General features: G+C 71.5%; 92 protein-coding genes, 2 pseudogenes and 2 riboswitches (1 of these 96 running past the window's edge). Of the genes and pseudogenes, 43 read left to right on the top strand and 51 right to left on the bottom strand.

The window, feature by feature from the left end; all coding sequences use genetic code 11:
- The 3 genes from ACWEK3_RS14730 to ACWEK3_RS14720 all read right to left on the bottom strand — a co-directional run.
- A protein-coding gene (locus tag ACWEK3_RS14730; RefSeq protein WP_453249806.1) for a S53 family peptidase crosses the window boundary here: on the bottom strand, positions 1 to 1,107 show its 5' portion. 828 nt of this gene lie to the left of the window's left edge; the window shows 1,107 of its 1,935 coding nt (coding positions 1-1,107); its start codon is at positions 1,105 to 1,107; its stop codon lies off the left edge, out of view.
- A 295-nt stretch (positions 1,108 to 1,402) separates the two neighbouring features.
- Positions 1,403 to 2,035 carry a DUF305 domain-containing protein gene (locus ACWEK3_RS14725; protein WP_450545284.1) on the bottom strand — a complete coding sequence of 211 codons (633 nt, stop codon included), beginning with the start codon at positions 2,033 to 2,035 and terminating at the stop codon, positions 1,403 to 1,405.
- On the bottom strand, positions 2,032 to 2,706 hold the full coding sequence (locus tag ACWEK3_RS14720; protein ID WP_450545282.1) for a DUF3105 domain-containing protein: 675 nt from the start codon (positions 2,704 to 2,706) through the stop codon (positions 2,032 to 2,034). Before ACWEK3_RS14720 ends, ACWEK3_RS14725 begins: the two co-directional genes overlap by 4 nt.
- A 153-nt stretch (positions 2,707 to 2,859) precedes the next feature.
- On the opposite strand from ACWEK3_RS14720, the gene ACWEK3_RS14715 reads away from it, so the two are divergent.
- On the top strand, positions 2,860 to 3,303 hold the full coding sequence (locus ACWEK3_RS14715) for an RrF2 family transcriptional regulator (RefSeq protein WP_376606887.1): 444 nt from the start codon (positions 2,860 to 2,862) through the stop codon (positions 3,301 to 3,303).
- Between the two features lie 200 nt (positions 3,304 to 3,503).
- Here the strand turns inward: ACWEK3_RS14715 and ACWEK3_RS14710 are convergent, their stop codons facing one another.
- Positions 3,504 to 4,712: a globin domain-containing protein gene (locus tag ACWEK3_RS14710; protein ID WP_453249805.1), complete on the bottom strand. Its 1,209-nt coding sequence runs from the start codon at positions 4,710 to 4,712 to the stop codon at positions 3,504 to 3,506.
- Between the two features lie 325 nt (positions 4,713 to 5,037).
- Between ACWEK3_RS14710 and glnA (ACWEK3_RS14705) the strand changes: the two genes are divergently transcribed.
- Positions 5,038 to 6,399 (top strand): type I glutamate--ammonia ligase, encoded by a 1,362-nt coding sequence (gene glnA / locus ACWEK3_RS14705; RefSeq protein WP_390724874.1) that lies wholly within the window; start codon positions 5,038 to 5,040, stop codon positions 6,397 to 6,399.
- Positions 6,400 to 6,606: 207 nt separating this feature from the next.
- Here glnA (ACWEK3_RS14705) and ACWEK3_RS14700 read toward each other — a convergent pair whose 3' ends face one another.
- Entirely contained in the window at positions 6,607 to 7,356 is a 750-nt protein-coding gene (locus ACWEK3_RS14700) for an SCO4225 family membrane protein (protein ID WP_453249804.1), read from the bottom strand.
- Between the two features lie 247 nt (positions 7,357 to 7,603).
- Between ACWEK3_RS14700 and ACWEK3_RS14695 the strand changes: the two genes are divergently transcribed.
- Together ACWEK3_RS14695 and ACWEK3_RS14690 are read left to right on the top strand one after the other, a co-directional pair.
- On the top strand, positions 7,604 to 8,878 hold the full coding sequence (locus ACWEK3_RS14695; RefSeq protein ID WP_453249803.1) for a PP2C family protein-serine/threonine phosphatase: 1,275 nt from the start codon (positions 7,604 to 7,606) through the stop codon (positions 8,876 to 8,878).
- Positions 8,879 to 9,568: 690 nt separating this feature from the next.
- A complete protein-coding gene (locus ACWEK3_RS14690) occupies positions 9,569 to 10,399 on the top strand; it encodes a hypothetical protein (protein WP_453249802.1) in 831 nt (276 codons plus the stop codon).
- Positions 10,400 to 10,857: 458 nt separating this feature from the next.
- Here ACWEK3_RS14690 and ACWEK3_RS14685 read toward each other — a convergent pair whose 3' ends face one another.
- Positions 10,858 to 12,123 carry an NlpC/P60 family protein gene (locus ACWEK3_RS14685; protein ID WP_453249801.1) on the bottom strand — a complete coding sequence of 422 codons (1,266 nt, stop codon included), beginning with the start codon at positions 12,121 to 12,123 and terminating at the stop codon, positions 10,858 to 10,860.
- Between the two features lie 8 nt (positions 12,124 to 12,131).
- A riboswitch (cyclic di-AMP (ydaO/yuaA leader) is annotated at positions 12,132 to 12,311 on the bottom strand.
- Between the two features lie 315 nt (positions 12,312 to 12,626).
- On the opposite strand from ACWEK3_RS14685, the gene ACWEK3_RS14680 reads away from it, so the two are divergent.
- Positions 12,627 to 15,623, top strand: coding sequence for a bifunctional [glutamine synthetase] adenylyltransferase/[glutamine synthetase]-adenylyl-L-tyrosine phosphorylase (locus tag ACWEK3_RS14680; RefSeq protein ID WP_453249800.1), 2,997 nt, complete (start codon positions 12,627 to 12,629; stop codon positions 15,621 to 15,623).
- A gap of 35 nt (positions 15,624 to 15,658) precedes the next feature.
- Here the strand turns inward: ACWEK3_RS14680 and ACWEK3_RS14675 are convergent, their stop codons facing one another.
- Both ACWEK3_RS14675 and ACWEK3_RS14670 read right to left on the bottom strand, forming a co-directional pair.
- Positions 15,659 to 16,501, bottom strand: a complete 843-nt coding sequence (locus ACWEK3_RS14675; protein WP_453249799.1) for a phosphatase PAP2 family protein — start codon at positions 16,499 to 16,501, stop codon at positions 15,659 to 15,661.
- 75 nt (positions 16,502 to 16,576) lie between these two features.
- The gene (locus ACWEK3_RS14670) at positions 16,577 to 17,611 is read right to left on the bottom strand and encodes a LacI family DNA-binding transcriptional regulator (protein WP_365420724.1); all 1,035 of its coding nucleotides are present in this window, start codon (positions 17,609 to 17,611) and stop codon (positions 16,577 to 16,579) included.
- A 445-nt stretch (positions 17,612 to 18,056) separates the two neighbouring features.
- On the opposite strand from ACWEK3_RS14670, the gene ACWEK3_RS14665 reads away from it, so the two are divergent.
- From ACWEK3_RS14665 to ACWEK3_RS14635, 7 genes are all read left to right on the top strand, one after another.
- On the top strand, positions 18,057 to 19,331 hold the full coding sequence (locus ACWEK3_RS14665; RefSeq protein WP_450544965.1) for an extracellular solute-binding protein: 1,275 nt from the start codon (positions 18,057 to 18,059) through the stop codon (positions 19,329 to 19,331).
- A gap of 100 nt (positions 19,332 to 19,431) precedes the next feature.
- The gene (locus ACWEK3_RS14660) at positions 19,432 to 20,436 is read left to right on the top strand and encodes a carbohydrate ABC transporter permease (RefSeq protein WP_450544963.1); all 1,005 of its coding nucleotides are present in this window, start codon (positions 19,432 to 19,434) and stop codon (positions 20,434 to 20,436) included.
- Positions 20,437 to 20,455: 19 nt separating this feature from the next.
- On the top strand, positions 20,456 to 21,361 hold the full coding sequence (locus ACWEK3_RS14655) for a sugar ABC transporter permease (RefSeq protein ID WP_384087280.1): 906 nt from the start codon (positions 20,456 to 20,458) through the stop codon (positions 21,359 to 21,361).
- A 232-nt stretch (positions 21,362 to 21,593) separates the two neighbouring features.
- Positions 21,594 to 23,282, top strand: a complete 1,689-nt coding sequence (locus ACWEK3_RS14650) for a glycoside hydrolase family 13 protein (protein ID WP_450544960.1) — start codon at positions 21,594 to 21,596, stop codon at positions 23,280 to 23,282.
- A 132-nt stretch (positions 23,283 to 23,414) separates the two neighbouring features.
- Entirely contained in the window at positions 23,415 to 24,791 is a 1,377-nt protein-coding gene (locus ACWEK3_RS14645; protein WP_453249798.1) for an alpha-amylase, read from the top strand.
- Between the two features lie 333 nt (positions 24,792 to 25,124).
- Positions 25,125 to 30,569, top strand: coding sequence for a pullulanase-type alpha-1,6-glucosidase (gene pulA / locus ACWEK3_RS14640; RefSeq protein WP_453249797.1), 5,445 nt, complete (start codon positions 25,125 to 25,127; stop codon positions 30,567 to 30,569).
- Between the two features lie 35 nt (positions 30,570 to 30,604).
- Positions 30,605 to 30,961 (top strand): 5-carboxymethyl-2-hydroxymuconate Delta-isomerase, encoded by a 357-nt coding sequence (locus ACWEK3_RS14635; RefSeq protein ID WP_450544955.1) that lies wholly within the window; start codon positions 30,605 to 30,607, stop codon positions 30,959 to 30,961.
- A gap of 18 nt (positions 30,962 to 30,979) precedes the next feature.
- Here the strand turns inward: ACWEK3_RS14635 and ACWEK3_RS14630 are convergent, their stop codons facing one another.
- The 3 genes from ACWEK3_RS14630 to ACWEK3_RS14620 all read right to left on the bottom strand — a co-directional run bounded on the left by ACWEK3_RS14630 (position 30,980) and on the right by ACWEK3_RS14620 (position 34,241).
- On the bottom strand, positions 30,980 to 31,669 hold the full coding sequence (locus ACWEK3_RS14630) for a TetR/AcrR family transcriptional regulator (protein ID WP_361409272.1): 690 nt from the start codon (positions 31,667 to 31,669) through the stop codon (positions 30,980 to 30,982).
- A gap of 97 nt (positions 31,670 to 31,766) precedes the next feature.
- Complete coding sequence (locus tag ACWEK3_RS14625; RefSeq protein WP_453249796.1) at positions 31,767 to 33,689, bottom strand: hypothetical protein; 1,923 nt, start codon at positions 33,687 to 33,689, stop codon at positions 31,767 to 31,769.
- Between the two features lie 51 nt (positions 33,690 to 33,740).
- Positions 33,741 to 34,241 carry a tetratricopeptide repeat protein gene (locus ACWEK3_RS14620; RefSeq protein WP_453249795.1) on the bottom strand — a complete coding sequence of 167 codons (501 nt, stop codon included), beginning with the start codon at positions 34,239 to 34,241 and terminating at the stop codon, positions 33,741 to 33,743.
- A gap of 157 nt (positions 34,242 to 34,398) precedes the next feature.
- On the opposite strand from ACWEK3_RS14620, the gene ACWEK3_RS14615 reads away from it, so the two are divergent.
- Positions 34,399 to 34,803, top strand: coding sequence for a hypothetical protein (locus ACWEK3_RS14615; RefSeq protein WP_450544949.1), 405 nt, complete (start codon positions 34,399 to 34,401; stop codon positions 34,801 to 34,803).
- 129 nt (positions 34,804 to 34,932) lie between these two features.
- Here the strand turns inward: ACWEK3_RS14615 and ACWEK3_RS14610 are convergent, their stop codons facing one another.
- From ACWEK3_RS14610 to ACWEK3_RS14585, 6 genes are all read right to left on the bottom strand, one after another.
- Positions 34,933 to 36,516: a DUF1996 domain-containing protein gene (locus ACWEK3_RS14610; protein WP_453249794.1), complete on the bottom strand. Its 1,584-nt coding sequence runs from the start codon at positions 36,514 to 36,516 to the stop codon at positions 34,933 to 34,935.
- A gap of 299 nt (positions 36,517 to 36,815) precedes the next feature.
- Complete coding sequence (locus tag ACWEK3_RS14605) at positions 36,816 to 37,847, bottom strand: NAD-dependent epimerase/dehydratase family protein (RefSeq protein WP_453249793.1); 1,032 nt, start codon at positions 37,845 to 37,847, stop codon at positions 36,816 to 36,818.
- A 59-nt stretch (positions 37,848 to 37,906) separates the two neighbouring features.
- Positions 37,907 to 38,527, bottom strand: coding sequence for a winged helix-turn-helix domain-containing protein (locus tag ACWEK3_RS14600; protein WP_453249792.1), 621 nt, complete (start codon positions 38,525 to 38,527; stop codon positions 37,907 to 37,909).
- A gap of 356 nt (positions 38,528 to 38,883) precedes the next feature.
- On the bottom strand, positions 38,884 to 39,921 hold the full coding sequence (gene glnII, locus ACWEK3_RS14595; protein ID WP_376548108.1) for a glutamine synthetase: 1,038 nt from the start codon (positions 39,919 to 39,921) through the stop codon (positions 38,884 to 38,886).
- Positions 39,922 to 40,152: 231 nt separating this feature from the next.
- Positions 40,153 to 40,878 carry a hypothetical protein gene (locus tag ACWEK3_RS14590; RefSeq protein WP_453249791.1) on the bottom strand — a complete coding sequence of 242 codons (726 nt, stop codon included), beginning with the start codon at positions 40,876 to 40,878 and terminating at the stop codon, positions 40,153 to 40,155.
- Between the two features lie 140 nt (positions 40,879 to 41,018).
- On the bottom strand, positions 41,019 to 41,381 hold the full coding sequence (locus tag ACWEK3_RS14585) for an arsenate reductase family protein (protein WP_453249790.1): 363 nt from the start codon (positions 41,379 to 41,381) through the stop codon (positions 41,019 to 41,021).
- A 252-nt stretch (positions 41,382 to 41,633) separates the two neighbouring features.
- Here ACWEK3_RS14585 and ACWEK3_RS14580 point away from each other — a divergent pair, with 252 nt between their 5' ends.
- Positions 41,634 to 41,948, top strand: coding sequence for a hypothetical protein (locus ACWEK3_RS14580; protein ID WP_141361526.1), 315 nt, complete (start codon positions 41,634 to 41,636; stop codon positions 41,946 to 41,948).
- Between the two features lie 58 nt (positions 41,949 to 42,006).
- On the opposite strand, the gene ACWEK3_RS14575 is transcribed toward ACWEK3_RS14580, so the two are convergent.
- The 4 genes from ACWEK3_RS14575 to ACWEK3_RS14560 all read right to left on the bottom strand — a co-directional run bounded on the left by ACWEK3_RS14575 (position 42,007) and on the right by ACWEK3_RS14560 (position 45,268).
- On the bottom strand, positions 42,007 to 43,191 hold the full coding sequence (locus ACWEK3_RS14575) for a winged helix DNA-binding domain-containing protein (RefSeq protein WP_450544484.1): 1,185 nt from the start codon (positions 43,189 to 43,191) through the stop codon (positions 42,007 to 42,009).
- A gap of 120 nt (positions 43,192 to 43,311) precedes the next feature.
- Entirely contained in the window at positions 43,312 to 43,896 is a 585-nt protein-coding gene (gene pspAB, locus ACWEK3_RS14570) for a PspA-associated protein PspAB (protein ID WP_361409307.1), read from the bottom strand.
- A gap of 2 nt (positions 43,897 to 43,898) precedes the next feature.
- Entirely contained in the window at positions 43,899 to 44,822 is a 924-nt protein-coding gene (gene htpX / locus ACWEK3_RS14565) for a zinc metalloprotease HtpX (protein WP_390876463.1), read from the bottom strand.
- A 188-nt stretch (positions 44,823 to 45,010) separates the two neighbouring features.
- Positions 45,011 to 45,268 (bottom strand): SCO2583/SCO2584 N-terminal domain-containing protein, encoded by a 258-nt coding sequence (locus tag ACWEK3_RS14560; RefSeq protein WP_453249789.1) that lies wholly within the window; start codon positions 45,266 to 45,268, stop codon positions 45,011 to 45,013.
- 372 nt (positions 45,269 to 45,640) lie between these two features.
- Here ACWEK3_RS14560 and ACWEK3_RS14555 point away from each other — a divergent pair, with 372 nt between their 5' ends.
- Positions 45,641 to 45,946, top strand: a complete 306-nt coding sequence (locus ACWEK3_RS14555; RefSeq protein ID WP_450544479.1) for a hypothetical protein — start codon at positions 45,641 to 45,643, stop codon at positions 45,944 to 45,946.
- A 57-nt stretch (positions 45,947 to 46,003) separates the two neighbouring features.
- On the opposite strand, the pseudogene ACWEK3_RS14550 reads toward ACWEK3_RS14555, so the two are convergent.
- Positions 46,004 to 46,168 (bottom strand): annotated as a pseudogene (locus ACWEK3_RS14550) (glycosyltransferase family 2 protein); the annotation flags it as partial.
- Positions 46,169 to 46,279: 111 nt separating this feature from the next.
- Between ACWEK3_RS14550 and ACWEK3_RS14545 the strand changes: the two are divergent.
- Positions 46,280 to 47,488: a PP2C family protein-serine/threonine phosphatase gene (locus ACWEK3_RS14545; protein WP_450544477.1), complete on the top strand. Its 1,209-nt coding sequence runs from the start codon at positions 46,280 to 46,282 to the stop codon at positions 47,486 to 47,488.
- Between the two features lie 107 nt (positions 47,489 to 47,595).
- Here ACWEK3_RS14545 and glnA (ACWEK3_RS14540) read toward each other — a convergent pair whose 3' ends face one another.
- Entirely contained in the window at positions 47,596 to 49,005 is a 1,410-nt protein-coding gene (glnA, locus tag ACWEK3_RS14540; protein ID WP_361409321.1) for a type I glutamate--ammonia ligase, read from the bottom strand.
- Positions 49,006 to 49,213: 208 nt separating this feature from the next.
- Here glnA (ACWEK3_RS14540) and ACWEK3_RS14535 point away from each other — a divergent pair, with 208 nt between their 5' ends.
- The gene (locus ACWEK3_RS14535; protein WP_361409324.1) at positions 49,214 to 49,681 is read left to right on the top strand and encodes an RDD family protein; all 468 of its coding nucleotides are present in this window, start codon (positions 49,214 to 49,216) and stop codon (positions 49,679 to 49,681) included.
- A 99-nt stretch (positions 49,682 to 49,780) separates the two neighbouring features.
- On the opposite strand, the gene ACWEK3_RS14530 is transcribed toward ACWEK3_RS14535, so the two are convergent.
- The 4 genes from ACWEK3_RS14530 to lipB all read right to left on the bottom strand — a co-directional run bounded on the left by ACWEK3_RS14530 (position 49,781) and on the right by lipB (position 52,933).
- The gene (locus tag ACWEK3_RS14530) at positions 49,781 to 50,482 is read right to left on the bottom strand and encodes a DUF4191 domain-containing protein (RefSeq protein ID WP_450544472.1); all 702 of its coding nucleotides are present in this window, start codon (positions 50,480 to 50,482) and stop codon (positions 49,781 to 49,783) included.
- A gap of 93 nt (positions 50,483 to 50,575) precedes the next feature.
- Positions 50,576 to 50,776 (bottom strand): SCO2195 family GlnR-regulated protein, encoded by a 201-nt coding sequence (locus ACWEK3_RS14525; RefSeq protein ID WP_141361545.1) that lies wholly within the window; start codon positions 50,774 to 50,776, stop codon positions 50,576 to 50,578.
- A gap of 274 nt (positions 50,777 to 51,050) precedes the next feature.
- Positions 51,051 to 52,016: a lipoyl synthase gene (gene lipA, locus ACWEK3_RS14520; protein ID WP_450544470.1), complete on the bottom strand. Its 966-nt coding sequence runs from the start codon at positions 52,014 to 52,016 to the stop codon at positions 51,051 to 51,053.
- Positions 52,017 to 52,135: 119 nt separating this feature from the next.
- Entirely contained in the window at positions 52,136 to 52,933 is a 798-nt protein-coding gene (gene lipB / locus ACWEK3_RS14515; protein ID WP_450544468.1) for a lipoyl(octanoyl) transferase LipB, read from the bottom strand.
- Between the two features lie 244 nt (positions 52,934 to 53,177).
- On the opposite strand from lipB, the gene ACWEK3_RS14510 reads away from it, so the two are divergent.
- The gene (locus ACWEK3_RS14510) at positions 53,178 to 54,668 is read left to right on the top strand and encodes a regulator (protein ID WP_453249788.1); all 1,491 of its coding nucleotides are present in this window, start codon (positions 53,178 to 53,180) and stop codon (positions 54,666 to 54,668) included.
- Positions 54,669 to 55,503: 835 nt separating this feature from the next.
- Here the strand turns inward: ACWEK3_RS14510 and ACWEK3_RS14505 are convergent.
- Entirely contained in the window at positions 55,504 to 56,928 is a 1,425-nt protein-coding gene (locus tag ACWEK3_RS14505; protein ID WP_453249787.1) for an NAD(P)/FAD-dependent oxidoreductase, read from the bottom strand.
- Between the two features lie 203 nt (positions 56,929 to 57,131).
- Positions 57,132 to 58,028: a TIGR01777 family oxidoreductase gene (locus ACWEK3_RS14500; protein ID WP_453249786.1), complete on the bottom strand. Its 897-nt coding sequence runs from the start codon at positions 58,026 to 58,028 to the stop codon at positions 57,132 to 57,134.
- Between the two features lie 71 nt (positions 58,029 to 58,099).
- On the opposite strand from ACWEK3_RS14500, the gene ACWEK3_RS14495 reads away from it, so the two are divergent.
- Entirely contained in the window at positions 58,100 to 58,588 is a 489-nt protein-coding gene (locus tag ACWEK3_RS14495; RefSeq protein WP_453249785.1) for an N-acetyltransferase family protein, read from the top strand.
- Positions 58,589 to 58,634: 46 nt separating this feature from the next.
- Here ACWEK3_RS14495 and ACWEK3_RS14490 read toward each other — a convergent pair whose 3' ends face one another.
- Positions 58,635 to 59,819, bottom strand: coding sequence for a MarP family serine protease (locus ACWEK3_RS14490; RefSeq protein ID WP_390726460.1), 1,185 nt, complete (start codon positions 59,817 to 59,819; stop codon positions 58,635 to 58,637).
- A 189-nt stretch (positions 59,820 to 60,008) separates the two neighbouring features.
- Here ACWEK3_RS14490 and ACWEK3_RS14485 point away from each other — a divergent pair, with 189 nt between their 5' ends.
- Positions 60,009 to 60,818: a peptidoglycan recognition protein family protein gene (locus tag ACWEK3_RS14485; RefSeq protein WP_450544457.1), complete on the top strand. Its 810-nt coding sequence runs from the start codon at positions 60,009 to 60,011 to the stop codon at positions 60,816 to 60,818.
- Positions 60,819 to 61,298: 480 nt separating this feature from the next.
- Here ACWEK3_RS14485 and ACWEK3_RS14480 read toward each other — a convergent pair whose 3' ends face one another.
- The 7 genes from ACWEK3_RS14480 to ACWEK3_RS14450 form a co-directional block, all read right to left on the bottom strand.
- Positions 61,299 to 61,817 (bottom strand): DUF4240 domain-containing protein, encoded by a 519-nt coding sequence (locus ACWEK3_RS14480; RefSeq protein ID WP_453249833.1) that lies wholly within the window; start codon positions 61,815 to 61,817, stop codon positions 61,299 to 61,301.
- 57 nt (positions 61,818 to 61,874) lie between these two features.
- Entirely contained in the window at positions 61,875 to 62,861 is a 987-nt protein-coding gene (locus ACWEK3_RS14475) for a helix-turn-helix transcriptional regulator (RefSeq protein ID WP_453249784.1), read from the bottom strand.
- 77 nt (positions 62,862 to 62,938) lie between these two features.
- Positions 62,939 to 65,641, bottom strand: coding sequence for a pyruvate dehydrogenase (acetyl-transferring), homodimeric type (gene aceE, locus ACWEK3_RS14470; protein ID WP_450544453.1), 2,703 nt, complete (start codon positions 65,639 to 65,641; stop codon positions 62,939 to 62,941).
- A 259-nt stretch (positions 65,642 to 65,900) separates the two neighbouring features.
- Positions 65,901 to 66,524 (bottom strand): GntR family transcriptional regulator, encoded by a 624-nt coding sequence (locus ACWEK3_RS14465; RefSeq protein ID WP_225074357.1) that lies wholly within the window; start codon positions 66,522 to 66,524, stop codon positions 65,901 to 65,903.
- A 217-nt stretch (positions 66,525 to 66,741) separates the two neighbouring features.
- Positions 66,742 to 68,505 carry a 2-oxoglutarate dehydrogenase, E2 component, dihydrolipoamide succinyltransferase gene (gene sucB, locus ACWEK3_RS14460; RefSeq protein ID WP_450544451.1) on the bottom strand — a complete coding sequence of 588 codons (1,764 nt, stop codon included), beginning with the start codon at positions 68,503 to 68,505 and terminating at the stop codon, positions 66,742 to 66,744.
- A gap of 62 nt (positions 68,506 to 68,567) precedes the next feature.
- A complete protein-coding gene (lpdA, locus tag ACWEK3_RS14455; protein WP_141361564.1) occupies positions 68,568 to 69,956 on the bottom strand; it encodes a dihydrolipoyl dehydrogenase in 1,389 nt (462 codons plus the stop codon).
- 244 nt (positions 69,957 to 70,200) lie between these two features.
- The gene (locus tag ACWEK3_RS14450) at positions 70,201 to 71,739 is read right to left on the bottom strand and encodes a leucyl aminopeptidase (protein WP_390726464.1); all 1,539 of its coding nucleotides are present in this window, start codon (positions 71,737 to 71,739) and stop codon (positions 70,201 to 70,203) included.
- 259 nt (positions 71,740 to 71,998) lie between these two features.
- Between ACWEK3_RS14450 and ACWEK3_RS14445 the strand changes: the two genes are divergently transcribed.
- Positions 71,999 to 72,826, top strand: coding sequence for an endo alpha-1,4 polygalactosaminidase (locus ACWEK3_RS14445; RefSeq protein ID WP_450544448.1), 828 nt, complete (start codon positions 71,999 to 72,001; stop codon positions 72,824 to 72,826).
- Positions 72,827 to 72,836: 10 nt separating this feature from the next.
- Here ACWEK3_RS14445 and ACWEK3_RS14440 read toward each other — a convergent pair whose 3' ends face one another.
- The gene (locus ACWEK3_RS14440) at positions 72,837 to 73,619 is read right to left on the bottom strand and encodes an adenosylcobinamide-GDP ribazoletransferase (protein WP_450544446.1); all 783 of its coding nucleotides are present in this window, start codon (positions 73,617 to 73,619) and stop codon (positions 72,837 to 72,839) included.
- 75 nt (positions 73,620 to 73,694) lie between these two features.
- Between ACWEK3_RS14440 and ACWEK3_RS14435 the strand changes: the two genes are divergently transcribed.
- Positions 73,695 to 74,462 (top strand): hypothetical protein, encoded by a 768-nt coding sequence (locus ACWEK3_RS14435; RefSeq protein WP_450544444.1) that lies wholly within the window; start codon positions 73,695 to 73,697, stop codon positions 74,460 to 74,462.
- An 18-nt stretch (positions 74,463 to 74,480) separates the two neighbouring features.
- On the opposite strand, the pseudogene ACWEK3_RS14430 reads toward ACWEK3_RS14435, so the two are convergent.
- From ACWEK3_RS14430 to cobT, 3 genes and pseudogenes are all read right to left on the bottom strand, one after another.
- Positions 74,481 to 75,125, bottom strand: a pseudogene (locus ACWEK3_RS14430) (hypothetical protein); the annotation flags it as partial.
- A complete protein-coding gene (locus ACWEK3_RS14425; RefSeq protein WP_453249783.1) occupies positions 75,122 to 76,918 on the bottom strand; it encodes a phosphatidylglycerol lysyltransferase domain-containing protein in 1,797 nt (598 codons plus the stop codon). The gene ACWEK3_RS14425 and the pseudogene ACWEK3_RS14430, both read right to left, overlap by 4 nt.
- 727 nt (positions 76,919 to 77,645) lie before the next feature.
- Entirely contained in the window at positions 77,646 to 78,800 is a 1,155-nt protein-coding gene (gene cobT, locus ACWEK3_RS14420; RefSeq protein WP_450544440.1) for a nicotinate-nucleotide--dimethylbenzimidazole phosphoribosyltransferase, read from the bottom strand.
- A gap of 142 nt (positions 78,801 to 78,942) precedes the next feature.
- Between cobT and ACWEK3_RS14415 the strand changes: the two genes are divergently transcribed.
- Positions 78,943 to 80,025 carry a class I SAM-dependent methyltransferase gene (locus tag ACWEK3_RS14415; RefSeq protein WP_450544438.1) on the top strand — a complete coding sequence of 361 codons (1,083 nt, stop codon included), beginning with the start codon at positions 78,943 to 78,945 and terminating at the stop codon, positions 80,023 to 80,025.
- A 46-nt stretch (positions 80,026 to 80,071) separates the two neighbouring features.
- On the opposite strand, the gene ACWEK3_RS14410 is transcribed toward ACWEK3_RS14415, so the two are convergent.
- Positions 80,072 to 81,283, bottom strand: a complete 1,212-nt coding sequence (locus ACWEK3_RS14410; protein ID WP_453249782.1) for a bifunctional adenosylcobinamide kinase/adenosylcobinamide-phosphate guanylyltransferase — start codon at positions 81,281 to 81,283, stop codon at positions 80,072 to 80,074.
- Between the two features lie 401 nt (positions 81,284 to 81,684).
- On the opposite strand from ACWEK3_RS14410, the gene ACWEK3_RS14405 reads away from it, so the two are divergent.
- On the top strand, positions 81,685 to 81,903 hold the full coding sequence (locus ACWEK3_RS14405; protein WP_141361578.1) for a hypothetical protein: 219 nt from the start codon (positions 81,685 to 81,687) through the stop codon (positions 81,901 to 81,903).
- 37 nt (positions 81,904 to 81,940) lie between these two features.
- Here the strand turns inward: ACWEK3_RS14405 and ACWEK3_RS14400 are convergent, their stop codons facing one another.
- The 3 genes from ACWEK3_RS14400 to ACWEK3_RS14390 all read right to left on the bottom strand — a co-directional run bounded on the left by ACWEK3_RS14400 (position 81,941) and on the right by ACWEK3_RS14390 (position 84,893).
- Positions 81,941 to 83,032 (bottom strand): S1C family serine protease, encoded by a 1,092-nt coding sequence (locus ACWEK3_RS14400; protein WP_450547303.1) that lies wholly within the window; start codon positions 83,030 to 83,032, stop codon positions 81,941 to 81,943.
- A gap of 467 nt (positions 83,033 to 83,499) precedes the next feature.
- Positions 83,500 to 84,210: a class I SAM-dependent methyltransferase gene (locus ACWEK3_RS14395; RefSeq protein ID WP_361409394.1), complete on the bottom strand. Its 711-nt coding sequence runs from the start codon at positions 84,208 to 84,210 to the stop codon at positions 83,500 to 83,502.
- Positions 84,211 to 84,293: 83 nt separating this feature from the next.
- Positions 84,294 to 84,893: a DUF3043 domain-containing protein gene (locus ACWEK3_RS14390; protein ID WP_450547302.1), complete on the bottom strand. Its 600-nt coding sequence runs from the start codon at positions 84,891 to 84,893 to the stop codon at positions 84,294 to 84,296.
- A gap of 283 nt (positions 84,894 to 85,176) precedes the next feature.
- Here ACWEK3_RS14390 and ACWEK3_RS14385 point away from each other — a divergent pair, with 283 nt between their 5' ends.
- The 5 genes from ACWEK3_RS14385 (at position 85,177) to ACWEK3_RS14365 (ending at position 91,708) form a co-directional block, all read left to right on the top strand.
- The gene (locus tag ACWEK3_RS14385) at positions 85,177 to 85,974 is read left to right on the top strand and encodes a PspA/IM30 family protein (protein ID WP_450547301.1); all 798 of its coding nucleotides are present in this window, start codon (positions 85,177 to 85,179) and stop codon (positions 85,972 to 85,974) included.
- Positions 85,975 to 86,030: 56 nt separating this feature from the next.
- The gene (gene pspAA / locus ACWEK3_RS14380) at positions 86,031 to 86,309 is read left to right on the top strand and encodes a PspA-associated protein PspAA (protein WP_361409400.1); all 279 of its coding nucleotides are present in this window, start codon (positions 86,031 to 86,033) and stop codon (positions 86,307 to 86,309) included.
- 160 nt (positions 86,310 to 86,469) lie between these two features.
- Positions 86,470 to 87,690: a sensor histidine kinase gene (locus ACWEK3_RS14375; RefSeq protein WP_453249781.1), complete on the top strand. Its 1,221-nt coding sequence runs from the start codon at positions 86,470 to 86,472 to the stop codon at positions 87,688 to 87,690.
- Positions 87,687 to 88,370: a response regulator transcription factor gene (locus ACWEK3_RS14370; RefSeq protein ID WP_453249780.1), complete on the top strand. Its 684-nt coding sequence runs from the start codon at positions 87,687 to 87,689 to the stop codon at positions 88,368 to 88,370. Before ACWEK3_RS14375 ends, ACWEK3_RS14370 begins: the two co-directional genes overlap by 4 nt.
- 218 nt (positions 88,371 to 88,588) lie before the next feature.
- Complete coding sequence (locus ACWEK3_RS14365) at positions 88,589 to 91,708, top strand: efflux RND transporter permease subunit (protein WP_453249779.1); 3,120 nt, start codon at positions 88,589 to 88,591, stop codon at positions 91,706 to 91,708.
- Between the two features lie 101 nt (positions 91,709 to 91,809).
- On the opposite strand, the gene nadA is transcribed toward ACWEK3_RS14365, so the two are convergent.
- Positions 91,810 to 93,003, bottom strand: coding sequence for a quinolinate synthase NadA (gene nadA, locus ACWEK3_RS14360; RefSeq protein ID WP_453249778.1), 1,194 nt, complete (start codon positions 93,001 to 93,003; stop codon positions 91,810 to 91,812).
- A gap of 323 nt (positions 93,004 to 93,326) precedes the next feature.
- On the opposite strand from nadA, the gene ACWEK3_RS14355 reads away from it, so the two are divergent.
- Positions 93,327 to 93,683, top strand: a complete 357-nt coding sequence (locus ACWEK3_RS14355; protein WP_006135694.1) for a HesB/IscA family protein — start codon at positions 93,327 to 93,329, stop codon at positions 93,681 to 93,683.
- A 119-nt stretch (positions 93,684 to 93,802) separates the two neighbouring features.
- Here the strand turns inward: ACWEK3_RS14355 and ACWEK3_RS14350 are convergent, their stop codons facing one another.
- On the bottom strand, positions 93,803 to 95,827 hold the full coding sequence (locus tag ACWEK3_RS14350; RefSeq protein ID WP_453249777.1) for a hypothetical protein: 2,025 nt from the start codon (positions 95,825 to 95,827) through the stop codon (positions 93,803 to 93,805).
- Between the two features lie 597 nt (positions 95,828 to 96,424).
- Between ACWEK3_RS14350 and ACWEK3_RS14345 the strand changes: the two genes are divergently transcribed.
- Positions 96,425 to 97,399 (top strand): carbohydrate kinase family protein, encoded by a 975-nt coding sequence (locus ACWEK3_RS14345; RefSeq protein WP_141361600.1) that lies wholly within the window; start codon positions 96,425 to 96,427, stop codon positions 97,397 to 97,399.
- Positions 97,400 to 97,504: 105 nt separating this feature from the next.
- Here the strand turns inward: ACWEK3_RS14345 and ACWEK3_RS14340 are convergent, their stop codons facing one another.
- The gene (locus ACWEK3_RS14340; protein ID WP_453249776.1) at positions 97,505 to 98,887 is read right to left on the bottom strand and encodes an aminotransferase class V-fold PLP-dependent enzyme; all 1,383 of its coding nucleotides are present in this window, start codon (positions 98,885 to 98,887) and stop codon (positions 97,505 to 97,507) included.
- A gap of 342 nt (positions 98,888 to 99,229) precedes the next feature.
- Between ACWEK3_RS14340 and ctaC the strand changes: the two genes are divergently transcribed.
- The 4 genes from ctaC to ACWEK3_RS14320 all read left to right on the top strand — a co-directional run bounded on the left by ctaC (position 99,230) and on the right by ACWEK3_RS14320 (position 103,728).
- Positions 99,230 to 100,189, top strand: a complete 960-nt coding sequence (gene ctaC / locus ACWEK3_RS14335) for an aa3-type cytochrome oxidase subunit II (RefSeq protein ID WP_365426626.1) — start codon at positions 99,230 to 99,232, stop codon at positions 100,187 to 100,189.
- Positions 100,186 to 101,922: an aa3-type cytochrome oxidase subunit I gene (gene ctaD / locus ACWEK3_RS14330; protein WP_384425125.1), complete on the top strand. Its 1,737-nt coding sequence runs from the start codon at positions 100,186 to 100,188 to the stop codon at positions 101,920 to 101,922. The genes ctaC and ctaD overlap by 4 nt, the downstream gene beginning before the upstream one ends.
- Complete coding sequence (locus ACWEK3_RS14325) at positions 101,919 to 102,317, top strand: cytochrome c oxidase subunit 4 (RefSeq protein WP_141361606.1); 399 nt, start codon at positions 101,919 to 101,921, stop codon at positions 102,315 to 102,317. The genes ctaD and ACWEK3_RS14325 overlap by 4 nt, the downstream gene beginning before the upstream one ends.
- Before the next feature lie 151 nt (positions 102,318 to 102,468).
- Positions 102,469 to 103,728, top strand: a complete 1,260-nt coding sequence (locus tag ACWEK3_RS14320) for a L,D-transpeptidase (RefSeq protein ID WP_361409426.1) — start codon at positions 102,469 to 102,471, stop codon at positions 103,726 to 103,728.
- 89 nt (positions 103,729 to 103,817) lie between these two features.
- Here the strand turns inward: ACWEK3_RS14320 and ACWEK3_RS14315 are convergent, their stop codons facing one another.
- Positions 103,818 to 104,219, bottom strand: a complete 402-nt coding sequence (locus tag ACWEK3_RS14315) for a hypothetical protein (RefSeq protein WP_450547231.1) — start codon at positions 104,217 to 104,219, stop codon at positions 103,818 to 103,820.
- A gap of 212 nt (positions 104,220 to 104,431) precedes the next feature.
- On the opposite strand from ACWEK3_RS14315, the gene ctaE reads away from it, so the two are divergent.
- The 6 genes from ctaE to ACWEK3_RS14285 all read left to right on the top strand — a co-directional run bounded on the left by ctaE (position 104,432) and on the right by ACWEK3_RS14285 (position 111,605).
- Complete coding sequence (gene ctaE, locus ACWEK3_RS14310; protein WP_100572299.1) at positions 104,432 to 105,043, top strand: aa3-type cytochrome oxidase subunit III; 612 nt, start codon at positions 104,432 to 104,434, stop codon at positions 105,041 to 105,043.
- A 62-nt stretch (positions 105,044 to 105,105) separates the two neighbouring features.
- The gene (gene qcrC / locus ACWEK3_RS14305) at positions 105,106 to 105,915 is read left to right on the top strand and encodes a cytochrome bc1 complex diheme cytochrome c subunit (RefSeq protein WP_390726483.1); all 810 of its coding nucleotides are present in this window, start codon (positions 105,106 to 105,108) and stop codon (positions 105,913 to 105,915) included.
- On the top strand, positions 105,912 to 106,979 hold the full coding sequence (gene qcrA, locus ACWEK3_RS14300) for a cytochrome bc1 complex Rieske iron-sulfur subunit (protein ID WP_450547232.1): 1,068 nt from the start codon (positions 105,912 to 105,914) through the stop codon (positions 106,977 to 106,979). Before qcrC ends, qcrA begins: the two co-directional genes overlap by 4 nt.
- Complete coding sequence (gene qcrB / locus ACWEK3_RS14295; RefSeq protein ID WP_390876490.1) at positions 106,976 to 108,613, top strand: cytochrome bc1 complex cytochrome b subunit; 1,638 nt, start codon at positions 106,976 to 106,978, stop codon at positions 108,611 to 108,613. Before qcrA ends, qcrB begins: the two co-directional genes overlap by 4 nt.
- A gap of 147 nt (positions 108,614 to 108,760) precedes the next feature.
- Positions 108,761 to 109,825 carry an anthranilate phosphoribosyltransferase gene (gene trpD / locus ACWEK3_RS14290; RefSeq protein ID WP_453249775.1) on the top strand — a complete coding sequence of 355 codons (1,065 nt, stop codon included), beginning with the start codon at positions 108,761 to 108,763 and terminating at the stop codon, positions 109,823 to 109,825.
- A gap of 85 nt (positions 109,826 to 109,910) precedes the next feature.
- Positions 109,911 to 110,027, top strand: a riboswitch (SAM riboswitch).
- A 198-nt stretch (positions 110,028 to 110,225) separates the two neighbouring features.
- Positions 110,226 to 111,605: an aminotransferase class V-fold PLP-dependent enzyme gene (locus ACWEK3_RS14285; protein WP_453249774.1), complete on the top strand. Its 1,380-nt coding sequence runs from the start codon at positions 110,226 to 110,228 to the stop codon at positions 111,603 to 111,605.
- A 26-nt stretch (positions 111,606 to 111,631) separates the two neighbouring features.
- Here the strand turns inward: ACWEK3_RS14285 and ACWEK3_RS14280 are convergent, their stop codons facing one another.
- Positions 111,632 to 111,913 carry an Lrp/AsnC family transcriptional regulator gene (locus ACWEK3_RS14280; protein WP_100572304.1) on the bottom strand — a complete coding sequence of 94 codons (282 nt, stop codon included), beginning with the start codon at positions 111,911 to 111,913 and terminating at the stop codon, positions 111,632 to 111,634.
- Positions 111,910 to 112,662, bottom strand: a complete 753-nt coding sequence (locus tag ACWEK3_RS14275; protein WP_453249773.1) for a rhomboid family intramembrane serine protease — start codon at positions 112,660 to 112,662, stop codon at positions 111,910 to 111,912. Before ACWEK3_RS14275 ends, ACWEK3_RS14280 begins: the two co-directional genes overlap by 4 nt.
- A 154-nt stretch (positions 112,663 to 112,816) precedes the next feature.
- Between ACWEK3_RS14275 and ACWEK3_RS14270 the strand changes: the two genes are divergently transcribed.
- Together ACWEK3_RS14270 and ACWEK3_RS14265 are read left to right on the top strand one after the other, a co-directional pair.
- A complete protein-coding gene (locus ACWEK3_RS14270) occupies positions 112,817 to 113,056 on the top strand; it encodes a hypothetical protein (protein ID WP_100572306.1) in 240 nt (79 codons plus the stop codon).
- 82 nt (positions 113,057 to 113,138) lie between these two features.
- Complete coding sequence (locus tag ACWEK3_RS14265) at positions 113,139 to 114,488, top strand: NYN domain-containing protein (RefSeq protein ID WP_450547236.1); 1,350 nt, start codon at positions 113,139 to 113,141, stop codon at positions 114,486 to 114,488.
- Positions 114,489 to 114,878: the final 390 nt, after the last annotated feature.

Below are 114,878 nucleotides of genomic sequence, written 5' to 3'. Positions count from 1 at the left end.
GGCCTCGATGTCGCCCCAGGAGTTGGAGACGATGTCGGCCAGGTGGTTGTCGACGATCTTGCTCAGCGAGTCGAGCAGGTCGTCGTCGTAGCAGGAGGCGGCGCCCACGTAGACGATGTTCGCGTCCGGCGCGACCGCGTGCACGGCCTCGACGTCGAGGGTCTCCTCGCCGTACCAGCCGGCCGCCCCGCACTCCTCGGTGTCCGTGTAGCCGGCCGGGAGCACCTGGCGCAACTGGCCCGTCTTCCAGGGCTTGTCGCCGTTCTTCTTCGCGTAGTTGGCCGCGTCGACGGCGATGGTCGGCGAGGCGTACGCGTCGGTGATGGCGATGCGGACGCCCTTGCCGGTGTACTTACCGGCGCCGTAGGCGGACCGCAGCTCCTTGCCGGTGTAGCCCTTGACGGCGTACGGGACCTTCTGGCCGTACGCGGAGGGCAGCGTGCTCGCCACGTTCGAGCCGTAGTACGTGGAGAACGGCCCGGCGTTCTTGAACACGTCGTCCGGCGGCGGCAGTTGGTCCTTGTGCTTCGCCTTGTGCGGCGCGTTGTCCAGGCCGGTGACGGTCAGGACGGTGCCGTTCAGGGAGGCCGGCACCGAGGCCGTCCGCGCCGGGGCGCGGTAGGTCCTCGACCCCTTGGCGAAGTTGTGCAGCTGGGTGCCGAACGCCTCCTCGGCGGCGGCGACGTCACCGGAGACGGCGACGTAGTGCGCCGTCACGGAGGTGACCTTCAGCCCCGACGAGGCCAGCCATGACTTCACGGCGTCCACCTGGGCCTTCGTCGCGCCGAAGCGCGCCTGCGCCTCCTGGGCGCTCAGGTACTTGCCGTACGAGGCCGAGGACGGGTCGGACACCGCCGCGGCGTACCGGGCGAGACCGGCGGCGTCCCGTCCGGCCAGGTAGACCCGGGCGTGGACCTGGGTGCTGTCCGAGGTGGCGCCCTTGTCCGCCGTGGCCGTCGCCCAGACGGGCTTGGTGCCCGCGAGCGCGCTGCGGCCCGGGTTGTCCGCAGCGTGCGCGGGTATGCCGAGCGCCAGTGCGCCGGCGAGCAGCGGCAGGGTCGCCGCCAAGCTCATTCCGGCGCGCGCTGTGGCACGGTTGGATCTCATAGAACCCCCTGCGATGCGTTCGCATGTGACGCAATGAGTGGTCGGTCCTCGCGCGATCCGCGTAGAGCCCGCGGCGGTAAGGGTCTTTCGTCTGGATCACACGATCGGGGCCACTCTTCCCGATGAACCGTTCATGCCAGGGGAATGTGAAGGCCAAGAGAACCCCAAGGAACCGCCAGGTGCGGCGAATTGAGGCTTTCGCCCCCGGCCTGGAGTCGGAGGGAAGGCGCGCCCGGCTCACGAAGGGAGCGTCCGGGTCACGAAGGAGGTGTCCGGGTGACGAACGGGGGCCCGGTTATGAACGGGGCGCCGCTCCACGCTCCTTGAGCATGTCGGCCATCAACCGCATCTCCGACCGCTGCGATGCGACCATGCCCCGCGCGAGCCTCTTCTCCACCCCCACCGTGCAGCGGGCGACACAGCCCTCGGCCATGTGGACGCCGCCCTTGTGATGGTCCGTCATCAGCTGGAGGTAGAACACCTCGGCCTGCCTCCCGCCGAGTTCGCCGAGCTTGCGCATCTCCGAGTTGGTCGCCATGCCGGGCATCAGCGCGCCGTCCTCGCCGGCGGGCATGTCGCCCATGCCCATCCACGTCATCGGCGGGTCCGCCGACACCTTCGGCAGCTCCCACAGGTCGAGCCAGCCCAGCAGCATGCCCCGCTGGTTGGCCTGCGTCTGCGCGATGTCGTAGGCGAGGCGGCGCACTTCGGTGTCCGTGGTGCGGTCGCGCACGATGAACGACATCTCGACGGCCTGCTGGTGGTGGACCGCCATGTCCCGGGCGAAGCCGGCGTCCGCGGAGCCGGCGGTGGGCGCCTTCGCGGCGTAGCGCGCCCCGCCGCTGTCCTCGGCGACCGCGTAGGTGATCGCCCCCGTCGCGACCAGCGCGGCCGCCGCGGCTCCGGCGATCAGCCCGATGTGCCTCAACGGTCCAGCCCGCCGGTGCAGGTGGCACCCGGCTCGGGCGTCTGCGGGCCCTGGACGAACTCGGCGAGGAACTTGTCCACTTGCGGGTCCTTCGCGCTCGTCACCGTGCGCTGGTGCGCCCAGGCGGACAGCATGAGGGGGTCCTTCTGGTCCTCGACCGGGCTCATCAGCGTGTACGGCGTCTTCCTCACCTTCGCCGCGAGCGCGGCCACGTCCGCCTTGGACGCCTTGCTGTTGTACGTCACCCAGACGGCGCCGTGCTCCAGCGCGTGCACGGCGCTTTCGTTCTTCACCGGTTCGGTGTACACGTCGCCGTTGCAGTTCTGCCAGACCGGGTTGTGGTCGCCGCCGACCGGGGGCTCCATCGGATAGGTCACCGGGGCGGTGGTGTGGTTGCGCTCCAGCGTGCCCTTCCAGGTCCGTACGCCGTCCGCGCGGGTGACGAAGTGGTCGCCGTCACCGCCCTTCTCGTCGCTCGCCGCGGCCGGCGCGGCGTCCGAGGACCCCGAGTTCAGGAGCACCACGCCGCCGGTGACCAGCCCGGCCACGACGACCACGCTCGCGGCCACCGTGAGCAGCCGCGTGCGCCGCTCCCGGACGCGCTGCGCCCGGCGCATCTCCTCTGTACGGGCCTTGTGCTGTCCGGTGTCGGTCCGGTGCGCGGAGTCCATGGCGGAGTCCTTCGTGGGGAAGGGGCGGGCGGGGGTGGCGTGCGGGGAGCTGAGCGTGCCCGAGGGGCCCGCTGATCGTAGTGGGACGGAAGCGCCCGCAGGGAGACCGCCGATAAGTTGAACGGTGGATGCGCATTATCTACCCTTGGCCGCATGCGGCTGCTGCGCTCCACCGACATGGCGCTGCGCGTCCTGATGAGGCTCGCCGTCGCCGGCGAGTCGAGCCCCACGACCCGGGAGGTCGCGGGCGACATGGGCGTGCCGTACACGCATACCGCGAAGGTCGTCGCCGAGCTCCAGCACCGCGGTCTGCTCGCGGCCCGCCGCGGCCGCGGCGGCGGACTGACGCTCACCGAAGCGGGCCGCGACGCCTCGGTCGGCGCTCTCGTACGCGCCCTGGAAGGCGAGGGCGACGTGGCCGACTGCGAGGGCAGCATTCCCTGCCCGCTCAGCTCCGACTGCCGCCTGCGCGGCGCCCTGCGGCGGGCCCAGGAGGCCTTCTACGCCGCGCTCGACCCCCTCACCGTCGCCGACATGGTCGCGGAGCCGACGGGACCGCTGCTGCTGGGGCTGCCCGCCATGCGGCCGCCGACCTGAGCGCGGGGGCACTCACAGTCAGCCCCGGGGAGACCCGGAAGAGCGAGCACAGCGGAAGGCCGGCCGAGACGGTGCACACCGTCTCGGCCGGCCTTCGGAGCACATCGGCCGGATCAGCCAGGGAGCGGACCGGTCACAGGTCCGGGGGCGGACTGGTCAGGCGGCCGAGTGGGTCGGCCACAGGTCCGGGTCCGGATCGGTCAGGCCGCCGGCTGGGCCAGCCACAGGTCCGGGCCGAAGACCTCGTAGTGGATGTCGGCCGGGGAAACACCCTTGCCGATCAGCTGCTCGCGCACCGCCCGCATGAAGGGCAGCGGGCCGCACAGGTACGCGCGCGTGCCGGCCAGGACGTCGACGTCGCCGAGGTCGACCAGGCCGGGCCGCCCGGCGCCTGCCGTGTCCTCGTCGTCCTCGTCGTACTGCTCGTAGAAGAAGACCGGCCGCGCGTCCGGCAGCTTGGCCGCGTACGCCTGGTGGTCGGAGCGGAGCGCGTGCGCGGTGGGGGAGCGGTCGGCGTGGACCACGGTCACCGGGGCGCTGTGGCCGGTGAGGGCGAGCTGCTCCAGCATGGCGATCATCGGAGTGACGCCGATGCCCGCGGAGGCGAGCAGCAGCGGCGCCTCGGTCTCCTCCAGGACGAGGTCGCCGTACGGGGCGGACAGCTGGAGGACGTCACCCACGCGCACGTGTGCGTGCAAGTGGTTCGAGACCTCCCCGTCGGGCGTCGTGGCGCCGCCGGCCACCCGCTTGACGGCGAACTGCCGCACCGGCGATCCGGGGGCCGCGGTCAGGCTGTACTGGCGGATCTGGCGGGCCCCGTCCGGGAGCTCGACGCCGACCGAGACGTACTGGCCGGCGCGGTAGCCGGGCACCGGGGCGTCGTCGGCGGGGCGGAGCTTGAAGGTGGCCACGTCCGCGGTCTCCTCGATCCGCTCCACGACCTCCCACTCGCGCCAGCCGCGCTGCTCGCTCTGCTCGTACAGGCGCTTCTCGATGGCGATGAGGGCGTTGGCCATCAGCCAGTAGACCTCGGTCCAGGCGGCGGCGACCTCCGGGGTCACCGCCTCGCCGAGTACCTCGGCGATCGCCGCGAACAGGTGCTCGTGGACCACCGGGTACTGCTCCGGCGTCACCCCCAGGGACGCGTGCTTGTGGGCGATGCGCTGGAGCATCAGGTCGGGGCGCTGGTCCGGGTTCTCCACCAGGTAGGTGGCGAAGGCGGCGATGGAGCCGGCCAGGGCCTGCCGCTGCGTGCCGGCGGCCTGGTTGCCACGGTTGAACAGATCGCGGAGCAGCTCGGGGTGGGCGTCGAACAGTCTGGCGTAGAAGCGCTCGGTGATCTGGCCGATCGCCGAGCCGACGGCGGGGAGGGTGGCGCGGACGGTGGCTGCTGACTGCTCGGACAGCATGGTGACTCCTCGATGACTCGATCGGATGGGCTCGATCGCTCGACTGATCAAAACGGTATTGAAACTTGCATTTGAGATGCAAATTATGGAGGCGTGTTGTCGGTCACGTGGGTGACGGTTCGGCCATTACGGATGACGGTGCGAGCGGGCAAGATGGGCGACAGAGCGGTACGCCTGCCGTACGCGGGGCGAGCGCCCCGACGGCCGGGCGACCGGGCTCCGCAACACGTGTGAAACGCGGCCGTGGTGGGATGCTCAGGTGCCCGACGGTCTCCCGTGATACCGAACACAGGCGGCCTGACCAGCAAGGATGGGGAAGCGGAAGATGGACAAGCAGCAGGAGTTCGTGCTCCGGACGTTGGAGGAGCGCGACATCCGGTTCGTACGCCTGTGGTTCACGGACGTGCTCGGCTTCCTCAAGTCCGTGGCCGTCGCGCCCGCCGAGCTGGAGCAGGCCTTCGACGAGGGCATCGGCTTCGACGGCTCCGCCATCGAGGGCTTCGCCCGGGTCTACGAGTCCGACATGATCGCCAAGCCCGACCCGTCCACCTTCCAGATCCTGCCCTGGCGCGCCGAGGCCCCCGGTACGGCCCGCATGTTCTGCGACATCCTCATGCCGGACGGCTCCCCCTCCTTCGCCGACCCGCGCTACGTCCTCAAGCGCGCCCTGGCCCGCACCTCCGACCTCGGCTTCACCTTCTACACCCACCCCGAGATCGAGTTCTTCCTGCTCAAGAACCGCCCGCTGGACGGCTCCCGCCCCACGCCCGCGGACAACTCCGGCTACTTCGACCACACTCCGCAGGCCATCGGCATGGACTTCCGCCGTCAGGCGATCACCATGCTGGAGTCGATGGGCATCTCGGTGGAGTTCTCCCACCACGAGGGCGCCCCGGGCCAGCAGGAGATCGACCTGCGCTACGCCGACGCCCTGTCCACCGCGGACAACATCATGACGTTCCGCCTGGTCATGAAGCAGGTCGCGCTCGAGCAGGGCCTCCAGGCCACGTTCATGCCCAAGCCCTTCTCGGAGTTCCCCGGCTCCGGCATGCACTCGCACCTGTCGCTGTTCGAAGGCGACCGGAACGCCTTCTACGAGTCCGGCGCCGAGTACCAGCTCTCGAAGGTGGGCCGCTCCTTCATCGCCGGCCTCCTCCGCCACGCCGCCGAGATCTCCGCGGTCACCAACCAGTGGGTGAACTCCTACAAGCGCATCTGGGGCGGCTCCGAGCGCACCGCGGGCGCCGGCGGCGAGGCCCCCTCGTACATCTGCTGGGGCCACAACAACCGCTCGGCCCTGGTCCGCGTCCCGATGTACAAGCCCGGCAAGACCGGCTCCGCCCGCGTGGAGGTCCGCTCCCTCGACTCCGGCGCGAACCCCTATCTGGCCTACGCCGTCCTCCTGGCCGCCGGCCTGAAGGGCATCGAGGAGGGCTACGAGCTCCCGCCGGGCGCCGAGGACGACGTCTGGGCCCTGTCCAACGCCGAACGCCGCGCGATGGGCATCGAACCGCTCCCCCAGAACCTCGGCGAGGCCCTGACCCTGATGGAGAACAGCGACCTGGTCGCCGAAACCCTCGGCGAGCACGTCTTCGACTTCTTCCTCCGCAACAAGCGCGCCGAGTGGCACGAGTACCGCTCGGAGGTCACGGCGTTCGAACTGAAGAAGCATCTGCCGGTGCTGTAAGGGCAGGTCAGGGCGGGTTTCCTGCCCATGAGACGGATGGGGCCGACGGTCGTGAACCGTCGGCCCCGCGGCGTCTCACCGCGCCTGGGCCGTCTCTGGGCCGTCCGGCACGGGATCGGTGCGCTCGTACAGGCTGTCCACGGCCTTCCGGGCCCGCGCGTCGCTACTCGGCATGAGGTGCGTGTGGACCCGAAGCGTTCTCCTCTTTCAGGCTGCCGGGTGCGCGTCCTGCGCCCGCAGCCTGCGTGCCAGCAGGCCGAGCAGCACAGCGTTGAACAGCCCGGACAGGGTCGCACCGGCGGTGAAGATCAGCGGGCTCAGCCAGTCGAGCGAGGAGGCCCACTCGGCGGGGGCCGCCACCAGGAGGGCGACGATGCTGAGCGGCGCCGTGGTCATGAGCGGCCAGATCCCTGCGAACCCCGGGTCCGGCAGCAGGTACGAGGCATACAGGAAGAACCCCAGCGAGGCCGCGACCACGGCGAGATATCCGCGCGCGAGCCAGTTGTCCACCGCGGACGCCAGCAGGGCCCGAGTCCTTTGCAGCCGGCGGCCTGCAGGGCGCGCCGTATCCGTTGCCTCCCGTTCAGAAGGAGCCCAGGCGCGCGGGAAGGACCTACGGAAGCCGGGTGATGCGGCAGTCGCGGATCTCGTGAGGAGCGCGCCGAGCACGGCGGCGTTCACGACAGCACACAGAAGGAGCCATACGGTCCAGAAACCGATGGCCAGCGCCTCGACCACCCCGCCACCCTCGGTGCCCGGACCGAAGGGGAGGACCATAGTCAGGAAGGAGAGAGGGGCCGTGAGCAGCAGGGGGATCATGGCGACGCCGCTCTCCGGGACGAAGAACATGACAAGGACGGAGAGGGCGGAGACAGCCAGATAGCTCTTGGCGGGCCAGTTGCCCGTGGCGAGCGCCAGGAGGCGTCGCAGGCGGCGCGGGCGGGAGGCGTTCGACATCACGGGTTCCTTTGGATCGGTCCGGGTTGGGTGTCCTCAACAATGGATCGGGGAGCCCGCTCAGGGGATGAGTACAAACACTCATCTCTGCATGGGAGTTGAGAAGGCGGCCCACACATACGAGGGCGAGCGGGAGCGCGCATGGCGCCGGTGACCACCTGGATGCGCTGATCGGCTGTACTGCGACACCCGACGCTCTTGAAAACCCTCGTGGCGCAAGCCGCGGTGGCGGTGCAGTGTGGAAGGCGTGGGCTCCAGGCAGGGACGTGTGGGTCTCGGGCAGCCGTGGCAGCCGAGCCACCCGCTGCTGCTCATCCCTGTTGCGCTCATCGTCGTGATCACTGCCGCGGACATCGCGACCGGGCCAAACATCGTTCTCAGCCCCCTGCTGGTGGTCGCCCCCACGCTCACCGCGTGGTTTGCGGGCCCCTGGACGACGGGCGGCATCGGGGTCCTGGCCATGGCGGGCGAAGCGGTCAGCGGCTGGGGCACCGGAACGCTGTCTACGCGGAACGTGGTGGTGGAGGTGATCGCTATCGCGGCGATCACCTCGTTGATCGTGGTCCTGTGTGCGGTGCGCGACCGGCACGCACGCCAGATGGCCCGGGTCCGGTCGGTCGCCGAGGCCGCCCAGCAGGTGGTGATGTGGCCGCTGCCGAGCCGGCTCGGCCCGCTGCGGCTCGCCTGTGTCTATCTGGCTGCCGAGGAGGAGGCCGATATCGGCGGCGACCTGTATGCCGCCGTCCGCACCGGCAGCGCGGTCCGCGTGATGATCGGCGACGTGCGGGGCAAGGGCCTGCCCGCCCTGGGCGAGGCCGCCCTCCTGCTCGGCGCCTTCCGCGAGGCCGCCCACCAGCACGCCTCCCTGCCCGACCTGGCCGCTGCCCTGGAACGGAGCATGACCCGCTACCTCGCCGACTTCGAACCGGAGGGCGAGGCGGGGGAACGCTTCGTGACCGCTCTTCTGGTCGAGATCGCCGACGCCGAGTCCCTGGTCCGCATGACCAGCTGCGGTCACCCGGCACCCCTGCTGCTCGGACCGGACAACACCGTCCACGTGCCCCGCCTCCACCCCGGGCCCCCACTTGGCGTCGGAATCACGGATCCCGACAACCACGTCGTGGATGTCCTGCCCTTCGGCCCTGGGGACACGCTGGTCCTGTACACCGACGGTGTCATCGAAGCCCGTGACCACAACGGCGTCTTCTACCCGTTCGCGGAACGCGCAGCCCAGTGGACCGACCACTCTCCCGAGGCGCTGCTCGACCACATCGAACGCGACCTGCTCGCCCACACCGGCGGACGCCTCGGTGACGACGTCGCCCTCCTCGCCATCCGCCGGGCCCATATCCCCCATGACGAAGCGGAAGAAGACGAAGATCGAAAGCGGTACGAGCGGAATGCCGAGCCCTCCCCAGAGGACACCGGCACGCTACGGGCGCCGCGGTCTCGGTTCCGGTCTCAGCCATTGCTTGTTCCGCGCGCGTCCGCCCTTGTTCCCCGGAGTCCGGGACGCCGCTGAGGGAACCGACCCTGTGTGCGCTCACGGACGCCCCCGGACCAAGATCGGACGACTCGTAAATGCGTGGTCCCGCGCGAAGGCGGCGGTCGAACACTTCCACAGGAAGCCCAGGATGGCCGCCGCCATGGCGGCTGACAGGCGCTCACAGAAACTTCTCGCTGCGGAGCAGGCCCGGGGCCGGCCTGCGGGGAGGAGCCGGTCGCCTGCGGGGCGAGCAAGGCAACGGCAGACGGCCACGACACCGATGACCGGTATTGGCAGCTTGAGGAGGCCGCCCCGCCGATCGGGTCCCGGCGGCGCCTGCCGCTCGCCCTCGCCGCCGCCGTCGACAGCTGTCTGCGGGCCGATCCGTCGTCCCGGCCCACGATCGCCGGACTGGCCTCCGCCCTCAAGGCGGCGCTGCCCGAGTGACGTTCCCCGGCTGGGGGCCCATACCTGGCCGGGTCGCGGTGACCGTCCGGCTGGTCTACAGGGCCGGCGCCTCAAGGGGCCCGTCCCAGGGTCGGCAGGGCTGTAAGGGGGCTGGGCACCGGGCCGGCCTGGGCAGGACGCGGACTTCTATCAAGATCATTTGCGGATGTCAAGTCACGGCATTCAGTGTCGTGACGACGCATGACCCGTTCGGGCTTACTCGAAACACGACCTCACCGATCCGGAGTGAGGCTCATCCACCGAAAGAAGGACAGTGTCGTGTTTCGAACGCGTAAGAGGATCGCCAAGGTCGCGGCCATCACCGTAACCGCCGCAGGGGCGCTCCTGGGCGGCGGCGCCGCCGCCCAGGCCGCACCCGCCACGACGCACGCGATCCTTCTCCTCATCTCCGGCTACTCGTCGGACGGCAACGGGGGCAACGGCATTGCGGACAAGTCACCCAAGGAGATCCGGCACCAGGCGTACCAAGCCCTGCTCAGCGCCAAGTCCGTCCGTATGACGCTGAAGGACACGGGGTCAGCCGCCCAGAAAGGCAATCGGCCCAGCTCGGGGGACCTCTCGTTCGACCAGGCCGGCTGCACCGGCTCGATGGCCATGGGCACCCAGGGCAGCTTCCAGATCGTCAGGCGCGGCATCGAAGTATGGATGAAACCCGACGCTACGTTCTGGAAGACCACGGTCCCCGGCAGCGAGGGCACAGCAGACGCGGAGCGCTTCAAGAACCGGTACATCCACGACACGACCAACGACGCGAGCATCAAGAAACTGGCCGACGTCTGCACCATAAAGGCCATCCAGAAGCCCCTCGGCACCGTCGCGCCGTTCACGGACGTCAAGAAGGGCACCGAGACCACGTTCAACGGCATGAAGGCCATCCCGCTGACCGGGAAGATAGACGGAAAGGCGGCCACGTACTACGTGGCGACGCAAGGCAAGCCATACCTGATCGGGGGCACCCAGAAGGGCAACGGCACCGATCTGACCTTCACCCTGTCCGACTATGACAAGCCGATCCCGTCGGCGACACCGCCCGCCAACGAGTCGGTGGAGGTCTCCCAGCTGGAGAGCCAGCTTCAGGGCGCGTCCTGAGCCCATTGTCCAGAACGCCGCGGTCATCGCGCCGCGTGACTGTGTGCCGGCCGCCGCGAAGCAACCGGCTGCCTCGAGGAGGTCGACGGCGTCCGCCATGCACCGTGTGCCTGCCTCTTGGGCGGGAGCGGGCGGTCGGCGGTGCCGAGTGGGGCGGAGACATGAGCGCGGGCGCCGCCGACCTACCGTTCCGGCATGGAAGCGATTGTCAATCGTTGCCCGAAACAGGAGGAACGGGGCGGTCAGAGGCGCAGCACCACCGACCGCAGCACCTCACCCTGCCGCATCAGGTCCCACGTGATCGACTGGGTCTGCCCCTGAGCTGGTCACCGTGGCCGACATGCTCATCGCGGTGCCCTGGACCTGAGCGGCGCCGCCCCATGAAAGGGCCCGCACCTCCCGGTGCGGGCCCTTTCATGTCCGATGCCGGTGCCGGCACCGGGTGTCCGGCGCGCGCGTTACGCGGGGCGGACGACGCTGTGGATCGGCATGTAGTAGATCGACTCCTCGCGGACGTTCGTGCCCGGGCGCGGCGCGTGGATCATCATGCCGTTGCCGATGTAGATCCCGACGTGGCTGATGTCGTTGTAGAAGAAGACCAGGTCGCCGGGTTTGGCCTCGGAGACGGGGACGGTCGTGCCGGCCTCCACCTGGCTCCAGGTGGTGCGCGGCAGCGAGATCCCGGCGGACTTCCAGGCGGCCAGCGTGAGCCCGGAGCAGTCGTACGAACCGGGGCCGGTCGCGCCCCACACGTACGGCTTGCCGATCTGGGCCCTCGCGAAGTCGAGGACCTTGGCGGCCTTGGCGGCATAGCCGGTGCTCGATCCGGCATCCGTGCTCGTGCCCCCGCCCGTACCCGTGCCCGAGCCCGTACCCGTGCCCGAGCCCGTACTCGTGCCCGAGCCCGTGCTCGATCCGGAGCCCGTGCTCGATCCGGAGCTCGCTTTCGCTTCGGAGCTCTTGGCCGCCTGCTCCTCCTTGCGCTTCTGCGCGGCCGCCGCCGCCTCCGCCGCCGCCTGCCGGCGGGCCAGCTCCGCGGCCTTCTGCCGGGCGATCTCCTGCTTCTTCTTCTCGATCGCCGCCAGCCGCGCCTTCTCCTCGGCGGTCAGCGTCGACAGCAGGTGGCGCGCCTCGCTGAGCCTCGTCTGGACGTCGAGCTTGCTGGTCCTCAGATCGTCCTGCGAGGTGGTCAGCGACTCCAGGATCTTCGTCGCCTCGGTGCGCTTCTTCGTCGTCGCGAGCTGCGCGGTCTGGTAGTCGTCGACGGCCTTCTTCTGGCGCTCGGTGAGCTGCCTCATCAGATGGTCCTGGTCGAAGTACTGCTGGGGATCCTTCGCGAGCAGCAGCGTCGCGGTGCCGGACATCCCGCCCGTGCGGTACTGGGCGGCGGCGAACATGCCGAGCTCGCGCCGCGCCTCGTTCAGCTTCGCGGTGCGCTTCGCCACGTCGTCGAGGAGGCCGTTCACGCGTGTGCGCTGCGTGGCGGTCTTCTCCTTCGCCGCGTTGTACTTCTCGGTGGCCACTCCGGCCTGGTGGTAGAGGTCGTCGACCTTCTTCTGCACCTCTTCGAGGCTGGGCTTCCGGGGCTGTGCGGGCGCGGCGTTCGCCGTCTGGGACAGCAGCGCCACGGAGGTGAGGGCCGCGGTCGTCAGACCGAGGGCCGGGGACGTGCGCAGTCCGGCGATCCGGGTGGCCGTGGTCCGGGCTTTGCGGTGCGACGCCAAGGGTGGCGCCTCCTTCCATAGACCGCCTACCGGGTTAGCTGTCGGGTTCGGGCGGGTGGTCGGAAGGGCTGCCCTACCGTCCCGTGCGCGCTGTGGGGGACGCGTGAACGGGACCGATTCACCCCAGGGATGAGTGGGTCCCCGGCTCCGGCTGCCGTGAGGCGCACCGGATTCGGCGCAGGCCACCCGTCCCGGCGTGGTTCGCCGGCGGGGGTACGGGGTGCCCGCCGGGCACGCTAGCCAACGCTTGTGACTGCTGTGAAGGTTGGTGCGTGATATGTCCGCTACGTTTTCGTGACTTTCACGGTACGCATACGGATGGCTGCACTCCGGTGTTTTCGGGACCGTCGGACCGTACGTCCGGTGGGCGGCGGGTGTCCCCGTTTCCGGGGCCTCCCCGACGACCTCCGACCGGCGCGGAAAGCGGGACCGCCGTCAGGGCTCAGGACCGGGAGTCCGGATAGGCTCTGGCCAGGACGGGCTTGATCCGACGGGAGGCCGGGATGACGGCGCCGGGGCGCAGGAGCAGTACCTTCACGCGGCTGCTGCGGCACGGCTTCATCCATGCCTCGGACGCCGAGCGGCTGCTGGACGGGCCGGACCTCGCGCCGCTGAGGGACGATCCGGTGCTGCTGGAGGCGCTGGGCGCCACCGCCGACCCGGATCTCGCGCTGGGCGGGCTGGTCCGGCTGCTGGAGGCGCAGCCGGAGTCCAAGGCCCGCCGCGAGCTGCTCGACACGCTGATAGCGGCCAAACCGCTGCGCGACCGGCTGCTCGGCGTGCTCGGCGCCTCCACCGCGCTCGGCGACCACCTCGCCCGGCACGCAGGCGACTGGCGGGCGCTGGTCACCTACGAGCCGCGCGACCTGCACCCGGGGGTGGAGGAGTTCGAGCACGGGCTCGCCGAGGCCGGCGATCCGGTCGCGCTCCGCGTCGCCTACCGGCGCTGCCTGCTGTCGATCGCCGCCCGCGACGTGTGCGGCACCACGGATGTCGCCGAGACCGCCGCCGAGCTGGCCGACCTCGCCACCGCGACCCTGCGTGCCGCGCTCCGGCTCGCGCGGGCCGCCGCGCCCGAGGACGACGCGCTGTGCCGGCTCGCGGTGATCGCGATGGGCAAGTGCGGCGGGCACGAACTCAACTACGTCTCCGATGTCGACGTGATCTTCGTCGGTGAGGCCGCGGACGGCGCCGACGAGGTCAAGGCCCTGCGCGCCGCGACCGCGCTCGCCTCCCACATGATGCGGATCTGCTCCGAGACGACCGTGGAGGGCTCGATCTGGCCGGTCGACGCCAACCTGCGGCCCGAGGGCCGCAACGGGCCGCTGGTGCGCACCCTCAGCAGCCATGTCGCCTATTACCAGCGATGGGCCAAGACCTGGGAGTTCCAGGCGCTGCTCAAGGCCCGCCCGGTGGCCGGCGACCTGGAACTGGGCGGCCAGTACATCGCCGCGCTCGGCCCGCTGGTCTGGCAGGCCGCCGAGCGCGAGAACTTCGTCGCCGACGTGCAGAAGATGCGCCGCCGCGTGGTCGAGACCATCCCCGTGGCCGAGGTCGAGCGCGAGCTGAAGCTCGGGCCGGGCGGCCTGCGCGACGTCGAATTCGCCGTGCAGCTACTTCAGTTGGTGCACGGGCGGACCGACCCGTCGCTGCGCAGCGGCTCCACCCTGGACGCGTTGCAGGCCCTGGCCGCCGGAGGGTACGTAGGCCGTGTGGACGCCGTGCAACTCGACGACGCCTACCGGTTCCTGCGCTCCCTGGAGCACCGCATCCAGCTGTTCCGGCTGCGGCGCACCCATCTCGTCCCCGAGGACGAGGCCGATCTGCGCCGGCTCGGACGGTCGCTCGGCCTGCGCAGCGACCCGATCACCGAGCTGACCCGCGAGTGGAAACGGCACACCAGCGTCGTACGCCGGCTGCACGAGAAGCTGTTCTACCGGCCGTTGCTCGACGCGGTCGCCCAACTCGCTCCCGGCGAGGCCCGGTTGAGCCCGGAGGCCGCGCGGGAGCGGCTGGTCGCGCTCGGGTACGCCGATCCGGCGGCCGCGCTGCGGCATCTGGAGGCGCTGGCCTCCGGCGTCACCAGGAAGGCGGCCATCCAGCGGACCCTGCTGCCCGTGCTGCTGGGGTGGTTCGCGGACTCCGCCGATCCGGACGCCGGGCTGCTGAACTTCCGCAAGGTGTCGGACGCGCTCGGCAAGACCCCCTGGTATCTGCGGCTGCTGCGGGACGAGGGGGCCGCTGCCGAGAACCTCGCCCGGGTGCTGTCGGCCGGGCGGCTCGCGCCCGACCTGCTGATGCGCGCGCCGGAGGCCGTGGCACTGCTGGGCGACGGCGACGCGGGCGGCCTCGAACCGCGCGGCCGCGCCCAGCTGGAGCAGGAGGTCCTCGCCGCCGTCCGCCGCGCCGAGACCCCCGAGCAGGGCGTCACGGCGGCGCGCGGCGTACGGCGGCGGGAGCTGTTCCGCACCGCCGCCGCCGACATCGTCGGCTCGTACGGCACCGAGACCCGGCCCGCCGAGGCCGACCAGGGCGCGCTCGTGGACCAGGTGGGCGGCGCGGTGTCCGACCTGACGGCGGCGACGCTCGCCGGCACCCTGCGGGCGGTCGTGCGCAAGGGATGGGGGGACACCCTGCCGACCCGGTTCGCGATCATCGGTATGGGGCGGTTCGGCGGACACGAGCTGGGCTACGGCTCGGACGCGGATGTGCTGTTCGTGCACGAGCCGTGGGAGGGCGCCGACGAGCGGGAGGCCGCCGAGGCCGCAGCCCGGGTGGTCGCCGAGACGCGGCGGCTGCTCCAGATCCCGAGCGCGGATCCGCCGCTGCTGGTCGACGCGGACCTGCGGCCCGAGGGGAAGTCCGGGCCGCTGGTGCGCACGCTCAAGTCGTACGAGGCGTACTACCGGCGGTGGTCGCTGGTGTGGGAGTCCCAGGCGCTGCTGCGGGCCGAGCCGGTGGCCGGGGACGAGGACCTGGGGCGGCGGTTCATCGAGCTGATCGACCCGTTGCGGTATCCGCGTGGCGGGCTGCGCGAGGAGGCGGTGCGGGAGATCCGGCGGCTCAAGGCCCGGATGGAGTCCGAGCGGCTGCCGCGCGGCACCGACCCCAAGCTGCACACCAAACTGGGGCCGGGCGGGCTGTCCGACGTGGAGTGGACCGTGCAGCTGCTCCAGATGCGGCACGCGGCGAAGGAGGCGTCGCTGCGGACCACACGCACGCGGGAGGCGCTGACGGCGGCGCGGGAGGCGGGACTGGTGTCCGCGGAGGACGCCTCGACGCTCGACGAGGCGTGGGTGCTGGCCACCCGGGTGCGCAACGCGGTGATGCTGGTGCGGGGCCGGGCGGGGGACACGTTCCCCACCGAGTCGCGGGAACTGGCCGCGGTGGGGCGGTACCTGGGATACGGGCCGGGGCACGCGGGCGACATGCTCGACGCGTACCGGCGGACGGCACGCCGGGCCCGGGCGGTCATGGAGGAGCTGTTCTACGGTTCGTGAAACGGCGGCTCGACGACGCCGGCACCGCTAAGGAGCTACGCCTCCGCCGGCCGCAGCGCCGGCGTCAGCCGCGGCAGCGCGTGCGGCAGCGCCCCGTACCAGGCGCGGGCCACCGTGAATCCGAAGGAGAGGCACAGGGCCCCGCCGACCGCGTCGAGCCAGAAGTGGTTGGCGGTGGCGACGATGACGACCAGGGTGGCCACCGGGTAGAGCAGGCCGAGGACGCGCAGCCACGGGATCGTGCACAGGGTGAAGACGGTCAGTCCGCACCACAGGGACCAGCCGATGTGCATGGACGGCATCGCGGCGTACTGGTTGGACATGTTCTTGAGGTCGCCGGAGGCCATGGAACCCCAGGTGTGATGGACCTGGACCGTGTCGACGAAGTGGCCACCGGCCATCAGGCGCGGGGGCGCCAGCGGGTACAGGTAGTAGCCGAGCAGCGCCACGCCCGTCGTCACGAAGAGAGTGAGCCGGGCCGCCGCGTAGCGGCCGGGGTGCGTGCGGTAGAGCCACACCAGGACGCCGATGGTGACCACGAAGTGCAGCGTCGCGTAATAGTAGTTCATGCCGATGATCAGCCAAGTCGCCGAGTTCAGGGCATGGTTGAGCGAGTGTTCGACGGCGATGCCGAGCTGGTGCTCGGCGTTCCAGACCCAGTCCGCGTTGCGCAGCGCCTTGGCCTTCTGCTCCGGGACCGCGTTGCGGATCAGCGAGTACGTCCAGTAACTCACCGCGATGAGCAGGATCTCGAACCACAGCCGCGGCCGGCGGGGGGTGCGCAGCCGCTCCAGGACGGTGGGGGACTGCTCGTCCGTGACGAGGGGCGGAACGGCCTCTTCCCGGCCTTCCAGTCGTGTCACGGTCGAGTCACCCATAGGCACAGAGTCTGCCAGAAAAGCGTTCGTCCACCGATCATCCCCCGGTCGGGTTCCGTTCGCATGTTCTCCGCCTCAGGGGCGAGGGCGGTCCCCAGGGGCCGAAGCGGTCGAACCGCGCACCACCAGCTCCGGCATGAACACGAACTCGCTGTGCGGCGCGGGCGTCCCGCCGATCTCCTCGAGCAGCGTGCGCACCGCCGCCTGGCCCATCGCCGGCACCGGCTTGCGGATGGTCGTCAGGGGCGGGTCGGTGAAGGCGATCAAGGGGGAGTCGTCGAAGCCCACCACGGAGACGTCCCGGGGGACCTCCAGGCCGCGCTGCCGGGCCGCCCGGATCGCGCCGAGCGCCATCATGTCGCTCGCGCAGACGATCGCCGTGCAGTCCCGTTCGATGAGCGCGGTGGCCGCGGCCTGGCCGCCCTCCAGGGTGTAGAGGGAGTGCTGGATCAGCTCCGACTCGACGACGTCCGCGGCCAGGCCGAGCTGGTCCCGCATGGCGCGCACGAAGCCCTCGATCTTGCGCTGGACCGGCACAAAGCGCTTCGGGCCGAGGGCCAGGCCGATACGGGCGTGCCCCAGGGAGGCGAGGTGGGTGACCGCCAGGGTCATCGCGGCCCGGTCGTCGGGGGAGATGAACGGCGCCTGCACCTTGGGGGAGAAGCCGTCCACGAGGACGTAGGGCACGCCCTGGGCGCGCAGGCGCTCGTAGCGCTCCATGTCGGCCGTGGTGTCCGCGTGCAGACCGGAGACGTAGATGATCCCGGCGACCCCGCGGTCCACCAGCATCTCGGTCAGCTCGTCCTCCGTGGACCCGCCGGGGGTCTGGGTGGCGAGCACCGGGGTGTAGCCCTGCCGGGTCAGCGCCTGGCCGATGACCTGCGCCAACGCGGGGAAGATCGGGTTCTCCAGCTCCGGGGTGATCAGGCCCACCAGGCCCTCGCTGCGCTGCCGCAGCCGTACCGGGCGCTCGTAGCCGAGGACGTCGAGGGCGGCCAGCACGGACTGGCGGGTGGTGGCGGCGACGCCCGGCTTCCCGTTGAGGACGCGGCTGACGGTCGCTTCGCTCACTCCCGCCTGGGCGGCGATGTCGGCAAGCCGTGTGGTCACATGACCGGACTGTACCGGCCGGCCCCCGCCCTGCACACTGACGGGGCGCCTGGTGCGAGCCGTGGAACGGCCCGCTGCGGGCTGCTGCGTCATCGCGATCCCTCGTGTTCGGTCGGCGGCCGGTCGACGTCCGGGTCTCGGCGTCCGGTCCGCAACGGGATGATTCCTCCCTCACCATCATCTGGCAAGGGCTTGCAGAGTCTTGCACAAGTGTCCGAGGGGCCGCCTGCCCGCGTGAAATCAGGGTCGTAGGGCCTGCTCCGGAAGATCACGAAGTGGTAACTCGCCTGCCGTCTTGCACTTTTTTTCTGCAAGGTCTTTCGCGAAGCTTGCAACGCTGTTACGTTCTCGGTCGCCCGGCGGCGGCAACGGCGCGGTCGGCAAGTCGGCAGGGCGGCGGACGGGACCGTTCCCTGTTCACGGGCTTAACCCTCAAGGAGAACTCATGCGGCGTGGCATAGCGGCCACCGCGCTGGTGGCGTCCCTCGCTCTCGCGGCGACGGCGTGCGGCGGGAGCGACAGCGGCAGCGACAAGTCGGACGGTCCGGTGACCATCACCTGGTGGGACACCTCCAACGCCACCAACGAGGCACCGACGTACCAGGCCCTGGTCAAGCAGTTCGAAGCGGCCAACAAGGACATCAAGGTCAAGTACGTCAACGTCCAGTTCGACCAGGCGCAGAACAAGTTCGACACGGCCGCCGGCTCCAAGGGCGCCCCGGACGTGCTGCGCTCCGAGGTCGGCTGGACCCCGGCCTTCGCCAAGAAGGGCTACTTCGTGCCGCTGGACGGCACCGAGGCCCTCGCCGAGCAGGACAAGTTCCAGCCCAGCCTGATCACGCAGGCCCAGTACGAGGGCAAGACCTACGGCGTCCCGTTCGTCACCGACACCCTGGCCCTTGTCTACAACAAGGACCTGTTCAAGAAGGCCGGCATCTCCGAGGCCCCCAAGACCTGGGACGAGCTGAAGTCCGCCGCCGCCAAGATCAAGGACAAGACCGGCGTCGACGGCTACTGGGGCTCCACCCAGGCCTACTACGCCCAGAGCTTCCTCTACGGCGAGGGCACCAACACCGTCGACGCCGACGCCAAGAAGATCACCATGAACTCGGCGCCCGCCAAGAAGGCCTACGGCACCTGGCTCAGCCTGTTCGACGGCAAGGGCCTGCACAAGGCCGACACCACCGCCGACGCCTACGCCCACATCCAGGACGCGTTCGTCAACGGCAAGGTCGCCGCGATCATCCAGGGTCCCTGGGAGATCACCAACTTCTACAAGGGCTCCGCCTTCGCGGACAAGTCCAACCTGGGCATCGCCACCGTCCCGGCCGGCTCCGCCGGCAAGGCGGGCGCCCCGACCGGCGGCCACAACCTCTCCGTCTACGCCGGCTCGGACAAGGCCCACCAGGACGCGGCCCTGAAGTTCGTGCGCTGGATGACCTCGGCGAAGACCCAGGAGGCCATCGCCCTGAAGAACTCCACGCTGCCCACCCGCGACGACGCCTACACCGCGGAGGTCAAGGCCGACCCCGGGATCGCCGGCTACCAGGGCGTCCTGCCCGCCGCCCAGCCGCGCCCGGCGCTGCCCGAGTACGGCTCCCTGTGGGGCCCGCTCGACAGCGAGCTGCCCAAGATCGCCGCCGGCAAGGAGTCCCTGGACAAGGGCCTGAGCAACGCGGAACTCGCGATCGCCAAGCTGGTCCCCGACTTCAGCAAGTGAGCCGTCGTGGCCGTCGGAGTGCTCCCGCGAAGGGGAGGACTCCGACGGCCACCGGCCTGTGCCCAGCCCAACTCCCTGATCTTGCAAAAGGTGTCGAACCATGACAGTCGCCATCGACCGCGCGACCGGCAGGCGCCGCGGTGACCGCGCGCCTCGGCCCGGGCTGGGGCAGCGCCTGAAGAACGGCTACCAGAAGTACTGGTATGCCTACGCGATGATCGCGCCGGTGGTCGTCGTGCTCGGCGGCATCGTGGGATACCCCCTGGTGCGGGGCTTCTACCTGACCCTCACCGATGCCAACAGCCTCAACTCGGCGCGCACCATCGGCGTCAACCACATCGAGGCCACCTACAGGTTCATCGGGCTGGACAACTACCAGGACATCCTCTTCGGCCCGACCGCGTACGACCGGTTCTGGTCGCACTTCCTGTGGACCGTCTTCTGGACGGCCGCCTGCGTGTTCCTGCACTACAGCATCGGCCTCGGCCTCGCGCTCATGCTCAACCAGAAGCTGCGCGGCCGCACCTTCTACCGGCTGATGCTGGTCCTGCCCTGGGCCGTGCCGACCTTCGTCACGGTCTTCTCCTGGCGGATCATGCTCGCCGACTCCGGTGTGCTCAACCAGGTGCTCGGCAGCCTGCACCTGCCCCAGCCGCAGTGGCTCGAGGACACCTTCTGGCAGCGGTTCGCCGCGATCATGGTCAACACCTGGTGCGGGGTGCCGTTCATGATGCTCTCGCTGCTCGGCGGCCTCCAGTCCATCGATTCCACGCTCTACGAGGCCGCGGAGATGGACGGCGCGAGCGCCTGGCAGCGCTTCCGGCACGTCACGCTGCCCGGTCTGCGCGCGGTCAGCTCCACCGTGGTGCTGCTCGGCGTCATCTGGACCTTCAACCAGTTCGCCATCATCTTCCTGCTGTTCGGCCCCTACAGCGCGCCCGACGCCCAGATCCTCGTCACCTGGGCCTACTACCTGGGCTTCGGACAGCAGCCGCGCGACTTCGCCCAGTCCGCCGCGTACGGCGTACTGCTGCTGTCGATCCTCACCGTCTTCACCTCCTTCTACTTCCGCTGGCTGAAGCGCAATGACCAGCTCGCCGTCTGACGCCGCAGGAGCTGCCGCCATGAGCACCACGATCCTCGAAAAGACTCCGGCCGGACCGGCGTCCGCCCCGCCGCCCCCGCGCCGGACCCGCCGGCGGGGCGAGCGCGGCCCGCTCGGCAGCGCCCTCCTGCACGGCGGCCTCGCCGTGGCGAGCCTCGTCGCGCTGGCCCCGGTGGCCTGGCTGTTCTTCCTGTCGCTCGGCCCGGACAAGGACGACTACCTGCACCCCGGCGAGATCTTCGGCAAGCTCACCTTCTCCAACTACAGCTTCGTGCTGCAGCACACCGCCTTCTTCGACTGGCTCAAGTCGACGATGATCGTGGCCCTCGGCACCACCCTGATCGGCGTCTTCGTCGCCGCCACCACCGGCTACGCGGTCTCGCGCATGCGCTTTCCCGGCTACAAGCAGCTGATGTGGGTGCTGCTGCTCACCCAGGCCTTTCCGATCGCCATCCTGATCGTGCCGATGTACGAGATCTTCAGCCGGTTCGGTCTCATCGACACGTACTGGGCCCTGATCGTCATCAACTGCACCACGGCCGTGCCCTACAGCGCCTGGCTCCTCAAGGGCTACTTCGACACCATCCCCTTCGAGATCGACGAGGCCGGACGCGTGGACGGGCTGAGCCCCTTCGGCACCTTCGTACGACTGATCCTGCCGCTGGCCCGCCCGGGACTGGCCGTCGCGGCCTTCTACAACTTCATCACCGCCGTCGGCGAGGTCGCGTTCGCGACCACCTTCATGCTGGACGACTCCAAGTACACCTTCGCGGTCGGTCTGCAGAGCTTCGTCAGCGAGCACGACGCCCAGTGGAACTACATGGCCGCCACCGCGGTGTTGATCGCCGTTCCGGTGTCGGTTTTCTTCTATCTTGTCCAGAAAAACCTCGTCACCGGCCTCACCGCGGGCGGTACCAAGGGCTGACCCCCACCCACTGTCGACGGCTCCCGCGCGGATGGCGGCCGCGGTGCCCTTCCCCAGGCTCTTCGAGCAGGGGGACCCCCGGACCCCGCTGTCACCGCGCCCGCCTCGTCACCCGGACGCCGTCTCCCGCACCCACGACAAGCAATCGCCTGACAAGCAATCGCCTGACAAGCAATCACCCCCGAGCTCTCGACTTCGCCCGAGCAGGGGAACCCGACGCACCAAGGACGCCATGAGCAAGCAGCACTTCCCGGCCGAATCCCCCCTCTCCGAAGCGGCTGCCGCCACCGTCGCCCCGCGTCGCGACTGGTGGCGGGACGCGGTGATCTACCAGGTCTATCCCCGCAGCTTCGCCGACGGCGACGGCGACGGCATGGGCGACCTGGAGGGCGTACGCTCCCGCCTGCCGTACCTGCGCGACCTCGGTGTGGACGCCGTCTGGCTCAGCCCGTTCTACGCCTCCCCGCAGGCCGACGCCGGCTACGACGTCGCCGACTACCGGGCCGTCGACCCCATGTTCGGCAACCTGCTGGACGCCGACGCGATGATCCGCGACGCCCACGCGCTGGGCCTGAGGGTCATCGTCGACATCGTGCCCAACCACTCCTCCGACCAGCACGAATGGTTCAAGCGCGCGCTCGTGGAGGGCCCCGGCTCCGCCCTGCGCGACCGCTACCACTTCCGCCCCGGCAAGGGCGCGAACGGCGAACTCCCGCCCAACGACTGGGAGTCCATCTTCGGCGGCCCCGCCTGGACCAGGGTCACCGAGCCGGACGGCACCCCCGGCGAGTGGTACCTGCACCTGTTCGCGCCCGAGCAGCCCGACTTCGACTGGGACCACCCGGCCGTGGGCGACGAGTTCCGCTCGATCCTTCGGTTCTGGCTCGACATGGGCGTCGACGGCTTCCGCATCGACGTGGCGCACGGCCTGGTCAAGGCCGAGGGCCTGCCCGACCTCGGCACCCACGACCAGCTGAAGCTGCTGGGCAACGATGTCATGCCGTTCTTCGACCAGGACGGCGTGCACGCGATCTACCGGCAGTGGCGGCACATCCTCGACGAATACCCGGGCGACCGGATCTTCGTCGCGGAGGCGTGGACCCCGACCGTCGAACGCACCGCGAACTACGTGCGCCCCGACGAACTGCACCAGGCGTTCAACTTCCAGTACCTGAGCACCGCGTGGGACGCCGGCGAGCTCCGCGAGGTCATCGACCGCACCCTTGAGTCGATGCGGCCGGTGGGTGCCCCGGCCACCTGGGTGCTGTCGAACCACGACGTCACCCGGCACGCCACCCGCTTCGCCAACCCGCCCGGCCTCGGCACCCAGATCCGCAGCGCCGGCGACCGCGATCTCGGCCTGCGCCGGGCGCGCGCGGCCACGCTGCTGATGCTGGCGCTGCCCGGTTCGGCCTACGTCTACCAGGGCGAGGAACTGGGCCTGCCGGACGTCGTGGACCTGCCGGACGAGGTGCGCCAGGATCCGGCGTACTTCCGGGGCGAGGGCCAGGACGGGTTCCGCGACGGATGCCGGGTGCCGATCCCGTGGACCCGCGAGGGCTCCTCCTACGGATTCGGCGGCGGTGGCAGCTGGCTCCCGCAGCCCGCGCACTGGGGCCGGCTGAGCGTGGCGGCCCAGCAGGGCGTACCGGGCTCCACCCTGGAGCTGTACCGCTCGGCCCTCGCCGCCCGCCGCGCCCACCCCGACCTGGGCGCCGGCGACGCGGTGGAGTGGCTGCGCGCGCCCGAGGGCGTCCTCGCCTTCCGGCGCGGTGAGTTCGTCTGCGTGGCGAACACGACCGGCGAGTCGGTGACCACCCCGGCGTACGGCCGTGTGCTGCTCACGAGCGGCGAGGTGACGGAGGCGGACGACGAGGCGAAGGTCCCGTCCGACACGACGGTGTGGTGGACCACGGCCTGACCCGACAGGTCACAGTTTCACATCAACTCCCCACGGCCCGCTGCCCGTTGAGGCGGCGGGCCTTCTACCATCCGGGGTCATCGACTTGCTGAACCTTTCAGCAAGGGCCTTCAACGGAGAAGGAACCCCCACATGACCATCCGCAGGCCCCTTTCATGCGCGGCCGCCCTCGCCGTGGCTGCCTCGGTGGCCCTCGCGGCCCCCGCCGCCGCCTCCCCGCCCGGCACGAAGGACGTCACCGCGGTCCTCTTCGAGTGGAATTACGCCTCGGTCGCCAAGGAGTGCGCGAACACCCTCGGCCCGGCCGGCTACGGCTACGTCCAGGTCTCCCCGCCCGCCGAGCACATCCAGGGTCCGCAGTGGTGGACGTCGTACCAGCCGGTGAGTTACAAGATCGCCGGTCGGCTCGGCGATCGTGCCGCGTTCCAGGACATGGTCAACACCTGCCACGCGGCGGGCGTGAAGGTCGTCGTCGACACCGTCATCAACCACATGTCGGCGGGCAGCGGCACCGGCACCGGCGGCTCCTCGTACACGAAGTACGACTACCCGGGCCTGTACTCGGTCTACGACTTCGACGACTGCATGGCCCCGATCACCAACTACCAGGACCGCTGGAACGTCCAGCACTGCGAACTGGTGGGCCTCGCCGACCTCGACACCGGCGAGGAGTACGTCCGCAAGACCATCGCCGGCTACATGAACGACCTGCTCTCCCTCGGGGTCGACGGCTTCCGCGTCGACGCGGCCAAGCACATGGACACGGCCGACCTCGCCAACATCAAGTCCCGCCTGACGAACCGTTCCGCCTACTGGAAGCAGGAGGTCATCCACGGCGCCGGCGAGGCGGTCCAGCCGGGCGAGTACACGGGCAACGGCGACGTCCAGGAGTTCCGCTACGCCTACGACCTCAAGCGGGTCTTCACCAACGAGAAGCTCGCGTACCTCAAGAACTACGGCGAGGGCTGGGGCTATCTGAGCAACTCGGTGGCCGGCGTGTTCGTCGACAACCACGACACCGAGCGCAACGGCTCGACCCTCAACTACAAGAACGGCGCCAACTACACGCTGGCCAACGTCTTCATGCTGGCCTGGCCCTACGGCGCCCCCGACATCAACTCCGCCTACGAGTGGTCCGACGCGGACGCCGGTCCCCCCAACGGCGGCAAGGTCAACGCCTGCTGGCAGGACGGCTGGAAGTGCCAGCACGCCTGGCCGGAGATCAAGTCCATGGTCGCCTTCCGCAACGCCACCCGCGGCCAGTCGGTGACGAACTGGTGGGACAACGGCAACAACGCCATCGCCTTCGGCCGGGGCGCCAAGGGCTTCGTGGCCGTCAACCACGAGACGGGCACCCTGACCCGCACCTACCAGACGTCCCTCCCGGCGGGCACGTACTGCAACGTGCAGAACAACACGACGGTGACGGTGAACGGCTCCGGCCAGTTCACCGCGACACTCGGCTCCAACACGGCACTGGCCCTCTACTCGGGCAAGCCGAGTTGCTGACGGCCCGGAGCCTGCTCCTGCGGCCGGTCGAGCCGGACGACGTACCGGCTCACCGCCGCCTGTGGCCCGACCCGCTGGTGCGCCGCCACCTCGGCGGGCCCCCCGGAGGCGGTCGGCATCCGCGAGCGGGGCTGCGTGGGCGCCCCCGGGCTACGCACGCGGGGCGCCGGCCCCTGCCGGGGGGCGTGTTGGTGAAAAGAGTTGCTGTGACTTGCAGAGGTCTTGCTGTAAGCCTTGCGCAGGCGATACGGTCGCGCCCACGCCCGGCGGCGTCGTCGATGCCGGGGCGAGGGGCCGCAATCAAGTGAGCCGTACCGCCAAGGAGTTCACCCCGTGATACCGAGATGGCCGGCGCCCTCGCGGCGCCGCACCCCGTCAGGCGGACGTGTCGCCGCCGTCACCGCGGCCGCGCTCGCCGCGGCGCTCGTCCCACCGCTCACGGCACAGGCGGCCGGGAAACCGCCCGCGCCGCCCTCGGACGCGAGGCTCGCCGCCGAGCCGGCGCGGCACGACGCGACCCGGGAGCAGTTCTACTTCGTCCTGCCGGACCGTTTCGCCAACGGGGACACGTCCAACGACCGGGGCGGGCTGACCGGTTCACGGCTCGCCACCGGCTACGACCCCACCGACAAGGGCTTCTACCAGGGCGGCGACCTCAAGGGCCTGACGAACCGGCTCGACTACGTCAAGGGCCTCGGCACCACGGCCATCTGGCTGGCACCGATCTTCAAGAACCAGCCCGTGCAGGGGACCGGCAAGGACGCCTCCGCCGGGTACCACGGCTACTGGATCACCGACTTCACCCAGGTCGACCCGCACTTCGGCACCAACAAGGACCTCGAAACCCTCATCTCCAAGGCGCACGCCAAGGGCATGAAGGTCTTCTTCGACGTCATCACGAACCACACCGCCGACGTCATCGACTACGAGGACGGCTCCCACGAGTACCTGTCCAAGGGTGCCTTCCCGTACCTGACCAAGGACGGCCGGCCCTTCGACGACGCCGACTACGCGGATGGCACGAAGAAGTTCCCCGCCGTGGACGCCTCCTCCTTCCCGCGCACACCGGTCGTCCCGGCCGCCAAGAAGAACGCCAAGGTCCCGTCCTGGCTCAACGACCCGGCGATGTACCACAACCGTGGCGACTCCACCTACGCCGGCGAGAACTCCACCTACGGCGACTTCTCCGGCCTCGACGACCTGTGGACCGAGCGCCCCGAGGTCGTCAGCGGCATGGAGAAGATCTACCAGCGCTGGGTGAAGGACTTCGGTGTCGACGGCTTCCGCATCGACACCGTCAAGCACGTCGACATGGAGTTCTGGACTCAGTGGGCCACGGCGCTCGACACGTACGCCGCCGCCCACGGCCGCAAGGACTTCTTCATGTTCGGCGAGGTCTACTCCGCCGACACCTCCGTGAACGCCCCGTACGTCACCGAGGGCCGCCTCGACGCCACGCTCGACTTCCCGTTCCAGGACGCGGCCCGCGCCTACGCCTCCCAGGGCGGCAGCGCGAAGAGGCTCGCGGGCGTCTTCGGCGACGACTACAAGTACACGACCGACAAGGCCAACGCCTATGAGCAGGTCACCTTCCTCGGCAACCACGACATGGGCCGCATCGGGTACTTCCTGAAGCAGGACGACCCGAAGGCGACCGACGCCGAGATCCTGCGCAAGGACAAGCTCGCCAACGAGCTGATGTTCCTCAGCCGAGGCAACCCCGTCGTCTACTACGGCGACGAACAGGGCTTCACCGGCTCCGGCGGCGACAAGGACGCCCGCCAGACCATGTTCGCCTCCCGGGTCGCCGACTACCTCGACGACGACCGGATCGGCACCGACCGCGGCCACGAGAGCGACGCCTACGACACCACCGCGCCGCTCTACCGGCAGATCGCCGGCCTCGCGAAGCTCCGCAAGGACAACCCTGCCCTCACGGACGGCGTCCAGACCGAGCGCTACGCCGCGGACGGGCCCGGTGTCTACGCCTTCACCCGCACCGACGCCCGGACCGAGGCCGAGTACGTCGTCGCCTTCAACAACGCGGGCGAGGCGAGGACGGCCACGTTCGCCACCGGCTCGGCGCGGATGACGTACCGAGGGATCCACGGCACCGGGGCGGCCGTGACCTCCGACGCCGACCGCAGGGTCACCGTCACCGTCCCGGCCGGATCCGCCGTCGTCCTCAAGGCCGCGGGCACCCTCGACCGGCCCGCCACCAAGCCCGCCGTCACCCTCATGCCCCCCGCCGCGGGCGCCACCGGCACCGTCGAGCTGACCGCCGACGTCACCGGTGGGCAGCTCAACCGGGTCGTCTTCGCCGCGCAGACCGGGAACGGCCCCTGGAAGGTGCTCGGCTCCGCCGACCACGCCCCCTACCGGGTCACCCAGACCGTGGCCCGGACCGTCCCGGCCGGCACCGCCCTGCGCTACAAGGCGGTCGTCGTCGACTCGGCGGGCCGCACGGCGAGCGCGACCGCGGACTCCACCACCGGCACCCCGCCGGCCCCCGAGATCCCCACCGCCTCCTCCCGCGAGTACGCGGTCGTCCACTACAAGCGCGCCGACGGCGACTACGCCAACTGGGGCCTGTACGCCTGGGGCGACCTCGCCGACGGCGAGTCGACCACCTGGCCGAACAGCCACCCCTTCACCGGCCGGGACGCCTACGGAGCCTTCGCCTACGTGAAGCTGAAGCCGGGCGCTTCCGACGTCGGCTTCCTGGTCATCGACAGGGACGGGAACAAGGACGTCTCCGCCGACCGGTCCATCGACGTCACCAGGACCGGCGAGGTCTGGGTCGAACAGGGCAAGGAGGCCGTACAGACGGCGCGGCCCGAGTATCCGGCGCAGGACACCTCCAAGGCCGTGCTCCACTACCACCGCGCCGACGGGAACTACGACGGCTGGGGCCTGCACGTCTGGACCGGCGCCGCCAACCCCACCGACTGGTCGAAACCCCTCCAGCCGGTCAAGACTGACTCCTATGGCGCGGTCTTCGAGGTACCGCTCACCGACGGTGCCACCAGTCTCAGCTACATCATCCACAAGGGCGACGAGAAGGACCTGCCCGCCGACCAGTCCCTGGACCTCAAGGCGGCCAACGGCCACGAGGTGTGGCTGATGAACGGCCAGGACAAGCCCCTGCTGCCGCAGCCCACCGGCGGCGCGGGCGCCCTCGACCTCACCACCTCGAAGGCGGTCTGGATCGACCGGGACACGGTGGCCCTCAAGGGCGTGGAGGGCGCCGCCTCCACCCAGCTCGTCTACTCCCACGACGGCTCGATCACCGTCCAGAACGGGACGCTGACCAGCGACGACGAGCGCTGGCTGCGGCTTGCCAGGACCACGCTCACCGACACCCAGAAGGCGAAGTTCCCGCATCTGAAGGACTACACCGCCTACTCCGTCGACCCGCGGGACCGCGCCCGCGTCCGCGAGGCCCTGCGTGGCCAGGTCGTCGCCTCCCAGCGGGCTGCTGGGGGTACCTCCCAGGCGTCAAGCTCTGGGAGAGGTGCCGTGCTCGCCGCGACCGGAGTCCAGCTCGCGGGCGTGCTCGACGACGTGTACGGCACCTCGGCCGCCAAGGCGCAGCTCGGCCCCGTCTTCCACCAGGGCAGGCCCACGCTGAGTGTGTGGGCGCCGACCGCGCGGAGCGTGGCCCTGGAGCTGGACGGCAAGTCGGTCGCCATGCACCGCGACGACACGACCGGCGTCTGGTCCGTCACGGGCCCGGCGTCGTGGAAGAACAAGCCCTACCGGTACGTCGTGACGGTATGGGCGCCCACCGTCCGCAAGGTGGTCACCAACAAGGTCACCGACCCGTACTCCGTCGCCCTCACCGCGAACTCCGAGCGGAGCCTCGTCGTCGACCTCGACGACAGGGCGCTGGCCCCGAGCGGCTGGTCGGGCCTGGCCAAGCCCAAGGCCGTACCCCTGCGCGACGCCCAGATCCAGGAGCTGCACATCCGGGACTTCTCCGTCGCGGACCGGACGGTCCCGGCCCGGGACCAGGGCACCTACCTGGCCTTCACGGACAAGAACAGCGACGGCTCCCGGCACCTGCGGGAGCTGGCGAAGGCGGGCACGTCGTACGTGCACCTGCTGCCCGCCTTCGACATCGCCACCATTCCCGAGAAGAAGGCCGACCAGGCGACCCCGGGCTGCGACCTGGCCTCCTACCCGGCCGACTCCGAGCGGCAGCAGGCGTGCGTGGCGGCGACCGCCGCGCGGGACGCCTACAACTGGGGCTACGACCCCTACCACTACACGGTCCCCGAGGGCTCCTACGCCACCGACCCGGACGGCACGGCCCGTACCGTCGAGTTCCGGCAGATGGTCAAGGCGCTCAACCAGGACGGGCTGCGCGTCGTCATGGACGTCGTCTACAACCACACGGCCGCCGCCGGCCAGGCGGACACCTCCGTGCTCGACAGGGTCGTGCCCGGCTACTACCAGCGGCTCCTCGCCGACGGGACGGTGGCCAACAGCACCTGCTGCGCGAACACCGCGCCCGAGAACGCCATGATGGGCAAGCTGGTCGTGGACTCGGTCGTCACCTGGGCCCGGCAGTACAAGGTCGACGGCTTCCGCTTCGACCTCATGGGCCACCACCCCAAGGCCAACATGCTCGCCGTCCGCAAGGCGCTCGACGCGCTCACGCTCGAGAAGGACGGCGTGGACGGCAGGAACATCATCCTGTACGGCGAGGGCTGGAACTTCGGCGAGGTCGCCGACGACGCGCGGTTCGTCCAGGCCACGCAGCGGAACATGGCGGGCACGGACATCGCGACCTTCTCCGACCGGGCCCGTGACGCGGTCCGCGGCGGCGGCCCCTTCGACGACGACCCGGGCGTCCAGGGCTTCGCCTCCGGCCTCTACACCGACCCCAACTCCTCCCCGGGCAACGGCAGCAGGGCCGAGCAGAAGGCCCGCCTGCTGCACTACCAGGACCTGATCAAGGTCGGCCTGAGCGGCAACCTCGCCGCGTACCGCTTCACCGACACCGGCGGCAGGGAGGTCACCGGAGCCGAGGTCGACTACAACGGCGCGCCCGCCGGATACGCGGACGCCCCCGGCGACGCCCTCGCCTACGCCGACGCGCACGACAACGAGTCGCTGTTCGACGCCCTCGCCTACAAACTGCCGTCCACCACGAGCGCGGACGACCGGGCCCGGATGCAGGTCCTGGCGATGGCGACGGCCGCGCTGTCGCAGGGGCCGGCGCTGTCCCAGGCCGGGACCGACCTGCTGCGCTCGAAGTCCCTCGACCGCAACTCCTACGACAGCGGCGACTGGTTCAACGCCATCCACTGGAACTGCGCCGACGGCAACGGCTTCGGCCGCGGGCTGCCCATGGCGGCCGACAACCAGGACAAGTGGCCGTACGCCAAGCCGCTGCTCACCTCCGTCGCGGTGGGCTGCCCGCAGATCCAGGGGGCCTCGGCCGCGTACCGGGACCTGCTGCGCATCCGCACCACGGAGCGGGCCTTCTCCCTGGGCACAGCCGCGGAGGTGCAGCGGAAGCTGTCCTTCCCGCTGTCGGGCGGCGACGAGACGCCCGGCGTGATCACCATGAGGCTCGGTGACCTCGTCGTGGTGTTCAACGCCACGCCCGAACCGCAGCGGCAGCGTGTCACAGAGCTCGCGGGGACCGACTACCGGCTGCACCCGGTGCAGACGGCGGGTGCCGATCCGGTGGTGAAGACCTCGTCGTACGAGAGGGCGACCGGGTCGTTCACGGTCCCGGCGCGTACGGTCGCGGTGTTCAGGAACTAGCGCGGGTCCCCGGTAGACCCGGAACAGGAGTGCTCATGCCGCAGATCACCGTCGACTACTCCGAGCGGCTGGCCGACGCCTTCGACCGGCGTGCCTTCGCGCGGGAGCTGCACGCCCGCACGGTCGAGATCGCGGCCGCCAAGCCTCCGGCGTGCAAGACGCAGTTCCGCCGGACCGAGGACACCGTCGTCGGTCCGGACACCGAGGGGCACGCGATCGTGCACGTCACCATCGGCTTGCTGGCCGGCCGCACCGACGAAACCAAGGCGCGGCTGACGGAGGCGGTCCTGGAGGCGCTGCGGCAGCATGTGAACCCGGTCGACGGCCTGGCGCTGCATGCGTCGGCCGAGGTGCGCGACCTCGACGCCTCGTACCGGAAGTTCGACGCCTAGCGCTGCCAGGAAGCGGCGTCAGGAGGCGAGAGCGACGAGCCGGCCGATCAGGTCCACGAAGGGGCCCTCGGCCGGCTCGTCCTTGAAGACCCGGCGCATGAGCGCGCCCATCTCCTCGTCGTGGGCGGCGCTGACCGCGACGAGCGCGCCGAAGTCGTGCACCAGCTGGAGCTCCAGCTCGGCGCGCGGGATGCGCCGGCCGTCCAGCCAGATCAGCGCCGTCGACTCCGCGAGCGAGATCCACGAGCGGACGACCAGCTCCAGCCGCGCGGGCGGCTCCTCGACCCCCAGGTGGGAAAGGATCTGGTCATACGCGGCCTGCCGGACGGAGTCGATGAGCGCGTTCGTCGTCGACGAGCCCACGGCCGGTCCGCCGCGCATCAGCGCCGAGAAACCGGGTCCGTGCTCGTCCACGAAGTCGAAGTACCGGCGCATCACCCGCAGCAGCCGCGCCCCCAGCGGGCCCTCGCGCGGCTCCGCGAACCGGCCCGCCAGATCGTCCGAGGCGCGCTTCAACGCGGCCTCGTACAGGCTGAGTTTGCCCGGGAAGTAGTGGTAGACCAGCGGGCGCGAGATGCCCGCCGCCGACGCTATCTCGTCGATGGAGACCTCGTCGGGCGAGCGGCGGCTGAACAGTTCGAGGGCGACGCCGATCAACTGCTGCCGTCGTTCCTCGACTCCCATCCTGCGGCGAACCCCGGTAGTCATGCGAACACCTTACCGATCGATTCCAGCCCCGAACGGACCGGAGAGGACCGACCGCGGTGTTCGACCTCGGGGCGTCACACCCTCCCACGCCGGCCGGTCACTTCTGGCGCAACACGTCGACGGACCTGCCGTCGTCCAGCTTCCCCTTCAGGTCGGCCTGGGCGCCCTGCCGGGTCCGTACGGCGAGCAAGTGGCCCTGGGAGGAGGCGCTGACCCCGCCCGTGGCGCTGATCGAGGCGGTGTCCCGGCCGCCGGCGGCGAGCAGGTACCAGGTGCCGGCCTCCGACTTCCACAGCACCCCGGCCAGCACGTGCGGATCGCGGGCGCCGCACGCGGGCACGTTCTCTGCCTTGGCCGCGACCGCCGCGTACTTCCCGCCGGGGGTGTGGAACTGGGCGAGCACGCGGGGCCCGTCGCCCCGCCAGGTCTCGGCCCGGGTGCACACCCACGCGGCCGTGCCGGTCGCGTCGGGCAGCGGCTGCTCGGCGTACTGCCAGGCGTTGACCGACCGGACGCCTTGCGCGCGCACGGAAGCCAGTGAGCAGGCCAGCGGCGCCCAGGCGCGCAGCCCCGCCGCACCGGACGCCTCCTGCGGGGCGTCCGGGCGGCCCGTGGTGAGGCGGGCGGGGGCCAGCTCGCCGAGGTCGGCCAGGACATGCGTGCCGGGTTCGCCGGTCAGCTGGAGCACGTTCCACGAGGTGCAGGCGCCGGACTGCTGGACCGGGCTGGCCAGCGGCCCGGTGACCCCGTCCGTGATGCCGAGGTCCATCGCCCCGGCGTCCGGCTTGAGCAGGTCCCGCTCGGCCGCCGCCTTCACCCAGGGCGCCGTCAGATAGCGGACGTTGCCGTCGGAGCGGCTGAGCACCACCGCGCTCGCCTCCGCGCCGGCGGCGCCGTCGACCCGGGCGAAGTCGAGGGCGGCCCCGGCCGCGGAGTCCTTCGGCTCGGCGTAGCGGGCGATGCGCAGACCGTCGTGGAAGATCACCACGCGCGCGTTGTCGACGTCGCCGGCGTAGAGCAGTTGCGGCGGTCCGGCGGGGCCGCCCGTGGCGGTGCCGGGGGTGGCCGAGACCCGTACGGACCCGCCCGGGCGGGCCCAGACGGCGAGGGCGCGGCGCAGGAGGGCCGTGTCGCCGGCCCGGTCGCCGCGGGCCGCCCATACGGAGAGGTCCAGCCGCGCGGAGGTCCGCCAGGCGGTGGGGGCGGCCCTGGTCAGCCTGCCCGGATCCAGGGCGGCCTCGGCGGACGGGTTCTGCGCGTAGGCGGGCGCGGCGGCGCCGTCGGGGCCCCAGCCGCCGCCCGGCAGGGCGAACAGCGCCCCGCACACGGCGAGGGCCGCCGCCGCGGCGAGCGCGGCCTTGGCGTGCTGCCTGCGCCGCTTCAGGTCGGTGGGCCGGGCCTGCAACGAACAGGGGTCGAACTCGGAGGAGTCGAGGAGCGCGTACTGGGCAGGCAGGCGGTCGGCCTGGCGGAGCGCTGCGACCGGGTCGGCCACGCCCGCGGCCTTCAGTACGTCCCGGACGGCGTGGTCCGGGAGCCTTTCCAGGCCGCGCAGGACGTAGGCGGCACGGGCCGGCCCGGACAGGGTCGCCAGCTTCTGGTCCAGGGCGAGTTCGTCGGCGCCGCCGGTGTGCGGGAACAGGCGCAGGCCCCACACCAGGGGCATCATCGGCGGCAGTTGGGCGCGTCCGGGCCGGATCCGGCGCCTGAGCGGGCGGCCCGCCCCCAGGGCCGTGCGGATCACCTGGAGGCGGACGAAGGCGTAGCCAGGGTCGGACTCGCGGCCGGCCGACTGGGCCGGGATCACGGACGCCGAGGACCGGCCCCGCGGCAGCGCCCGCTGTGCCAGCGCGTGCGCGGTCAGCACGCGGCGGCCCCGCCCGAACCCGTGTGGCAGCACCAGATAGGCGAGCCGGACCAGACGCGGATAGTGCTCGACGAGCGCGGCCTCGGCCCGCTCGGCATCGATGACCGGCCCGGGGGAGGACTTGTGGCGCGGGGCGACATGCTGTGACTGCACGTCCAGGCAAACGAGCGAGCCGGTCCTTGGTCACATCGCCGCCCGGCGGTCTCAGCTCTCCGGTTGGACCAGCAGCCTGGCGTAGTTCGCCATCGAGTGCTGGTAGCGGGGCAGATGGGGCGCGAGGGCGCCGAGGACGAGGGACAGGCCCTCGCGGTCACGGCCCAGACTGGACAGGCACAGGGCCAGACACGCCCGGACGGCGTCGTCCAACTCGTCGGAAGATCCGTCCAGTTCGGGCGTGAGCAGCTTGACGCCCTCCTCCGGATGACCGATGTTCCGCAGCGAGCTGGCCAGTTGGATCCTGGTCCGGCGGCCCCGGTAGCCGCTCAGCCCGCGCGCCAGTGCCTCCCGGTAGAGCGGCACCGCGCGGTCCGAGTGGCCGGTGGAGTCCCAGGCGCAGGCCTGCTCGAACGGGCCGAGCGGGCTGCCGTCGGGCAGTTCGGCGACGAGCGCGTCGATCCGCGCCCGGAACGCGGGCGCCTCGTCCTCGGAGTAGTCGTCGAAGCGGGCCCAGGCGGCGGCCACGCGGTCTTCCCAGTCCTGGTTCACCGGCTCACGCTCGCACGCGTGTGCAGGTGGCGTCCACCCGATTGAGCGCTGTGCGCGCCGGAGCCGTATCGGAGGGCGGCCCCTGCCGGGGTCCGGTGCGGCATGCTTGTGGCTCGTGCCGCCGGGAACGGAGTGTCGGAAGCGACCGGAGGAACAGATGAGGGTGACCCGACCGATGCTCGCGGTGGCCGGTGCCGCGGCGGCACTGGTACTGACGGGGTGCGGCTCCGGTGACGGGGAGGCGGCGAAGGTGCCGCCGACGGCGACCGGCAGCCTGGAGAGCCTGGCCGCCGAGGTGAAGTGCGAGCCGGACATGCAGACCGACGCCGACACCATCCGGCAGGCGATCTGCACCAACTCCACTGGCAAGTTCGTCCTCGCCACCTTCGCCACCGACCGCGGCCAGCGGGAGTGGATCGACGACGCGAAGGACTACGGCGGCTCCTACCTCGTCGGCCGCAAGTGGGTCGCCGTCGGCGACAGCGGCGTGGTCACCGTGCTTCGCTCCACCCTCGGCGGTGACGTGGAGACCGGCACCGACCACAGCGCCCACGGCGGCTGAGCCGCCGCCACCCTCAACTCACGGGCACACGGGCTCAGGGGCCCACGGCTTCACGGCGAAGGCCGGCGGCGGGATCTCCCGCCGCCGGCCTTCCTCAACGGATCACCAAGGGGTCACCGGTTCAGTGCGTCACTTGCAGTTCCGGCCCGAGTTGACGCAATTGGCGATCTTGTTCGCCAGGCCACCGGTCGTGATGTTGATGAAGTCGTCGTGGTCGGTGGCCGCCTTGTGCAGCTGCTCCGGGAAGCCGTCGACCGCGTAGGCGTTCTTCACCACGCCGTTCTCGATGGCCGGCTGCGGCGCGTCGTAGACCAGGCGCATCGTCAGCTGCGGGATGGCCTTGAACCCGCCGGGGCAGTTGCCGCGCTCGTCGGCGAAGGCCACGTGCGTACGGTGGTTGGCGCTGTCGATGTTCTGCCCGTCCCAGCAGCTCTGGAAGGCGAACGTGCGGACCATCTGGCTGCCCTGCGGGCAGATCGGGTACTGCTCCGTCAGCTGGACCTTGTTCTCGAAGCCGGTGCAGCTCCAGTGCGCGTTGGCGTTGGCCAGACCGTTGGTCGTGGTCTTGGCGTCACCGGTGATGATGCGCAGGAACTGCGGCATGGCGACGACCTTGCCGGTCGGGCTGCCGACGTACTTGATCTGCGCCTGGACGGGCTTCAGGATCCGGCCGACGTTGCCTTCCCTGCCACCGCCGTCCGCGTCCTGGTCGAAGTCCTGCGTGCCGTCCTGGACCCGGACCACCGGCCAGTAGTACGACGACAGGTCGTTCTTGTTCTGGCAGCTGGTGCCGCCCTGGAGGAACGTGTCGTTGCTCGCGAACGCGTCGATCTTCTGGTTGCCGACGTAGTCGTGCAGGTGGTGGGCGCCGTTGGCCACACCGGGCGCCACGATCACGTTGTCGGTGTTGTGGTTGCCGTTGGCGTTCACACCGCAGCGCGTGGTGAAGGAGCCGGTCGAGGCGTTGCGGTTCTTGCGGGGCTTGGCCGGGACGTTGGGCTGGACCGTGGTGATGTCCACGAAGTCCGCCGCGACCGGGCCGTTTCCGGCCTGACCGCCGACGCCCTGCTGCCCGTCGTCGCCCGGCTGGCCGCCGTCGTTCTGGCCGCCGTCGTTCTGGCCACCATCGTTCTGACCGCCGTTGTCGCCCGGCTGCCCGGTGTCCTGGCCGGTGTCGCCCGGCTGCCCGTTGTCCTGGCCGGGCTCACCGCCGCCCGCGTCCGTCTGGTTCTGCTCGACGGGGGTGCCGGTGCAGGGTGCGAGATTGTCCAGGTCGCCCGGGGTGTTGCCACCGGCCCGGTTGATCTCCAGCTTGATCCGGTCGAGGATCACCTTCCGCCGGTCCTTCAGCGGGCCCAGGATGGCGTTCTGGACGAAACTCGCGTCCCTCGCCTGCGCGTCGCGCGTGGTGGCCAGCCTCTGGTAGGCCTCGGTGATCTGCTGGTCGAGCGTGGCGAGTTCGCCGTCGACCTCCCCACGGGCCCGCTCCGGCACGGCGGTCAGCTTCTGGCCGACGTCCGGGCACGAGATCGTCGCGACCTGTGCGTTGACGGCCTTCGTCCGGTTGCCTCCCCACGCGTCGTTCTTCGACTCGTGCGCGGATGCGTAGTAGTTCGCCCAGACAAGCCCGCCCCCACCGAGCGCTAGGGCCGCCGCCCCGGCTATGGCCTTGGTGGCCAGCGGCATTCGGCGTTTGCGTGTGTTGCGTCCCATCAGTCTCCTAGCGAGGTGTTGATTTGTCCGTTGCCCCGCAAGGGGTCGGTTCGGGCTGGACCGCAGTCCTCGGGCTGGAAGCCCGCTGCTTCAGCGGTGGGTGGAGTCACGGTGCTCCTCTGACTTCGTTGAGGAGCACCCCCTTACGGGCGTTGAAGCGCCCAACAGAATCGGAGCGGCTCCCTCTCAATACGGGAGCCGCCCCGATCGTGTTCAGCCGACCCACGAATTGATGTGCGCTCCGTGCGTCACTCGGGCCGCAACTACCCCATTTCCGCGGATAGTTGCGGCCGCACCGGTTAAAACTTCGGGCCGCCTTGAGGCCGAGGATCTTCGCCCTGGAGCCCGAGCACCTTCGCCTCCAGGGCGGGATCCACGCCCACCGGAGGCCGGTCCGGCCGCTGGGGCGCCGTACCGCCCAGGCCCTGGAGCCAGGTCCAGGTGTCCGCGACCGTCTCGTCCACGGGACGGCAGCGCAGACCGGTCGCGAGGGCCCGGCCGACATCGGCACCGTGCAGCGCGTCGTGGCCCTCGCTGTCCGGTGGCATCCACACCGGCAGCTCCGTCCAGGGTTCGATGCCCGCGGCGAGGATCGTCTCCGGATCGGTCCAGCGCAGTTCGGCGTCCGCGCCGGTGGCCCGTACACAGGCCTCCAGCAGCTCGCCCATCGTCGCGTGCCCCCGCGGGCTGATCATGTTGTACGGCCCGCTCAGCTCCCCTTCCACCGCGCCGAGGATCCACGCGGCGAGATCGCGGACGTCGATGTACTGAAGGGGCAGGTCCCGCGGACCGGGCGCCAGCACGGGGCCGCCGCGCGCGATCCGGTTCAGCCACCACGGCAGCCGCCCGATGTTCTCGTGCGGCCCGAGGATCAGCCCGGCCCGTACGAGCACCGAGCGGTCCGCCCCGAAGGCCTCCACCGCGGCCAGTTCGGCGCCCAGCTTGTCCTGCGGGTAGTCCGTCTGCTCGGCACCGGCGTCGGCGCCCTCGACCAGCGGCGCCGCCTCGGTGTAGCCGGCTGGCGGGGCCCAGGCGTACACCGAGCAGGTCGACACGTACACATACCGGCCGGCGCGGTCCCGCAGCAGTCGCGCCGCGTCCCGGACCGCGCGGGGCGCGGCCGACCAGGTGTCGACGACCGCGTCCCACGCGCCGTCCGTCAGGGCCGCCAGCCCGTCGGGCGCGGTGCGGTCGCCGAGCAGCGACCGCACCCCGGGAACGGGCGCGTGCCGCCCCCGGTTCAGGACCGTCACATCCCAGCCGCGCCCGGCCGCCGCCTCGGCGACGGCCCGCCCCGCGAACTCCGTACCACCCAGCACCAGAAGTCTCATACCGGTGACTGTGCCCGTCAGGGCCGTGGCAGGGAACCGGGTTCTGCCCTCGGCAGAGATCAACGCCCCGTCGGCGGAGCGTACTTGTAGCCTACGCGGCGTACGGTCTGGATCGTCCGGCGGTGTTCGGCGCCCAGCTTGCGGCGCAGCCGGGCGATGTGGACGTCGACGGTGCGGCCGTCGCCCACGTGGCCGTAGCCCCAGACCGTGGTGACCAGCTGGTCGCGGGTGTGCACCCGGTGCGGGTGGGCCACGAGATGGGAGAGCAGCTCGAACTCCAGGTAGGTGAGGTCGAGTTCACGCCCGTCCACCTCCGCGATCCGCCGTACGGAGTCGATGCGGACGAGCGCGTCGCAGGTACCGGGCGCGGTGTCGGTGGCCGTCCCGGCCTCCGGGTGGTCCGGCACCGCCACCGGCAGGTACGGCGGCTGCTGGTCGGCGGGCACGAGCACCAGGTAGCCGACCATCGGGGGCCGGCCCGGCAGCCTGGGCAGGGCGTGCTGCGGAGCCGGCAGCCAGGTGGCGCCGGGCGGCAGGAGATCGGCGATCTCCACGACCTCGTCCCGGTCCACGGCCCGCAGCCGGTGCCGTGCGGAAGCGGGGGAGCGGGAGGAAGAGGGGGAGCGGGAGGAGGCGGAGGCGGGAAGGGCGGTGTCGGTCAGAGAACGGGTGGTCGCCATGACAGGTCAGCTCTTTCGCGGGAGAGGTTCGCCGGGGGACCGACGGCCGCGAGTTCGTGGTCGGGCGCGTCGGGGACGTACGTCGTTCCGCGCTGGCCGGAGGCCGGGGTGTACGGCTTTACCGGGCCCGCGCGCTCGGCGCGCGGCAACAGAGCCGGTCGAAGTCGTGGTGCTGACGGGAGGGCCAGAACGGCTCCAGGTCGTCGCGACTCGTCGCGACGCACTTCCGGAAGCCGACCATGCCCCCATTGAAGCAGACCCCATGTCCGGACAGGACCCTCTTCCCGCCGCTTCTCACTGCGCGGACACCTCCCCGCCGGGAAGCCGGCGCCCGGCGGCCGCGCCACCCGTTCGGATCAGACCTGCCCGGCCTTCTCCAGGGCGGTGCAGCAGGTGTCGATCAGCAGGCGCGTGACGACGTACGGGTCGACGTTGGCGTTCGGCCGGCGGTCCTCGATGTAGCCCTTGCCGTCCCGCTCGACCTGCCACGGGATGCGGACCGAGGCGCCGCGGTCGCCGACGCCGTAGGAGTACGCGTCCCACGGGGCGGTCTCGTGCAGGCCGGTGAGGCGGTCGTCGATCCCGGCCCCGTAGTTCTTGACGTGATCCATCGGCCTGGAGCCCTCGCCGAGCGCCTCGCACGCGGTGATGATCGCGGCGTAGCCCTCGGGGCCCTCGCGCATCGCCCTGGTGGAGAAGTTGGTGTGGGCGCCGGCGCCGTTCCAGTCGCCCTTGACCGGCTTGGGGTCGAGGGTGGCGGAGATGCCGTGGCCCTCGGCGGTGCGGTAGAGCAGCCAGCGGGCCACCCACAACTGGTCGGCGACCTGGAGCGGGGACAGCGGGCCGACCTGGAACTCCCACTGGCCCGGCATGACCTCGGCGTTGATGCCGGAGATGCCGAGCCCCGCCGTCAGGCAGTTGTCCAGGTGCTCCTCGACGATCTCCCGGCCGAAGATCTCGTCGGCGCCGACACCGCAGTAGTAGCCGCCCTGCGGGGCCGGGAAGCCGCCCTCGGGGAAGCCGAGCGGGCGGGAGCCGTCGAAGAAGGTGTACTCCTGCTCGATGCCGAAGACCGGCTCCTGCGCGGCGAACCGCTCCGCGGCCTCGGCCAGCGCGGTCCGCGTGTTGGACGGGTGCGGGGCGAGCGTGATGTCAAGGACCTCGCACAGCACGAGGATGTCGTCGCCGCCGCGGATCGGGTCCGGGCAGGAGAAGACCGGCCGCAGGACGCAGTCGGAGGTGCGTCCCTCGGCCTGGTTGGTGGAGGACCCGTCGAAGCCCCAGAGCGGCAGTTCGGCGCCCTTGGCGTCGTCGCCGAGGATCTTCGTCTTGGAACGCAGCTTGGCCGTCGGCTCGGTGCCGTCGATCCAGATGTACTCAGCCTTGAAGGTCACGGGCCACATCCTCCGGGGTCTCACTCGCGCGCGCTCACGGGCGGCGCGGCGCCGCGGCACGGTGCGCCGCGGCGGCTGTTCAGCAGCCTGTCAACGGGCGGTTTCCCGGCCGTTGCCCGAATGTGAACCCCGTGTTACCCGGCGCCGTTGTGGCGCGGTTCACGCGGTACGGGTGAGGGCCTGTCTGCTCCCGGCCAGGAGCAGACAGGCCCTCACCCATGGGGGTCGGCGTCAGCCCACCTTCTCGATCACCGCGCGCCGGATCAGGAACTTGCCCGGCTCCCGGACCTCCTCGAAGGCCGCGTCGTTGAGCAGGACGCAACTGCCGGAGACGGACGTGACCTTCACTGTGGTGGACTTGTTGTTGTCCAGGTTGGTGACCTTCAGCGTGGTGCCCGCCGGGAACTGGTTGCTGGACGCGGCCGGTGCGCCGCCCTCGCCGGAGAGCGTCACGGTGGAGCCCTGGCAGACCTGCTGGCCGGACGCCGCGACGCCGCCGCCGGCGTTCCCGGCCGCACCGTCTTGCTGACCGGCCTGCTGCCCGTTCCGCTGAGCGGCCTGCCGGCCCGCCTCCTGCCCGTTCTGCCGGCCCGCCTGCTGGCCGTTCTGCGCCTGCTGCCCGGCCTGGGAGTCCTGAGCCGACTCCCCCACCGTGCACCCGGACGCGGCCTGCTTGCGCTTGATCTCCTCGATGACCGCCTCCCGGTTGGCGATCCGCGCCTCGGACAGCGCGTCCGGGGCGGCCCGCTGGCCGTCGATGAACTTCTGGTTGTTGCCGAGGGCGGTGGCGAGCCCCTGACAGACCGTCGAGTCCGCGGCGGACAGGGTTCGCGGGGCCTCCGGCTGCGCGGCGTTGGACGTGGCGGCGAGGGCGAAGGCCCCGCCGCCCGCCACCGCCGCGGCCGTGACCAGCAGCGCGACCTTCTTCTTCGTGCTGACAGTGCGCCTACGCGACATGCGCGCCTCCTGAAGGGGTGGGGGAGCGTACGCCGCTAGGTACGAGATGCCGAACGAGGTTACTCAGCGGTTGCGGAACCAGTTGAAGTGACCTGTGTCACTTGAGAGTTGGTGAAGCGGCGCGCCGGGGCACGCGGCGCTCACCCGCGTCCGAGGGCGTCCCGTACCGCTTCCTCGGTCCGGGCCACGACCGCCGTGCCGTCGTCGGCCGTGATGATCGGACGCTGGATCAGCTTCGGGTGCTCCGCCAGCGCCGCGATCCAGCGCTCGCGCGCCCCGGCGTCCCGCGGCCAGTCCTTCAGCCTGAGTTCCTTGGCGGCGGCCTCCTGCGTCCGCGTGATGTCCCACGGCTCGAGCCCCAGCCGTCCGAGCACGTCCCGGATCTCCTGCGCGGTCGGTACGTCCTCCAGATAGCGGCGCACGGTGTACTCGGCACCCTCGGCATCGAGCAGCCCGACGGCACTGCGGCACTTCGAGCAGGCCGGATTGATCCAGATCTCCATGCGGCCACGGTACGCGAAGGACCCGAGGACCCAAGGACCCCAGGACTCCGGGACCCGAGGACCCACGGGAAACGGATGCGGGAAACCGCCGCGGAAAACCCGTGGAAACCCGTCTCCCGCCTGCGTCACTCCAGCCCCGAAAGCCCTTGTGGCCAGGGGGTTTTGTCAGTGCCGCGCAGTAGAATTGAAGCAGTGTTCGAGAGCGTCGCCGGGGTCCCTTCGCGGCGCTCCCACCGCGACAGGAGGATGCCTGTGGCCGCTGCCGCACTGAAGCCGAAGCCGTTGCCGACCCAGTCCACCGCGAAGCGTCCCGTCCTGCTCGACCTCCCCTACGAACCCGTGGCGAAGCGGCCGTTGCCGCCGGGGCGTCCGCGTGAGTGGTACGTCATCCACAACCGCCGTCTGAAGGCGATGCGGCTCGCCATCGCCCTGCTCGACTCGGGCGTCTACATGCCGCACCAGGCCCGCGACGAGACGATCCGCTCCATCGCCGAACTCATCGGCGTGCACCCGCCGTCGAACACGACGTGCCACATGGTGCGGGCGCTGATGCGGTACTCGCGCTGACCCCGTGGGGCCGGGCACCCCGCGCCCGCGGGGTGCCCGGCCCCACCCACGCCACGGCCTACGCCGCCAGCTCCTTCTCCAGCGGTGTGCGGAAGCGCGGTGTAACCCGTGTCGGGCCGAGCCGGTCTCCCAGCTCCCGCGCCTGCCGGGCGATCTCCGCCTCCGCCTCCGCGCCCACCCCTTCCCGGTCCAGGATCCGCCAGACGATCTCGCCGTCGGGGCGCTGGGCCCAGGCTCCGACGACCCGGCCGTTCCACCACACCGTCGGGCCGACGTTGCCGCTGCCGTCGAACAGGGCCGGCCGCAGCCCGGGTGCGAGGTACCAGTCCCGCTGCTGCCAGCCCATCGCCGTGGGGTCGAGACCGGGCAGCAGGGCCGCCCACGGTTCGGCCGGGCCGGCCACCGGGGCGACGTCGTCCTCGGTGACGTACGCCGTGCCCTCGTCCACCCTCACCTCGCGCGCCCCCGCCGCGGCCAGCGCCCGCCGCACGTCCGTCACCCGCCATCCCGTCCACCACTTCAGGTCGGCCTCGGTCGCCGGGCCGCAGGCCGCGAGCCAGCGGCGCAGCAGGTCGCGCTGGGCGCCGGCGACGTCCAGCTCGGGATGCTCGGGCGCGAGCGCCCAGCGGAACTGCGTGGAGGTCCAGGAGCCGAGCGGCCGGCCCCGGACCACCTTGCCCTCCACGCCCAGGACGCGCAGCAGCCGCGAGGAGACCGTGTGCACGCCCTCGTAGCTCTTCCCGGCCGCGTACGCGAACTGCTCCCGCAGCCGCGGCTCGTCCTGGGCGAGTTCGGTGGCCGTGGCCTGCCCGCGGCGGGCCAGCGCGGCCAGGGCCGACTCCTCGACCTCCTTCAGCCAGGCCGCGTCCGGCGCGCCCGCCTTCGCCATGTCCTTGATCAGGGCGGCGCGGGCGCGGGCGGCGACGGCGATGCCGGTCGAGGCGTGGACGACGGCGGTCAGCTCCGCCGGGAAGACGAAGACGGTGTGCCGCATGCCGTGCATCCGCACCAGTGTGCGGTCCTCGTACAGCGCGCGTTCGGTCTGCGGCACCGTCCCGGCGGGTTCCGCCAGGCGGGCGCCGACGCCCAGGTACACCGTCGCCGGGTCCGTTCCGTGCAGTGCCACCAGCGCCCGGGCGACCTCCTCCGGCGTCCCCGCCCGCGTCCCGGCGGCCAGCCGGTGCCGCAGGGCCAGCCTGGCCCGCCGCTCCGCCACGTCGATGTACCGGGGCTCCCCGCCCATGAGACCTCCGCCCGTAGTAGTGCCTGACGGCATCCTGCCCGACACCACTGACACCGGGCCCTCGTGCTGAGGAGTTCCGCAGGGCCCGAGGGGTCCCGCGGGATCGCTCACGGACCTCGCTCACAGGCCGGGGGCGCCCCACACCGGGAACCAGCGGCTCAGGTCCGGCTCGATGCGCAGATCGTCGGCCAGGGTCGCCTTCACCCGGAGTTCCAGCGGGTTGTCGCGCCGCTGCGCCTGGCCGGCCAGCGGCGCGAACGGGTAGAAGGTGCCCCGCTTGTACAGGTACACCAGCGCCAGCCGCCGGTCGGCGTCGTCCTGGAAACCGGCCAGGGAGCACAGAAGCTGGGGGCCGAAGCCGTTGACCTCCATCGCGCTGTTCACCGCGTGCAGGTCGTTGACCAGCTCGGGCAGCTGGTCGGGGGTGCGGCGGGAGACCAGCCAGGAGTAGCCGTAGGAGTCCTGGGACAGCTCCACGGGCGGCCCTCCGCGCTCGGCGTCGGCGTCCAGCAGGGCCTGGACCTCGCGGTGCGTCTGCTCGAAGGCGGCACCCTCGACCGTGGCGAAGCACACCGCGCCCTGCCCGGTCGGGGTGAAGCCGGCCGCCGCCTGAAGGGTGATGGCCGCCGACGGCAGCGCGAACAGCTGGTCCAGGTCGGGCAGGGCGGGTTTGGTACGGCCGAGCAGAATGTCCAGGAGCCCCATCCTCAGCCCGCCTTCCCCGGCGTCGCGGCCTCGCCCAGCTCGGTGGAGATCTGCGCCAGCTGCTCCAGCCGCCGCTCCAGGCTCGGGTGGGTGGAGAACAGCCGGGAGATGCCGGGCTCGGAGCCCAGCGCCGGCGTGAAGTAGAAGGCGTTGAAGGCCTGTGCGGTGCGCAGGTCCTCGGACGGGATCCGCCCGATGTCACCGGTCACCTTGGTGAGCGCGGCGGCGAGCGCCGAGGGCCGGCCGGTCAGCAGCGCCGCCGCGCGGTCCGCGGCCAGCTCCCGGTACCGCGACAGCGCCCGGATCAGCAGGAAGCTGATCGCGTACACGGCCGCCGAGACGCCCATCACCATGGCGAACAGGGCGAGTGTGTTCTGGTCCTTGCGCCCGCGCCCGCCGAAGAGCTCCGAGTAGAAGGCGAACCGTACGACCAGGCCCGCGACCACCCCGAGGAACGAGGCCACCGTGATCACGGCGACGTCCTTGTGCGCCACGTGCGACAGCTCGTGCGCGAGAACGCCCTCCAGCTCGGCCGGTTCCAGCCGCCGCAGCAGTCCCGTGGTCACGCACACCACGGCGTTGTCCGGGTTCCGCCCGGTCGCGAACGCGTTCGGCATGTCCATGCTGGACACGGCGACGGTCGGCTTGGGCATGTCCGCCATGGCGCACAGCCGGTCGACCACCGCGTGCAGCTCGGGATACTCCTCCCGCTCCACCACCCGGCCGTGCATCGCGAACAGGGCGATCCGGTCGGAGAACCAGTACTGGGCGGCGAGCACGCCGGCCGCGATCACCACGACCAGCACCCAGGACTTCAGCAACACGATCAGCACGGCCACGAACGCCACGTACAGCAGCCCGAGCAGGAACAGCGTGACCCCCATGCGCACGGTCAGCCGTCGGTCGCTCCGGAAGCGGCTCTGCATCTTGCATCACCCCGCAGTCAAGGCACTCGTCCCGCCATCCAGTGTGCACCTGGGGATGCCCATGAAGCGGTCCTGATCGGCTCCAGGAGGAGCAAAAGCCGCCTGTGAGTGCAGGTGCGCGCGGGGTGAGCGCGAGCGGCCTCCCCGGCCCCGGAAGACTCGGAGGCCCCTCAGAAGACTTGGAGGACTCAGAGGCGGCCGTGCGTCTGCGCGTACCCGAGCAGCACGATCACCGCGGCGACGCAGCCGAGGACCACGACCGTGGATATCCACGAGGAGCGGCGCGGTGCGACCGGGTCCGGGTCGGCGCGAAACGGGACCGGCCCCGGCGGATCGTGCTTCCACCGCGCGGCGAGCATACGGGCACGGGCGGACGGCTCCTTGTGCTCGGCGGCGCGCGCCCACCGATGATCGAACTCCCGCTCGAGGTCGTCGTTCTCGGTCATCCCCGTTACCTCTCCGGTCCTTATCCGTGCTTGATACCGACGAGGAATCATCCCCTGACTGCGGGAGTGCTGTGAAGCGATCGTCACTGTGAGGCGATCGCTCGAGATGCTGTGTGCTCACCGGGAGGCTAGCCTCTATGGGTGAGGGCGGCGGTCCGGGAACAGGCCCGGCGTCGACCGAAGACCCTGCTCACGGGGCTGACAGCGCGACCGCGCGAGCCCCCCGCCTGTACTCGCGCCAACTCCTACGACCGCGCCGCCGAACCCTTTCCGGCTGCGGCCGCGGCCCTTCTTCTCGTGCCCGAAAACGCACGAGGGGGTGGAAAGGAAGGTATTTCCATGAAAGCACAGCGTGCAAGGCGTCTCCTCACAATGTCCGCAGTCGGTGTTCTGATGGCGGCCGGCACCGCCCTCGGCGCGGCGGGCACGGCCTCGGCAGCGACCCCGGCTACGACTCCGGCCCATCTCTCCACCGTCTCCACCAGCGTCAACCACGGTGGCGGTTGGGGTTGCGGTCGGTGGTCCCGCTGGTGCGGCGGCGGTTTCGGCCGCGGCGGCTTCTTCGGCCCCGGCTACGGCGGCTTCGGGGGCTACGGCGGCTACGGCTTCGGCGGCTACGGCTTCGGCGGCTACGGGTACGGCTTCGGCGGCGGCCCGGTGGTGGTCGTGGTCCGCTGACGGACAACACGGCCAAGGGCCGCCCCCCGGTACCCGGGGGGCGGCCCTCACCATGAGGCCTGCCGATCGCCCCGGCCACTTCCGGTGGAGGAGTCCCGTCTCCGCGTGGAACCGACCGCGGCTGACGGCGTTCAGGGCGAGCAGGAGACCCGTGCCGCCCAGCGTGAGTACCAGGTCACGTCGCGTGCAGAGCGTGGCCGGGTGGACCTGCGTGAGCGTGTCCTGGGTGGTACCCGTGGTGACACGGAGCAGCTCTCGCCGCGGGCACCTCGGGGGCGATCGTGCCTGACGCGAGAGAGGTCGGGATTGGTGTGAAACTGGGCGCGGAAGGTGGTGATCCCGGTGTCGGACCCACCGCATGCGTCCGCCGGTCCCGACGTCGCCGTCGACGAGCGTCGGCTGGAAGAGCTGATCATCGAGGCGCAGACGGCCCTGCCGTTCGAGCTTTCCGCTCTGGCGAACCGGTGCGCCTCAGTCCTCGGCCTGGACACCGCGCTGATCTACCTCGTCGACCTGCAGCAACGGCTGCTCATCCCACTCGACGAGGCCTTGGAGCCGCTACCGGTGACCGACTCGCCGGCCGGCTGGGCGTACCGCACCATCTCCCCGCAGGTGGCCGACGCCGACAACGGCGTGATCGTATGGATGCCTCTGGTGGACGGCGCGGAGCGGCTGGGCGTGCTGGCGGTGCGGACCGCCGCGCTCGACGGGGTGGGTATCCGCCGCAGCCGGATGCTGGCCCATCTGTTCGCCATGCTGATCACTTCCAAGCGCGCCTACAGCGACTGGCTCGCCGCCCGCACTCGCACCGCGACCATGCGGTTGCCCACCGAGATGCTGCGGGCCTTCCTGCCACCCCGCACCATCGGCAGCAGCAGGTGCGTCTCGACCGCGGTCCTGGAACCGGCGTACGACATCGCCGGCGACGCCTTCGACCACTCGGTGGTCAAGAACGTGCTGCACACCATGATCCTCGACTCCATGGGCCACGATCTGGCCTCCGGCCTGACCACGTCGGTCGCCATGGCAGCGGCGCGGAACACCCGCCGCGGCGGTGGCGAACTGGCCGACGTCGTCGGCTCCGTCGACCAGGCGCTCGCCCGGTGGCTGCCCGACCATTTCTGCACCGGCGTGCTGTGCCGCCTCGACGCGGAAACCGGGGTGCTGCACTGGGTCAACTGCGGTCACCCGCCGCCGCTGCTGATCCGTGCCGAGCGGGTGCTCGACGGGGCGCTGGACAGCCCCCCGCAGCCCCCGCTCGGCCTCGCCGGCGAACTCGCCCCGACAGCCCGGCAGATACACCGGACGACACTGAAACCGGGCGACCACGTCCTGCTCTACACCGACGGCGTTGTGGAGGCACGCGACACGGATGGAGTGGAATTCGGCCTCGACCGGTTCACTGACTTCATCATCCGCTCCTCCGCCGCCGGCCAGCGCCCGCCCGAGGTACTACGGCTGCTCATCCACGCCATCCTCGATCACCAGCCCAACCAACTGAGGGACGACGCGACCATCCTGCTGTTCGAATGGCGCCCGTAGCACCGATAACAAGGCCGTCGGCCGTGCCTCTCCGAACGAGGAAGAGCACGGCCGACGGCCCACAGACGGCCCAGGGGAGCGGTTACCCGCTCTGACCCGGGGCGATATCACACGTCGAAGTACAGCTCGAACTCGTGCGGGTGCGGGCGCAGCTGGAGCGGGGCGATCTCGTTCGTGCGCTTGAAGTCGACCCACGTCTCGATCAGGTCGGACGTGAAGACGTCGCCCTGGAGCAGGAACTCGTGGTCGTCCTCCAGGGCGTGGAGTACGGCCTCCAGCGAGGTCGGGACCTGGGCGACGTTGGCGTGCTCCTCGGGGGCCAGCTCGTACAGGTCCTTGTCGATCGGCTCGGCCGGCTCGATCTTGTTCTTGATGCCGTCCAGGCCCGCGAGCAGCAGCGCCGAGAAGGCCAGGTACGGGTTGCCCGAGGAGTCCGGCGCGCGGAACTCCACGCGCTTGGCCTTCGGGTTGGAGCCGGTGATCGGGATGCGCATCGCGGCGGAGCGGTTGCGCTGCGAGTACACCAGGTTCACCGGGGCCTCGAAGCCCGGCACCAGGCGGTGGTACGAGTTCACCGTCGGGTTGGTGAAGGCGAGCAGCGCCGGGGCGTGCTTGAGGATGCCGCCGATGTAGTAGCGGGCGGTGTCCGACAGGCCCGCGTAGCCGGCCTCGTCGTAGAAGAGCGGCTCGCCGTTGCTCCACAGCGACTGGTGCACGTGCATGCCCGAGCCGTTGTCGCCGAAGATCGGCTTCGGCATGAAGGTCGCCGTCTTGCCGTTGCGCCAGGCGACGTTCTTCACGATGTACTTGAAGAGCTGGAGGTCGTCGGCGGCTGCGAGCAGCGTGTTGAACTTGTAGTTGATCTCGGCCTGGCCGGCGGTGCCCACCTCGTGGTGCTGGCGCTCCACCTTCAGACCGTTCTTCGCCAACTCCAGGGAGATCTCCGCGCGCAGGTCGGCGAAGTGGTCGACCGGCGGGACCGGGAAGTAGCCGCCCTTGTAGCGGACCTTGTAGCCGCGGTTGTCCTCCACCGCACCGGTGTTCCAGGCGCCCGCCTCGGAGTCGATGTGGTAGAAGGACTCGTTCTCGGCGGTCCGGAAGCGGACGTTGTCGAAGACGTAGAACTCCGCTTCGGGACCGAAGAACGCGGTGTCGGCGATCCCGGTGGACGCCAGGTACGCCTCGGCCTTCCTCGCCACGTTGCGCGGGTCACGGGAGTACTGCTCGCCCGTGATCGGGTCGTGGATGAAGAAGTTGATGTTGAGCGTCTTGTCCCGGCGGAACGGGTCCACACGCGCGGTGGACAGGTCGGCCCGCAGGGACATGTCGGACTCGTGGATGGCCTGGAAGCCACGGATCGAGGACCCGTCGAAAGCCTGCTCCTCGTCGGGGTCGAACGCCTCGGCGGGCAACGTGAAGTGCTGCATGACGCCCGGCAGGTCGCAGAAGCGGACGTCGATGAACTTGACGTCCTCGTCCGCGATGTACTGCTTGGCCTCGTCGGCGTTCTGGAACATCCAGCTCCTCCTACTCCCGACCGTCCCGCCGGGGTGGTAGATCGTTGTGCGGCCGGTGCGGTGGCACACGCTGGGCTCGACCCTAGGGAGGGGTGATTTCCCGGGCGTGACCCGTTTGTTTCGCTGAAGTTAACCGGCTCGGGTGGCGGTCGCGGTCGCGGACACCCCGCCGACCCCCCTGATTCCAGCGTCGCAGTACGGTGGTCGGGTGGACAACAGGCAAGCAATGGGATCATGGCTGTCCGGGCCGCGAGCGGCCATGGAGGACGCCGGCGCGGACTTCGGCTACCGGGGCCGGCAGCTGGGGCTGCCGGAGCAGGGGCCCGGCTCGATCGCCGGTCCGGGACGTCGGCTCGGCGCCCTGGCCTTCGACTGGGCGCTGTGCCTGTGGATCGCCTACGGCCTGATCACGCACGGCTACCACCAGGCCACCAGCAACTGGGCGCTGCTCCTCTTCCTGGCCCTCGGCATCCTCACCGTCGGCACCATCGGCTTCACGCCCGGAAAGCGCCTCTTCGGCCTGCGCGTCGTCGCCCTCGGCACCGGCCGTGTGCAGCCGCTGCGCGCCCTGCTGCGCACGGTCCTGCTCTGCCTGGCCGTTCCCGCCCTGATCTGGGACCGCGACGGCCGCGGTCTGCACGACCGGCTGGCAGGCACGGTGGAGGTGCGGATCTGACCGCGCGCTCGTACGGCGTGTGAGACGTCCCCACGACGACGGGGGCGCCCGGAGTGGTCTCCGGGCGCCCCCGTCGTCGTAGAAGGTGTCTGCGGGGGATCAGCGGGCCTTCGGGCCGCCCTTCGGCATCCGCATGCCCTTCGGCATCGGGCCCTTCGGCAGCGGCATGTTGCTCATCAGGTCGCCGAGGGCGCGCAGCCGGTCGTTGGTGGTGGTGACCTGCGGGCCGGTCAGCACGCGCGGGAACTTCAGCATGGTCGTGCGCAGCTTCTTCAGCGGGACCTCGCCGTCGCCGTTGCCGACGATCACGTCGTGCACCGGGACGTCCGCGACGATCCGGTTCATCTTCTTCTTCTCGGCGGCGAGCAGGGACTTCACCCGGTTCGGGTTGCCCTCGGCGACCAGCACGATGCCGGCCTTGCCGACCGCGCGGTGCACCACGTCCTGGCTGCGGTTCATGGCCACCGCCGGGGTGGTGGTCCAGCCGCGGCCCACGTTGTCCAGGACCGCCGCGGCGGCGCCCGGCTGGCCCTCCATCTGCCCGAACGCGGCGCGCTCGGCCCGGCGTCCGAAGATGATCGCCGTCGCGAGGAAGGCGAGCAGCAGGCCCAGGATGCCGGCGTAGTACGGGTGGCCGATCGCGAAGCCGATCCCGAGAAGGACACCGAAGGTGATGATGAAGACACCCGCGAGTACCAGACCGATCTTGCTGTCGGCCTTGCGGGTCATCTTGTAGGTCAGAGCGATCTGCTTCAGTCGCCCGGGGTTGGCAGCCTCGGCTGCGTTGTCCTTCCTCGCCATGCCACGAAGTCTACGTGGCTCTCGGAGCGGCCCACGACGGCAGTGCCCGTGCGGGCCCGGGGCGGCGGGCGGAAAGGAGCGGGGGAGCAGCGGTCAGGGGCCGACGGCGGGGAACTGGTCGAGGACGCGCTGCGCCTCGACGCGGTCCTTGGCCCGGCGCCGGTCCTCGAGGACGGAGTTCCAGGCGTTGCGGCGGGCGGTGCGCTGGCCGCTGCTCATGAGCAGGGACTCGACCGCACGCAGTGCGTCGGTGACGGACGGAATCGCGGTGGCGCGAACGTGCGCGGCCTGCATGGGAGGTCCCCCTCATGACGGCTCTTGGTGTACGGGCTGTGAGTCCAGGGTCACTGCTTGGTGTTACCAGGGCGTGACCGGCCGGTCAAACACCGATGAAGCCTCGCGGCCGCGGGCCGAAAGGCTGACACGGCCCTGACCGGGCCGCTCATCTGCGGCGACGGTCGGGACCGCGTCGTATCGGCCACTACCGGGCAGTAGGCTCTTGTGCCCGATTTCACACACTCTTTCCCCCGCTTGCGGGACAGGGGTGGTGACGGAGGGTCAGCCGTTGTCAGACCGCCTGGGCGGCGATGTAGGTGCCCCGCTTCTCGACGGCCATCTGGTACAGCCGCCCGGCGCGGTAGGAGGACCGTACCAGCGGACCCGACATCACGCCCGAGAAACCGATCTGCTCGGCTTCCTCCTTCAGCTCGACGAACTCCTGCGGCTTGACCCACCGCTCCACCGGGTGGTGGCGCACCGAGGGGCGCAGGTACTGGGTGATGGTGATCAGCTCGCAGCCCGCGTCGTGCAGCTGCTTGAGCGCCTCGACGACCTCCTCGCGGGTCTCGCCCATGCCGAGGATGAGGTTGGACTTGGTCACCAGGCCGAAGTCGCGGGCCTGGGTGATGACCTTCAGGGAGCGCTCGTAGCGGAAGCCGGGGCGGATCCGCTTGAAGATCCTCGGCACCGTCTCGACGTTGTGCGCGAAGACCTCGGGGCGCGAGTCGAAGACCTCGGCCAGCTGCTCGGGGACCGCGTTGAAGTCGGGGGCCAGCAGCTCGACCTTCGTACGGCCGCTCTCGCGGTCCGCCGTCTGCTGGTGGATCTGGCGCACGGTCTCGGCGTACAGCCAGGCGCCGCCGTCCTCCAGGTCGTCGCGGGCGACGCCGGTGATGGTGGCGTAGTTCAGGTCCATGGTGACCACGGACTCGCCCACGCGGCGCGGCTCGTCGCGGTCCAGGGCCTCGGGCTTGCCGGTGTCGATCTGGCAGAAGTCGCAGCGCCGGGTGCACTGGTCACCGCCGATGAGGAAGGTCGCCTCGCGGTCCTCCCAGCACTCGTAGATGTTCGGGCAGCCGGCTTCCTGGCAGACCGTGTGCAGGCCCTCGCTCTTCACGAGGTTCTGCATCTTCGTGTACTCGGGACCCATTTTCGCCCGGGTCTTGATCCACTCGGGCTTGCGCTCGATGGGGGTCTGGCTGTTGCGGACCTCCAGGCGCAGCATCTTGCGTCCGTCGGGTGCGACTGCGGACACGACCGGCTCCCTGTAGCTTCGATTCTTCGGCGCACACCAGGGTACGCCCGTGCTTGTTGCGCCCCGTCGGTGAGGCCAACCTGCGGGCCTGGGGGATCATTCCCCCGGGCGGGCCCCGGTCAGGCGGTGACCCTCTCGATCTCCCGCGGCTTCAGGTCCGCGTTCTCCAGGACGTCCCGCAGGTGCCGTTCGACGACCGGCAGCACCTCTTCGATCGTGACGTCCCGGCCGAGCTCGGCCGCCAGCGAGGCGACGCCGGCGTCCCGGATCCCGCACGGGATGATCTTGTCGAACCACTTGTTGTCCGGGTTCACGTTGAGCGCGAAGCCGTGCATCGTGACGCCCTTGGCGACCCGGATGCCGATGGCCGCGATCTTGCGGTCCTCGCGGCGCTGGCCGGCGTTGGAGGGCGCGTACTCCGGGCCGTTCAGGCGGGGGTCGAACTCCTCGTCGGCCAGGCGCGGGTCGAAGTCCAGGGACAGCCCGCCCAGGGCGGGCCGCTGCTCGACCGGGTCGCCGAGCACCCACACTCCGCTGCGACCCTCGACGCGGGTGGTCTCCAGGCCGAAGTCCGCGCAGGCGCGGATCAGCGCCTCCTCCAGGCGGCGCACGTGGGCCACCACGTCCACCGGGCGGGGCAGCTTCTGGATCGGGTAGCCGACCAGCTGGCCGGGACCGTGCCAGGTGATCTTGCCGCCGCGGTCCACGTCGATGACGGGCGTGCCGTCGAGCGGGCGCTCGCTGTCCTCGGTCCGCCGCCCGGCCGTGTAGACCGGGGGGTGCTCAAGGAGCAGCACGGTGTCGGGGACCTCGTCCGCGAACCGGGCCGCGTGCACCCGGCGCTGCTCGTCCCAGGCCTCGACGTAGTCAACGGCCTCGGCACCGAATCCCATGCGGACGAACCGCAGCTCACTCACGGCAAACGCCTCCCCGGAAGGTGGTAAGGCACGAAACGTGCCCACGTCACTGTACGTCCGGCCGGCAAGCGTCAGCCCCGCGGGCAATCCTCACACGATCGGATGAATGGTGGTCGAACTCTGCGGTCAGTTGCTCACTCTCCGCTACATTCGCGCCGTTCATGAGGCCATAAGGGCTGCTCACAGGCAATCCGGGCGCCACGCGGCCGCGTGGCTGCCCGAGAGGCAGGAGACCGCACCGCAGATGACGGAACGACCCGCGCAGCGCACTCCCAACCGCCAGCTCGCCGCGCTCATCGCAGAGGCGGGGTTCTCCAACGCGGGTCTGGCCCGTCGCGTCGACCAGCTCGGCCTCGAACACGGGCTGGACCTGAGATACGACAAGACGTCGGTCACCCGCTGGCTGCGCGGCCAGCAGCCGCGGGGCACCACGCCCGCCCTCATCGCGGAGGTCTTCACCCGGCGTCTGGGCCGCCGCCTGACCGCGCAGGACCTCGGCCTGGACGCCTGCGCCCCGGTGTACGCGGGGCTGGAGTTCGCCGCCACCCCGGAGGAGGCCGTCGACATCATCGGCGGGCTGTGGCGCAAGGACTGCGGCAGCCACGCCGAACTGCGCAGGATCGCCTTCACCCCGGCGGGTCTCGTCGTGCCCAGCCGGGACTGGCTGATCGGCCGGGCCGACGACAGGGTCGCCCGGGCGGAGGCACCGGCCACCCGGGTCCCCGCCCAGGGGCACCCGGACCGGCCCGCCCTCGTCGTGCCCGACCCCTCGGCGCCCGGCGTGCCACGGCAGCGCGGCCGGGCCGAACGGGGTCCGGCCGGGCGGGAGGCGGGCCTGAGGGTCACCGCCGGCGACATCGCCGCCCTGCGCTCGGTCGGCGAGCTGTTCCGCACCCTCGACGACCTGTACGGCGGCGGCCACGCCCGCCAGGCCCTCGTGCGCTACCTGGAGCACGAGTGCGAGCCGATGCTGCGCGGCACCTACGGCGAGCAGACCGGCCGCCGGCTCTTCGGGGCCGCCGCCGACCTGACCCGGCTGGCCGGCTGGACGTCGTACGACATCGCCGCGCACGGGCTCGCCCAGCGCTACTTCGTGCAGGCGCTGCGGCTCGCCCAGGCCGCCGGGGACCGGCCCTACGGCGCTTATGTGCTGGTCACCATGAGCCGGCAGGCCGTCTACCTCGGACACGGGCGGGAGGCCGTGCAGCTCGCACGGGTGGCCCAGCAGGGGCTCGGCGGCTCCGCCCCGCCCGCCGTGCAGGCGCTGCTGCACGCCGCCGAGGCGCGCGGGCACGGCGTGCTGGGCGAGGTGCGCGCCTGCACCGCGTCCCTGCTGCGCGCCGAGCGCTCCCTGGAGGCGGCCCGGCCCGGGGACGAGGTGCCCTCCTGGGCGCGCTTCGACGAGGCCCAGCTGGCCGATGAGTCCGGGCACTGCCACCGGGACCTCCAGCAGTACCGCGCCGCCGCGCAGCATGCCGAACGCGCCCTGCGGCTGCGCGCCCCGGCGCACGCCCGCAGCCGGCTGTTCTGCCGGGTGGTCCTGGCCACCGCCCGCCTCGGCCTCGGCGACCTGGACCAGGCCTGCCGCCTGGCCGCCGAGGCGGCGACCCAGGCCGCGGACATGCGTTCGGTCCGGGCGGTGGAGTACGTCAAGGACTTCGAACGCCGCCTGGAACCGTACAAGGACGCGACACCCGTACGCGGCTACCGGGACAGGGTGGCGGCGCTGGGCTGAGTCTCCGGGACGAGGTGGCGGCGCTGGGTTGAGCCCGGGGGCCAAGGTGGCGGCGTTGGGCTGAGTCCTGGGGTGTGGCAGTGACGTTGGGCTGAGTCCCGGGACGCGATGGCGGCGTTGGGTTCAGGCCCTGAGACAAGGGCAGCGGTGCCGGGCCGAGTCCCCAGGGCAGGGGGCGGTGTTGGGTTGAGCCCCTGGGACAAAGGTGGCGGCGTCGGGCCGAGTCCCCAGGACAAGGTGTCGGCGCCGGGCTGAGTCTCCGGGCAACGGTGGGGGCGCCGGGCCGAGTTCCGGGACGAGGGCGCGGTGTTGGGCCGAGTGTCCGGGACCAGGTGGCGGGGCTGGGTTGAGCCCCGGGGGCGTGGCGGCGGCGTTGGGGCGAGTACCAGGGACCAGGCGGCGGCGTTGGGCCGAGTCCCCGGAACGAGGTGTCGGCGCCGGGTTGAGTCTCCGGGCAACGGTGGGGGCGCCGGGCCGAGTTCCGGGACGAGGGCGCGGTGTTGGGCCGAGTGTCCGGGACCAGGTGGCGGGGCTGGGTTGAGCCCCGGGGGCGTGGCGGCGGCGTTGGGGCGAGTACCAGGGACCAGGCGGCGGCGTTGGGCCGAGTCCCCGGAACGAGGTGTCGGCGCCGGGTTGAGTCTCCGGGCAACGGTGGGGGCGCCGGGCCGAGTTCCGGGACGAGGGCGCGGTGTTGGGCCGAGTGTCCGGGACCAGGTGGCGGGGCTGGGGAGCCTCCCGGGGCGCGGCGGCGGTGTTGGGGCGAGTCCCGGGACAACGGCAGTGGCGTTCGGTCGAGTCCCGGGACGGGGTGGCGGTGGCGGGGTGGGGCTTTTGATCAGGCGGCGGCTTTCGGCTCCGTCGCTGTCGGGTCCGCCCGGTCCATCGGGCGGCCGGCTCCCAGGTCGCCCAGGATCGCCGCGGCGGCCCGGTGGGCCGAGTGCAGCGCGCCCTGGACGGTGCTGGTGTCCCGGTGGTCGCCGCACACGTACAGGCCCGCCAGCAGCCGCACCGGGCGCCGCGGGTCGTGCGGGGGCCGCATCGCGGGGACGGCCTCGGGGGTGTGGTGCACGGCGAGCGTCTCCCAGCGGGCGGTGGACGTGCCGTAGAGGCGGGACAGATGGCGGCGTACGGCCGTGTCGACGTCGGCCGGGGGCACGCCCAGGACCGTCGACGACACCAGGGCGCGGCCGGCGGGCGCGCGGGAGGGGTCGACGCGGCTGACCACCGCCGTGTGCGCCACCGGGCCGCCGCGCTCCGCGTCGAGCAGCAGGTACCCGCCCGTCTCCGGGGGCTCGTCGGTCGTGTGGTGGACCATCGTCACCGGGTGGAAGTCCGGTACGCGCAGCCCGGGCAGCAGCTCGGCGGCGGCGCGCGCGTCGGTGGCGACCAGCACGGCCCGGCAGCGGATCTCACCGTGCTCGGCGGTGGTCACCGAGGTGGTGGAGACCGAGGTGGCCCGTACGCCGGTGTGCACGGTGCCGGGCGGCAGCGTGCGCGCGAGCAGCTCCGGCAGGACCTCGGCGCCGCCCTCCGGCAGGCACAGCCGGCCGGAGGCGAAGGAGTGCAGGGCCAGGTCCGCGCAGCGGCTGGACGTGGTGAGATCCGGGTCGCACAACAGGGCGGCGAGCAGCGGACGCAGGAAGCCGTCGACGGTGCGGGCGGGCAGGCTGCGGGCGGCCAGCGCCTGCTGGGCCGTCAACTCGGGGCGTGACAGCAGGCGTTCGACCGGCGTGGCGGCGATCCGGCCGAGCGCGGCGCGCAGCCGCAGCGGCGTGCCGATCCCTCGGCGTCCGGGCGGCGGACCGTCGAGGAACGGCGCGGCGGACGACCGGGGAACGGACGGCCGGGAGAGGGACGCACGGGCGAGGGACGACGGCCGGGGAACCGGCGAGCGGGGGGCGCTTGCCAGGGCGCGCACTACGTGAAGTGCGCTCCTTGCGCTCCCTCCGTGCGCCGGAGCGCCCGTACGGAGGTGCCGTCCGTCGCTGTGCAGCAGGACGCCCGGCGCGAAGGGACGCAGCACGAGCGCGTCGAGCCCCGGGCTCAGGGCCAGTTGGGGATACGACGTGTTCAGCAGCTGTCCGATCCGGTCGAGCCGGAACCCGTCGACCTTCTCCGTCGACATGCGGCCGCCCACGTAAGGGGCGGCCTCCAGGACCGCAGTCGTCACTCCTGCGCTGGTCAGTCGATGCGCTGCCGCGAGCCCGGCGACCCCGGCTCCCACGACGACGACGTCAGCCTGATACGCGGGCTCAAGCACGTGCCCCTCCTCGAGGTTGCGCGGCCGGTGGAGCGGTAATGCCCGCGACCGGCGTCAGGAATACCCGAGTTCGCGTCGAGATTAGGACCGCGCCGGGTCAGGGGCAGTCGCGCATCGGCAGGGCACGGTCGCACGGCGGTCGCACACGGTCGAAAGGTGTTCCGCGCGCGATCGCAAGGTGGCACGGCGAGCGGTCACAGGGGTCACAGCGCCGCACGGACGGCGTCCTCGATCCCCGGAAAGGCGAACGAGAACCCGGACTCCAGCAGCCGCTTCGGCACCACCCGCGCGCTGCCCAGCACATCGCCCGCCATCTCCCCGAGCACCGCGCGCAGGACCGGCGCCGGCACGGAGAACAGTGTCGGCCGTTGCAGCACCCGACCCATGGCCGCGGTGATCTCACCGTTCGTCAGCGGCTGCGGCGCGGTGAGGTTGACCGGCCCGGACAGGCTCTCGGTGTCCAGCAGATGGCGCAGCGCGGCCACCTCGTCGTGCAGCGCGATGAACGACCAGAACTGCCGCCCGTCTCCCATCCGACCGCCCAACCCTGCCTTGAACAGCGGGAACAGCCGTCCCCACGCCCCGCCCTCACGGGCCACCACCAGCCCGGTGCGGGCGAACACCGTCCGGACGCCCGCCTCCCGCGCGGGAGCCGCGGCCTGCTCCCACTCGACGCACAGCGCCGGCAGAAAACCGTCCCCGGGCGGCGCGTCCTCGTCGACGGCGCGCTCGCCGGTGTCGCCGTAGTAGCCGATCGCGCTGCCGCTGACGAACACCCGCGGGGGCGCGTCCAGGGAGGCGGCGGCCTCGGCGAGCGCCGTCGTACCGAGCACCCGGCTGTCCCGGATCGTCTTCTTGTACTCCCGCGTCCACCGGTGGTCGCCCACGCCCGCGCCCGCCAGGTTGACCACAGCGTCGCACCCGGCGAGCCCCGCCGCGTCCACGTACCGGCCGACGGGATCCCAGCAGACCTCGTCCTCGCCGCGGGCCGAACGGCGCACCAGGCGCACCACCTCGTGCCCGTCCGCGACCAGGGACCGCACCAGGGCACTGCCGATCAGACCGGACGCGCCGGCCACCGCGATTCGCGAACGTTCCATGCGTCCATCCTGCCCGCCGGGCCGCGGAAATCCCGGCGGTCCGGTCCGGTCCGCACCGTAGAGTGACCGTCATGCCGGTTCCCTGCATACGCCACGCCACATTCGACGACGAGGACGGTCTCGGCCGGCTCGACCGTGAGGCCTGGTCCACGGCGCACGCGGTCACCCCGCCCCCGCGGCAGCCCTACGAGCCCTTCTTCACGCACCGGTCGGGACCGCGCGACCACCTGGTCGCCGAACTCGGCGGCCGGCTGGTCGGCTACATCCGCCTCGGCTTCCCCACCGAACTGGCGTCGAACGCGCACGTCCGGCAGATCCGCGGACTCGCCGTGGCCGAGGAGGCCCGCGGCAGCGGGGTGGGCCGCGCCCTGCTGCGCGCCGCCGTCGAGGAGGCCCGCGGCCAGGGCGCCCGCCGGATCACCCTGCGGGTGCTGGGCCACAACACCCCCGCCCGCAAGCTGTACGAGTCCGAGCGCTTCGTGGTGGAAGGCGTCCAGCCAGAGGAGTTCCACCTGGACGGCACCTACGTCGACGACGTCCTCATGGGCCGCTTCCTCTGAGCCGCGGGGCCCGACTGAGCCGCGGGGCCCGACGGAAGACTCTGAGTCACGAGGTCACCAGCCGGCCCGTGTCCACCGGCGCGGTCGCGTGCGCCGCCCGCTGCGCGTCCGGGGCGACCTCGGCCGCCGTCAGGACGTATCCCGTCTCGTTGTCGGAGGTGGAGCGGGCGAAGACCACGCCGAAGACCCGGCCGTCCGTGGTGAGCAGCGGACCGCCGGAGTTGCCGGGGAGGACCGTGGAGCGGATCGAGTAGATCTCCCGGGTGACCGTGCCGTTGTTGTAGATGTTCTGGCCCGTCGCCCGGATGCGGTTCGCGACCGTCGCCGCCTGGAGGTTCAGGTCGCCGTCCTGCGGATAGCCCGCGACCACCGCCGAGTCGCCGCGCCCGGCGGTGTCGTCGAACCGCAGCACGGGGGCGTCCAGCCCGGGGACGTAGAGCACGGCCACGTCCCGGTGCGGGTCGAACAGCACCACCCGTGCCTCGTACGACCGTCCGACGCCGCCGATCCGTACGGCCGGATCGTCGATGCCCGCCACCACGTGCGCGTTGGTCATCACATGCTCCGGCGCGTACACGAACCCGCTGCCCTCGCGGCCCTGGTTGCCCGCGGCGCCCTCGATCTTGACCGTGCTGAACCGGGCGGCGTTCGTCGCGCTCTCCGTCACGCTGTCCCCGGAGGGCCGGGCGACGCCCGCCGCCGGCTCGTTCTCGAAGGGGTTGAAGACCTGAGGGAAGCCCGCCTCGGTCAGTGCGGAGGTGGCACGCGAGAACCAGGCCGGGGTGGTGTCCGGCATCGCGTTCTGCACGGCGCCCAGAAGCCTGGAGTCGCGTATCGCCGACGTCACCACCGGGGACGAGGAGGCGGCCAGGACGCTCGCCGCCACCCAGGCCACGATCAGCACCGCCACCGTGTTGGCGGCGGCCCCGCCGATGCCGTCGGCCACCCGCAGCGGCCCGCGGTCCAGCTCGCGCCGCAGCCGCAGCGCCAGACGGCCCGCCAGTTCGTGCCCCACCACGGCCGGCACCAGCACGGTGAGCACGGCGGTGACCGTCGCCGTGGTCGTCCCGCGCGTGACGAAGTCCATCACCCACGGCAGGATCCACACGCCGACGACGGCACCGCCGACGAAACCGGCCAGCGAGACGCAGCCGGCCACCAGTCCCCGCCGGTAGCCGGACGCGGCGTAGACGAGGATCACCAGCACCAACAGCAGGTCGAGCAGGTCCACTCACGCCGCCTTTCTCCTCGGATCCACACATACGCGCGGGACGGGTCCAGTGATCAGCCACGCGCACGTGGATCCGGGGACCGGCCACGTGTACGTGTACCACCAGAAACGTCCTGGACCGGGATGATGGTTCCACCAGGTGGCAGAGTGCACATCGCGGACGGACCGGAACCGCCCGAGGGTGGGCTCATGCGTGTTGTGCGAAGCGCCGGGCGGGCGCGCGGCTCGCGTCCGGAGCGGCCGCGCCGCGCTCTCGTGGCGCTCCTGTGCTGTCTGCCGGGCGTCGCCGCCGTCGGCGCGCTGCTGCTGTACGTGTCCGGCTCCGGACGGACGACGTCCGTGTCCGTGCCCGCCGCCGTGCCCCGTCCGGCGGCCCCGGCGCACGACGCGCCCCGGCCGCGGATCGTGCCCCGCTCGGCCTGGCTGGACGCCACCGTGCGGCGCGCCCAGCCGCCCCCGCGCTACGACGACAAGGTCGTCGCCGTCTTCGTGCACCACACCGACTCGCCCAACGGCTACGCCTGCGCCGACACCCCGAGCGTCATCCGCCGCCTGTACGCCGGGCAGACCGGCGCCCGCGCGTGGGACGACATCGGCTACAACTTCCTCGTCGACCGCTGCGGCACGATCTACGAGGGCCGCGCCGGCGGAGTCGACCGCGCCGTCACCGGCGCCCACACCCAGGGCTTCAACCACCGCACGGCGGGCATCGCCGCCATCGGCACCTTCACGGCCGGAACGCCCGTGCCGCGCGCCATGACCGACGCGATCGCCGCGCTGAGCGCCTGGAAACTGGGCCTGGCTGGAGTCGACCCGCGCGGCAGCGTCAGCCTCGTCTCCAGCAACGGGCAGAGCCGCTACGCGTCCGGCGCCACCGTCCTGCTCCCCGCCCTGGCCGGCCACAGGGACGGCTTCAGGACCAACTGCCCGGGCGCCGCGCTGACCGTACACCTCCCCGCGATCCGCGAAGCCGCAGCCCACCTCCAGAGCCGAAACTGAGCCGCCCTCCTGGCCTTCCTGGCCCTCCCGGCCCATGTGGCCTTCCCGACCCACCGGGCCCACCCGGCCCACCCGGGCTTCCTGCGCTTCCTGGGCCCCTTGACCCTCCCGGGCCCCTTGGTCCTCTGGGGCCTCTGGGCCTGCCCAGGCCTCCCGTTCCCCCGGGGTCTCTCGGGTCTCCTGGCCCTCCCCGGTCTCTCGGGTCGCCCGGGTCACTCGGGTCTCCCGGGCTTCGCGGGCTTCCCGGCCCTCCAGGGTTTCCCGGGCCTCTCGGGCCTCCGGGACTTCTCGGGTCTCCTGGCCCTCTGGTCCCTCTCGGGCCTTCCAGGCCCCTCCGCCCTCCCCGGCCTCTGGACTCTCACAGGCCTCCTGGATCTCACGGGTCTCCCGGGCCTCCTGGCCCTTCCGGACCACCGTCCAAGACGCCCCCGTGGGGGCCGTCACAGGAGGCCCGTGGGTGCCGGGAGTTGGTCGGAGGCGCTACTCACGGAACCGGTCCCACAGCTTCGGATAGCGCCGGGCGAGCGCCCTGTCGTCCTCGAAGTCGACCGGGGTGCCCTCCGGTTCCGCCGGGGCGGCCGGGATGCCGAGGTCGGGGGCGACCGTGCCGGTGAGCTGCTCGTAGGCCTCGTCGGCCGCGTAGCCGAGCTCCTCGCCGTCGCCGTCGACCTCCTCGTCGAAGTCGTCCAGCTGGTCTGCGAGCGAGTCCGGATCGTGCAGGGCGCCCTCGAAGACCTCCCGGCCCTGGCCGATCAGCCAGCACCGGAAGAAGTCGAAGGCGTCGTCGCTGGCCCCGTCCAGGAGCACCCAGGCGGCGCCCCACAGGTCCCAGCGGTAGGCCCGGTTGTACCGGGACTCGAAGTGACGGGCGAAGTCCAGGACCACCTCGGGTTCGCAGCCCAGCAGCCGCTCGACGAGCAGGTCGGCCTGCTCCTCCGGATCACCCTCGGCGGCCTCGCGGCTGCCGTCGATCAGCTCCCAGAACTCTGTCTCGTCCATCACGGCTTCAAGCATCGGCCCTCGCGCCGGGGGACGCACGCGGAATGCACCGGGCCGTCAGGGGCGGTACAGCGCGGCCAGCCGTTCGGCGTCGCGCGCGAAACGCTCCCGCAGCGCCTCGGGAGCCAGCACCTCGACCTCCGGCCCGAGCGCCGTGAGCTGGGTGTGGGCGACCTCTTCGGACTCCACCGGCAGGGTCACCGTCACCCACCCGCTCCCGTCGCCGCCGGCCGCGGCCCCGACGACCTCCAGCGCCGCCCGGGCCGGCACCGGCCCCACGGCGTGCGGCAGCCGCCGCAGGCCCTCCTCGGACAGCCGCACCACCACCTCGGCCCGCAGGACGGACCGCGCGAACTGCGCGGCCCGCTCCTCCCAGAAGGCGGGCAGGTCGAAGCCGCCGTCCCGTTCGAAGCGCTTCTCCGCGCCGGCGTCCACGGCCGCGAAACGGTCCACGCGGTAGACCCGGAAGGAGCCTGGCCCCACGACCCGGGCGCACAGGTACCACACGCCCGCCTTCAGCACGAGCCCGTACGGCTCCAGCTCCCGCGCGACCTCCTCCTCGCCACGCCGGTAGCACGCGGTGATCAGCCGGTCGTCCCACACCGCCTCCGCGACCGCCGGCAGCAGCTCGGGCGTCCTCGGCGCGCGGAACCAGTCGGGCGCGTCCAGATGGAAGCGCTGCGCCGCCGTACGGGAGGCGTCGCGCAGGGAGGGGAGCAGGGCCGCGGACACCTTCAGCCGGGCGGCCGAGGCGGCGTCCTCAAGCCCCATCTCGCGCAGCGCCCCCGGAACGCCGCTGAGGAAGAGCGCCTCCGCCTCACCGCGGTCGAGCCCGGTCAGCCGGGTGCGGTAGCCGCCGACCAGCCGGTAGCCCCCGGCCCGCCCCCGGTCCGCGTACACCGGCACACCCGCCTCCGACAGCGCCTGCGCGTCCCGTGTGACGGTCCGCTCCGACACCTCCAGCTCCCGGGCGAGCTCGGCGGCGGTCATGGCGGGCCGCGACTGGAGCAGCAGCACCATTTTGATCAGACGGGCGGCACGCATACGGCCATCATGCCGGGGCCACCGACGACGAAGGGGCACGGCCGCGGCCGTACCCCTTCGTCGTCATGCGGTGTGCCTCACAGGCCGTACTTCTCCCGGGCCTCCTTGACCGCCGAGGCCTTCACCTCGCCGCGCCGGGCGAGCTGGGCCAGGGCGGCGGCGACGATCGACTGGGCGTCGACGCCGAAGTGGCGGCGGGCGGCGTCACGGGTGTCCGACAGACCGAAGCCGTCGGCGCCCAGCGAGGTGTAGTCCTGCTCGATCCACTGCGCGACCTGGTCCGGGACCTGGCGCATGTAGTCGGAGACCGCGAGGACCGGGCCCTCGGCGCCCTGGAGCGCCCGGCGGACGTACGGCACCCGCTCCTCGCCGCGCAGCAGTGCCGCGTCGGCCTCCATGGCGTCCCGGCGCAGCTCGCCCCAGGAGGTCGCGGACCACACGTCGGCGGCCACGCCCCACTCCTCGGCGAGCATCCGCTGGGCGTCCAGCGCCCAGTGGATCGCCGTGCCGGAGCCGAGCAGCTGGATCCGCGGCGCGTTCGCCGGGACCGTCAGGCCCGCCGACTCCGCCGTGTTGAAGCGGTACAGGCCCTTGACGATGCCCTCGTCGACGCCGGGGGCGGACGGCTTGGCGGGCTGCGGCAGCGGCTCGTTGTAGACCGTCAGGTAGTAGAAGACGTCCTGGTCCTCGCCGGGCTCGGCCTGGCCGTACATGCGGCGCAGACCGTCCTTGACGATGGCCGCGACCTCGTAGGCGAACGCCGGGTCGTAGGTCAGCGCGGCCGGGTTGGTCGCCGCGATGACCGGCGAGTGGCCGTCGGCGTGCTGCAGACCCTCACCCGTCAGCGTGGTGCGGCCCGCGGTGGCGCCGACCAGGAAGCCGCGGCCGAGCTGGTCGCCGAGCTGCCACATCTGGTCGGCCGTGCGCTGCCAGCCGAACATCGAGTAGAAGATGTAGAAGGGGATCATCGCCTCGCCGTGCGTCGAGTACGACGACGAAGCGGCGATGAAGTCGGCCATCGAACCGGCCTCGGTGATCCCCTCGTTGAGGATCTGGCCGTTCTTGGCCTCCTTGTAGTACATCAGCTGGTCGCGGTCGACCGGCTCGTACGTCTGGCCCTTGGGCGAGTAGATGCCGAGCGAGGGGAACAGCGACTCCATGCCGAAGGTGCGCGCCTCGTCGGGGACGATCGGCACCCAGCGCTTGCCGGTCTCCTTGTCGCGGACCAGGTCCTTGACCAGGCGGACGAACGCCATGGTGGTGGCCACGCTCTGCGAGCCGGAGCCCTTGTCGAAGGCGGCGAACGCCTTGTCGGCGGGGGCGGGCAGCGGCGCGACCGGGTGGACGCGGCGGGCCGGGGCCGGGCCGCCGAGCGCCGCGCGGCGCTCCTGGAGGTAGCGGACCTCGGGGGAGTCGGCGCCGGGGTGGCCGTAGGGGACCTGGCCGTCGGCGAAGGCGCTGTCCGGGATGGGCAGGTCCAGCAGATCGCGCATCTGCTTGAACTCGTCCGCCGTCAGCTTCTTCATCTGGTGGTTGGCGTTCTTCGACGCGAAGCCCGTACCGAGGGTGTGGCCCTTGACCGTCTGGGCCAGGATCACCGTCGGGGCGCCCTTGTGCTCCAGGGCGGCCTTGTAGGCGGCGAAGACCTTGCGCGCCTCGTGGCCACCGCGCGAGAAGTGGAAGCACTCGATGATCTTGTCATCGCTCAGCAGCTTCGCCATCTCGGCCAGCGCCGGGTCGGCCCCGAAGAAGTCCTGGCGGATGTAGGCGGCGTCGCGGGTCTGGTACGTCTGGATCTGCGCGTCCGGTACCTGGCGCAGCCGGCGTACCAGCGCGCCCGTGGTGTCCAGGGCGAACAGCTCGTCCCAGGCCGAACCCCACAGCGTCTTGACCACGTGCCAGCCGGCGCCGCGGAAGAGGGCCTCCAGCTCCTGCACGATCTTGAAGTTGGCGCGGACCGGGCCGTCCAGGCGCTGGAGGTTGCAGTTGATGACGAAGGTGAGGTTGTCCAGGCCCTCGCGGGAGGCGAGCGTCAGCGCGGTGGTGGACTCCGGCTCGTCCATCTCGCCGTCGCCGAGGAACGCCCAGACGTGGGAGTCGGAGACGTCCTTGATACCGCGGCTGGTCAGGTACCGGTTGAACCGGGCCTGGTAGATGGCGGAGATCGGGCCGAGGCCCATCGACACCGTCGGGAACTCCCACAGCCAGGGCAGGCGGCGCGGATGCGGGTAGGACGGCAGGCCGTTGCCGCCAGCCTCCTGGCGGAAGTTGTCCAGGTGCTGCTCGGACAGCCGGCCGTCGAGGAAGGCGCGGGCGTAGATGCCCGGGGAGGCGTGGCCCTGGATGTACAGCTGGTCGCCAGAGCCGTCGCCCTCCTTGCCGTGGAAGAAATGGTTGAAGCCGGTCTCGTACAGCCACGCCGCAGAGGCGAAGGTGGCGATGTGGCCGCCGACGCCGTACTTGCTTCCGCGGGTCACCATCGCCGCCGCGTTCCACCGGTTCCACGCGGTGATCCGGGCCTCCATGGCCTCGTCACCGGGGACGGCCGGCTCGGCGGCGGTCGGGATGGAGTTGACGTAGTCCGTCTCGAGAAGCTTGGGCAGGACGACGCCGGCGCCCTCGGCGCGCTCCAGCGTACGGCGCATCAGGTACGCCGCACGGTGCGGCCCGGCCGCCTTGGCAACGGCGTCCAGGGAGGCCTGCCATTCGGCGGTCTCCTCGGGGTCGCGGTCCGGGAGCTGGTCGAGCTCGCTCGGCTGGATGGCGTTGGGGTCGGTCATGTCGCCGCCTTCCTCAGTCGAAGGGGGTTCCCTCATCGGTAAGGGTTCGGGGGTGCCCTAGGTCTTTGGCAGGACAGGGCGTGAGGCTCTGGTGGAAGCCCAGCGGAGACTCTAACTCCCTGATCGATGATCGATCAAAGGGTTCAAGCGTAAAACCCTTCGATTTCGAGAAAGTCGGCACCCGGTGCCTTGGAAACGGGCACGCGGTGCCGCTTTTTCGAAGGGTTTCCGCAGGTGAGCGTACAGGTGCTCGGCTGCCTCAAGCCCGCGGCGCGCAGCCGAGAACGTGCGACTTGACCAGTTCGGCGATCCGCGGATCCCGCCGCTTGAAGGCCTGCACCAGCTCCTCGTGCTCCTCCGCGTACGACTGCTGGACCGTCCCCAGCCAGCGGATCGACAGCGCGGTGAACACCTCGATGCCCAGGCCCTCCCAGGTGTGCAGCAGCACCGAGTTCCCGGCCGCGCGGACCAGCTCGCGGTGGAAGGCCACCGTGTGCCGCACCTGGCCGGTGCCGTCGGACCTGCGGTCGGCCTCGTACAGCGCCGCCACGTGCGGTTCCAGGGCCGAGCAGTCGTCCGCCAGCCGCTCGGCCGCCAGCTCCGCCGCGATGGCCTCCAGGCCGGCCCGGACCGGGTAGCTCTCCTCCAGGTCGGCGGCGGTCAGGTTGCGCACCCGCACGCCCTTGTTCGGCGCCGACTCGATCAGCCGCAGCGACTCCAGCTCGCGCAGCGCCTCCCGCACCGGCGTCTGGCTGACCTCCAGCTCGGTGGCGATCCGCCGCTCCACGATCCTCTCGCCCGGCTTCCAGCGCCCGCTGACGATCCCCTCCACGATGTGCTCGCGGATCTGTTCGCGCAGCGAGTGGACGACGGGCGCGGTCATGGAGGGCTCCTTCAAGGGGGGACCCACGGGCCCCCGGGGGGCGTTCGACGTTTAGACAATACGGCTGTCAGCGTCCGGCGGAAGGGCGCATACGGGCGCTTTCGTGCAGGTGAGACGAGACTTACACGCCGTCATGGCCAAGAAACGGCAAACGCGGCGCCCCCGCCCGGAAGGTTCCGGACGGGGGCGCCGTACTGCTGGGTCCCGGGTGACGGGATCAGAGGCCGAGCTCGACCTCGAACTCGCCCGCCTCCAGGATCGCCTTGACCGCCGTCAGGTAACGGGCCGCGTCGGCGCCGTCCACCAGGCGGTGGTCGTAAGAGAGGGTCAGGTAGGTCATGTCGCGGACGCCGATGACCGTGCCCTCCTCGGTCTCGATGACGGCCGGGCGCTTGACGGTGGCGCCGATGCCGAGGATCGCGACCTGACCCGGCGGCACGATGATCGTGTCGAACAGCGCGCCGCGCGAGCCGGTGTTGCTGATGGTGAAGGTCGCACCGGACAGTTCGTCCGGGGTGATCTTGCTGGCCCGGACCTTGCCCGCCAGGTCGGCGGTGGCCTTGGAGATACCGGCGATGTTGAGGTCACCGGCGTTCTTGATGACCGGGGTCATCAGGCCCTTCTCGGAGTCCACCGCGATACCGACGTTCTCGGTGTCGAAGTAGGTGATGGTCCCCTCGGCCTCGTTGATCTTGGCGTTGATGACCGGGTGGGCCTTCAGCGCCTGGGCGGCGGCCTTGACGAAGAACGGCATCGGGGAGAGCTTGACGCCCTCGCGCGCCGCGAACGAGTCCTTGGCCTGGGCGCGCAGGCGCATCAGGCGGGTCACGTCGACCTCGACCACCGAGGACAGCTGGGCCTGCTCGTGCAGCGCCTTGACCATGTTGTCGCCGATGACCTTGCGGATCCGCGGCATCTTCACGGTCTGGCCGCGCAGCGGGGAGGCCTCCAGGACCGGGGCCTTCTTCGCCGGGGCGGCCGGAGCGGCCGCGGCCGGGGCCGGGGCGGCGGCGGCCTTCGCGGCCTCGGCCGCGGCGAGCACGTCCTGCTTGCGGATACGGCCGCCGACGCCGGTGCCCTTGACGGTGGCCAGGTCGACGCCGTTCTCGGCGGCGAGCTTGCGCACCAGCGGGGTCACGTACGCGCCCTCGTCGGTCGGCTGGGCAGCGGCCGGAACCGCAGCCGGGGCCGGGGTGACCGGGGCGGGCGCGGCCGGCGCGGGAGCCGGGGCCGCGGGCTGGACCGGAGCCGGAGCGGCCGGGGCCGCGGGGGCTGCCGGGGCCGGGGCAGCGGCCGGAGCCGGAGCCGGGGCCGGGGCAGCTGCCGGAGCCGGGGCGGCCGGAGCCGGAGCAGCAGCCGGAGCGGCACCGGGGGCGCCGATGACGGCGAGCTTGGCGCCGACCTCGGCGGTCTCGTCCTCACCGACGACGATCTCCAGCAGCACACCGGAGGTGGGCGCGGGGATCTCGGTGTCGACCTTGTCCGTGGAGACCTCGAGCAGCGGCTCGTCGGCCTCGACGGAGTCACCGACCGACTTCAGCCAGCGGGTGACGGTGCCCTCGGTGACGGACTCGCCGAGCGCGGGCAGGACCACGTCCGTGCCGGTGGCGCCGGCGGGAGCCGCCGGAGCGGCGGGGGCGGCAGCGGGGGCCGGGGCCTCGGCGACCGGAGCCGGGGTGGGCTCGGCGACCGGGGCCGGAGCCTCGGCGGCGGCCGGGGCCGGGGCCGCGGCGGGGGCGCCGGAGCCGTCGTCGATGACGGCCAGCTCGGCGCCGACCTCGACGGTCTCGTCCTCGGCGACCTTGATGGAGGCCAGCACACCGGCGGCGGGGGAGGGGATCTCGGTGTCGACCTTGTCGGTCGAGACCTCGAGCAGCGGCTCGTCGGCCTCGACGCGCTCGCCCTCGGCCTTCAGCCAACGGGTGACAGTGCCCTCGGTGACGCTCTCGCCGAGCGCCGGAAGGGTTACGGAAACCGCCATGGTTTCGGTTGCTCCTAACGAATTACGGAAGTCTGTGTCGTCGCGCCCGATGACGTGAAGCGTCAGTCGTGGGAGTGCAGCGGCTTGCCGGCCAGGGCCAGGTGGGCCTCGCCGAGCGCCTCGTTCTGGGTCGGGTGGGCGTGGATGAGCTGGGCCACCTCGGCCGGCAGCGCCTCCCAGTTGTAGATCAGCTGGGCCTCGCCGACCTGCTCGCCCATGCGGTCGCCGACCATGTGGACGCCGACCACGGCACCGTCCTTGACCTGGACGAGCTTGATCTCGCCCGCGGTCTTGAGGATCTTGCTCTTGCCGTTGCCGGCCAGGTTGTACTTCAGGGCGACGACCTTGTCCGCGCCGTAGATCTCCTTGGCCTTGGCCTCGGTGATGCCGACGGAGGCGACCTCCGGGTGGCAGTACGTCACCCGCGGAACACCGTCGTAGTCGATCGGAACGGTCTTCAGACCGGCCAGACGCTCCGCCACCAGGATGCCCTCGGCGAAGCCGACGTGCGCAAGCTGGAGCGTCGGGACCAGGTCACCGACGGCGGAGATGGTCGGGACGTTGGTGCGCATGTACTCGTCGACGAGGACGTAGCCGCGGTCCATGGCGACCCCGGCCTCCTCGTAACCCAGGCCCTGGGAGACCGGGCCGCGGCCGATGGCGACCAGCAGGACCTCGGCCTCGAACTCCTTGCCGTCGGCCAGGGTGACCTTGACGCCGTCCTGGGTGTACTCGGCCTTCTGGAAGAAGGTGCCCAGGTTGAACTTGATCCCGCGCTTGCGGAAGGCACGCTCCAGCAGCTTCGAGGAGTTCTCGTCCTCGACCGGGACGAGGTGCTTCAGGCCCTCGACGATCGTGACGTCGGTGCCGAAGGACTTCCAGGCGGAGGCGAACTCGACGCCGATGACACCGCCGCCCAGGATGATCGCGGACTTCGGCACGCGGTCCAGGACGAGGGCGTGGTCGGAGGAGATGATGCGGTTGCCGTCGATCTGCAGGCCCGGCAGGGACTTCGGCACGGAACCGGTCGCCAGGAGGACGTGGCGGCCCTGGATCCGCTGCCCGTTGACATCGACGGAGGTGGGGGAGGACAGCCGGCCCTCACCCTCGATGTAGGTCACCTTGCGGGACGCGATGAGTCCCTGAAGGCCCTTGTACAGGCCCGAGATGACGTCGTCCTTGTACTTGTGGACGGCGGGCACGTCGATGCCCTCGAAGCTGGCCTTCACACCGAACTGCTCGCTCTCGCGGGCCTGGTCGGCGATCTCGCCCGCGTGCAGCAGGGCCTTGGTGGGGATGCAACCCCGGTGCAGGCAGGTACCGCCGACCTTGTCCTTCTCGATCAGGGCGACGTCCAGGCCCAGCTGCGCCCCGCGCAGGGCCGCGGCGTAACCACCGCTGCCACCGCCGAGGATCACTAGGTCGAAAACGGTGCTGGCGTCGTTCGCCACGTCACGTCCTCCATGCATGTGCGCCGTACGCCGGTCGTCGGTGACCGGCAGGCGGCTGGTGTCCGGCCGCTTGAGTTTCGGCCCTTCGGTGGGGGCCCTGTCCTGCCGACGCCCATCTTCGCACTTGTCGGGAGTGAACGAGACGCGGGGCTGGAGTGTGATACACCCCACGTCGCGTGGGCGCGAGCGGCGCCCACGCGGCACGGCCGTCGTCCGGCGGACCGGACGACGGCCGTGGGACGAATCAGCCGAGGTCGCCGGAGGCGGCGAGTTCGGCGAGACGCACGAGCGTGCGGACCGCCGAACCGGTGCCGCCCTTCGGCGTGTAGCCGAACGGACCGCTCTCGTTGAAGGCCGGGCCCGCGATGTCGAGGTGCGCCCACGTGATGCCCTCGCCGATGAACTCGCGCAGGAACAGGCCGGCGACCAGCCCGCCGCCCATGCGCTCGCCCATGTTGGCCAGGTCGGCGGTGGGGGAGTCCATGCCCTTGCGCAGGTGCTCCGGCAGGGGCATCGGCCACGCCGCCTCGCCGACCTCCTCCGCGGCCTCGTGGATGGCGGAGCGGAACGCGTCGTCGTTCGCCATGATCCCGAAGGTGCGGCTGCCCAGCGCCAGCACCATCGCGCCGGTCAGCGTGGCCACGTCCACGATCGCGTCCGGCTTCTCCTGCGAGGCGGCCCACAGCGCGTCCGCGAGGACGAGCCGGCCCTCGGCGTCGGTGTTGAGCACCTCCACCGTCTTGCCGCTGTACATGCGCAGCACGTCGCCGGGGCGGGTGGCGGAGCCGGAGGGCATGTTCTCGGCCAGCGCCAGCCAGCCGGTCACGTTGACCTCGAGGCCGAGCCGCGCGGCGGCGACGACGGCGGAGAACACGGCGGCGGCACCGCTCATGTCGCACTTCATCGTCTCGTTGTGGCCGGCCGGCTTGAGCGAGATGCCGCCCGAGTCGTAGGTGATGCCCTTGCCGACCAGGGCCAGGTGCTTCTTCGCCTTGGGGCTCGTGTACGACAGCTTGACCAGCCGCGGGGCCGACGCCGAGCCGGAGCCGACGCCCAGGATGCCGCCGTAGCCGCCCTTGGCGAGCGCCTTCTCGTCGAGCACCTGCACCTTCAGGCCGTGCTCCTTGGCCGCCTCCTGCGCGGCGGCGGCGAAGGCGGCCGGGTTCAGGTCGTTCGGCGGGGTGTTGATCAGGTCGCGGGCGCGGTTGAGCTCCTCGGACACGGCGGTGGCACGCTCGACGGCCGCCTTGTACGCCTTGTCGCGGGCCTTGCCGCCGAGCAGCACGGCCTCGCCGAGCGGCGCCTTGCCGTTGCGCGACTCGGCGTCCTTGCCGTTCTCCTTGTAGCTGTCGAAGGAATACGCGCCGAGCAGCGCGCCCTCGCCGACCGCGGCGGCGTCGGCGGCGTCCGTGACCGGCAGCGCGAAGCCGGCCTTCTTCGACCCGGCGAGGGCACGGGCGGCCGCACCGGCGGCCCGGCGCAGCGCCTCGGCGTCGTAACCGGAGTCCTTCTCGGGCCGCGGGCCGAGGCCCACCGCGAGCACGAGCGGGGCCTTGAAACCGGACGGCGCGGGCAGCTTGGTCACCTCGCCCTCGGCACCGGAGGCGCCGAGGGTCCCCAGGACGCCGGCGAGCTTGCCGTCGTACGCCTCGTCGACGGCCTCGGCGCCCGGTGCTACGACCAGGTCCCCAGACTTCGATCCAGAGTCCTTGGCGACACCGACCACGATCGCGTCGGCCCGCAGGCCGGGCGCCGCGGTGGTGCTGAGAGTGAGAGCAGTCACGGTGGTGAAATCTCGCTTCCCTGTGAAAGGTGGTTGGCCGAATTCGGGTGGGTCGACCGGGCCCGACCATAAGTCCTTCGTACGGTGCGGTCTTCACCCGGGCAGGCAAACACCCGTCACGAGCCTACGCGCGTCACGGCGCCGACGGCGGTGGCGGGAGGCCCGGACCGCCGGCCGGGCGGGCAACTTCCCTGCCTGGCAATGGAATCGGCGATGATCGTCGGACGTACGTCCGTCACGGCACCCAGGAGCCCGCCCGTTGAGAGCACTGATCCCGCGCGTCCTCGCGCCGACTGCGGCACTCCTGCTGCTCGCGGGCTGCGCCGCCCACCAGGACCGCCCCGGCGGCGACGGCGGCCGCGGTGACGGTGCCGGCCGCCCGGCCGCCGGGCACTGGCAGCCGCGCCCGGGCACGAGCTGGCAGTGGCAGCTCAGCGGCCGTCTCGACACTTCCGTACCGGCCGAGGTCTACGACATCGACGGCTTCGACCACCCGGCGGCCACGGTCGCCCGGCTGCACCGCGAGGGCCACAGGGTGATCTGCTACCTCTCGACCGGCGCCTGGGAGGAGTTCCGGCCGGACGCGGGGAGGTTCCCGGCCTCCGTCCTCGGCAGGGGCAACGGCTGGAAGGGCGAGCGCTGGCTCGACATCCGCCGTACCGACGTCCTCGAACCCCTGATGGCGGCCCGCCTCGACATGTGCCGCGAGAAGGGCTTCGACGCGGTGGAGCCGGACAACATGGACGGCTACAAGAACCGCACCGGCTTCCCGCTGACGGCCGCCGACCAGCTCCGCTACAACCGCCTGGTGGCGAAGCTGGCCCACGACAGGGGCATGGCGGTGGGCCTGAAGAACGACCTGGACCAGATCCCGCACCTGGTGGCGGACTTCGACTTCGCGGTCAACGAACAGTGCGCCCAGTACGGCGAATGCGCCGAGCTGAAGCCCTTCGTCGCGGCGGGCAAGGCGGTGTTCCACGCCGAGTACGAACTGCCGACGAGCCGCTTCTGCGCGCAGTCCCGGCGGCTGAGGCTCAGCTCGCTGCTGAAGAAGTACGAACTGGGGGCGTGGCGCCGGACCTGCTGAACCGCCCGGCTCAGCGCAGCGCCAGGACGACCAGCACCGTGGTGGCGGCCGTCTCGGCGAGCGCGCCGAAGACATCGCCTGTCACACCGCCGAAGCGGCGCGTGCAGTGGCGCAGGAGAAGTTCGGCGGCGGCCAGGGCGGCGACCACCGCCAGCGCCGTGAGCACACAGGCGTCGGCGCCGAAGAACGCGCCCGCCGCCGCGGCGGCCGCCGCGACCACGAGCGCCGCGCCGATCGCGCCCGGCACCGGGACCACCCCGGCGACCGCGGCGCCCAGCCCCTCCGGCCGGGCGGCCGGCACCCCGGTGCGGGCGGCCAGGGTCAGGACCAGCCGGGCGACCGTCGCCGAGACGACAGCGGCGAGCGCCCCGCGGGCCCAGGAGCCGTCGTAGGCCCGGGTCAGCGCGGCCACCTGGGCGAGCAGCACGAACACGAGCGTGATCACCCCGAAGGGGCCGATGTCCGACTGCCTCATGATCCGCAGCGCGTCCTCGGCGGGCTTGCCGCTGCCGAGCCCGTCCGCGGTGTCGGCGAGCCCGTCCAGATGCAGTCCGCGGGTCAGCGCGGCGGGCACGGCGACGGTGGCGACGGCGGCGAGCGGCGCGCCGGCGCCGGCGAGGAGCAGCAGCAGACCCACGGCCGCCGCCGCCACCCCGACCACGAGCCCGGCGAGCGGCGCGCAGAGCATCCCGCCGCGCGCCGCCTCGCGGTCCCAGCGGCTCACCCTGACCGGAAGGACGGTGAGGGTGCCGAAGGCGAACCGCGGCCCGTGCGGCGAGGGGATCCTGAACACGCGGGCAGACTACGGGACCTGCGCCGGCCCCCCGGCGGGCGGGCGGGCGACCGGCGAAGGCGGCACACTGCGTACATGGGCCACTGGCTGGAGCGGAACATCGTCGAACCCGGCAAGCTGCCCCTGCTCCTGACCCTGGCCGCCTTCGTCCTCACCTTCGTGGTCACCCGGGTGATCACCCGCCTGATCCGGGCCGGGAAGGGCCCCTTCGGCAACGTCAAGGCCGGCGGTCTGCACATCCACCACGCCGTGCCCGGTGTCGTCCTGACCATCCTCGGCGGTTTCGGCGTGGTGGCCAGCAGCGGTCGGCACGGCGCCGCCACGGCGGTCTTCGCGGTCGTCTTCGGCGTCGGCGCGGGCCTCGTGCTGGACGAGTTCGCGCTGATCCTGCATCTGGACGACGTCTACTGGACCGAGTCGGGCCGCAAGAGCGTCGAGGTCGTGGTGCTCACCGCGGCGCTGGTCGCGCTGGTGCTCGCCGGTTTCTCCCCGTTCGGCGTCAACAACCTGTCCCAGTCCGAGTTGCAGGACCGCGGGGCGGTCATCACGAGCGTGGTCGTGAACTTCGTCTTCTCCCTGGTCGCCCTGAGCAAGGGCAAGGGCCGCATCGCCCTGTTCGGCGTGATCATTCCGTTCGTCGCGCTGTTCGGCGCGATCCGTCTGGCCCGCCCCGGCTCCTACTGGGCCAGGCGCTTCTACCGCCACCGCCCGCGCGCCCTGGCCCGCGCCGGCCGGCGCGCCGACCGGCACGACCGCCGCTGGTCCGGCCCCCGCCGGGCGTTCCAGGACTGGATCGGCGGCAAACCGGACCAGCAGGCGGCCCGCCTGCCCGGGCGCAGATGACGCCGGGGCGCGCGGCAGCCGGTGCCGGGCCGCCGACAGCGCGCACAGCAGCAGCACCCCCGCGATCGCCGCCAGGTGCTCCTTGCCGGCCAGGTTCTGCTTCAGCCCGACCTCCAGCGCCATGGCCGCGGTCACCGCGCCCGCCGTGACGTACGCCCCGTAGCGCCGGCCGACGTAGACCGCGAGGCCCACCACGGCCGCCGACGGGCCGGTGTCCACCACCTGCGCGTCCGTGCCGGGCAGGCCGAGCGGGTGGTGCGGGCCGAGGGCGACGCCCAGGCGCGCGTACAGGGTTCCGGAGAGCGTGGCGACGTAGGCGACGGCGAGGGTCCGCGGCCGGCCCAGGCAGATCTCGGCGATGCCGAACACGCACAGGATCTGGGCCAGCGCACCCCATACCGGCAGGTCCAGCGCGGGCACGAACAGCGACAGGGGAGTGCGCAGCAGCGCGAGCCACAGCGGCTCCTCCGCCCTTACGGCCCCGAGGTGCTGGACCAGGCCGTAGCCCCACGACTGGTTCTGCACCAGATGGAGCACCGCCGTCAGGCTCACCGCTCCGGCGGTCATCGGGACGGCCCGCAGGCGCCGCTTCGGCAGCGGCTCGCGCACGGTGGCGTACAGCGGCCCCCATTCGGCGCGCGCCCAGCGGGCCAGTGCGGTCATCCGTGCGTCTCCCAGTGCCCTCGGTGCAGCCACTTCGGCGGTTCCGGCGGCTCCAGGAACCCCTCCGCGCGCGCCGCCGCGAGGCCGATGCGCAGCAGGTCCGCGCTCTTCTCGAAGAGCAGGAACCGCGGTTCCCAGATGGGCCGGTACTTGGCGTTCGCCCGGTACAGCGACTCGATCTGCCACCAGCGGGAGAACAGTCCGAGCAGCGAACGCCACAGCCTCAGCACCGGTCCGGCGCCGAGGCGCGCCCCTCGTTCGAAGACCGAGCGGAACACGGCGAAGTTGAGCGAGACCTGGGTGATCCCGATTTCCCGGGCGCGGCGCAGCAGGTCGAGCACCATGAACTCCATGAGCCCGTTGCCGGCGTGCCGGTCGCGCCGCATCACGTCCAGGGACAGCCCGTGCGGCCCCCACGGCACGAAGGACAGCAGGGCCCTCAGCTCGCCGCCGGCGTCATGGCACTCCAGCATCACGCACTGCCCGTCCCGCGGGTCGCCCAGTCGGCCCAGCGCCATGCTGAAGCCGCGTTCGGTGGGCCCGTCCCGCCAGTCGTCCGCCCGGTCGACCAGGTACGCCATCTCGTCCGCGGGGATGTCCTCGTGCCGCCGGACGCGCACCGAGTACCCGGCCCGACCGACCCGGTTGTAGGCCTGCCGCACGGTCCGCATGGCCCGCCCCTCCAGGGTGAAGCCGTCGACCTCGACCACGGCTTCATCGCCCAGTTCCAGGGCGTCGAGACCGTGCCGCGCGTACACCGTGCCGGCCTCCTCGCTGGCGCCCATCACGGCCGGGCTCCAGCCGTGCGCCCGCGCCTCGGCCAGCCATCCCTCGATGGCGCCGGGCCAGGCCTCCGGGTCGCCGAGCGGGTCCCCGGAGGCCAGGGACACCCCGCCAAGGACGCGGTAGGCGACGGCGGCCTTGCCGGTCGGCGACCAGAACACGCTCTTGTCCCGGCGCAGCGCGAAGTAGCCGAGCGAGTCGCGCTCGCCGTGCCGCTCCAGCAGCTCCCGCAGCCGCCTCTCGTCGTCGGCGGTGAGCGGGTCGACGGCGCGGCGGGAGCGGAAGGCGGCGTACAGGACGGCGAGGACCAGGGCCGTGGACAGTACATTGATCGACACGTTCACCCAGTTCGGGGTGTGGATGTCGGGGAAGCGGGCCTCGGAGGCGGCGACCGAGACCAGCCGCAGCGTGCCGTAGTGCCAGCGCTGGAGGTACGTCGAACGGGCCGCGTCCGGCGCCTGGTTGGTGACCGTCACCAGCAACGCGGCGAGCAGCGAGGAGGCCAGCAGCCCGCCGAGGCCGACGGCGGCGGCGAGCCGCGGATTGGCGCGGTCGCCCTTGGCGTAGAACTCGCGGCGGCCGAGCAGCAGCGCGGCGACGAAGGCGGCGGTGAGGGCCAGGGAGATCCAGTTCTGCGCCGAGCGGCGGATCTCCGGGAACGTCATGGTGAACGCGAACAGCGCGAGGAACGGCCCGGAGAGCGCCAGGTTCAGGATCCAGGCGGCCCGCTTGCGCCGCCGCATGGTGATGGCCAGGAACGCGGCGAACACGCCGGAGGCGAAGCCGGCGGTCAGCAGGTACGGCGTGAAGAGGTCCTCCTGGTTGTGGCGCCGCACGTCCTGCCCCAGGGAGACCCATGCCGCGCTGAGGAAGTTGACGAACGCGACCGCCCGCAGGTACCAGACGGCGAACGCGGCCGCCCGCCGCGAGGCCCCGCCGCCCGGCCGTCCCGCCTCGGCCACGCGAACCGGGCCCTGCTCCTCACGCACGGCAATTCGGGCATCTCCCATGAACAGTGATCATATGGGCGCCGCCTCGGCGAACGTCCCTTTTCACCCGCCGTCCGTGCGCGACGGGACCCGCCGTCCGTGCGCGACGGGACCCGCCGTTCGTGCGCGACGGGACCCGCCGTTCGTGCGCGACGGGACCCGCCGTTCGTGCGCGACGCGGCCCGCTGTTGGTGGGTGCAGGGGCCTGCTGCGCGTGGGTGGCCGTCCGGTCCTTCGCGGGTGATCGCCGTGTTCCGGTGCGGATCCCAGGGCGACGTTGCGCCGCGGTCGCCGATCGCCGGTCGCCGGTCGCCGGGCGACGGGCGACGGACGACGGGGGTGCGTGGCTCGGTGCGTCGTGGGCGCGGCTCTGCCGGGCTGTGCCCGTGCCGCTCATGGCCGACGGCTGGGGCCCGGCCGGGGCGGGTTCCGTCGAGGGCGCGGCCCGGCACTGCCGGTGGGCGGCGCCCCGTGAGCGTCCTGTCGCCGGGACGGCGGGCGACGAGGGCGTCCGGCCGGGCGGTGCCGGTGGGTGTCGCCCAGGTGGGCGTCCCTTCGTCGCGGCCGGCGGGCGACGGGGGTGCGTGGCTCGGTGCGTCGGGGTTGCGGCTCTGCCGGGCTGTGCCCGTGGCGCCCTGGCCGGTGTCCGGCCGGGGCGGTTTCCGTCCAGAGGGAGGAGGGGCGACGGCTGTTCCGCCGGGGCCGTTACGAGCGCGCGTCCGGCCCGTGTCGTGCTCCGGGCGTGCGGCTACTCCTCGGCTGCCTTCTCCTCGGTCTTGCCGTCTTCGGCTGCCTTCTCCTCGGGCGCCTTGTCCTCGGTCGCCTTGGCTTCCGAGTCGTCCGAGTCGTCGGTGTTCTCAGGGCGCTCGGGCAGCTCCGCGGCCAGTGCGGCGGCGCTCTGCACCAAGGGCAGCGCCAGCAGTGCCCCCGCCCCCTCGCCGACCCGTACGCCGTGGTCCACGAGCGGCTCCAGCGCCATCCGGTCCAGGGCCTTGGCCTGGCCCGGCTCGCCGCTGGCGTGGCCGGCCAGCCACCAGTCCGGCGCCCGGAACGCCACCCGCTGCGCCACCAGCGCGCACGCCGCCGACACCACGCCGTCCAGGATCACCGGCAGCTTCCGCACCGCGCACTGCAACAGGAAACCCGTCATCGCGGCGAGGTCGGCTCCGCCCACCGTGGCCAGCAGCTGCAACTGGTCCCCGAGGACGGGCCGGGCCCGGCGCAGCGCGTCCCGGATCGCCGCGCACTTGCGCATCCACGCCAGGTCGTCGATCGGCTCGCCGCCCCGGCCGGTCACCACGGAGGCGTCCGTCCCGCACAGCGCGGCGATCAGCACGGCGGCCGGAGTGGTCCCGCCGACGCTGATGTCGCCCAGTACCACCAGGTCCGTACCGGAGTCGGCCTCCTCGTCGGCCACCGCCACACCCGCCCGGAAGGCGGCCTCCGCCTCGTCGAGGGTCAGCGCGTCCTCGACGTCGACGCGCCCGCTGCCGCGCCGCACCCGGTGCCGTACGACGTCCTCGGGCAGCGACTCGGGCGCGCAGTCCAGCGCCATGTCGACCACCCGTACCGGCACGCCGAGCCGCCGGGCCAGCACGGACACCGGCCGGCCGCCCTCCAGCACCGCCCGTACCAGCTGCTCGGCACTGCCCGCGGGGCGCACCGACACACCCAGTTCCGCGACCCCGTGGTCGCCGGCGAACAGCACCGCCTTCGGCCGTTCGACCGGCCGCACCGGTACGGCCGACTGCGCAGAGGCCAGCCATTCACCCAGGTCGTCCAGGCGGCCCAGCGCACCGGGCGGCACGATCTGACGCTCCCGGCGCGCCTCGGCGTCACGGCGCAGGCCGCCGTCCGGGCGCTCGATCAGATCGGTGAAGTCGTCGAGATTCAGCGAGCTCATTCGCCGAACAGTACCGGCCCTGATCCAACCGGGCGGCGCCACATCGCCACCACACCCGTACGGCGTCTTTCCGGCCAAGATCCGGATCCCATACGTTCCCTTTGCAGTGACTTGTTCCGCAGTGACCCACCGGGAGCCGCCCATGCCGCCCCTGCCGTACGCCCCGGGGTTCTACGACCCGCGCCGCCTCGCGTACGCCGCCGAACTCGCCCAGGGCACCGGCCGTTTCCAGGAGCCGCCCCGTGCGGACTGCCCGTGGTGCTGCTCCGGCCGGCTGCGCACCCGGCTGCGCGCGCCGGACCTGCTCCAGCACAAGCCGGGCACGTTCGCCGTCGACGAGTGCCTGGACTGCGGCCACGCCTTCCAGAACCCCCGGCTCACGGCGGCCGGACTGGCCTTCTACCACCGGGACTTCGACGAGGACGCCCCGGAGGGACTCGCGGCCCCGGTGCTCGCCGCCCGCCGCGCCCGCCGCCGGCACCGGTCCGACGCGCGCCTGATGAGCACCGTGGGGGAGCCGGAGAGCTGGCTGGACGTCGGCACGGGCCACGGCCACTTCCCCGGGGCGGCGCGGGAGGTGTTCCCGTACACCGCCTTCGACGGCCTGGACCCCACCCAGCGCGTGGAGCGGGCCCGCGAGCAGGGGTGGGTCGAGGAGGCCCATGTCGGGCACCTGGCCGACCCGCACGTCGCGGAGCGGCTGCGCGGGCGCTACGACGTGGTCAGTGTCTTCCACCATCTGACCCATGTGCCGGACCCCCGCGCGGAGTTGCGGGGCGCCCTCACCGCGCTGCGTCCCGGCGGGCACCTGCTGATCGAGCTGCCCGACCCGCACTGCGTGCCCGCCCGGCTGCTGGGCAGGTGGTGGCTGCCGCACGGCCAGCCGCGTCATCTGCACCTGCTGCCGCTGGACAACCTCCGTGCGGAACTGGAGTCCCAGGGCTGCACCATCCTCGCCACCGACCGCCGCGCCCCGCACAGCCCCAACGACCTGTCGGCGGCCGTCGCCCTGCTCCTCGCCCACGTGCTGCCCGCCGCCGACACCCCCTGGCGCGACGACCCGCCCACCGGCCTCCCGCACACCCTGCGCACCGCCCTGACCGCCCTCGCCGGCCCTCTGGTGAACGCGGTGGCGCTCCTGGACCTCCTCCTCTCGCCCCTCCTGCGCCGCGCCCCCGGCCTCTCCAACACCTACCGCGTCGTCGCCCGCCGCCCCCTGTCCTGACCGGCTCTCCACCCGGCCCTCCGTCCGGTCCGCCGTCTGAACCGGGTCAGCCGCGCAGCACCAGTGCCTGGCCGGCCACCACCAGCAGGACGTGTTCGCACTCCGCGGCGAACGCGGCGTTCAGGCGGCCGAGTTCGTCGCGGTAGCGGCGACCGGAGGCGGTGGCGGGGACGATGCCCGAGCCGACCTCGTTGGAGACCGCCACCACGGTCCGCCGGGTGGTGCGCAGGGCGTCGGTCAGGGCGGTCACCCGTTCGCGCAGGGCGTTTTCGCCGCCGCCCGCCCACTCGGCGTCGTCCCAGGCGCGGACGGAGTCCATCGCGTCCGTCAGCCACAGCGACAGGCAGTCGATGAGCAGCGGCGGGCCGTCCTGCGCCAACAGCGGCACCAGGTCGCACGTCTCGGTCGTGCGCCACGAGCCCGGCCGCCGCTCCCGGTGCGCGGCCACCCGGGCGGCCCACTCGGTGTCCCCGCCGCGGATGCCGCCGGTGGCCACGTACAGCACGCCGGGAAAGCTCTCCAGCCGCCGCTCGGCCTCCACCGACTTGCCCGACCGCGCCCCGCCGAGCACGAGCGTGCGCAGGGGCACGTCCGGTACGTCTGGTTCGCCCTCGTGTGCCCCGACCGCCAGCGTCGTACCGTCCGGCACGGCCCGCGCCCCCGCCGCCGCGAGGCGCCGGCGCAGCTCGGGACCCGGCGGCACGTCGTGGTCGAGGTGGACCGCGACGACGTCCGTGGCCGGCGCCACCGCCCCGACCGCCCGCAGCTTGGCCAGCGCGTCGGGGCGCCCCAGCACGTCCGACAGGACCATGTCGTACGTCTCCGCGGAGCCCTCCTCCAGACCGGCCGGCGCGCCGCCCGGCGGCAGGTACAGCAGCCGCCGCCCGTCCGGGCCGGTCACCGCGTACCCGGTGCCGGGGGCGTCCAGCGCCACGGCCCGCACCCGATGCCCCGTCAGCAGCGTCAGCTCCCGCCCGTCCGGCACCCGCCCCGGCTGCGGCAGCCCGGCCGGCACCTCGACCACAGGCCCGTCGTGCGGGTGGGAAAGCAGCACCTGCGCCACGCCGCCCAGCGAATGCCCCGCCCGCGCCGCCGCGAACGCCGCGCCGGGGGTCAGGTCCAGCAGCAGCCCCCCGTCCACGAGCAGAGCGGTCGCCGCCCGCGCGTCGGCGCCGCGCGCGGTCGCGCAGGCCGCGCAGGGACAGTCGGGGCGGGGCAGTCCCGCGGGGGCACCGGTGCCGAGCAGAGTCACATCCACGGACCTGATTTTCGCCTGCCGCCGCGGGTCCCGCGCATCCGGCCGGGGTCTGTCCGGCGGATCGGGGCCCTGGGAGCGCGGCGCTCGCCGCCGACCCGGGCGGGCGTGCCTGATCCGCTGTACGGGGCATGATCCACCGCACGGGCGGGAAGCTCACGGGAGGCCCTAGTGCCGCGACCGGAAAGGTTCACCGGCTCGCGACGCCCGGCACGGCACCTCGCCGCGTTGTCGCATCACCCGAGTACATCCAGTACGCGGGCGATGCTCCGCCTTGCGATGCACCGCACCGGACGCCGCGAGCTTCCCGGCAAACCTTTCCGATCACGGCACTAGGCTGCGGGCAGCGGGCCGGACCGGGTCCGGCCCGCGCTGTGCAGTGTGCTCACACCAGGGAGGCGTACATGGCGGCATGGACGTGGCGGTTCGAGACGGCCGACGGGACGGAGGTCCAGCCCGCGGTGCAGCCCGAGGAGTTCACCACGCAGGGCGACGCCGAGTCCTGGATCGGGGAGAACTGGAAGGCCCTGCTCGACGGCGGCGCCGACCAGGTGTGGCTGTTCGAGGACGCCAAGGAGATCTACGGCCCGATGAGCCTGCACGCGGACGAGGCCTCGGCGTAGGCGGGCCGGGCGGCCGCCGGTGGCCGGCCGCCCCCGCTCACTGCTCGCCCAGCGTCACGTCCACCGTCTTCTGGCTGCCGTTGCGCGAGAACGTCACCGTGGTCCGCTGGCCCGGCCGGTCGGTGGCGAGCGCCTCCGACAGCGAGGTGATGGTGGTGATGTCCTTGCCGCCGACCTTGGTGATGATGTCCCCGGACCGGATCCCGGCTCGCGCCGCGGCCCCGCCGGCCTTCACGTCCACCACCGCCACCCCGGCGGGCTCGTAGTCCGTGTCGACGACGGTGCGCCCGGTGATGTTGAGCGCGGCCCGGCCGGAGTTGACGACCTTGCCGTACCGCACGATCTGGCCGGCGATCGTCTTCACCGTCGACGCCGGGATCGCGAAGCCGATGCCGGGCGCCGCGCTGCCCCCGAGCTGCGGGTCGGCGGCGGCGAGGGTCGGGATGCCGATGACCTGACCGTTCAGGTTCACCAGCGCGCCCCCGCTGTTGCCCGGGTTGATCGCGGCCGACGTCTGCACCATGCCGGCGATCGTGGCCCCCGTGCCGCCGTCGCTCGCCTCGCTGACGGTGCGCCCGGTCGCCGACACGATCCCTTGGGTCACGCTCGACGACAGCCCCAGCGGCGAGCCCATGGCCAGGACGATCTGCCCGACCTCGACCTTCCCCGACTCGCCGAAGGTGGCCGCCCTCAGCCCGTGCGGCACCTTGTCCAGCTTGACGACGGCGAGGTCCTCGTCCGGGTAGGAGGAGACCAGCGTGGCGGTGAGCGACGTCTCGCTGTTCGCCGTGGTCACGCGGAACGTCTTCCCGGTCCCTACGACGTGCGCGTTGGTGACGATGTGCCCCTTGTCGTCGTACACGACCCCGGAGCCCAGCTGGTTGCCGGACTGGATCTGCACGACCGACGGCAGCGCCTCCTTGATCACCCGCATGTAGTCGTTCTGCAGGTCGTTCGCCGAGGCCGTGGCGGGCCGGCGGGCGCCGACGGGGTCCTTGGACGCGGTGGCCGTCGCCCGCGGGTCGGCCGCGCTTTGACACCCGGACAGCAGCGCGCAGCAGACGAGGGCGGCGAGCAGAACGATCGGCCGCGGAGCACGGACGAGGGCACGCGCGGGGGAGACATCCATGCCCCGAGTCTCGCCGCGCGCTACGCCCCCGGCTCGCGGTACTCGCCCGAACGAGCGACGGCCATCGGTGGTCGGCGATGCACCCTGCACGGGTACGGCTGGCGGCCGGCGGTGCATCTCGCACGGGTGCGGCGGGTGGTCTGCCGCGCTCCCTGCACGAGTGCGGCCGGTTGTCGGCGGCGCGCTCCGCGCGGGTCAGTGGCCCACCCGGCACAGGCGCGGCTGGTGGTCAGGGCGCACCCTGCCCGGGTGCGGTCGGGGTGTCTGCGGTGGCCCCGCACGGGTGCGGCCGGTGGTCAGCTGCGCTTTCCGCACAGGTGCGGCCGGTTGTCGGCGGCGCGCCCCGCGCGGGTGCGGCCGAGTGGCAGCCGTGCTCTCCGCGCAGGGCGCGGCTGGTCGGCAGCGGCGCCCCCGCACAGGGTGTGGCTCGTCGTCGGCGGCGCGCCCCGCGCGCGGGTGCGGCGGCGTCAGCCGCGTACGCCGCACAGGTGCAGCAGGGCCGCCACCGCGCGGTAGGGGTCCGTCCGGCCGGCTCGTTCCTCGGCCGCCAGGAGTGTTTCCAGCGTCTCGGTGTCGGCCGGCGGCTCCGCGTCGTCGGCCGCCGTGTCCGTGAAGACGCGCACGCCGTACCAGGTGCGCAGCGGCGCCCCGATCCCGGCTAGGGTCGCCGTCAGGTGTGCGAGCCGGTCCGCCCGCACGTCCAGCCCCAGCCGGTTGCGGTACGCCGTCGTGTCGAACGCGGCCAGCGTCGACGGCCACTCGCCGGACAGTCCCGGGCGCAGCGCCAGCGCGTCGCCGTTGCGCACCAGCAGCGACAGCAGGCCGCCCGGCGCGAGCATCCGCGCCAGCCCCGCGAGCAGCGGGTCCGGCTCCTCGACGTACATCAGCACCCCGTGGCACAGCACCACGTCGAAACTGCCCGGCAGGAAGTGCACGCCGGTGTCCTGGCCGTCGCCCTCGACGATCCGCATCCGCGCCCGGATGCCCTCCGGCTCGGCGGCCAGCGCGGCACGGGCCACGGAGATCATCGTCTGGTCCCGCTCGAGCCCGGTGACCTGGTGCCCGGCCCGGGCCAGCCGCAGCGCCTGCGTGCCCTGGCCCATCCCCACGTCGAGCACCCGCAGCCGCTGACCGACCGGGAACCGCCCGGCTATCTGCTCATCGAGCTGCCGGGCCACCAGTTCCTGTCGTACGACGTCACGCAGTCCACCCAGCTTGTTCAGCCAGGCGTCCGCGGCACCCTCGGAGAAAGCGGTCGCGCTCAGGGCCGCTCCCCGCGCTTGACCTGCGGCTTGGGCAGCCGGAGTCGGCGCATCTGGAGGGAGCGCATCAGGGCGTAGGCGACCGCGCCGCGCTTGCCCTGGTCCGGGAAGCGCTCGTTCAGGCGCTTCCTCAGCCGGAAGCCGCTGACCGCCGAGTCCAGCACGATCAGGGCGATCACCACGAGCCACAGCAGCAGCGCGATGTTCTGCAGCGCGGGCACCCGGACCATGCTCAGCACCAGGATGACCACGGCCATCGGCAGGAAGAACTCCGCGATGTTGAACCGCGAGTCGACGAAGTCCCGCGCGAACCGGCGGACCGGGCCCTTGTCGCGGGCCGGCAGATAGCGCTCGTCGCCGCTCGCCAGCGCCTGGCGCTGCCGCTCCAACTGGACTCGGCGCTCCTCGCGCTGCCGCTTCGCGGCATCCTTGCGCGTCATCGACGTGTTGGCGACACTGCGGCGCTGCGAGCGCGCCTCACTCCGCTTGGGCGTGGGGCGGCCCTTGGGAGCCTGCGGGTCGCGGGTCTGCTTGGAGACGCTCACCGGTGCCTTGTCGGCGGCCGGGGTCTTCTCATCCTTGGCACGGCTACGGAACACAAAACCCAAGGGTAAGGGCTTGACCCGCATGGACCCCAGTCCCGCGGGGAACGATCCGGCAACACCGATCGTCTGTAGGGGGACAGAGGGGACGTCGCGAGCGTCGTCGCCCGGTGGTCAGGGGGACACCTCCTCCCTGCGCCGGAGCGGCAGCGGACGCAGTCGTCCTCGGGGATGACCGTATCCGCTCCCGAACAGTGCGGTAATGGTCGCAGGGCCCGTACTGTGGGTTCTGTCGCAGAGCTGTGAGCTGGAGTCCGTCAGAAGGGGGCGCGCGAAGCCCATGAGCGGTGTCATGAAGCGTATGGGGATGATCTTCCGCGCGAAGGCGAACAAGGCCCTTGACCGGGCCGAGGACCCGCGCGAGACCCTCGATTACTCGTACCAGAAGCAGTTGGAGCTGCTGCAGAAGGTGCGGCGCGGTGTCGCGGACGTGGCGACCAGCCGCAAGCGTCTGGAGCTCCAGTTGAACCAGCTGCAGCAGCAGTCCGGCAAGCTGGAGGACCAGGGCCGCAAGGCGCTCGCGCTGGGCCGCGAGGACCTGGCCCGCGAGGCGCTCTCCCGCCGTGCCGCGCTCCAGCAGCAGGTGACGGACCTTCAGACGCAGCACGCCACGCTCCAGGGCGAGGAGGAGAAGCTCACCCTGGCGGCCCAGCGCCTGCAGGCCAAGGTCGACGCCTTCCGTACGAAGAAGGAGACCATCAAGGCGACCTACACGGCGGCGCAGGCGCAGACCCGGATCGGTGAGGCCTTCTCCGGCATCTCCGAGGAGATGGGCGACGTCGGCCTGGCCATCCAGCGGGCCGAGGACAAGACCGCGCAGCTCCAGGCCCGGGCCGGTGCGATCGACGAGCTGCTCGCCTCCGGCGCCCTGGACGACCCCTCCGGGCTGGCCAAGGACGACATCCAGACCGAGCTGGACCGGCTCTCCGGTGGTACGGATGTAGAGCTGGAGCTTCAGCGCATGAAGGCGGAGCTGGCCGGCGGCTCGTCCGCGGACCGGCAGGCGCTCGAAGGCGGCGCGGGCGAGGGCCGGCCCCAGCAGCAGCCGCAGGACACCCCCCGCTTCGACAAGCAGTGAGCCGCGTCGAGGCACGCCATGTCACCGACAGCCGGGGCCACGCCTAGGAGGGCGACATGATCGTACGGATCATGGGAGAGGGACAGGTGAGGCTGGCCGACGGCCACCTCGCCGACCTGAACAAGCTGGACGACGAACTCCTGGCCGAGATGGAGAAGGGCGACGGTCCCGGCTTCCGGCGCACCCTTTCGGCCCTGCTGTCCAGGGTCCGCGAACTGGGCGAGCCCGTGCCGGACGACTCCCTGGAGCCGTCCGACCTGATCCTCCCCGCCGCGGACGCCACCCTGGAGGAGGTCCGGGACCTGCTGAGCGACGACGGCCTCATCCCCGGGTGAGGACCGGTTGAGGCCCGTGTGCGGCTCGGGGGAGGCCCGGTGAGGAAGACAGCCTGTCCGGGAAGCACGGCAGCCTCCGGACAGGAGCCGTCCCCGGGCCCGCACCGGCGCGGGACGCCGCCGTCCCCCCGCGGCACGCGACCCCGTACCGTTGTCAGGCGTGACCACCCTCGACCGCGCCCGTTGCCGGCTGAAGGCGCACCCCCTCGCACTGGACGCGGCCCTCGCGGCCGGCGTCCTCGTGTGCATGGTGGTCGGCTCCTTCGTGGGACCGCGCGGCGACCACGTCGTCAGCTGGGGGGTACGCCGACCCGAGCTGCTCAGCCTGGTCCTCATGGTCCTCGGCGCCGCCGCCCTCGTCTTCCGCCGCCGCGCCCCCCGCACCGTCCTCGCCGTCACCGGCACCATGTCCGTCATCGAGTTCGTCACCGGGGACCCCCGTGCCTCCGTCGCGATGTCCGCCGTGGTCGCCCTCTTCACCGCCGCGGCCGCCACCGACCGCCTCACCACCCTGCGCCTGGGCCTGACCACCATGACCGTGCTGACCGGCGCCGCCATGCTCGCCGGGCCGATGCCCTGGTACGCGCAGGAGAACCTGGCGATCTTCGCCTGGACCGGCATGGCCGCCGCCGGCGGTGACGCCGTCCGCAGCCGCCGCGCCTTCGTGCACGCGATCAGGGAACGCGCCGAGCGCGCCGAGCGCACCCGTGAGGAGGAGGCCCGCCGCCGCGTCGCCGAGGAGCGCCTGCGCATCGCCCGCGACCTGCACGACGTCGTCGCCCACCACATCGCCCTGGTCAATGTGCAGGCCGGGGTGGCCGCCCACGTCATGGACAAGCGGCCCGACCAGGCCAAGGAGGCCCTCGGCCACGTCCGGGAGGCCAGCCGCTCCGCGCTCGACGAACTGCGGGCCACCGTGGGCCTGCTCCGGCAGTCCGGCGACCCGGAGGCCCCCACGGAACCGGCGCCCGGTCTGGACCGCCTCGACGAGCTCGCCGGCACCTTCCGCAGCGCCGGACTGCACGTCGAGGTCGCCCGCGCCGACCACGGCACCACCCTGCCGGCCGCCGTGGACCTGGCCGCGTTCCGGGTCATCCAGGAAGCCCTCACCAATGTGCAGAAGCACGCAGGCACCCGGGCGAAGGCCGAGGTCAGCGTCGTACGCGTCGGACCGCACATCGAGATCACGGTCCTGGACGACGGGGCCGGCGAGGCCGCGGGGCCGCAGGCGGGCGGCGGACACGGGCTGCTGGGCATGCGCGAGCGGGTCACCGCCCTGGCCGGCGCCCTCACCACCGGCCCCCGCTACGGCGGCGGCTTCCGCGTCCATGCGATCCTGCCGGTCGAGACCCGTACGCGTGCCCCGGGGGACCCCGCATGACGATCCGTGTCCTGCTCGCCGACGACCAGGCGCTGCTGCGCAGTGCCTTCCGGGTGCTCGTCGACTCCGAGCCCGACATGGAGGTGGTGGGAGAGGCGTCCGACGGCGCGGAGGCGGTACGGCTCGCCAAGGAGCAGCGGGCCGACGTGGTGCTGATGGACATCCGCATGCCCGGCACCGACGGCCTCGCGGCCACCCGCATGATCAGCGCCGACCCCTCCCTCGCCCAGGTGCACGTGGTCATCCTGACCACCTTCGAGGTGGACGACTACGTGGTGCGGTCGCTGCGCGCGGGCGCCTGCGGCTTCCTCGGCAAGGGCAGCGAACCCGAGGAGCTGCTGAGCGCCATCCGGGTCGCGGCGCAGGGAGAGGCGCTGCTGTCGCCGGTGGCCACCAAGGGTCTGATCGCCCGCTTCCTCGCGCAGGGCGACGCGGGGGACGACGACCGCGACCGGGCCCGCCCCACCCGGCTGGACGCCCTCACGGTGCGGGAGCGCGAGGTGCTCGTCCAGGTCGCCGGCGGATACTCCAACGACGAGATCGCCGAGCGCCTGGAGGTCAGCCCGCTGACCGTGAAGACCCATGTCAACCGGGCCATGGCCAAGCTGGGCGCCCGCGACCGGGCTCAGCTCGTCGTCATCGCCTACGAGTCCGGACTGGTGCGTCCCAGGCCGCGGTGAGCGCCCCCGAGGCCGCGCCCGGCCGGTACGGCTGGTACGTCTGGTACGTCCACGGGCGGAGCGCCGCGCACTCGCGCGTACTGCGCAGGGAGTAGGAGCCGCGGGCGGAAATGGACCAGGGGGCTACGGATCGCCGTCCGCGCGTGCCTGAAGGTGTAGGGGTGGCGCTCCCTGCGCGCCCGTGCCGCCTGCCGCTCACAGAATAGAGACCCTGACCCATGTCCTGGCTGTCCAGATTCAGCCTCGCGCAACGGGCCCTGATCGGGCTGATGTCGATCGTCGCGCTCGTCTTCGGGGCGATCGCCATACCCCAGCTCAAGCAGCAGCTGTTTCCCAGCATCGAACTGCCGGTGGTGTCCGTGCTGGCGCCCTACCAGGGCGCGTCCCCGGACGTCGTGGAGAAGCAGGTCGTCGAGCCCCTCGAGAACAACCTCAAGGCCGTCGACGGCATCACCGGCGTCACCTCCACGGCGAGCGAGGGCAACGCCGTGATCATGGCGTCGTTCGACTACGGCAACAACACCAAGCAGCTCGTCGCCGACGTCCAGCAGGCCGTCAACCGTGCCCGCGCCCAGATGCCCGGCGACGTCGACCCGCAAGTCGTGGCCGGTTCCACCGACGACATGCCCACCGTGGTCCTCGCCGTCACCTCCGACAAGGACCAGCAGGCCCTGGCCGACCAGCTCGGCAAGACGGTCGTACCGGAGCTGAAGAACATCGACGGCGTCGGCCAGGTCACCGTCAACGGCGTACGGGACCTGCAGGTCACCGTCACCCCGGACGACAAGAAGCTCGCCGCGGCCGGGCTGACCTCCGCCGCCCTGGGCCAGGCCCTGCAGGCGGGCGGCGCCACCGTCCCGGCCGGTTCCTTCGACGAGGGCGGCGCCAACCGCACCGTCCAGGTCGGCGGCGGCTTCACCTCGCTGAAGCAGATCAAGGACCTGATGGTCGCCGGCGAAGGCGCGGGCGCGGCTCCGGGCGCGAAGAAGCCGGTCCGCCTCGGCGACGTCGCCACCGTCAAGCAGGAGCCGGCCAAGGCCGACTCCATCACCCGCACCGACGGCAAGCCCAGCCTCTCCGTCGCCGTCACCATGGACCACGACGGCAGCGCGGTCGCCATCTCGAACGCGGTCGAGGACAAGCTGCCCGCCCTGCGCGACACCCTCGGCTCCGGGGCGAAGATCACCGTCGTCAGCGACCAGGGTCCGGCCGTGGCGAAGGCCATCGACGGCCTGACCACCGAGGGCGCGCTGGGCCTGCTCTTCGCGGTGCTGGTCATCCTGGCCTTCCTGGCCTCGGTCCGCTCCACGCTCGTGACGGCGGTGTCGATCCCGCTCTCCGTCGTCCTCGCGCTGATCGTGCTGTGGACCCGCGACCTGTCGCTGAACATGCTGACGCTGGGCGCGCTGACCATCGCCATCGGCCGGGTCGTCGACGACTCGATCGTGGTCCTGGAGAACATCAAGCGCCACCTCGGCTACGGCGAGGAGCGCCACGCGGCCATCATGACCGCCGTGCGCGAGGTGGCCGGCGCGGTGACCTCCTCCACGCTCACGACGGTCGCCGTGTTCCTGCCGATCGGCCTGGTCGGCGGCATGGTGGGCGAGATGTTCGGCCCGTTCAGCCTCACCGTCACCGCGGCCCTGCTGGCCTCGCTGCTGGTGTCGCTGACGGTCGTGCCGGTGCTGTCGTACTGGTTCCTGCGCGCGCCGAAGGGCACGCCCGCCCAGGCCGAGGAGGCCCGCCGCCGGGCCGAGGAGAAGGAGGCCGCCAGCCGCCTCCAGCGCCTGTACGTCCCCGTCCTGCGCTTCGCCACCCGGCGGCGCCTGACCAGCGTGCTGATCGCGGTCGCCGTCCTGGCCGTCACCTTCGGCATGACCCCGTTGCTGAAGACGAACCTCTTCGACCCTGGCGACCAGAAGGTCCTCAGCATCAAGCAGCAGCTGAAGCCGGGCACCGGCCTGGCCTCCACGGACGCCGCGGCCCGGAAGGTCGAGGACGCCCTCGCCGACGTGGCGGGCGTCAAGGACTACCAGGTCACGGTCGGCTCCTCCGGCTTCATGGCGGCATTCGGCGGCAGCACAACCACCAACCGTGCCTCCTACCAGGTGATGCTGGAGGACTCGGCGTCGGCCGACGTCGTGCGCGCCCGTATCGAGGACCGGCTGAACAAGCTCTCCGGAATCGGCACCACCACGGTCGCCGCCGGCAGCGGCTTCGGCGACCAGGACCTGAAGGTGGTCGTCAAGGCGGGCGACGCCGACGTGCTGCGCCGGGCCTCGGAACAGGTCCGCAAGGCGGTCGCCGGGCTGGACGACGTCACCGACGTCACCAGCGACCTGTCGCAGAGTGTGCCGCGCATCTCGGTGCGGGCCAACGACAAGGCGGCGGCGGCCGGCTTCACCGACCAGAGCCTCGGCATGGCCGTCGCCCAGGCGGTCAAGGGCACCACCGCCGCCAAGGCGATGCTGGACGACACCGAGCGCAGCATTGTCATCCGGTCGGCGAAGCCGGCGACCACCCTGGACCAGCTGAAGAACCTGCGGCTCGGCCCGGTGAAGCTGGGCGACATCGCGACCGTCGAGCTGGTCGACGGGCCGGTGTCGATGACCCGCATCGACGGCCGGCGCGCCGCCACGATCACGGCCAAGCCGGCCGGTGACAACACCGGCGCGGTCAGCCTGGACCTCCAGGCGAAGATCGAGGCCCTGAAGCTGCCCGCGGGCGCGACGGCCGAGATCGGGGGCGTCACCTCCGACCAGAACGACGCCTTCAAGAACCTGGGCCTCGCCATGCTGGCGGCGATCGCGATCGTCTTCATGCTGCTGGTCGCGACCTTCCGCTCGCTGGTCCAGCCGCTGATCCTGCTGGTCTCCATCCCGTTCGCGGCCACCGGCGCACTCGGCCTGCTGATCGCCACGGGCACGCCGATGGGCGTCCCCGCGATGATCGGCATGCTGATGCTCATCGGCATCGTGGTGACCAACGCGATCGTGCTGATCGACCTCGTCAACCAGTATCGCGAGCGCGGGTACGGGGTCGTCGAGGCCGTGGTGGAAGGCGGCCGCCACCGGCTGCGCCCCATCCTCATGACGGCCCTGGCGACGATCTTCGCCCTGCTCCCGATGGCCCTGGGCGTCACCGGCGAGGGTGGTTTCATCGCCCAGCCGCTGGCCGTGGTCGTGATCGGCGGCCTGATCACCTCCACCCTGCTCACCCTGCTGCTGGTCCCGACGCTCTACGCCATGCTCGAACTCCGCAAGGAGCGCCGCGCGAAGAAGCGCGAGACGAAGCGGGCGGCACGCGAGGAGAAGGTGCTGGAGCCCGCCGGCGTGTAAGCGCACCGCGCAAGCGCACCGTGTGAGCACACGCGGAAGGCCCGGTCCACGCTCGTGGACCGGGCCTTTCCCGTACGAACCGCCGTGCGCGGCCGGAGCCGCTACGGCAGCGCCAGCATGCGCTCCAGGGCGAGCTTGGCGTGGCCTTCCGTCTCCTTGTCCACCTGGATGCGGTTGACCAGGTTGCCCTCGGCCAGGGACTCCAGGGCCCAGACCAGGTGGGGCAGGTCGATGCGGTTCATCGTGGAGCAGAAGCAGACCGTCTTGTCGAGGAAGACGATCTCCTTGTCCTCGGAGGCGTAACGGTTCGCCAGCCGGCGCACCAGGTTCAGCTCCGTGCCGATGGCCCACTTGGAGCCGGCCGGCGCGGCGTCGAGCTTGTTGATGATGTACTCGGTCGACCCGACATAGTCCGCCGCGGCCACGACCTCGTGCCGGCACTCGGGGTGCACCAGCACGTTCACCTCGGGGATCCGCTCCCGGACGTCGTTCACCGAGTCCAGGCTGAAGCGGCCGTGCACCGAGCAGTGGCCCCGCCACAGGATCATCGTCGCCGCCCGCAGCTCCTCGGCGGTCAGTCCGCCGTTCGGCTTGTGCGGGTTGTAGACGACGCAGTCGTCCAGCGACATGCCCATGTCCCGTACGGCCGTGTTCCGGCCCAGGTGCTGGTCGGGCAGGAACAGGACCTTCTCGCCCTGCTGGAAGGCCCACTCCAGCGCCCGCTTGGCGTTCGACGACGTACAGATCGTGCCGCCGTGCTTGCCTGTGAAGGCCTTGATGTCGGCGGAGGAGTTCATGTACGACACCGGGACGACCTGGTCGGCGATCCCGGCCTCGGTGAGCACGTCCCAGCACTCGGCGACCTGCTCGGCCGTGGCCATGTCGGCCATGGAGCAGCCGGCCGCCAGGTCAGGCAGGACGACCTTCTGCTCGTCGGACGTCAGGATGTCCGCGGACTCGGCCATGAAGTGCACACCACAGAACACGATGTACTCGGCCTCCGGGCGCGCGGCCGCCTCCCGGGCCAGCTTGAAGGAGTCGCCCGTGACGTCGGCGAACTGGATGACCTCGTCGCGCTGGTAGTGGTGGCCGAGCACGAAGACCTTGCTGCCGAGCTTCGCCTTGGCCGCGCGGGCCCGTGCCACCAGGTCCGGGTCGGACGGGGCGGGCAGGTCACCGGGGCACTCGACGCCGCGCTCGCTCTTCGGGTCGGCCTCGCGGCCGAGGAGCAGGAGGGCGAGCGGGGTCGGCTGGACGTCGAGGTCCTGGGTCTGGGCGGTGGTCACGACACGCACCCTTTCTACTTTTCGTCGAACTGACGCTATCTATGATAGCTGGTTCACGTCACTTTGACGATGGTCATAGTGTCCATGTGACGTGAATCCCGGCACCCGGCCCGCCCGCACCGGCCTGAACCCGGCCGGTACCAGGCCCCGGCCCGGGCGTGCCCCTCCCGACCCCGTCCACGGGCCGCTGTCCGCTTTCCCACCCGTGTGCGAGCATGAAGTGGACGAGCCTGGAGCAGAGAAAAAGCACGCGCCCGGCCCGGAATGATTCCGCGGCCTTGCCGGTTGCACTCGTCGGCAAGCAGTCTCCGTACAACCCGGGAGAGATGTAGATGTCCGTATCGGACGAGACCACCACCGTCACCGACGGCATCATCCTGACCGACGCCGCCGCGTCCAAGGTCAAGGCCCTGCTCGACCAGGAAGGCCGTGACGATCTCGCCCTGCGCGTCGCCGTCCAGCCCGGCGGCTGCTCCGGCCTGCGCTACCAGCTCTTCTTCGACGAGCGTTCCCTCGACGGCGACGTGGAGAAGGACTTCGGCGGGGTCAAGGTCGTCACCGACCGCATGAGCGCCCCCTACCTGGGCGGCGCCACCATCGACTTCGTGGACACGATCGAGAAGCAGGGCTTCACGATCGACAACCCGAACGCGACCGGTTCCTGCGCCTGCGGCGACTCCTTCAGCTGATCCGGGCACGGTAGGACACAGAAGGCGGCGGCCCCTTCCACGGGGCCGCCGCCTTCCTGTTCTTCCTGTCCCGCAGGTCCGCGCAGGTCCGGGTAGATCCGCGCAGGTCCCCGCAGACGTCAGCGGGCGAGCGAGGGCGCTCCCGGAAGCCGTGCTCCCGGGTGCTCCAGGGGGATCGCCTGCCCGTCCGTGCCGACCACCTTCCGGTCGCCGAGCGGCCGGTCCAGGTGCACGGTGCGGTGGTACACCTTGGCGATCAGGATGCAGACCTTGTCCGACCACGCGGTCTCGGTCACCGCGACCGTCACCCGGCCGGCGCTCTCCCGCGCCGACGCCCGGTAGTCGGCGCACACCCCGCCCTCGAAGCGGACGGTCAGCTCCTCGCCCTCGGTGCGGTAGCCCGTCACCTTCACGTCACGCGTGACCCGGGCACCGTCCGAGCCCCTCGGCTCCGGACTCGACTGCCCGGACGGCGGCGCCGACGAGGTCAGGTACTCGGGGGCGACGGCCGGGTACGTCACCGTGGTGCGGGCGCCCTGCCCGGCCGGTGCCTGTACCTCGAACAGCCAGGACGGGACGAGCATCCGCTGCCCCCCGGAGGAGTGCGCGGCCAGACCGAAGACCGCCTTGCCGATCGTGACGGCGTTCTCCGGGACGGGGGGCTCCCTGTCCCGGTCGGAGCCCGACGTTCCGCAGGGCGCCTCCAGACGGTCCTTGTGCGGTACGGGACTGGCGCAGCCGCCGATGCCCATGCGGTGGTCGGCCCGCGGGGCGGTGTTCATCAGGTCCAGCGTCCTGCGCGCGCTCAGCACGGGGTAGGTGTCGCCCTTCACCGGCGCCTTCAGCTGACCGCTGCCGCCGATCACCTCGCCCTGCCGGCCGATGCTCAGGCCGGTCGTCCAGCCGTACGTGGGCAGTCCGCCGACCAGCGGATCGGCGTTGACGACCCGCTGGTCGCCCATGATCTGGGCCGCGTCCACCTTGGCGTCGTCCTGTCCCAGGGCCTTGAGCGCCGGGGCCGCCGCCTTCAGCGCCGCCGCCGCGCTCACCGGGTGGACGGGCGGGGCCGCCGGGTCGTGCCCGCACAGCGCGCCCTTGCAGTCGTCGGTGCCCGGCGCGTACCGGCTGAACGTCCAGGACCCCGGCGCGGTCCGTTCGACGCGCAGGACCGGCCCGGAACCGTCCTTGCCGGACCCGACCCGCCACGCCTGGGCGTCGGCCACCGGTGTTCCGTCGACGCCGAGTGCCCCGGCGAGCTTGGCCACCTCGGCTTGGGTGACCTCGCCCCGTGCCCGGTACACCGGCGCGGAGCCGGGTCCGTCGGGCAGGGGCCCGGTGACCCGATAGGTCGTGCCGTAGGGGTTGGGCTCACCGGGCGCGATTCCGTTCGTACCGCCGTCACCGGCGCCGGCGCCCGGGGCGGAGTACCCGTCGAGGACCAGCGGCCGCGGGGTCCCGTGCCCACCGGGCGCCGCCGCCCCGTCCGTATGCCCACCGGGATCCGCGGCGAGCACGACCCCGCCGCCGCCCACCAGCAGCACGGCGGCGGCAACGGAGGCGATCATCACAGGCGGCCGCCCCCGGGCCCGCCTCCCACCGGGGTGGCCGTCGTGCTCCAAGGCTCCCGTGACATCCGGCACCTCAGGAACTCGCGAAGGCTTCGGGGCATCGGGGGCCTGCGGGGTCTCCGTGGCATCGGCCCCCTCCGGGACGTGCGGGACGTACGGGGGCTCGGGGGTCTCCGGGACTTGCGACCCCTCATCCGAGCCCACCGAACCCTCCGGCTCCTGCGGGGCTTGCGCGCCACCCGGGCCCTGCGGGGTCTCCGAGACCTTCGCGCCATCCGAGCCGTGGGCCTCCTTGGCGCCCTTCGACGCCTGCGTGACCGCGTCCCCGGCCCCACTCGCCGACTCGGAACCGGCCTCGGCCTCGGCATCGGGCTGCGACTGGGCTTTGGGTTCTGACCTGGTCTCGGGCTCGGGGTGGGGCCGGGCCTTGTCCTCGGACTCGCGTCCGGCGCCGGGCCCGGATCCGGCCTGGGACCCCGGACCCGAAGCCTCCGGCTTCGAGGTCTTCCCCTCGTCCGGGACTTCCTCGGCGGTGCCCGTGGACTCGTCGTCGTGGTCGGGTCGCTCGGTGTTCACCGCATCGCTCCTTCGGCTGCGCAAGTACTGTTCCCGTGACCCTGACCGGACCCTGACAAAGCGGCGGCCGATGGGTCGTATCCCGCATCCCCCGGGAGGGGGACAGCGATGGGACGCGGCGGGGGAGCGCGCGGTTCCCTTCCGTACGCCGGTCGGGTCCCGTCCCTGCGCCGGTCAGGTCCCGGTCCGTACGCCGGCCGGGTCCCGGTCCGTACGCCGGCCGGGTCCCGGTCCGTACGCCGGCCGGGTCCCGGTCCGTACGCCGGCGGGGTTCCGGACGGGGAACGGCGACCCGGCGGGGTCCCGGACAGTTGGACGGCGGCCCTGTTGTCCCGGACGGTTGGACGGCGGCCCGGTCGTCCTGAACGGTGGAGCGGCGGTCCCATCGTCCCGGACAGTGGAGCGGCGGCCCGGTCGTCCCGGACGGTTGGACGGCGGCCCGGTCGACCCGGACAGTGGAACGGCGACCCGGGCGGGTGCGGCCTGGTGGGGGATATCCGGACGCGGTCCCGGCCCGGTGAGCGGCGGCGTGGGCGCCGGACGCCGGAGCGGGTAGCGTGAACTGTCAATCCCCCTGACTCCAGGAGCATCCCCGCCGTGCGCATCGCAGTCACCGGCTCCATCGCCACCGACCACCTCATGACCTTCCCCGGCCGCTTCGCCGACCAGCTCGTCGCGGATCAGCTGCACACGGTCTCGCTCTCCTTCCTGGTCGACCAGTTGGACGTCCGGCGCGGCGGGGTCGGCGCCAACATCGCCTTCGGCATGGGCCAGCTCGGTACCAGGCCGGTCCTGGTGGGAGCCGCCGGACCGGACTTCGGCGAGTACCGGGCCTGGCTGGACCGGCACGGCGTCGACACCTCCTCGGTCCGTATCTCCGAGACCCTGCACACCGCTCGGTTCGTGTGCACCACCGACGCCGACCACAACCAGATCGGCTCCTTCTACACGGGCGCGATGAGCGAGGCCCGCCTCATCGAGCTCAAGACCGTCGCCGACCGCGTCGGCGGTCTCGACCTGGTCCTGATCGGGGCGGACGACCCGGAGGCGATGCTCCGGCACACCGAGGAGTGCCGCTCGCGCGCCATTCCGTTCGCCGCCGACTTCTCCCAGCAGATCGCCCGGATGAACGGCGACGAGATCCGGATACTGCTGGACGGGGCGACGTACCTGTTCTCCAACGAGTACGAGAAGGGCCTCATCGAGTCCAAGACCGGCTGGGACGACGCCGAGATCCTCTCCCGGGTCGGCCACCGGGTCACCACCCTCGGCTCGCGCGGCGTGCGCATCGAGCGCGCCGGCGCGGACCCGGTCGAGGTCGGCTGCCCGGACGAGGAGCGCAAGGCCGACCCGACGGGCGTGGGTGACGCCTTCCGCGCCGGGTTCCTCTCCGGCCTCGCCTGGGGCGTCTCCCTGGAGCGCGCCGCCCAGGTCGGCTGCATGCTGGCCACCCTGGTGATCGAGACCGTGGGCACCCAGGAGTACCAGCTGCGCCGCGCCCACTTCATGGAGCGCTTCACCAAGGCCTACGGCGACGACGCGGCCCGCGAGGTCCGTGCCCACCTCGCCTGAGCCTGACGGAGCGTCGGGCGGAACCCTGAGGGCCCCAGAAGGCCCCAGAGGGACCCAGAGTCACCCGGCGAAACCCACGGATCCCTGGCGGAACCCCAGAGGAGCCTAGGAGACCCGGCGGACGACGTAGGCCGAACCCTCGTCCGCCGGCTCCTCACCCACGTACTCCTGCCCGCGCATCTCGCACCACGCCGGGATGTCCAGCCGCGCCGCCTCGTCGTCGGACAGGACGCGCACCGTGCCGCCGACCGGTACGTTCCCGAAGACCTTGGCCAGCTCGATCACCGGGATCGGGCAGCGCCTGCCGAGGGCGTCCACGACCAGCGCGTCCTCCCGCACGGCGGCCGGTACCGCCCCGGCCGGCGCCCCGAGCTTCTCCCGCACCCCCGCCACCACACCCGGCAGGACGGCCAGGAACCGCTCGACCTCCTCCTCCGGCGTCCCGGCCGGCAGCGACACCCGCACGTTGCCCTCGCTCAGCACGCCCATCGCCCGGAGGACATGGCTCGGCGTCAGCGTGCTGCTCGTGCAGGACGAACCGGAGGAGACGGAGAAGCCCTCGCGGTCCAGCTCGTGCAGCAATGTCTCCCCGTCGACATAGAGACAGGAGAAGGTGACGACACCGGGCAGCCGGCGGACCGGGTCGCCCACGACCTCCACGTCCGGCACCAGCCGCGGCACCCGCGCCCGGATCCGCTCCGTCAACTCCCGCAGCCGTACCGCCTCCTCGGCCGCCTCCGCCCGCACCGCCCGCAGCGCGGCCGCCGCCGCCACGATCGCCGGGATGTTCTCGAACCCGGCCGCCCGGCCCGACTCCCGCTCGTCCACCGGCGCGCGCGGCGCGAACCGCACCCCCTTGCGCACGACGAGCAGCCCGGTCCCGGACGGCCCGCCCCACTTGTGGGCGCTCGCCGTCAGCAGCGACCAGTCGCCGCCGACCGGGCCCCAGCCCAGCGACTGCGCCGCGTCCACCAGCAGCGGGACACCCGCTGCCCGGCACACCGCGGCCACCTCGGCGACCGGCTGCTCGGTGCCCACCTCGTGGTTGGCCGACTGAAGACAGGCCAGCGCGGTGTCCTCGCGAAGCGCCGCCTCGTACGAGTCCACGGCCACCGTGCCCTGCCGGTCGACCGGCACCCGTGTGACCGACCCGCCGTCCGCCTCGTGCGCCTCGGCGGAATGGAGCACCGAAGAGTGTTCGACCTCTGACACGATCAGGTGGCGTCCGACGCGGCGGCGGCCCGCCAGCGCCCCCGCGATCCCGCTGTGCACCGCCCGCGTCCCGGACGAGGTGAACGTCAGCTCGTCGGCCCGGCACCCCACCGCCTCCGCGGCCGCCTCCCGGGCCGCGTCCAGCAGCAACCGGGCCCGCCGGCCCTCCCGGTAGAGACGAGCGGGGTCGGCCCACCCCTCGTCGAGGGCGGCCAGCAGAGCCTGCCGGGCGACGGGATGAAGGGGAGCACTGGAAGCAGCGTCGAAGTAGGCCACACGTCAACGCTAAGCGCTCCGAAGGGACACGGGACAGCGCCGAGGTGCGGCTTCGCCGCGCGGGCACGCGAGAGCCCAACCCGCCCGCAGCCGCGACAAAGGGCGCATACGTGCCTCATCGGGCGCCCCGAGCCCCCCTCACAAACCGGCCCACGCAGGGGTATCCCACCCCTTCGGGCTGACCCGCGGCGCGTATGGCACCCTCCCCGCGACCCGCCGGAAGGCGTCCAGTAGGGTTTGGTCCGCATAAACATCCAAACCCCTGCCCGACGCGGGGCCGCGACCGACCAGCGAGAAGGCCGCAGCCGAACAGCGCGGGCGAGACTCTCGGGAAGGCGCTACGTGAGTCCCAACGGCTCCGACCGCTCGCCGCGGCGCCCGATGCGGCGGAAGCTGCTGCAGGCACTGACTGCGGGCCTGGTCCTGGCGACCGCAACCGGTTGCACATACAAGGACTTTCCCCGGCTGGGTATGCCCACCCCGACCACGGAAGAGGCTCCCCGGATCCTCTCGCTGTGGCAGGGGTCCTGGGCGGCCGCGCTCGCCGTCGGCTGCCTGGTGTGGGGTCTGATCCTGTGGAGTGCTTTCTTCCACCGGCGCAGCCGCACCAAGGTGGAGGTTCCTCCGCAGACCCGGTACAACATGCCCATCGAGGCGCTGTACACGGTGGTCCCCCTCGTCATCGTCTCGGTGCTCTTCTACTTCACGGCCCGTGACGAGTCCAAGCTCCTGGACATCTCCAAGAAGCCGGACGTCACGGTGAACGTCGTCGGCTACCAGTGGAGCTGGGCCTTCAACTACGTCGAGCCCGTCGCCGGTTCGTCGGGCGACGCGAAGACCGACAAGAACCTGAACGCGATTCCGGACCGGTTCAAGGCGGACTTCCCGGCGAACGCCGGCGGTGTCTACGACTACGGCATTCCGGGCACGCGGAACCCGCAGAACGGCAACCCCGGTCCGACCATGTGGCTGCCCAAGGGCAAGACCGTCCGCTTCATCCTCACCTCGCGCGACGTCATCCACTCGTTCTGGGTGCTGCCGTTCCTGATGAAGCAGGACGTCATCCCCGGCCACACCAACTCCTTCCAGGTGACCCCCACCATGGAGGGCACCTTCCGGGGCAAGTGCGCCGAGCTCTGCGGCCAGGACCACTCCCGGATGCTGTTCAACGTGAAGGTCGTCTCGCCCGAGCGCTATGAGCAGCACCTCAAGGACCTCGCCAAGAAGGGGCAGACCGGTTACGTTCCCGCAGGCATCGCGCAGACGAGCCACGAGAAGAACCGGGAGACGAACAAGCTGTGAGCATCCTCAACGAACCTCAGGGTGCCGCGGCAGCTGAGGACTCTTACGAGAGCGAGCTGCCGGTCCGGCGCAGGCAACCGGGCAATCTCGCGGTGAAGTGGCTGACGACCACCGACCACAAGACGATCGGAACGCTGTACCTGGCGACGTCGTTCGCGTTCTTCTGCATCGGCGGCGTGATGGCGCTCCTCATGCGCGCCGAGCTCGCCCGTCCGGGCATGCAGATCATGTCGAACGAGCAGTTCAACCAGGCTTTCACGATGCACGGCACGATCATGCTGCTGATGTTCGCGACGCCGCTGTTCGCCGGTTTCGCGAACTGGATCATGCCGCTGCAGATCGGCGCCCCGGACGTCGCCTTCCCGCGGCTGAACATGTTCGCCTACTGGCTGTACCTGCTCGGCTCGCTGATCGCCGTGGGCGGCTTCCTCACCCCGCAGGGCGCGGCCGACTTCGGCTGGTTCGCCTACGCCCCGCTGTCCGACGCGGTGCACTCGCCGGGCATCGGCGGCGACATGTGGATCATGGGTCTGGCCCTGTCCGGTTTCGGTACGATCCTCGGCTCGGTCAACTTCATCACCACGATCATCTGCATGCGCGCGCCGGGCATGACCATGTTCCGCATGCCGATCTTCGTGTGGAACGTGCTGCTGACCGCGGTGCTGGTCCTGCTGGCCTTCCCGGTGCTGGCCGCCGCGCTGCTCGCGCTGGAGGCGGACCGCAAGTTCGGCGCCCACGTCTTCGACGCGGCCAACGGCGGTGCGCTGCTGTGGCAGCACCTGTTCTGGTTCTTCGGGCACCCCGAGGTGTACATCATCGCGCTGCCGTTCTTCGGCATCGTCAGTGAGATCATCCCGGTCTTCGCCCGCAAGCCGATGTTCGGCTACATGGGCCTGATCGGCGCGACGATCGCCATCGCCGGTCTGTCGGTGACGGTGTGGGCGCACCACATGTACGTGACCGGTGGCGTGCTCCTGCCGTTCTTCTCCTTCATGACCTTCCTGATCGCGGTACCGACCGGTGTGAAGTTCTTCAACTGGGTCGGCACCATGTGGAAGGGCTCACTGAGTTTCGAGACGCCGATGCTGTGGGCGACCGGCTTCCTGATCACCTTCGTCTTCGGTGGTCTGACCGGTGTGATCCTGGCCGCGCCGCCGCTGGACTTCCACATCTCGGACTCGTACTTCGTGGTGGCGCACTTCCACTACGTCGTCTTCGGCACCGTGGTGTTCGCGATGTTCGCCGGCTTCCACTTCTGGTGGCCGAAGTTCACGGGCAAGATGCTCGACGAGCGGCTCGGCAAGATCACCTTCTGGACGCTGTTCATCGGCTTCCACGGCACCTTCCTGGTCCAGCACTGGCTGGGCGTGGAGGGCATGCCGCGCCGGTACGCCGACTACCTGGCGGCCGACGGCTTCACCGCGCTGAACACGCTGTCGACGATCTTCTCGTTCGTGCTCGGCCTGTCGATCCTGCCGTTCTTCTACAACATCTGGAAGACGGCCAAGTACGGCAAGCCGGTCGGCGTCGACGACCCGTGGGGCTACGGCCGCTCCCTGGAGTGGGCGACCTCCTGCCCGCCGCCGCGGCACAACTTCCTCACCCTGCCGCGGATCCGCAGCGAATCCCCGGCGTTCGACCTGCACCACCCCGAGATCGCCGCGCTCGACCAGCTCGAGAACGCGGGTCACGGTGAGAAGGCCCTCGCTGGTGGCAAGGAGGCCGGCAAGTGAAGATCCAGGGCAAGATGTTCATGTGGCTGAGCGTCTTCCTGCTCATCACCGCCATCGTCTACGGCGTGTGGTCGAAGGAAGCGGTCGGCGCGACGGCGCTCTTCATGGCCTTCGGTCTGTCCATCATGATCGGCTTCTACCTGGGCTTCACGGCCCGGCGGGTCGACGTGGGCGCCCAGGACGACAAGGAGGCCGATGTCGCGGACGACGCCGGCGAGCTGGGCTTCTTCAGCCCGCACAGCTGGCAGCCGCTCGGCCTCGGCATCGGTGGCGCGCTGGCCTTCCTCGGCATCGCGGTCGGCTGGTGGCTCGTGTACTTCGCGGCGCCGATCATCATGATCTCCGTATGGGGCTGGGTCTTCGAGTACTACCGCGGCGAGAACCGCACCCAGTAACCCGCGCCGAGCATCGCTGAACACCAGGGAGTCCGGACTCTCCACCTGGAGAGTCCGGACTCCCTCTTTTGGATGACTTATTCCCTCGAAAATTCCCTCGAACGGGTGAGCCACCGTGCCGGAGGTGACGAAGCTACCTAGCGTGAGTGCCATGAGCACCACTGTGATTTCCCGCGGAGCGGGAGCGATCCTGCTGGTCACCGCCCTCGGCACGAGTGCCACCGCTTGCGGTTCGGACGGCAATCCGCTGGCTGCCTCCCCGTACGACGCTGCGGACCAGATCTCCTTCAGCGGCCCCACGGAAGCCGGGAAGAAGGCCGACCCGGACAAGCCCCTGGAAGTCACCGCTCAGGGCGAGGACGGGCGCATCACGGACGTCACGGCCGTGGATGCCACGGGGCGCCAGGTCTCCGGCGAGCTGGCCGCCGACGGCAGCCGCTGGCACAGCACCTCACCGCTCGCCGGGGGCGCCCACTACACGGTCCGGGTGAGCACCGAGGACGAGGACGGAAGGCCCGGCCGCAAGGTCCTCACGTTCGATACGAACAAGCCCAAAGGCCAACAGCTCCTGAACGTCAAGTTCGGGCCGGAGGCGGGCACCTACGGCGTCGGCCAGCCCATCACGGCCGAACTCGACCAGCCCATCAAGGACAAGGCCCAGCGGGTCGTCGTCGAGCGCGCCCTCAGGGTCGACTCCAAGCCCGCCGTGCAGGGCTCCTGGTACTGGGTGAACGACAAGGAGCTCCACTACCGCCCGCAGGACTACTGGCCCGCCAACGCCACCGTCGAGGCGCACAGCAACCTGGAGAACGTCAAGATCAGCGACAAGCTGCGGGGCGGCGCGGCCAAGCCGCTGAAGATCACCACGGGTGACCGGATCGTGGCGGTCACGGACGCCGCCAAGCACCTGATGACGGTCTACAAGAACGACGAGAAGATCAAGGAGATCCCCATCACCACCGGCAAGCCCGGCTTCGCGACCCGCAACGGGATCAAGGTCGTCCTGGCCAAGCAGTACTACGTCCAGATGAAGAGCTCCACCGTCGGCATCGCCGCGGGCTCCAGCGATTCGTACGACCTGCCGGTGTACTACGCCACTCGCGTGACCTGGAGCGGCGAGTACGTCCACGCCGCCCCGTGGTCCGTCGGCTCCCAGGGAGCGGCCAACGTCAGCCACGGCTGCACCGGCATGAGCACCCCCAACGCCTCCTGGTTCTTCAACACCGTCCACGAGGGCGACCTGGTCCAGGTCGTCAACTCGACCGGCCACAACATGGAGCTCTTCGACAACGGCTTCGGTGACTGGAACATGCCCTGGCAGAAGTGGGTCCAGGGCAGCGCCATCGCCGCCGACGCCGACGGCGCCGGGGCACAGACGAACAAGGCGCGGCTGACCCCGCAGAGCGTGTGAGACGCGGGACGGCAGGGCCCAGAGGCGGCCACGGACGGCCCGCGGCCGCAAAGGGGCGGGCCCCGTCCGCCGGGCCCCGCTCAAGGGCCTCAGACGCCGCTCAGCGCCTTCTTGCGCAGCAGGGAGGCCAGAGCGGCGGCGAACTCCACCGGTTCCACCGGAAGCGTGACCGCGGCGTCCGCCCGGCTCCACGTGGCCAGCCACGCGTCCTGCGGCCGCCCGATGAGCAGCAGCACCGGAGGGCAGTTGAAGACCTCGTCCTTGATCTGCCGGCACATCCCCATGCCGCCCATGGGCACGGCCTCGCCGTCCAGGACGCAGACGTCGATGCCGCCCCGGTCCAGCTCCTTGAGGACCGCGGCGGGCGTGGCGCACTCCAGGAACTCCACCAGAGGGGCGTCCGGAGCGGGCCGGCGGCCGCTCGCCAGCCGCACCTGCTCCCGGGTGTTGGCGTCGTCGCTGTAGACCAGCACCGTGGCGGTCGCCTGCATTGTTCCTCCGCGTCGTTGGTCGGGAAAAACCCCGTCGGGAACTGTCGGGAACTTCCGGGTACCGATGGCGCGGATGCTACCCCCTTCAACTCCTGGTAGACAGCGGTTGGAACAGCCCTTCGAGGGGCCGTTCGGGCAGAGCACACCCCCAGGACACTCCGAACGGCACCCCCCGGGGTGAGGGCGGGATAAGCGACCGACATAATGTCGGCGTGGCGACAGCAACGACAGTAGAAACCGGGCACGCGCACCCGTCGGTCAACCGACCGAACCTCACCAGCGTCGGAACCATCATCTGGCTGAGTTCCGAGCTGATGTTCTTCGCGGCCCTCTTCGCGATGTACTTCACCCTGCGATCGGTGACGGGTCCGGCGCACTGGAAGGAGATGGCGGGCGCTCTCAACGTCCCCTTCTCGTCGGTGAACACCACGATCCTGGTGCTCTCCTCACTCACCTGCCAGCTCGGCGTCTTCGCCGCCGAGCGCGGTGACGTGAAGAAGCTCCGGGGCTGGTTCATCGTCACCTTCATCATGGGTGCGATCTTCATCGGCGGTCAGATCTTCGAGTACACCGAGCTGGTGAAGAAGGACGGCATCTCGCTGTCCTCCGACCCGTACGGCTCGGTGTTCTACCTGACCACCGGCTTCCACGGGCTGCACGTGACGGGCGGTCTCATCGCCTTCCTGCTGGTCCTCGGCCGTACCTACGCGGCCCGGAGGTTCACTCACGAGCAGGCGACCGCGGCCATCGTCGTGTCCTACTACTGGCACTTCGTCGATGTCGTCTGGATCGGACTCTTCGCCACGATCTACCTGATCAAGTAGCCGACGAACCGATCCAAGTCCGCAAAGCATCGACGCAGAAGATCCTGACACCGGGGTAATCCGTGAAAAAGCTCTCCGCACGACGACGCCATCCGCTGGCGGCGGTCGTCGTCCTACTCTTCGCGCTGGCGGCCACTGGGGGGCTGTACACCGCGTTCGCGCCCGCGAGCAAGGCGAAGGCCGAGGACACCGCCCAGTCCCTCACCATCGAGGAGGGCAGGAAGCTCTATCTGGTCGGCTGCGCCAGCTGCCACGGCACCGGTGGGCAGGGCACCACTGACGGTCCCAGCCTGGTGGGTGTGGGCGCGGCGGCGGTCGACTTCCAGGTGGGCACCGGCCGTATGCCGGCCCAGCAGCCGGGCGCGCAGATCCCGCGCAAGAAGGTCATCTACAACCAGGCCGAGATCGACCAGCTCGCCGCGTACATCGCGTCCCTGGGTGCCGGTCCCAACGTGCCGACGAAGAACCAGTACAGCCCCGAGGGCGCGGATGCCGCCAAGGGCGGTGAGCTGTTCCGCACCAACTGCGCCCAGTGCCACAACTTCACCGGCAAGGGCGGTGCGCTGACGCACGGCAAGTACGCCCCTGACCTCACGGGTGTGAGCAACAAGCACATCTACGAGGCCATGCAGACCGGCCCGCAGAACATGCCTGCCTTCCCCGACACGCTGCTGACGGAGAAGAACAAGAAGGACGTCATCGCGTACCTCGACGCGGTCAACGGTGACGAGACCACGACTCCGGGCGGTATGGACCTGGGTGGCCTCGGACCGGTCACCGAAGGTCTGTTCGCCTGGATCTTCGGGCTGGGTGCCCTTGTCGCGGTCGCCGTCTGGGTCGCCGCTCGGACCGCAAAGGCCAAGAAGTCATGAGTAGCCAAGACATTCCTGAAGAGAACCTGCCCGCAGCGCAGGCAGCCCACGAGCACGGGCGCGGCGCGGTCTCCGTGGCGGACGAGCGGACCCCGTTCGCCGACCCGGGACTGCCGCCCCACGAGCACCGGATCCAGGACATCGACGAGCGGGCCGCCAGGCGGTCCGAGCGCAGCGTCGCCCTGATGTTCACGGTGTCGATGCTGGCCACCATCGGCTTCATCGCCTCGTACGTGACGATCCCGCACGACAAGTCGATCTTCGTCTTCCCGCTCGGGCACATCAACGCGCTGAACTTCGCGCTGGGCCTGACGCTGGGCGTGGCGCTGTTCGCGATCGGCGCCGGTGCGGTCCACTGGGCCCGCACCCTGATGTCCGACGTCGAGGTCGCCGACGAGCGTCACCCGATCGAGGCGCCCCCCGAGGTCCGTGCGAAGGTCCACGCGGACTTCAAGCAGGGCGCCAAGGAATCGGCGATCGGCCGTCGCAAGCTGATCCGCAACACGATGCTCGGCGCGCTCACGCTGGTGCCGCTGTCCGGGGTCATGCTGCTGCGCGACCTGGGCCCGCTGCCCGGGACCAGCCTGCGCCACACGCTGTGGGCCAAGGGCAAGCGCCTCGTCAACATGAACACCAACCTGCCGCTGCGTCCCGAGGACGTCTCGGTCGGCTCGCTCACCTTCGCGATGCCGGACGGGATGAAGGAGACGGACGAGGACTTCTCCAACGAGATCGCCAAGGCGGCCCTGATGATCATCCGGCTCGAGCCGGCCGACATCAAGGACAAGCGCGAACTCGACTGGGGCCACGAGGGCATCGTCGCCTTCTCGAAGATCTGCACCCACGTGGGTTGCCCGATCTCCCTGTACGAGCAGCAGACGCACCACGCCCTGTGCCCGTGCCACCAGTCCACCTTCGACCTCTCCGACGGTGCCCGAGTGATCTTCGGCCCCGCCGGCCACGCTCTGCCGCAGCTGCGCATCGGCGTGGACAGCGAGGGTTACCTCCAGGCGCTCGGCGACTTCGCGGAGCCCGTCGGTCCTGCATTCTGGGAGCGCGGATGAGTACATCAGCAGCCAACGAGTCCCGCTCTCGCGGGCAGGCACCGGCCGGCGAGAGGCTCGCCGACTGGGCCGACGGCCGGCTCGGGATCTACTCCCTGGCCAAGGCCAACATGCGCAAGATCTTCCCCGACCACTGGTCGTTCATGTTGGGCGAGGTCTGCCTCTACAGCTTCATCATCATCATCCTCACGGGTGTGTACCTGACGCTGTTCTTCCACCCCTCGATGAACGAGGTGGTGTACAACGGCTCGTACGTCCCGCTGCAGGGTCAGCTGGTGAGCGAGGCGTTCAACTCGACCATGCACATCTCCTTCGAGGTGCGCGGTGGTCTGCTCATCCGGCAGATCCACCACTGGGCCGCGTTGATCTTCCTGGCCGGCATGTTCGTGCACATGATGCGCGTGTTCTTCACCGGCGCGTTCCGCAAGCCGCGTGAGATCAACTGGCTGTTCGGCTTCCTGCTGTTCGCCCTGGGCATGTTCACCGGTTTCACCGGTTACTCGCTCCCGGACGACCTGCTCTCCGGCACCGGTGTCCGCTTCACCGAGGGTGCGATCCTGTCCATGCCGATCGTCGGCACGTACATCTCGTACTTCCTCTTCGGCGGCGAGTTCCCCGGTCACGACTTCGTGGCGCGGTTCTACTCGATCCACATCCTGCTGCTGCCCGGCATCATGCTGGGCCTGGTGGTGGCCCACCTGATCCTGGTCTTCTACCACAAGCACACGCAGTTCGCGGGTCCCGGCAAGAGCAACAAGAACGTCGTCGGCATGCCGCTGCTGCCGGTGTACATGGCCAAGGCCGGCGGCTTCTTCTTCCTGGTCTTCGGTGTCCTCGCGATCATCGCGGCGATCGTGGAGATCAACGCGATCTGGGTGATCGGCCCGTACCGTCCGGACCAGGTGTCCACCGGCGCCCAGCCGGACTGGTACATGGGCTTCGCCGAGGGTCTGGTCCGCTTCATGCCGGGCTGGGAGGTCAACTTCTGGGGCCACACGCTCGTCCTGGGCGTGTTCATCCCGCTGGTCCTCTTCGGCCTGGTCCTGGCGGCGCTGGCGGCCTACCCGTTCATCGAGTCCTGGATCACCGGCGACAAGCGCGAGCACCACATCCTGGACCGCCCGCGCAACGCCCCGACGCGTACCGCGTTCGGTGTCGCCTGGATCACGATGTACATGATCACGCTGGTCGGCGGCGGCAACGACCTGTGGGCCACGCACTTCCACCTGTCGATCAACGCGGTCACCTGGTTCGTCCGGATCGGCTTCTTCGTCGGACCGGTCATCGCGTTCGTCGTCACCAAGCGGATCTGCCTCGGCCTCCAGCGCCGCGACAAGGAGAAGGTGCTGCACGGTCGCGAGACCGGCATCATCAAGCGCCTGCCGCACGGTGAGTTCATCGAGGTCCACGAGCCGCTCAGCCAGGAGCAGCTCTACACGCTCACGGCGCACGACCAGTACGAGCCGGCCGAGATCGGCCCGGCGGTCGACGAGAACGGCGTCGAGCGCAAGATCAAGGGCTCGCAGAAGCTGCGCGCCAAGCTCAGCAACGCGTACTACGGCGAGGACAACCAGATCCCGAAGCCGACCGTCGAGGAGTACAGGGAGATCACGAGCGGCCACGGCCACCACTGATCACTGACCGCTGAGCGTCGCCACGCCACGGTCGAAGGGCCCCGTCCGATCCCCGGACGGGGCCCTTCGCGGTGTCCGGGGCTGGATAGGGTGGACCTGTTCGAGATTCGCGTCCCGCCGTACGGGACACCGACCCAGGAGCGGCATATGAACGCTGTGACCCCCGCTGGAGGCAACACCGCGGCGGGCCGCTCCTGGCCCGCCCTGCTGAACGGCCTGCTGGACGGCCGGAACCTCACCGCCGACGAGACCGCCTGGGCGATGGACCTGATCATGCGCGGCGAGGCGACCGACGCGCAGATCGCCGGGTTCGTGGTGGCCCTGCGGGCCAAGGGCGAGACGGTGGAGGAGATCACCGGCCTGGTCCGGACGATGTACGAGCACGCCAATGTGATCGAGGTGCCCGGCGCGACCGTCGACATCGTCGGCACCGGCGGCGACGGCGCCAAGACGGTGAACATCTCCACCATGTCCTCGATCGTCGTGGCCGGCACCGGCGCCAGTGTCGTCAAGCACGGCAACCGGGCCGCGTCCTCCGCCTCCGGGGCCTCCGACGTGCTGGAGAAGCTCGGCGTCAATCTGGAACTGACGCCGCGGCGGGTGGCCGAGGTCGCGCAGGAGGCCGGAATCACCTTCTGCTTCGCGATCAAGTTCCATCCGGCGCTGCGCCACGCGGGCGCCGCCCGCGGCCAGTTGGCCATCCGCACGGTCTTCAACGTGCTCGGCCCGCTGACCAACCCGGCCAGGGTGCGGGCCCAGGCCGTCGGGGTGGCGGACCCGCGCATGGCACCGGTGGTCGCAGGCGTCTTCGCCGAGCGCGGCCACTCCTCCCTGGTCTTCCGGGGCGACGACGGCCTCGACGAGCTCACCACGACCGCCACCTCCCAGGTCTGGATCGTCCGGGACGGCAGGGTGACCCAGGAGCGCTTCGACCCGCGGGACGTCGGCATCGAACTGGTGCCCGTGGAGGCGCTGCGGGGCGGTGACGCCTCGTACAACGCCGAGGTGGCCCGGCGCGTGCTGGACGGAGAGAAGGGGCCCGTACGGGACGCCGTCCTGCTGAACTCCGCGGCGGCGCTGGTGGCCCTGAGGCCGGGCCCGGGCACCCTCGCCGAACAGATCCGTACCGGTATGGACCGTGCGGCGGAGTCGATCGACTCCGGGTCCGCCAAGCGCACGCTGGAGCGCTGGGTGGCCGTCAGCAACGCCTGAGACCCGGCCCTTCCGTCGCACGGCGCAGTCCACGATCCGGACTGCGCCTTGCGCGTGGAAGATCGTGTGGCAGGATGCTGAACCAGGTCATGAGTGACAGCCATGTGGCCCCGGCCGGCTGTCCGGCAACCCTCCGTCCGTGGCGGGGTGCCCCGGGTGAAGACCAGGCCGTAGGCAGCGAGGCCTACGGCAAGCGCGGACCCCTCGCACTCCTTCGAGTGGACACAGTCCAGGGGTCCTGGTCGACGAGGGAGCCTTCCGTGAGCAAGCGAATGCGCTAGGGCCTGTCGCCCCCGAGGCCGCAGAGCCCCGCCACCGCGCTTTCCCCCTTCACCCTTCCCCACGCTCGAGCCGTGTCTGCTCGCGTGGTGATTCCGCCTGCTTTCACGGGAGTTCACCCATGTCCGTCTCCACCGTCTCCACCGTCTCCACCGTCGCCGCCGACCAGTCCGTCTGTGCCCCGCTGCCCGTGCTGGGCCGGGACGTCACCGTTCCGCTCGTCACCGGCGGGGAGGTCACCTACGCGGCGCTCGACTACGCGGCCAGCGCGCCCGCCCTCCAGCGCGTCTGGGACGACGTGGCGGCGTACGCGCCCTACTACGGCAGCGTCCACCGCGGCGCCGGCTACCTCTCCCAGCTCTCCACCGACCTGTTCGAGAACGCCCGGAAGACGGTCGCGGAGTTCCTGGACTGCCGTGCGGAGGACCAGGTGGTCTTCACCCGGTCCACCACCGACTCCCTCAATCTGCTCGCCCGCGCGCTGCCCGCGGACTGCCAGGTCTTCGTCTTCGAGACCGAGCACCACGCCTCGCTGCTGCCGTGGCGGGACGCGCGGGTGACCTGCCTCGACGCCCCGCGCACCCCGGAGCGGGCCGTGGCGACCCTGGAGCGGGCCCTCGCCGGCCGCGACCCCCAGGGCCCGGCCCTGGTGTGCGTCACCGGAGCCTCCAACGTCACCGGCGAGCTGTGGCCCGTACGGGAGCTGGCCGCCGCCGCCCACGCGCACGGCGCCCGGATCGTCCTGGACGCCGCCCAGCTCGCCCCGCACCACCCGGTGTCCGTCCGCGACCTCGACGTCGACTGGGTCGCCTTCTCCGGCCACAAGCTGTACGCCCCCTTCGGCTCCGGCGTCCTGGCCGGCCGCGCCGACTGGCTGCGTGAGGCCGAGCCGTACCTCGCGGGCGGCGGGGCGAGCCGTACGGTGGCGCGGCGCGCCGACGGGTCCGTGGACGTGAGCTGGCACGAGTCGGCCGCCCGCCACGAGGCCGGCTCCCCGAACGTCATCGGCGCCTACGCCGTGGCCTCGGCCTGCACGGCGCTGACGGAGGCCGGCTTCGACGACCTCGTCGCGCGCGAGCGGTACCTGATCCGCAAGGTGCGGGCGGGTCTCGCCGAGGTGCCCGAGGTCAGGGTGCTGTCCCTGTTCGGCGACGACGCCCCGCGGGTCGGCGTGATCTCCTTCGTCGTGGCGGGCTGGAACAGCTCCCACTTCGCCGCCGCCCTCTCCGCCGAGTACGGCATCGGCGTCCGCGACGGCCTCTTCTGCGCCCACCCCCTGGTCCGCACCCTGCTGGGCGGCGATCCGCAGAGCCAGGGCGAGTGCGGCGCGCCCGAGGCCGCCCCGGGCGAGAAGTCCCTCAACGCCATCCGCGTGAGCTTCGGCGCGGGCACGCCCGACGAGCACGTGGACCGCTTCGTGGCGGCGGTGCGGGAGCTGGTCAGGGACGGCGCGAAGTGGACGTACCGCACGGAGGACGGCCGCTGCGTGCCCGCGGTGTGATCCGTGCGCTCAGGAGCCCGGGGCGGTCAGGAGTCCAGCCCGATGGCGAACGCGGCCTCCAGGTCGTGCTGCGAGTAGGTGCGGAAGGCCACGTGCGTGTCCGTCCCCTCGACGCCCGGGATCTTGCTGATCCGCCCCGGGATGACCTCCGCCAGGTCCTCGTGCTGCCGCACCCGGACCATGGCGATCAGGTCGTAGGTGCCGGTGACGGAGAAGACCTCGCTGACCGAGTCCAGTGAGGCGATCTGCTCGGCGATCTCGGGAATCCGGTCCACGCTGGTCTTGATGAGGACGATCGCGGTGATCACGGCTGGTTCTCTCCCTTGGGGGCCGGAGCAGGGGCGGCCTTCACTCTAGTCTTCCGGCCGAACCAGGCCCACGCGCAGGCGAAGCCCAGGGCGAAGCCCACCACGTGGGCCAGGTAGGCGACCTGCGGTCCCTCGGTGGCGCGGCCGGCGGCCAGCCACTGGAGGGCCGCCCAGAAGGGCAGCACCACCCACGCGGGAAAGCGCAGCGGCAGGAAGAACAGGAACGGGAAGAGACTGGTCACCCGGGCGCTGGGGAACAGGTAGAGAAACGCGCCGAGGACCGCCGAGATCGCGCCCGAGGCCCCCACCAGGCTCTGTCCGGAGTCGGCGTTGGCGACCGCGTAGCCCACCAGGGCCAGGTAGCCGCAGCCGACGTAGAACAGCGTGAACCGGACGCGGCCCATGCGCTCCTCGGTCATCGCCCCGAAGACGTAGAGGAAGAGCATGTTGCCGAGCAGGTGCACCCAGCTGCCGTGCACGAACAGGGCCGTCGCGGGGGTGAGGGCGGCCCGGAGCGAGCCGGTGAACAAATCGGCGGGGATCACGCCCCACCGCCGGAAGTAGGCCCGCTGGGCGAGCAGCAGCGCGTCCCCCGTGCCGTAGGAGGGAATGAGGCCCGCCGCCGGGCCGGCCACGAAGATCAGACAGCACAGGACGATCAGGGCGCACGTCACCGGCGCCTGCATGCTCCGTACCGCCCTGGCCGCCCTGATCGTCCGGGCGGCCACCGTGAACCTGTTGCCGATCATGTGCACAGAGCATGGCGCAACCGGACGCAACCGCACAGACCGCCTCGCCGCCGTGGACGGACCGGCGCCGAGTAGCCGCCAGGCCGTAGGGTTACGTGCCACACGCCCAGGGAATCTGGCGCGTCACGGACACAGAAGGAAGCGAACAGTCACGATGACGGTTCCCCTGCCGACCGCCACGACCCGGTGGCGCTGCACCCTGTGCGGCAACCTCACCCGCTTCGACGTGACCCGCTCGTCGAAGGTCGTCGAGTACGTCCACCTCGACCTGGCGGGAGAGCCGCAGGTCGAGGAGCGCGAGGTGGTCAGTGAGACGATCGAGTCGGTGCGCTGCCGCTGGTGCAACGCCGTGGACCAGGTGGAACTCGTGGACAGGCCGGGCGCCGGCTCCTGAGCGGAGCGGGCCCGCACAGGCGACCCCCGCGGGGGTCCGCGAAGCACAGAGGCATCGAGGCATTGAGGCATTGGGGTGACGGATGGTGGAGACACAAGGCGGGGGGCCGGGCGACGGCGCCGCCGAGGTGCTCGACCGTCCCCTGCCCGACGGAGTGCGCCGCCGGGTCGTCCAGATCGTCTCGGACGCCTTCGGAGCGCTGACGTTCGCCGAGCTGCCCGCGCAGCTGCGGCAGTACGCCCGGTTCACCCCGAGTCGCCGGGCGAAGTTCGCGGGCAACGCGATGGCGTCCGCGCTGGAGACCGATCCGCTGTTCCGCCAGCGCATCGGCGAGAAGTTCAAAGAGGACCAGCCGGAGCTGTCGGGCGCCCTCGACTCCGGCTCGCCGCCCCCGGCCGCGGATCCGCTCGACGTGGCGGCCGCGGCCTACGTACTCCGCCCGCCGGGCTGGGTGAAGCTGGTCGCCGCCGCGGGTGAGGAGGCCCAGCGGGCGGACGCCGAGCGCGCCGACGAGGAGAGCCGCGCCGAACTGGAGCGGCTGCGCGCCGAGCTGGCGGCGGCCCGCGAGCAGACCCGCGCCGACACCGAGCGGCTGCGGGCCGAGCTGGACGCCGCCAGGAAAGAGGCCGAGTCGCTGCACCGCAAGCTGCGGGCCGCGCACAGCGACGTCAAGCGCGGTGAGGCCGCGCTGCGCAAAGTACGGGACGACATCGAGGCCGTGCGGGCCGAGGGGCAGGCGCAGGTGTCGGCCGCCGAGAGCGAGGCCCGGCGGCTCAAGTCGCGTCTGGGGGAGGCGGAGGCCGCGCTGGAGGCGGCCCGCAGGGCGGCCCGCGAGGGGCGCAGCGTGGAGGACATGCGGGTGCGGCTGCTGCTGGACACCGTCCTCGACGCGGCCCAGGGGCTGCGCCGGGAGCTGGCGCTGCCGCCGGTGTCGGTGCGGCCGGCGGAGACCGTGGACGCGGTCGAGCCGGGCCGGATGACCCCCAAGGACATCGCCACCCGCGCGCTGTCCGAGCACGACCCGGCGATCCTCGACCAGTTGCTCGCGCTGCCGCAGGCCCATCTGGTCGTCGACGGCTACAACGTGACCAAGACCGGCTATCCGCAGATGCCGCTGGAGAAGCAGCGGCTGAGGCTGCTGGGGCAGCTGTCACAGCTCGCCGCGCAGACCGGCGCCGAGGTCACCTGTGTCTTCGACGGGGCCGAGCTGGTCGCGCCGGTGCTCCTCGCGCCGCCGCGCGGTGTGCGGGTGCTGTTCTCCAAGCCGGGGGTCACCGCGGACGAGCTGATCCGTCAGCTGGTGCGGGCCGAACCGCCCGGCCGTCCGGTGATCGTCGCCTCGACCGACCGCGAGGTCGCCGACGGGATCGCGAAGGCGGGGGCGCGGCCGGTGGCCTCGGTGGTGCTGCTGAAGCGGCTCTCGCGCGGCTGAAACCGGACGTAGGGCCACGTAAGCCTCAAGCGCAACATACACAACATACGGGAGCCATTCCCGAATTGACCGGATGCGTCACGCGACGCAGGGTCAAGTGGTCCTCACTGCTGGTGAGTTATGGGCAAAGAATGAAGCGAGTGGTGGGATTTTCGGCCCGAGGATTTGAATTCATCACGATGAGGTCACTAGGGTCGAGCCTCGAACCTCCGAGCGGGTGATCACTCAGAAGAAGGAGCTCGCTTCCGTGGCGTCCCACCGTCGACCCAAGCAACCCAGCCGTGCGCGCGTGACTGTGCTCACCACCGTGGCGGCAGCGGCCGTAGCCGTCAGTGCCCAGGCCGCGAACGCCGCCCCGAGCGCGAAGCCGAGCAAGGACGAGGTCAAGTC

This window comes from Streptomyces sp. NPDC004721, assembly GCF_053601495.1.
The sequence above is the reverse complement of the archived record's forward strand: the minus strand, read 5'-3'. Positions and strand labels throughout refer to the sequence as shown.

Bases quoted from the DNA above. Each gene is read 5' to 3' on its own strand.
- ACWEK3_RS14720 (WP_450545282.1), bottom strand. From the start codon at position 2,706: ATGGACTCCGCGCACCGGACCGACACCGGACAGCACAAGGCCCGTACA.
- ACWEK3_RS14715 (WP_376606887.1), top strand. From the start codon at position 2,860: ATGCGGCTGCTGCGCTCCACCGACATGGCGCTGCGCGTCCTGATGAGG.
- ACWEK3_RS14710 (WP_453249805.1), bottom strand. From the start codon at position 4,712: ATGCTGTCCGAGCAGTCAGCAGCCACCGTCCGCGCCACCCTCCCCGCC.
- glnA (WP_390724874.1), top strand. From the start codon at position 5,038: ATGGACAAGCAGCAGGAGTTCGTGCTCCGGACGTTGGAGGAGCGCGAC.
- ACWEK3_RS14700 (WP_453249804.1), bottom strand. From the start codon at position 7,356: ATGTCGAACGCCTCCCGCCCGCGCCGCCTGCGACGCCTCCTGGCGCTC.
- ACWEK3_RS14680 (WP_453249800.1), top strand. From the start codon at position 12,627: ATGACGGCGCCGGGGCGCAGGAGCAGTACCTTCACGCGGCTGCTGCGG.
- ACWEK3_RS14675 (WP_453249799.1), bottom strand. From the start codon at position 16,501: ATGGGTGACTCGACCGTGACACGACTGGAAGGCCGGGAAGAGGCCGTT.
- ACWEK3_RS14665 (WP_450544965.1), top strand. From the start codon at position 18,057: ATGCGGCGTGGCATAGCGGCCACCGCGCTGGTGGCGTCCCTCGCTCTC.
- ACWEK3_RS14660 (WP_450544963.1), top strand. From the start codon at position 19,432: ATGACAGTCGCCATCGACCGCGCGACCGGCAGGCGCCGCGGTGACCGC.
- ACWEK3_RS14655 (WP_384087280.1), top strand. From the start codon at position 20,456: ATGAGCACCACGATCCTCGAAAAGACTCCGGCCGGACCGGCGTCCGCC.
- ACWEK3_RS14650 (WP_450544960.1), top strand. From the start codon at position 21,594: ATGAGCAAGCAGCACTTCCCGGCCGAATCCCCCCTCTCCGAAGCGGCT.
- ACWEK3_RS14645 (WP_453249798.1), top strand. From the start codon at position 23,415: ATGACCATCCGCAGGCCCCTTTCATGCGCGGCCGCCCTCGCCGTGGCT.
- ACWEK3_RS14635 (WP_450544955.1), top strand. From the start codon at position 30,605: ATGCCGCAGATCACCGTCGACTACTCCGAGCGGCTGGCCGACGCCTTC.
- ACWEK3_RS14630 (WP_361409272.1), bottom strand. From the start codon at position 31,669: ATGACTACCGGGGTTCGCCGCAGGATGGGAGTCGAGGAACGACGGCAG.
- ACWEK3_RS14615 (WP_450544949.1), top strand. From the start codon at position 34,399: ATGAGGGTGACCCGACCGATGCTCGCGGTGGCCGGTGCCGCGGCGGCA.
- ACWEK3_RS14610 (WP_453249794.1), bottom strand. From the start codon at position 36,516: ATGGGACGCAACACACGCAAACGCCGAATGCCGCTGGCCACCAAGGCC.
- ACWEK3_RS14605 (WP_453249793.1), bottom strand. From the start codon at position 37,847: ATGAGACTTCTGGTGCTGGGTGGTACGGAGTTCGCGGGGCGGGCCGTC.
- ACWEK3_RS14600 (WP_453249792.1), bottom strand. From the start codon at position 38,527: ATGGCGACCACCCGTTCTCTGACCGACACCGCCCTTCCCGCCTCCGCC.
- ACWEK3_RS14590 (WP_453249791.1), bottom strand. From the start codon at position 40,878: ATGTCGCGTAGGCGCACTGTCAGCACGAAGAAGAAGGTCGCGCTGCTG.
- ACWEK3_RS14585 (WP_453249790.1), bottom strand. From the start codon at position 41,381: ATGGAGATCTGGATCAATCCGGCCTGCTCGAAGTGCCGCAGTGCCGTC.
- ACWEK3_RS14575 (WP_450544484.1), bottom strand. From the start codon at position 43,191: ATGGGCGGGGAGCCCCGGTACATCGACGTGGCGGAGCGGCGGGCCAGG.
- pspAB (WP_361409307.1), bottom strand. From the start codon at position 43,896: ATGGGGCTCCTGGACATTCTGCTCGGCCGTACCAAACCCGCCCTGCCC.
- htpX (WP_390876463.1), bottom strand. From the start codon at position 44,822: ATGCAGAGCCGCTTCCGGAGCGACCGACGGCTGACCGTGCGCATGGGG.
- ACWEK3_RS14560 (WP_453249789.1), bottom strand. From the start codon at position 45,268: ATGACCGAGAACGACGACCTCGAGCGGGAGTTCGATCATCGGTGGGCG.
- ACWEK3_RS14555 (WP_450544479.1), top strand. From the start codon at position 45,641: ATGTCCGCAGTCGGTGTTCTGATGGCGGCCGGCACCGCCCTCGGCGCG.
- glnA (WP_361409321.1), bottom strand. From the start codon at position 49,005: ATGTTCCAGAACGCCGACGAGGCCAAGCAGTACATCGCGGACGAGGAC.
- ACWEK3_RS14530 (WP_450544472.1), bottom strand. From the start codon at position 50,482: ATGGCGAGGAAGGACAACGCAGCCGAGGCTGCCAACCCCGGGCGACTG.
- ACWEK3_RS14525 (WP_141361545.1), bottom strand. From the start codon at position 50,776: ATGCAGGCCGCGCACGTTCGCGCCACCGCGATTCCGTCCGTCACCGAC.
- ACWEK3_RS14510 (WP_453249788.1), top strand. From the start codon at position 53,178: ATGACGGAACGACCCGCGCAGCGCACTCCCAACCGCCAGCTCGCCGCG.
- ACWEK3_RS14500 (WP_453249786.1), bottom strand. From the start codon at position 58,028: ATGGAACGTTCGCGAATCGCGGTGGCCGGCGCGTCCGGTCTGATCGGC.
- ACWEK3_RS14495 (WP_453249785.1), top strand. From the start codon at position 58,100: ATGCCGGTTCCCTGCATACGCCACGCCACATTCGACGACGAGGACGGT.
- ACWEK3_RS14485 (WP_450544457.1), top strand. From the start codon at position 60,009: ATGCGTGTTGTGCGAAGCGCCGGGCGGGCGCGCGGCTCGCGTCCGGAG.
- ACWEK3_RS14480 (WP_453249833.1), bottom strand. From the start codon at position 61,817: ATGGACGAGACAGAGTTCTGGGAGCTGATCGACGGCAGCCGCGAGGCC.
- ACWEK3_RS14475 (WP_453249784.1), bottom strand. From the start codon at position 62,861: ATGCGTGCCGCCCGTCTGATCAAAATGGTGCTGCTGCTCCAGTCGCGG.
- aceE (WP_450544453.1), bottom strand. From the start codon at position 65,641: ATGACCGACCCCAACGCCATCCAGCCGAGCGAGCTCGACCAGCTCCCG.
- ACWEK3_RS14465 (WP_225074357.1), bottom strand. From the start codon at position 66,524: ATGACCGCGCCCGTCGTCCACTCGCTGCGCGAACAGATCCGCGAGCAC.
- sucB (WP_450544451.1), bottom strand. From the start codon at position 68,505: ATGGCGGTTTCCGTAACCCTTCCGGCGCTCGGCGAGAGCGTCACCGAG.
- ACWEK3_RS14435 (WP_450544444.1), top strand. From the start codon at position 73,695: ATGGGCCACTGGCTGGAGCGGAACATCGTCGAACCCGGCAAGCTGCCC.
- ACWEK3_RS14425 (WP_453249783.1), bottom strand. From the start codon at position 76,918: ATGGGAGATGCCCGAATTGCCGTGCGTGAGGAGCAGGGCCCGGTTCGC.
- cobT (WP_450544440.1), bottom strand. From the start codon at position 78,800: ATGAGCTCGCTGAATCTCGACGACTTCACCGATCTGATCGAGCGCCCG.
- ACWEK3_RS14415 (WP_450544438.1), top strand. From the start codon at position 78,943: ATGCCGCCCCTGCCGTACGCCCCGGGGTTCTACGACCCGCGCCGCCTC.
- ACWEK3_RS14405 (WP_141361578.1), top strand. From the start codon at position 81,685: ATGGCGGCATGGACGTGGCGGTTCGAGACGGCCGACGGGACGGAGGTC.
- ACWEK3_RS14400 (WP_450547303.1), bottom strand. From the start codon at position 83,032: ATGGATGTCTCCCCCGCGCGTGCCCTCGTCCGTGCTCCGCGGCCGATC.
- ACWEK3_RS14385 (WP_450547301.1), top strand. From the start codon at position 85,177: ATGAGCGGTGTCATGAAGCGTATGGGGATGATCTTCCGCGCGAAGGCG.
- pspAA (WP_361409400.1), top strand. From the start codon at position 86,031: ATGATCGTACGGATCATGGGAGAGGGACAGGTGAGGCTGGCCGACGGC.
- ACWEK3_RS14370 (WP_453249780.1), top strand. From the start codon at position 87,687: ATGACGATCCGTGTCCTGCTCGCCGACGACCAGGCGCTGCTGCGCAGT.
- ACWEK3_RS14365 (WP_453249779.1), top strand. From the start codon at position 88,589: ATGTCCTGGCTGTCCAGATTCAGCCTCGCGCAACGGGCCCTGATCGGG.
- ACWEK3_RS14355 (WP_006135694.1), top strand. From the start codon at position 93,327: ATGTCCGTATCGGACGAGACCACCACCGTCACCGACGGCATCATCCTG.
- ACWEK3_RS14320 (WP_361409426.1), top strand. From the start codon at position 102,469: ATGAGCACCACTGTGATTTCCCGCGGAGCGGGAGCGATCCTGCTGGTC.
- ACWEK3_RS14315 (WP_450547231.1), bottom strand. From the start codon at position 104,219: ATGCAGGCGACCGCCACGGTGCTGGTCTACAGCGACGACGCCAACACC.
- qcrA (WP_450547232.1), top strand. From the start codon at position 105,912: ATGAGTAGCCAAGACATTCCTGAAGAGAACCTGCCCGCAGCGCAGGCA.
- qcrB (WP_390876490.1), top strand. From the start codon at position 106,976: ATGAGTACATCAGCAGCCAACGAGTCCCGCTCTCGCGGGCAGGCACCG.
- trpD (WP_453249775.1), top strand. From the start codon at position 108,761: ATGAACGCTGTGACCCCCGCTGGAGGCAACACCGCGGCGGGCCGCTCC.
- ACWEK3_RS14285 (WP_453249774.1), top strand. From the start codon at position 110,226: ATGTCCGTCTCCACCGTCTCCACCGTCTCCACCGTCGCCGCCGACCAG.
- ACWEK3_RS14275 (WP_453249773.1), bottom strand. From the start codon at position 112,662: ATGATCGGCAACAGGTTCACGGTGGCCGCCCGGACGATCAGGGCGGCC.
- ACWEK3_RS14270 (WP_100572306.1), top strand. From the start codon at position 112,817: ATGACGGTTCCCCTGCCGACCGCCACGACCCGGTGGCGCTGCACCCTG.
- ACWEK3_RS14265 (WP_450547236.1), top strand. From the start codon at position 113,139: ATGGTGGAGACACAAGGCGGGGGGCCGGGCGACGGCGCCGCCGAGGTG.